Below are 113,327 nucleotides of genomic sequence, written 5' to 3'. Positions count from 1 at the left end.
GCTGCTGCTGGTGCAGGAGGCGGGCGCAGTGCTTGGCTGCGCAGCGCTGCGCCGCGTCGATGAATCAACCTGCGAAATGAAGCGTGTCTATGTGCGCCCGGGTGCGCGAGGAAGAAACCTGGGGCGCTTGCTTGTCGAAGCAATATTGAGAGAAGCCAGGCTTGCCGGTTACGCGCGCATTTGCCTGGACGTTCTGCCCGAGTTCACCGCAGCTCAGCAGCTCTACGAAGCCATGGGTTTTGTGCCGGCGGAACCGGTGAGTTTCAATCCCGTTCCCGGCACAAAATTTCTTGCGCTTTCTCTGTAGCGCTCTGTGCCACGGTATTGTGATTATCGACACCAAGCCTGAAGTGGTCATCAGCCCGGCTGCGCGGGCAGAGGTAACGGCAATGAACCCAGCACTCTCCGAACTGCGTGACATTCTCGCCTTGCTGCGTGCGGATCAATGGAACGCCGCGCACGACAGAGTGCAGCGCTACGAAGGCTTGCACGCCGCCTGGCTGCATGGCCTGCTGCACTTGCAGGAAGGCGATCTGGAGGACGCGGAGAACTGGTATGAGCGCGCCGGGCGGAGATTCCGCCAGCGTGGCACGCTGGCGCAAGAGCTGATGCTGTTCGAGGCGGCACTGGATGAGCAGTCGGGCACTTGAACACTGGCTGCCCAATATCCTATGCCACTGGCGCAGACAGGCGCGCGGTGCGCAGCTACGGAAAAATCGTAGAGCGATCGATATGGCCCGGTGCGCTCACTGGCGCATGCGCCGTCTCCATCCCGCCGTGCAGCGTGGGTTGTCAAGCCCAGCGCGAATGCGGCGGAAGTAATCAGTGTCCGGAATATGCCGCAGGTATTGCGGTCTAAACTGGGTGAGGCCCCCCAACCGGCAGCACCATGACCATTCCATCTCACGTTCAGACCATGTGGTCCGCATACTCTTTGGAAGAAGGCGGAATCAAAGACCAAAGATTCTACGAAGCATTCAGTTTCGGGGACTCATCGGCCATGGCCGATGAACTCGGAAAACTCGTGCTGGCTGGCATCAAGCGCGCAACTGCCGGATCAGTCTGGTCGTACGAGTCGACCGGCAAAGGTGTGCCAAAGCCCGGCGACTTGAGCGTGGTAACCGACTCCAATGGCAACCCTCTGTGCATTATCGAGACAGTGCAAGTCGATATCGTGCCGTTCAGTGCCGTGTCCGAGGAGTTTGCGGCTACGGAGGGAGAAGGTGACGGCTCTCTTGACTACTGGCGCAAAGCGCATTTCGAATATTTCACAAGAGAATGCGAAAGCTCAGGTCGCTCGTTCGATCAAGAAATGCTGCTCGCATGCGAGCGATTCCGTGTGGTCCATCCGCGAGCCGCAAGCAGTACGGCCTGAGCCCTTGCTCAAGCGCTGCGCCAACGGCAGCTCACCAGGCCCTGTCTGATGGCAGCAGTACATTGTTTCCCTGCCGGGCTTGGTGCTGCCGCGGTCGCCTGCTTGTTTCCACCCTTTTTGCATGTGCCTGCACCGGCAGCGCTTGGAGACGCTGGCGACTGGTTCAGGCTGAGAGCTGAGTCGCATGTCGGCAACCGCCCCGATCCGGCCCCTTGACGACGATTCACCGTGCCTTCAGGCAAAATCCAGATGATAGGGGCAAGCCTGGCGTCAGGTCTGCCGGGAAGCCCACCTTGAAGAATGGAACAGCATCAATGGCACTGACTAAGAAGGGCGAGTTCTGGTACGGAACGACGTCCGGCGACACCCAAGCCGAACTGCGCAGCTACAGCATTGCGAATCGCCATGAGGCCCTCCGGTTTGCCTCGTCCAAATGCGATTGCGGGTGCCGGACTTTTGCGCTGCGGACAGATGAAGAAGCTGGCGTGGCAATCCGTACCTGCACCGACTGCGGCCAGGAACACCTGATGGGCGACAGCGCGGACCACGTTGAAGAGGCCGCTCCCGAGGCGCACGAGTGCGTGTGCGAGAACGAGGCGTTCGAGCTGATGTCCGGCGTCTCGGTGTACGAGGGCACACATGACGTGCGTTGGTACTACATCGCTTGCCGCTGCGTGGAATGCAATCTGGTCGGGGTCTTCGCAGACTGGAAGTGTGAAGCGGGTGATGCGGCGGCCTTCCTCGCCAAGGTATGAGCGCGCGCCCCCCGCAGAGATGATGCTCGCAGGCTCGAGCGGCCAAGGAGTGTCATGAGGTGGGCGGTGGACTGGCTGTATCAGGGACGGCAATCGACCGTGGATTCAACCGGTCGATGCAATACAGGCGTCGGACATCTATTGTGTTGCATCGGCCAGTTGAATTCGCAAACCTAAGCTGTCCTTCAAGCGCAGCACTGGAAACTGCAGAATTATCGCTTTCGATATGGTTGCGCAAGTGCAGGGTCAGAAATCCATATTTGGTCGCCCCCTAGAGAGGCCATGCCGCTCCAGAGCATTTATTTGTACACTCATCTCATGGGTACGCAACCAAACCGAAACATCCAGCAGGCCCACGCTATCCTGAACTGGAACAAAAGAAACCTCAGACATGACACTCAGTTGACTGAGAAGGACGTGGCTCAGTGTTTTGGCGATCACTTCATTGTCGAGCCCAATGGCCGACGCTATGAAGCCAGCGCAGCCACATATCTCGAGTTCCTGACTGGCATGAAACGCTCGATGCTAGGCATTGACTATGAAATCCTGCATACAGTAGCGGATGATGAAAGCGTTCTTTTCGACATGGTGGCTCACATTAGCCATACCGATGGTCGACGGGAGGAATTCATTGCAATGCTGCTGATGCGCTTTGCTAATGATGGAAAGCTGAAGCTCTGGAAAGAGGTTTACCTGCCGCGAACGGAATGAAATAAAGCGCTGTACGATATTTCCCTCCTTCGATTCGGACGCGGCCCAACCATCGATTTTTTCCGATCTTGGGCGGGCTTTAGCAATTGTTCAAAAGGTTCATCTCAAAGGATGAGAACGTTGCTTCGATCAAAAGACTACCAGCAGCCTGTCTTGAGGTCGAAGTGACAACATCATCGTGCTAATGCCTGTTGGGCGAGAAGCGCAACGGCCAGCTCGACGTTGGCCTGCGTACGCAATCCGTCCTCCAGAAACCAAGCGGCAGACAAGGCGGCGTGGGCCATAACCCATCTGAGCAAACGCTGACGCTCTAGCCCTGCAACATCGATAACTACCGCCACCTGCCGCGCAAAGCGTACTGGGTCGGTGCAAGTTTTCAGGTCAGGGTTGCACAGCACATTAACGTAGTCGTAATAGCGTTCGCCAGTTACGCGCTTGGGATCTATCGCGAGCCATCCACGCTGATCGAAATCGAGGATATTGCTGTGGTGCGCATCTCCATGCAGGACGACCCGCTCACGCTGATCACGCAGCAACTCGTCGGCCACCATTGCGCATTCGGCCATGAGGCCGCCTTCTTGCTGGGCCATAGGCGCAAGCGATCTGAAAAAATCCGTCAGCGGCAGCAGATTCTCAGGTGGGGCCGAAGGTCTGTTTGAATGCAGTTGGTGAAGGGTCTGGCAGATACAGGTAGTTGCTGCATCATCTTCCCCTTCCAAAGCCATGCGAAGCAGGTGCTTGGAGCCCGTTGCACGTTCCATCAGCAGCGCTCCTGATTCTGGGTCGCTGGCATAAACGCGCGCCGCGCCATCGCCATGCCACCATTGCAGCACTTGGCCGCCGATGCGCTCGTCAAGGTCTCGTGTGACTTTGATCATTGCGGGCAGGCCTTCGAACTTCCCGGTGAGGCTCACCGCCAGAAGATCACTGGTAGCAGTGGTAATAGGTTTACCGGCGGCCTGCGCACTCCAGCGTTGTAGATAGGTATTGAATAGGTTGAAGTCGGACATCTACTTCATTTTCGTGGAAGTTCATGCGTACAAAAGGGAGTCCTAGCGCTCAATCATCATCGACTGCTTTTGGCCGGGAGGGTGAATTCGTAGCTGCACCAGGAAGCCGACGGTCAGCAGTGTCAGCCGCCCATCGCTAGTCGCTTGGGTGGGTCGGATGCGCATCCGCTCGGGAGCGCATCCCATGTCACTCGCAACTCGTTGAAAGACCATCCTGGGATCTATACAGGTATTACCGCTCATCGCGAGTCGTGGAACAAGGGCAAGATCGTCGGGCAGAAGGCACCGTTCAAGCTCAAGGAAATCTGGGCACTGCGCGAACCTGCTCTCTTCAACTTGGGGCATCGATAGCAAGCTGCGGAGATGCGACCTCATCGCCCTCGAAATTCGGAACGTATGCCACGGTGGCCAGATGCGATGTGCGCTGTCGTCATGCAGCACAAGAATCAGCGCCCAGTGCAGTTCGAAATCACGCAGGCTGCCCGTGACGCCTTGCAGGCCTGGATCAAGCAGTCTCAGCTGAAGGCTGAGGACTTCCTGTTTCCAAGCCGGCTACACGACTCAGGGCATCTGGGCACCCGGCAATATGCCCGGATCCTCGGTCATTGGGTAGACGAGCTAGGCTTGGACCGCATGGAATACGGTACGCACTCGATGCGCAGGACAAAAGCGACACTGATCTACCGCCGCACCAAGAACCTGCGCGCTGTACAGCTGCTACTCGGCCACTCCAAGCTGGAGTCGACAGTAAGGTATCTGGGCATCGAGGTCGACGACGCCATCGAGATATCTGAACAGACGGAGATCTGAAGCTGCCTCTGGCGGACAGCCCGGCCGGGTGGCCGCCTTCAACGATTGCAATACAGCGCTGGAGCGAACTGGCACTCCCGGCCAGGAACAGTCGCCCATCCATGAGGCACAAGCGGCCAGAAGCCGTCACTCACCGCACGATCCAGATGGCGGCCATTCGTACGAGGCTGTATGCTCCCTGGCTATCCGCCAGATGGGGCAGGCCATCCACTATGCTGCCGGCTGCTGCCTTTCCTGTCTTGCAACTTTTCCTTGCAATTGGTTTTTGATTAAAGTAAATTTCAAAAATTTTATTCGTTAGATCTGTCGCCAGAAGAAAACCTTGGTACTAATAAAATTAATCGGGAAAACCTTGTGAAGCTAACTGAGATTCGCGTTCGAAATTACCGATCAATCGAAGGGGAACAGCACCTCTTGATTCCCGGGCAGATGACATTGGTGGGCGCTAACAACTCCGGAAAAACAAACCTTCTGCGCGCTATCCAAGTTCTATTTACCGGACAGGAAAATTCTTTTGGTTACACCAGAGATGCTGACTTGACCTTCGGCGTGGGAAAAGCCCGAACCAGTATTACTGCCACGTTTGACGGCGACCCCACGGTCGACAAAGATATTTATGAAAGTATCGATGAGCTTCACGTCTTACAGGGCACTACACGAAATGACACGCAAATAACGCTGACGCTTTACTTCACGGATACAAACTCACCCGTTTATGGATTTTTTCCAAACGTGAAGCGACCAAAGGCAAATGCTCAAGCTGCTCAATACTCCAGAACCCATATTGCTTTAGTAGCTCGCCTTCTTGGGAGCTTTAGCCTCCATTACGTTCCTTCAGCAAAAAGTGTAAATCAGCTATACCATGAGCTATTGACTCCATTTCTGAGAAAGAAGGTGGCTGAGGTGCTCCAGCCACGACTTTCAGAGATTTCAAAAAGTCTTAAAGAAGCTGCAGATGCGCTAAATTCTGAGCTAAAAGCTGCGCAACTTTCTGAGTATGAGGTAAGCTTCTCCTTGCCTGGAGACTCTGTGGAGGCACTGGTTTCAAGCTTTGATCTCATGATTGCCGATCCCCAAAAGACGCCGATTCATCAGAAAGGAATGGGAGTTCAGACTACTGCCCTGCTGGCAGCATTTAGATGGATCACAAAGCAGGAATCTAGCGAGGGACGTGAGGTATTGTGGTTGCTTGAAGAGCCCGAGTCATATTTGCATCCGTATCTAGCCAGCAATTGCAATGCAATTTTGGATAACCTTGCTAAAGATTCGACTGTTGTTAAAACTACTCACTCTATGGCCTTCGTGCCGCAAAACCCATTACACGTAAGTGGGACAAGCCTCAGCGAGAAGAAAAGAACTGAGGTACAGCGCTACAAGACGTTCAGTGAGGCGGTCTCTTCTATACGAACGGCTCTTGGGGTCAAATTTAGCGACTTCTATAATTTGGCACCATTCAATATTTTCGTTGAAGGTCCTTCGGATCGGGAGCTGTTCATGTGGGTCTTAGATAAGCTACCGGAAACGAATTACCCGTTGAGCTTCGTTCGTCAAGCAAAGTTCGAGGATTTTGGAGGTGTAAAACACCTATCTGGTTTCCTTCGAGCCACCTATCAATTCATTCGGAATGAATATGCAAGCGTTGCCGTTTTCGATGGCGACGACGCAGGTGAACGAGAGAGGCGAGATCTGCAGGCTTATTTCGGAAGGGTCAGCGTCCCGTTTGAGGCAAACAGGCACTTCATCTCAGTTCGTTCGCGCTTTGCTATAGAGGGACTCTTCCCTGACGAGTGGATCAAAGCGATTCACGACGACCATGAGTCCTGGTTCGACAGCTTTGCGGTTGATGCCGAAGGTCAGCTTGAACCCTTTGAAGTAAAGGACAACAAGAAAGGAAACATTCAACATGCATTGGTGGCGTTGGCTGAAGGGGAAGAAGATCTAGCTTGGGCAGCGAGATTCATCAACGTGCTTCAGGTGATCGACGCTGCACTCAAATCTTTGCATGAGAAATTGCTCAAATCGACATGAGTAAGCTGCTGGTCGTAACCGGCAGATCGCTGCGCATTGCGTTTGACCCGCTGCCATTTTTTTCTGCGCCATAACCGCCGATCACTCCAAACGCACCTCGGCTCAGGCGTTGAACGACAGCTTTCGTAAGAACTCGAAGGCGAGATTGGGTCGATCGCAGGCCCTCGTCAACGACCGCTAACCGGCATGCAAACTTGCGGCGAAACCTTGTCCAGATTTCCCAGTGCCGAGTGACTGCTCCGGCTGAGAGTACACGCTGGCTAGCGTTCTTGCGAGCGACCGCAATGGGTCGGAAGGAGCCGCCCGGGAGGGGCTGCTGCCGGCCAGGAGCGGACCTTGAAGCCATTCCCACAGGTTGCCGCTTCAGGCTGGTTGCGGTCGTTCAGCTCAGAAATACCAATGCCTGTTGATGCTCAGAGCAGTCATGGCTTGAGCGCTGTCTATGAAAATCTGCTCGATTCAAACACTGAAGGCGGTAAAGGGGCGGTCTCGATTTCGAATCGGTTTAACCCAGTGCTCGCTCGCCCGTAAATCAATGTCATATGGTGGAATCAAGTAGTACTCTCCTCCGCCCCATTCATACTCTTCAGACTCGGTCCAAAAGCATTCCTCTTTCTTTTGAAATTTCTGCTGCCATACTTCTGCATGATCCAGAACGGCTTTTACTTTCGGCGAGGTCTGTTGACCACTAGAATGCATCATCACAGCAGCTAGTGCAGCCAAATATTGCCAGTACAACAAGTGACCCGCAGGAACCGTCACTGCTGACTCAAAGGGATGAGAGAAGGACGTCACATGGATCTTTGAATCCGTCAAAAGCGACTGTGCGACGCCACATTCTTCGATACACCCGGCATAGTCTGCGCGTGCAAACTGGTAATGAAATGCCATCACATGTATGCCCAGCGCACTCTCAATGGTCTCTTTCTGAGCCTCACGACTGACACCAGCCTTCCATTTGTCGAGTGCTGCTTGGACAGCCTCTGTTCCGCCATGGCGTGCGGTATGCGCAAACCAAATTGGTGCAAGAGTGTGGTGGCAAAGAAGTGTTCGAGAGAAGCGCTCAGGAGCCATCCTTGCGTGGTCAGCAGCAAAGCTATGCCAGTGTTGCTTGTATCCTTGATTACCCAATATCCAACGAAGATGCACAACCTGCATTTCTGCAGCATAGATATCGAAATCACCCCATGGGAAGATACTCAAGCCAAAGCGATCATGCTCTGAAAAAATGAGTTCAACACCCTCAATCTCCGATTGATTCAACGGAAGCTGCGTCGCTGATTCATTCTGTAAGTGCTCCCACTCAAGCACATTTAACTTAAGAGCCCATTCAGGGCCGAATCCATTCAGCTCAAATGCGTGCTTAGAGGGACCAGGGTAGCCACTCAAGCTCACTTTACGAAATGCTTGGTTCAGCATCAGAAGCAATAGCTTCTGACGCCACAAATGGTACTCATAGCCACCCCATTGATTTTTTGGCCAATTCAATAGCGCTTGAGGAACTATGTTATCCAACGTTTCTTGGCTTTCTGCTGCTCTGCTGGAGGCATCATCTGCAGCCTCATATGCAGAACGCTCATGCGCCGACATAGGCTCTGCTATTTCAGATGCTTCAATGCGGTACCTCTGTGTTTCTGCCAAAAACTTGTTACGGCTTTTCAAGGCAGACACCACACGGATAAACCAAGCCTGAGAATTTTTTGGTTCCATCTCGATAGCACGGCGCGCCCTAGCTTCTGCCCCTGCATAGTCTTCCAAGGCAAAGTAAGCCTCTGCTTGTTCTACAAGGTCTGAAGCACGTACTCCTTGCAGTCGCGGGTGCTCCTCAATTTTTTCCAGTGTGCGAATAGCCCGCAACGCATATGGAACTGGTAACTTGCATTCGCGAGGCAGTGGTGCTTTAGCTAAGAGATCATCAATTCGCGCTTCGCGGAAATCCATTCTCTCGATGGTCTGTTTCACGAGAGGAACACGTTGCTGCCAATATCCATAAACATTTGCACGCCTTTCAATGTCTTCGCGTGCTGCTAGGCAGTTTTTTGAAATTTCGCCGTCGGATGCTTCACCCAGAAGGATACGAACAACAAGTTTTGTATTTCCTAAAAATATCTCATCTAGCGTCAAGGCATTTAGGATTAAGTTGTGTGCTCCAAGTCTTGCAAGCTTTGACTCATTTGTATTTTTTTCACCCGATTGCATGGGGAATAGCTCGGCACTCCGAAGATATTTATTGGTTATATCACGGATCTCGTTTGGAAGGGGGCAAACTCCTGTCAGCCGCTCCATTGTTGCGATCACGCCTTTTGGGTTGCGTGGGGCTCCAGCTCTAGGGCTTTTGGTCATAGTTTTTTGGGGCATCGTATATGTTGCTGGCACCGACCTTTCTGACGGTGCCAGGATCGCTTTACTTATTTTTTTTGGATGGCTGCGGCAAACCACGCGACTGCCAGTAGGCAGGGTTGTTCGGATTTCCTTGGTTCGACTTATTGTCGTTAGCCTCTTGCCAAGCAGAGTGCTGAGGGTTGCTCTGGTTGGATTTGTGATTAGCGTCGTTGCGGGTCATTGAAAACTCCTTAAAGTGAAATGGAGTTCACAGTCTGATTTTGTGACGGTCACATGCAAGATCAATGGCGTTGCTTTTATGCATCAATTTTCCACACGCCAAACCTAAAAAAACGACATGTGCTCGCAGTCAAACAGTGTGACCCGCGTAGCGTGTACTAGACAGCTTATGGTTATTTGATAACTATCACGAAATGACTGCTGCTCGGTAAAGAGCAGTCACTCATGTCCCGGAGTCGACGGTCAGCTTTCGCTGCAAAGCCGACATATCCCCCATGATCCGCCGCAGCAGTGCACCAGGGGGCGTATAGCGGCCGGCCGCAACACACTGTGTTCCACAGGCGAATCCGCTCGCGACAATGGAAGCCCAGCCCATTCAGCTTGGCGCCTAGGTGTCATTGCGCCACCCTCCATGAAAGCCGAAAGGCACCCGATGCGGCAAATGCGCCACGGCTATGGGGCCTGCTGCCAGATCCTGCGCGTCGAACACCAGCAGGTCGCTGCGCTGTTCCTGCGCGCGCCAGGCCACCGAGAGCAGCCAACCGTCGGCTTCGGGTGCGTCGGCCGCGCGTGGCACGAAAACGGGTTCGGACACCACGTCGCCCGGCGGCAGTGTGTACAGGTGGCGTTCGCCGGTGTCGAAATCGAAACGCGCAAGGCTGTCGAACAGCACGCTTTCGGAATCGTCACGGGCACGCGATGTCGCATGGCAGGTATAGAAACCGTAGCGGTTGCGCCGGCCGGTATAGCGTTCGTCGATGCGCGGAAATTCCGCCACCAGGTCGTCGAGGTATTCGCGCTGGAAACCGGTGTCGGCGCCGGCCAGGTCGAAAGTCCAGCGGCACAGGCGCGCGGCCATGGCTTCGGGCGCGCCAGGGTGGCCCTGGGCGTCGGGCAGGCCGGGCGCGGTGTCCGATTGCATCACGTAGGCGACGATGGTGTCGCCGTCGTCCCAGGCATTCATCACATGGAACACATGGCAGGGGTCGGTGTCGAACCAGCGCATGGTGTGCGCCGCGGCGCCTTGCCTGAGCACGCCGACATGGGTGCGCAGGCTCGCATCCCAGGCCAGCAGCGGCTTGCCGCGCATGGCGCGCTCCATGCTGAACGTCAGCGGCGTCACGGGGAACAGCACATGCGTGCGCGTGAGCATGAAGTCGTGCACCATGCCCGCGTAGGGCGCGGTGAAGGACTGCTGTTGCGTGACTTCGCAGTTCCTGTCGATCACGCCATAGAGCATGCTGGGCGAGCAGGGCCGGTCGTACGAGTAGGCGAAGAAATGCAGCTCGCCGCTGACGGGGTCGGCTTTGGGGTGGGCGGTGCAGCGCGCGGCCAGGCGGTCGCCGAAGCTCTGATGCCCCTTGGAGGCAAGCGTGCGGGCGTCGATTTCAAACGGTTGATGCGACTCCTCGAGCGCGAAAAGCCGCTCGCCATGCCACAGCATGCTGGTGTTGGCGGTTCCGCCGTTCTTGCCCAGCGCCAGCGGGTCGCTGGTCGCGGGATTGCCGAAAGTGCCGAAAAGCGCGTGTCCGGCCGCATGCTCGAGCTGCCATTTAGGCGTGCGCGCCCAGCGGTTGCGGTACGACACCTTGCTATTGCTGATATGGAAGGCATGCACCATGCCGTCGCCGGAGAACCAGTGGTAGTTGTTGTCGCGTGCGGCGAACTGCGGATTCGGGCCTACGCGATACAGGCTGCCCGATAGCGTGTCGGGCAGCGTTCCTTCGACGGGCAGTTGCGCGAGGTCGCGCTCCTCGGTGAGCGGCGCATAGTTGCCGGTGAAGAAGTGGGGATTTGTCTGTGCGCTAGCGTGCATGGGTGGGCCTTCAGGATGTGTTCAGGGGTTGGCTGCGCTGTCCAGGAGGGCGATGGCTTGCCCAACATAGGCGGCCAGGGCCTCGTCGATGCCGGAGCCGGCCCGCAGCGCCGCGTCCTGGCGCAAGGCCCTCTGCAGCTTGGCATGCAGTACGGTATTGCCGCCGGCCTTGGCCAGCGACAGCGCCTGCCAGCGCCGCGCCAAGGCTCGCATGGCGGCGCCATCGCAGGGCGCGCGGTCCAGCATCTGTTGCCTGACCTCGGCGATGAGCGGCGGCCAGGCCAGCGTTTGCGCAACGTAGTGCTCGCGCAGCGCGGCCATGTCCTCGGCGCTGCAATGCGGGGCATAGAGTTGCAGCCGGGCGAAGGCCATTGCGTGCGCGATATAACGCATGCCGACGCGGTCGACTCCGGTCAACGCGTGCAGTGAGGGCTCGTTCCAGTGCATGCTGTAGAGCTTCATCAGCAGGCCTTCGTCGCCCGCGGTTTCCTCGCGCAGCATGGCCATCCAGCGCTGCGCCAGGGCCTGGGCCTGCGTATCCTCGTACGATACGCCCGCTGCCAGCAGGCGTTGCAGCCACGCGCTCAAGGCGGCGCGCTCGGGCGCCAGGGCGTCGCTGAACCCGTCGCGCTGGGCCTTGAGCGTGCGCTGCTCGTCGTCGCTGAAGTATTTCGCGCCCGTGACCATGCTTTCGAGCGCCAGCAGCCAGTCGTCGATGCCGGGCTCCTCGCTGGCCTGCAACTGGCGCTGCACGGCGAGCAGGTGGGTGCGCAGCGCCGATGCCTGCACGATCTCATGGTCGAGCTGCGCGACCTGGCGGGCGACGACTTGGGCAATGCCGCCGGCCGCATTGTCGAGCAGGCCCTGGATGTCGGCCAGCGACAGGTCAAGTCGGCGCAAGGCCTGGATGCGGTAAAGCCGCGCCACGTCCTGGCGATCGTAGAGACGGTAGCCGGCAGCGGAGCGGGCGGAGGGCACCAGCAGCGCAATATCGTCATAGTGGCGCAATGCGCGCACTGTCAGTCCGGTACGCCGGGCGAGTTCGCCGATCTTGAAAAACATGCTTTCCCTCTCGAATTGAAGGCATGCTAAACCTTGCCGTTACGAGAGGGTCAACGCTTTTTCGGGAAAAAATTCGCGTACCTATGCTGAGCCCGCATTGGAATGCGGCTGTACACAGGGCAGAGCCGGCCGCAGGCGAGCGGTGGCGCCATGGGCAGGTGTTTGGCGAAGGCCTTGCTGGCTTGTTTGCGTCACGCCTTCCATCGCCATGGACCAGGCAGCCCGGGCGGCCGTGCACAAGCGTGCTGCCAGCGTGGGCAGACGAATTGCAGGTACGCAGCCGGGCGCCGAATGCCGGGACTCAGCCCTGCGGAGTTTCCGCCACCACCACCCGGTTGCGTCCTTCGTGCTTGGCCCGGTAAAGCGCCTTGTCCGCCTGCCCGATCAATCCAGCTGACGTCAGATCGACGCTTGCCGCATGGGCCGATGCAATCCCCGCCGAGACGGTGACGATGCCGTCGGCGCTCGCCTCATGCCGCAGAAGCAGCCGCGCAACTTCGAGCCTGGCCGCGTTGGCGACCGCGCGGGCGCCGTCGGCGGGGGTGTCGGGCAATATGGCGACGAATTCCTCGCCGCCATAGCGCGCGAGCACGTCGCCCGGACGGCGCATTGCGCTGGAGAGCGCCGCCGCCACCTGGCGCAGGCAGTCGTCGCCCGCGGGGTGTCCATAGTTGTCGTTGTATGACTTGAAGTGGTCCACATCGAAAAGCACCACCGAAACCGGGCGGCCGTAGCGCCGGGCCTGCCCCAGGATGTCTTCGAAGCGGTGATCGAACGCCCGGCGGTTCAGTATCCCGGTGAGACTGTCATGTTCCGCAAGTTCCGCGAGCTGGGCGTTCGCCTGCACGATCTGTTCATGGGCGCTGCGCAGCGCCCGGTCCGAAGTCTGGCGCAGCTTCATGCTCCTGAGCACATACCATGAGGAAACGCCGATGATGGAGACCACCAGCAACATGCAGGCGAATTGAACATGCGCGGCGCTGCGCCATTCGGCCAGGATCTCCTCTTCCGACAGCGCCACTGTCACGAACAGCGGATTGTTGGACAGATGCTCGAACGCCGCGAGACGCTTGACCCGGTCAATCGGCGAGGTGATCCTGACCATTCCCGCGCGCGCGCTGTTGACCGCCGACATCAAGGGATTGTTGGCGAAATACTGGCCCAGTTCTTCCGCTGCGTAGGGACGTCGCAGCAGTAGCTTTCCATCCGCCAGGCTCAGCGATATGGCGCCTTTTTGGCCGATGTCGAAACCATTGAGCAGCTTGACGATGTAGTCGACGCGCACGGTGGCCAGCAGCACGCCCGCGAAGCGCCCCTCCGCATCCTCGATGCGCTTGGACACGGGAATGATCCATTCTCCGGTCGAGCGGCTTTGCACGGGCTTGCTGATCAGGACGCGGGTACTGCGGCTTTCGCGGTGCGCGATGAAATATTCGCGGTCGGAATTGTTGGCCTGACGGGACTGTACGGGCTGGGTGTGCACCAGCCAGCGCCCATCGTCGCCGTAGACAAACAGCCCGTGCATGTACTCGGCGCGGCTCAGGTGCGTGACCATGATGGGCTGCAGAGGCTCCAGGTCCGCGGGACTCATGTCGCGCTGCTCCAGCATGTAGCCCAGGGTGTTGAGCAACCGGTCCACCTCGCTGAAAACGCTGTCGAGCTGGTTCGCCACCGAGTGAGCGAGATTCCTCGAGGTCTTGGTGGTCTGCGACCAGGCCGCATCATAGGTCCGCGATGCGAGCCACACGTTGGTGGCAATCAACACCACCGTCAGCAGTGCAATGAAGACGCCTGCCGCGAGAAAGGGGCGTCCCACCGGGCTGGGCATGCTCTGCCCGTCGTGGGCAACACCTGCATTGATGGATTTCATGTTGGAACCTGCATCGAAAAGGGCCTGGTCGCCCTTTGCACCGTTCGACTGTATTGCACCGGGTTTCGTTGGGGACCGCGTAGTTCAAGCCAGGCGGCCATGCATAGGCCCGGCCGGCCCGTTCTAGGGCGTAGTTTGCCCCAGCTTCTGCTCCTTGAATACAAGCCGGGCGGCTGCAGCCGTCTGGAGTCCCGCACAGGCGGCCGATCACCGGCCCAATTCACAGATTCATGGCAGCGCCGGTGCCGCGTGCACTGAAGTCCAGGGCCCCGCCGCCGGGCACGCGTCTGCCCAGATCAATTGCGGACCATTGCGTCCAGCGCCGCGCCTAAAGGGAGCCCAGGCGGCGCAGCATCATGAAGGCCGGAATGGCAATCAGGCACAGCAGCAACTCCAGTACGGGCTTGCGGTAGCCGGCGCCGGCCGCGATCAGGATACCTTCGCCGGCAATGGCTGGGGCTGCCAGCGCGAAGGCCGCGTCTATGGACTGCTCAACCGCCAATGGCAGGCTTTGATCGCCGGCGAGCGTGATCCGCTGGCAAACCTCGCGCAGTTCTGCGCACTGGTCTTTCAATCCGTGCCCGGTCTGAACTGGGCTGGCTTCTACCTGCTGCAGGACAAGACGTTGGTGCTGGGGCCGTTTCAAGGCAGGGTGGCGTGCACCCGCATCGACATCGGCCGCGGTGTCTGTGGCACCTGCGCCGCGACCATGCAGGTCCAGATCGTCCCCGATGTGCATGCCTTTCCCGGCCACATCGCCTGCGACAGCGCGTCCAATTCGGAACTCGTGCTGCCGCTGGTGATCGACGGGCGCGTGGTCGGGGTGCTGGATCTGGACAGCCCCCTGCATGGCCGGTTCGATGCACAGGATGCGCAAGGACTGGCGGCAATGCTCCAGACCCTGATCCAGGGCACGCGCTGGCAACCCTGGATCTTTGGCGCAGGCCGATAGTGCTGGCCGCGCGATGAAGGCGCACCGGGCCTGCGCTGGTCGTCAGGCGGCGTTCAGGTGCTCCATCAGTATCAGCGCGCCGATTCCCATGAGCAGAATGCCGCCCAGGCCTTCGGCCCAGCTGCCGACCACATTGCCCAGCACCCGGCCCAGCATCACGCCCAGAGTGACCATGGTGAACGTGGCCAGTCCTATGGCCAGCGCGACCGTGACGATGTTGACATCCAGGAAGGCCAGGCCCACGCCTACCGCCATGGCATCGATGCTGGTGGCAAAGCCCGTGGCGACCAGCAGCCAGAAGCCATGGCGCCTGGGCTTCTCCACGGCTTGCGCTTCGGGCCGGAACGCGCCGATCAGCATGTGGCCGCCCAGCAGCAGGAGCATGACAAAAGCAATCCAGTGGTCCCAGGCCTTGACGTAGTCGGACGCGGCCGAGCCCAGCGCCCAGCCGATGACCGGCGTGATCGCTTCGATGACGCCGAAAATGGCGCCGGTGCGCAAGGCTTCGCTCCAGCGCGGCTTGAGCAGCGCCGTGCCTTTGCCGATCGCGGCAGCGAACGCATCGGTGGACATGGCAAACGCCAGCAGGGAAATCGCGGTGATATTCATTTTTGCGGTCAATCGGTCGGGCGAAAACGCAGCGGCATATCTCCGCTGCCCGACCTGCGTCGCGGTGATATGCCGATGGTCTCGCCAACCGAAAGACGGCTGCCTGCGCCACAGCATGCAAGATGCCGAGTGTGTTGACGCAGGCGCCTCCAGAAGCTGGAGGCAGGCTACTCCCCAAGGGGACCTAGAGTGTAGAGGCAGCGGCCCGGTGCCGGTGGATTGTCCGCAAGAAAGAGCGGCTCTCTAGAGCTGCGTCCTATTTGCATTGCGCGCCAAGGCAATAGCAAACCCTTCGAGCGCACTGCTGATCACTTCGATGGCAGGCGCGTGCAAGCGCGCGTGCCGCTCTGCCGACCATTCCTGCAATCCCAGCCCCAGGCATTTGCCGCGCGCTTCGAGCTCGGCCCATGCGAGCGCGAACGCTTTGTCGCGCGCTGCGCCATCGGCCGACGCGAGTCGCGCAAGCACTGCTGGACCCAGATACGACCTGGCCACCGCTGCCCAATCCGGCATGGGGGCTGTTTCTGTCACATCGATGCCAATGCGTGCGCCGGGGCACAGGGCGATCAGCGCCAGGTCCTGGCTGTAGCTGATGCTGATCGACAAGCGCAGCCCTTGCCAGCGCGCGTCCACGAACGGCGCCTGGCCGGGGACGAAATGCAGCAGCGTGTTGTCGCTGCTGGTTCCCAGATAGCCGGCCACCAGTTCCCTCAGCAGCGCTCTGGCCTCGGCGCGCAGTTGCCGGCGCTGGTCTTGCAGCCGCCACACTGCGGGCTGCAGCGCGCGCAAGGCCGGCCTCTGGTCCGGCTCCATGGGTGCCAGCGGTGTCAAGGCGTCCATGACTGGGCTGGCGAGCCATGCCAGGCGCTGTCGGGCGGCAGCTTTTCACCTTTCATGATCAGGGTCAGCGGTCCGAGCAGCACGCCATCGCCGATCACGGTGTCGTACAGCACGGTGGTGCGTACGCCCAGCGTCACGCGTTGCCCGATCTGGATACGGCCGATCTTCATCACCCGGTCCTCGAAGAGGTGGGTCTGCGGGCCCGACCAGGCATTGAGTTCGCTGTGGTCGCCGATCTCTACGCAGTCGAATTCGGTGATGTCGGTGGTGTTGAGGTAGACATCGCGGCCTATGCGCACGCCCATGAGGCGCAGCATCGACGGCATCATGGGCGTGCCGCGCAGGTACTCGAGGAAGTTGGGCACGGCAATCGACTCATAGATGCTGGTCAAGGCTTCGCTGGTCCAGACGAAGGGCGTCCACATCGGCGTGGCGCGCGGCCGGTAGCGACCGATCAGCAGCCACTTGAGCGCCAGCACGAACAGGAAACAGCCGACGCCGTAATAGATGCCGGCCACGCCCAGGTCGAGCGCCAGCTCCAGCCAGGCTTCCTGCGCGGCCACGGGCATGAGGTTCTGGACAATCACGTAGCCCGCGCCTATGACCAGCGACAGCGGCAGCACGATGCGCATCGCTTCCACGGTCGCACGGCCCAGCCAACGCCATTTCGACGGCCGGAAAGTCAGGGACTCGGCAAAGCCCGTCAGGACTTCGCGCGCCGGCAGGCTGATTGCGGGCGAACCCACCCAGGTCTGCCCGGGCTGCATCTTCTCGCTTGCGGGCGCCTTGGACTGCACGCCCAGCAGCATGTCCGGGGGCAAGGTGGTGCCGTCGGGCACATAGGCGCCGTTGCCGATGAAACTGCGCCGGCCTACGACCGTATGGTCGATCGACATCCAGCCGCCATCGATTTCCTCGTCGCCCAGCATCACCGCGTCGGCGATGAAGGACTCGTCGCCCAGCGTCAGCATGTCTGGAATCAGGCCCATGGCGGTCGAGATTTCGGCATGCCGGCCGATCTTCGCCCCCAGCAGGCGATACCAGGTGGGAACGAAAACCGTCGCATAGACGCCGTGCAGCACATGCAGGCTCGCCACCTGGATCTGGTTGGCCAGCCACTTGCGGCAGTAGAGGTTGCTGTGCACCGGCCAGGTTCCTGGTTGCAGCCGGGGCAGCACGGCCCAGCGGATGGCGGCGGCGATCAGCGCCGTGCCCACGATCAGCACCGCGCTGGCGGGCAGGGCCAGCAAGGTGTACTGGAATACCGCGAGCACATAGCCATGCGCTTCCAGCGATGGCGCCAGCACCCGCTCTTCCAGCGCATCGATCAAGGCAAACGCCGGGAAGATGGGCAGAAAGAACAGCACCGCCGTCAGCGCGGCACCGAACGCGAAGAACATGGCCTCTCCCATGCGGCGCGCCCGGCTGACAGGGGGGCGCGCCGCGCGCTCGCCGCTGGGGCGAAGGCGCACGAACTGCGCCGGCGCGCCATCCCACACTTCATGCGCGGCCAGGCGCGCGCCGCGCGCCAGCGCCGCCAGGCCCTCGAGCCGGCCCCATGGCGCGATCGCGGTATCGCCCTCCATGACCGCATACGAGCCCACATAGCCTTCGGCGCCGATATCGATGGCGCCCACCACCAGTTCACCGCGCTCCACGCGCACATTTTCCAGATTGACGTTCGAGCCTATGCTGGCGCCATCGCCTATGCGCAGCAGATGGGCGTGCCGGATCGTGACCGAGCCGATCACGACCTCCTTGCCGATCTGCGCCCCCATGGCGCGCAGGTAGCCGTTGTACAGCGAGGACCCCGAGAGCAGGTAGGCCGGCGCGATCTGCTGCAGCCGGTCGGCGAGCCACCAGCGGAAATAGTGCAGGCCCCACAGCGGATAGCTGCCGGCCCTGAGCCCTTGCAGCAGCAGCCGGCTGCCGAGCACCGCCACCGTCAGGCTGAACAGGTGACTGCCCAGGAACACCAGCACCGAAGCCAGCACGGCGAAGGCAATGCTGTCCCCGGGTTCGCCGGTGAAATAGTGGTAGGTGAAAAACGGTGCGAGCCAGTTCAGCACATTCAGGCTGATCATGAACGGCAATGCCAGCGCCTGCGCCGCGCCGCACAGCATCCTGCGCCAGCGCGGAACCGGCGCGAACCTGGGCAGGGCCGCGCCGCCGAGCCTGGCCATGCCGGCTTGCATGGCTTCGGCGATGGCGGCGAGTTGCCGGTTCTGGTAGACGTCGTTCACCGTCATGTGAACGAAACGCGCATCCTCGCGCAGCGTCGAGACCAGGCGCGCCGCGATCAGGGAATGCCCGCCGAGGTCGTCGAAGAAATCGACCGATCCGCGCAGCGCCTGCCCCGGAAACAGGCGCCCGAGTACCTCGAACAGCGCGGCCTCGGCATCGTTTTGCGCCGCGTCGGAACCCGCGGAACCCGCGGGCGCGGTGAGCGCGCTCATCGGCAGCGCGCGCAAGGCCTGGCGATCGATCTTGCCCGAGGTCAGGCGCGGAATGCCGGCGACGATCTCGAAGTGGCTGGGCACCATATAGGGCGGCAGGACTTCGCGCAAGCGCGCGCGCAGATCGCCGGGCGTGGGCGCGTCGCGACCGGCGGCAACGACGTAGGCCACCAACTGGTCGATGTCGTTGACGGGCTTGAGCACCACGGCCGCCGTGCCATTGCGCAGCAGCTCGCTCAGCCTGGCCTCGATTTCGCCGAGCTCGACGCGAAACCCCCGGACCTTGACCTGATCGTCGACCCGCCCCAGGCAATGGACCTGGCCCTGGGCATCGATGCGCGCCAGATCGCCGGTGCGGTAGAGGCGCGGCTCATGCGGGTGTGCCATCCAGGGGTTGGCGACGAACTTCTCGGCCGTGAGCTCCGGTCTGCCCAGGTAGCCCTGGGCGACGCCGGGGCCGATGATGCACAGCTCGCCGGTTTCGCCGGCGTCGAGCAGGTTCAGGTCGGCATCGACCACCAGCAGCCCATAGTTGGGCAGCGGCGCGCCAATCGTCACGGCCTGGCCTGAGTGCAGTTCGGCAATGCTCGCGGACACGGTGGCTTCGGTCGGGCCGTAGGTGTTGAACATCCGGCGCGCAGGCGTGGCCCAGCGGTCGACCACGGCCTGCGGGCACATTTCCCCGCCCAGGTTGATCAGCCTCAGGCCCGGCACGTCACTGCCGAACAGCGCCAGCAGGGTCGGCACCGCGTGCAGCACGCTGACGCCATGCTCGACCAGCGCGCGTGGCAGCGCATCGGGGTCGGCCGTGATTTCACGCGGCGCAATCCACAAGGTGGCGCCCACAAGATAGGAGATCCAGATTTCCTCGAACGACATGTCGAAGGCAACGCAAAAGCCCTGGTACACGCGGTCGTCGGCACGCACGTCCAGCACGGCGTTCTCGCTGCGCAGGAAATGGCAGATCGCCCCCTGGCTGATGGGCACGCCCTTGGGCTTGCCGGTCGAGCCCGAGGTGTAGATGACATAGGCGGGATCTTCGGGGCGCGCTGCGCGCCGCCGCAGCAAGGGCCCGGAGGTCTTGGCGAGCAGGGCGGTCTGGTCCCACACCGCCCATGGGCCGGCGCGCAGCTGCGGTGGCAGGCCATGGCCGATGACGATGCCCACGGCCTGCGCATCTTCAAGGCAGATCGCCACGCGCTCGGCGGGCGTGTCCGCATCGAACGGCAACCAGGCCGCGCCGGTCTTGGCGATGGCCAGCTGGCTGGCGAGAAGATCGATGCCCCGGGGCAGCCACAGGCCCACGATGTCGCCGGGTTGCACGCCTTGCGCGATCAGGTGGTGGGCCATCAGATCGGCATGTTCATCGAGCTCGCGGTAGCTCAGTTGCCGGTCTGCGAACACCAGCGCCGCATGCCCGGGCTGGCGTGCGGCCGTTGCCTCGAAAAGGTCGGCCAGCACTTCATCGCGCAGGAAATCCTGGCGAAACGGCCCTCTTGTTATTGTCATAAACAAACGAACATCTTCAGCAAATCTGCTCGGAGGGCAAGCCGTAGCCTTGAACGGACGCCGCCGCGATACCCTGATCGCGCCGTCCGTATGCCCCATTTTCGCCGATCGCGGGCGGCCGATCGGGCAGGGCCGGAGAATTCATGCCGGGTTGGGCAGGCTCAACAGCGTGGTTGCGCTGCGCCGAGCACATCGAGCACGCGCCAGCCGTGGGCCAGCGCGTGCTGCAGCAGCCGGGCATCCGGATTGACGGCCACTGGCTGTCCCACCTCGCTCAGAAGCGGCAGGTCGTTGATGGAATCGCTGTAGAAAAAGGCGCTGGCCAGCGCGCTGGCCGGCAGTCCCTGCCGAGCCAGCCAGGTCTGCATGCGCTGCAGCTTGCCGGCGCGCATGTTGGGGATGCCCTCGACCTCGCCGGAAAAAATGCCGTCGACCAGGGCCAGCTCGGTTGCCAGGCAATGCGAAAAGCCCAGCTCCACGGCCGTGCGTTCGGCAATCACGCGGTTGCTGGCCGTGGTCAGCACCACGGTGTGGCCGGCAGCCCGGTGCGAGGCCACCAAATCATATGCCGCTGGCGGCAGGCGAGGTCGAATCTCCTCGGCCAGAAACCGGTCCTGCCATGGACTCCATTGGGCGGGCGAGCGCCCGGCCAGCAGGCGTGCGTAGAACGCACTGAACGCCTGCGCACTCACCTGGCCGGCGCGGTAGTCCGCGCACAGCTGTTCGTTGCGCGCCTGCGCCTCGGCCGGCACCAGAGCGTGGCGCAGCAGAAAGCGGCACCACAGGTCGTCGCCATCGCCATCGAGCAAAGTGTGGTCGAGGTCAAACAATGCGAGCTGCGGGGGCGGGGGAGAAATCATGGCGGGGGCGTATGGGGCGTGGAGCGGCCTCACAGGCGCGAGCGCCGGGCCCTGGGTCTCGATGTAGCTCGAGTGCGTGCAAAGTCCGTGCAGCGGCGTCCACCGGTGCAGAGAGATCTTGGGCGGCTCCAGCCGGGCGTGCAGCTTTGCGCCGGGGCGCAGATCGAGCGCCACCTGGTGCGCCACGGACGGCGCCACGTGCAGCGGCACGCCGCCGAACTGCATCTGCACCGCGCGGTGCAGGTGGCCGCACAGCAGGCCCTGCACCTGGCCGTGCGCGCGGATCAGCGCCGCGAGCCGCTCGCCGCCTTCGAGCAGGCTGCAGGCGTCCATGGCTTCGATGCCGGTGGGCAGCGGCGGGTGGTGCATGAAGATCAATACCGGCTGGCCGCTGCAGTCTTGCAGAGTGCGCTCCAGCCAGGCCAGTTGCTGCGCGCCCAAGGCGCCGTGCGAGCGCCCGGGCACGGCGGTGTCCAGCGCCACGCAATGCAGGCCTTGGAATTCAAAGTGATAGCAGCACGCATTCTCCGGCGCATCGTGCGCCACCGGCATGTAGCGGCCCAGCGCGGAGCGCGCCCTCTTGGAGTCATCGTGATTTCCGGGCACGGCATGGACGGGCATGGTCAGCGGCGCGAGCGCGTCGGCCACCAGCGCGTACTCGGCGGCGCTGCCGCGCTCGGTCAGGTCGCCGGTCAGCAACACCAGGTCGGGCAGGGGCTCCATGGCGGCGACATGGGCCACGGCCTGGCGCAAGGCGCGCTCGGTGTCCATGCGGCCGCCCAGAAAGTCGGGGCCGGTGCCTATGTGCGGGTCGGAAAGCTGGGCAATCAGAAGTGGGGCATGCATGGCCGGCAAGTCTAGGCGGCTTGCGCAAGATTCCATAAATGTTTGTGGAAATGAAATGGTTTATGTGGATTTCATATGGTTGTCACGATGGCGCCGCAGCATACGGGCTGAGTTTTCCCAGTTGTTGTCCCTCCTCTGTACTGAAGGAACCATGCCATGCGCCATTCGAACCCCGCTGTGTCTCCCCCGGCCTTGTCTTCCCAGCGTCGCCAGTTGCTCAGGAGCGGTGCGGCCGTGTCGGCCGCCGCGATGCTGGGCGGCATGCCGCTGTTCGCCAGCGGCCAGCAGCAGGTCAAGCTGGCTTTTATGTACCCCGTGGGCGTCTCGGGCGACATCAACCGCCTGGTGTCCGGCATGATCAGCAGCTTCAATGCCGCGCACAGCGACATCCAGGTGGAAGCCATCTACGCGGGCAGCTACGACAACACCGAACAGAAGGTGATGACCGCGCTGGGCGTGGGCGATCCGCCGGCCAGCTGGCTGCCGATCAACTCCATGCTCACCACCTTCCTGAACATGGATGCGCTCGAGGACGTGACGGCGCTGGCCAAGGCCGACGACATTTTTCAGGACTTCCTGCCGGGATTTCTGGGAACCTGCATGTCCGACAACAAGCTGTACGGCCTGCCGTTCCAGTGCAGCACGCCCGTGGTCTATTTCAACAAGGCGGCATTTGCCAAAGCCGGCCTCAAGGCGGCACCGGCCAATTGGAGCGAACTCGAAGCCAGCGCCAAGGCGCTCACGGTGCGCAACGGTGACGCCACGGCGCAATGGGGGCTGACGATAGGCGGCGGCTGGCACGACTGGATCTTCGAGAGCTTCGTGCGCCAGAACGGCCTGGTGTTCTGGACCAAGGAGAAGGTCGCGTTCGACGCGCCCGAGAGCGTGCACGCGCTGGAGTTCTGGCTGCGCATGGTCAAGGCCGGCCACATGCCCGCGGCGTCGACCTGGGAGAGCTCGGCCAACGACTTCATGGCCGGGCGCACCGCCATGCTCTATCACTCCACGGGCTCGATGACCAACATCCTCAAGTCGGCCTCCTTTCCCGTGGGCGTGGCGCCCATGCCCAAGGGCAGGCAGCTGGGCTCGACCATGGGCGGCGGCCCCATCCTGATCGCGAAGAAGCAGCCCGACGCCCACAAGCGCGCGGCCTGGACCTTCGCGCGCTGGATGACCAATACCGCCAACCAGGCCCAGTGGTGCATAGACACCGGTTATCTCGCGGCGCGCAAATCGTCCTGGGAAACGCCGGCGCTCAAGGCCCATGTGGCCAAGGTGCCCGAGTCGCGTTCGGCGTTCGTGACGGCGGAAGTCGCCGGCGCCTTCCTGCAGGTGCCCGGCTACCACAAGGTGCGCAGCTACCTGCAAGGCGCCATCGACCGCACGCTGATAGGCGAGATCAAGCCGGATGCCGCGCTGCGCGAGGCCACGGCCAGGTCCAATATCGAGATCCAGCGCCTGTCGCGCCGCCGCGGTTGAAGCCACGATGAATCCGTCACTCGCCAAACCCTGCGCGCGCCCGGATGCGGCGACGCGCCGCCAACGGCGGCGCGAGCTGCTCACTGCGCTGGCGATGCTCGCGCCCTCGCTGCTGTTCCTGGGAGCTTTCACCTACTGGCCGATCCTGCGTTCGGCGGTGTACGGATTCTTCGATGTGCAGCTGGGCTCCACGGAAATCTTCTACGTGGGCCTGGAGAATTACAAGCGCCTGTGGCACGACCCGCTGTTCTGGCAGTCGCTGCGCAACACCGTGGTCTACATGGTGATCACGGTGCCGGCTTCGATCGCGCTGGCGCTGCTGCTGGCCGTGGCGCTGGACCGCGGGCTGCGCGGCACGGCCTTGTACCGCTCGACCTTCTTCTACCCGGTGATGATTCCCTCGGTGGCGGCCGGCATGGTCTGGGTGTTTCTGTATGCACCCGGCTACGGCCCCATCAATGGCCTCCTGCATTGGCTGGGCCTGCCCAAGCTCGAGTGGCTCTACGACCCGCACTGGGCCTTGCCGGCCATCATCTTCATGAGCATCTGGAAATATGCGGGCTACTTCATGCTGATCCTGCTCGCGGCGCTGCAGCTCGTGCCGCGCGACCTCTACGAGGCGGCGCGGCTCGACGGCGTGTCGGGCTTTCGCCAGCTGGTGCACATCACCGTGCCGCTGATCTCGCCCACGCTGTACTTCGTGGTGGTCATAGGCGTGCTTCACTCTTACCAGATCTTCGACTATGTGTTCGTCATGACCCAGGGCGGGCCGGCCGACGCCACCAACGTGCTCACCTTCTACATCTACCAGAACGCCTTCCAGTTCCAGGACATAGGCAGCGCCTCGGCGATCGCCAACATCCTGCTGCTTGTGGTCGGCGGCCTCATTGCCATCGTGGCCGCGACGCTGGGCCGGCGGGTGCACTACATGGGACGCTGAACATGCTTTCTTTCAGACTTTTCGCGCGTTCGCGCTGGATGCACTGGGTGCTGGTGCCGGCGCTGCTGCTGTGGCTCAGTCCGCTGGCCTGGATGCTGCTCACTTCGCTCAAGACCCGGGTCGAGATCTTCGATCCGGCCGCCGGGCTTTGGCCGCAGGTCCTGCAGTGGAGCAACTATCCTGCGGCGCTGTCGGTCGCGCCTTTCGGCACCTATCTGCTCAACTCCCTGCTGGTCACGGCGGGCATTCTGCTGGCCCAGCTCACGACCATCACGCTGGCCGCCTACGCGTTTGCGCGCCTGCGCTTTCCGGGGCGCGACCTGCTGTTCGGCCTGTTCCTGCTGCAGGTGATGTTCCCGATCTACGCCACTTTCCTGACCAACTTCGTCACCGTGCGCGAGCTCGGCCTGATGAACACGCTGTGGGCGCTGATGGTGCCGTTCATTGCCAGCGGCTACGGCACCTTCATGCTGCGCCAGGCGTTTCGCCAGGTGCCGCAGGAGCTGGCCGACGCCGCGCGCCTCGACGGCTGCGGCCACTGGGCCACGCTGTGGCATGTCTATCTGCCGCTGGTCAAGCCCACGCTCATCGCCTTCGGCATGATCTCGGTGGTGACGCACTGGAACGACTACATGTGGCCGTTGCTGGTGACCAATAGCGAGACCGTGCGGACCTTGCCCATAGGCCTGGGTCTGCTGGCCAAGGCCGACAGCGGCGCCGACTGGCCGCGCCTCATGGCCGCCACCATGCTGGTCAGCGCACCGCTGATGCTGGTGTTCGTGATCTTCCAACGCCGCTTTGTCTCCAGCTTCATGCATGCCGGCCTGAAGTAACTCTGTTCCCCATTACCATTCAAACCATGTCTGCCATCTCCCTACAAGGCATCAGCAAGCGCTATCCGGATCACGTCGCGGTGGACCAGCTAGACCTCGAGGTCCAGGCCGGCGAGTTCATGGTGCTGGTCGGCCCGTCGGGCTGCGGCAAATCCACCACCTTGCGCATGATCGCCGGGCTGGAGGACATCAGCGCCGGCCGCCTGCTGATAGGCGGGCGCGATGTCACCCATGCCGAGCCGCACGAACGCGACATCGCCATGGTGTTCCAGTCCTATGCGCTGTACCCGCACATGACCGTGTACATGAACATGGCCTTCGGCCTGCTGCGCACCAGCAATCTGCTGCGCAGCGAAGTGGACCAGCGTGTCAACGAAGCCGCGCAGCGGCTGCAGATCACCGAACTGCTGCAGCGCCGGCCCAACGAGCTTTCCGGCGGACAGCGACAGCGCGTGGCCATAGGGCGCGCGCTGGTGCGCAAGCCCAAGGTCTTCCTGTTCGACGAGCCGCTGTCCAATCTGGACGCCAAGCTGCGCAGCCACATGCGCGGCGAGCTCGAGCGGCTGCATGCCGAGCTGGGCATCACCATCGTCTACGTGACCCACGACCAGGTCGAAGCCATGACGCTGGGCACGCGCATCGCGGTGATGGACCGCGGCCATCTGCGCCAGGTCGGAGCCCCCATGGAGGTCTACCGCCGGCCCGCCGATCGTTTCGTGGCTGCGTTCATTGGCTCGCCCCAGATGAACTTCCTGCCGGTGCCGCAAGGCACAGGCCAGGCACAGGCGTGGCTTGGCGAGCAGTTTGGCGCGGCCGCGCTGCGCCCTGACGCGCTGCTGGGCTTGCGACCCGAGGAGTTGACGCTCTCCAGCCCAGCTGGAACGCCGGCCTGTGCCTTGCATTGGCCAGGGGTGGTGCAGCGCGTCGAGCGCCTGGGCGCGGAAGCCTATGTGCAGATACGCGTGGACGGCGCCGACGTGCTGGTGCGCACCGAAGCCGATGCGCCGCTGCTGCCCGAGCAGGCCATTGTGCTCACGCCCGAGCTGTCGCGGCTGCGCCTGTTCGATGCGCAGTCCGGCGCGCTGCTGGCCTGCCGGGCCTGAATCCATGCGCATTACACCCATTCTGAGTGCGCGCCATGAGCGCATCATCGAAATCCTCCGCGCCACGCCGTCGATCACCACGGGTGAGCTGGCGCTGCGCCTGGGGGTCTCGGGCGAGACGGTCAGGCGCGACCTGCAGGCCATGGCCGACGAGGGCATGGTGGAGAAATTCCATGGGGGCGTGAGCCTGCACCGCGACATGCAGGAGTCGCCGTTTCTGCTGCGCCTGCGCACCAACGTCGGTGTCAAGCGGCGCCTGGCGCGGCAGGTGTCCAGACTGCTGCCCGACGGGGCAAGCATCATGCTGGACAACAGCAGCACGGCCTGCTTCGTGGCCGAGGCGCTGGCGGAACGCCGCGGCATGACCGTGGCCACGCCGTCTTTGGAAGTCGCCAGGGCGCTGGCCCAGGGCGGCGACCGCCACACGGTGCTGCTGCCCGGCGGAAGCCTGCGCAGCAGCGACATGACACTGGCCAGTGCCAATGCGCTGCGCTTTGCGACCCAATTGAATCCAGATTACATGGTGGTATCTGTCGCGGCGCTCAGCGCCCGCGGTGGATGCCTGGATTTCGACCCGTTCGAAGTCGAGTTCAAGCAGGCGGCCGCCCTCCATGCACGCACCGTGATCGTCGTGGCCGACTCAAGCAAGTTCGAAGCGCCCGGCCTGATCACCAGCCTGCCGTGGTCGGATGTGCAGGTACTGGTCACCGACCGCGCACTGCCTGCCGATCTGGCCCGGGCCTGCGCCGCAGTGCAGCTGGCAATTGCCGAGGCCGCCGAACCGTCCTGAGGACCGGGGCGAAAGCCTGAAGCGCCGCAGGCCCAAACCTGCGGCCTGGCTAGTCGATGCGCGCGCCCGAGGCGTCGACCACTTTCTTCCAGTGGGCCAGTTCCGCCGGCAAGCCTGCGGCAAAGCTTGCCGGGCTGGACTGCACCGGCTCCGCGCCCAGCGTCTTCAGGCGCTCGTGCATCACCGGCGTGCTGAGCACCTGAGAGATCGAGGCGTAGACCTTGTCCACGATGGCCTGGGGCGTGCCCGCGGGAGCGAGCAGTCCGTACCATGACGTCACAGCCAGCTCCTTGAGCACGGGAATCTCCGGCGCCAGCGGCGTGGGCTTGTCGGAGGCCACACCCAGCACGCGCAGCTTGCCGCTGGTCACAAACGGCATCACGCCGGGAAAGCTGCCGAACGTCACCGGCAGCTGGCCGGCCACGACATCGGTGGCGGCGGCGGCCGCGCCCTTGTACGGCACATGCAGCAGATTGACATCGCGCTGCTTCTTGAGCATTTCGCCTAGCAGGTGGTTGAGCGTGCCATTGCCCGCCGAGGCGTATTCGACCTTGCCGGGATGGGCCTTGGCATAGGCCACCAGTTCGTCCAGCGTCCTGGCCGGAAACTTGGGGTTGACCACCAGCAGGTAGGGCGCGACCGCCAGCTGCATCACGGGCGTGAAGTCCTTGATGGGGTCGAACGGCACCTTGGAGTAGAGCGCCGGGTTGATCGTGTAGGCGCTTTGCGCGGTCACCAGGAAGGTGTAGCCATCGGGCGCGCTGCGCGCCACCTGGCTGGTGCCCAGGTTGCCGTTGGCGCCGGGGCGGTTTTCCACGATCACGGGTTGGCCCAGCGTGCTGCCCAGGTTCTGCGCGACCGCGCGCGCAATCACATCGTTGGCTCCGCCGGGGCTTTGCGGCACCACAAAAGTGATCGGCTTGGCGGGCCAGTTGCCCAGGCCCTGGGCCATGGCCGGGCCGTTGCCCAGCGCGCCGCACAAGGCGCCTAAGGCGCCCAAGGCGATTACGGTGCGTCTATGCATCATCAAGTTTGTCTCCTCCAGATATCGAGGCCCAAGTATTGCCCAGGATGGGGGCGGATTGAGCAACTTGGTGTCGCGGCGTGAATGCGGGCGCAGTTCACACCGCCGCCGCGCGCGCCGCCATGAGCTGCTGCCCCACGGCGGTGACCACTTCGGCGCGCGCCGCCGTGCTCAATTGCACCAGCGCGATCTGGCGGCTTTCGGCGGCCTGGGGAATGGGCACCACGCGCAGCTGCGGGTTCTTGTCCCAGCCATGCCTGGCAATCAGCGGCAGCATGGCCACGCCCATGCCGTCGCTCACCAGTTCCACGATGGTCTCGATGGAGTTCAGCTCCATGAACTCCTGGGGCTTGGCGCGCAGCCGGCGCAGCGTGCGCTCCACCAGCTCGCCCGTGTGTTCGGTGTGGTCGAAGCGGATGAACGGGTAGCGCCGCACCATGGTGGCGGGCTCGGCCAGCCGCGAGGAGCGCGCGGTCAGCAGCACCATGGGCTCGGCGTACAGCGGCGTCCATACGAGGGAAGGGCGCTTGAGCGCCGGATCATTGACTACCACGGCCGCATCGAGTTCATGGTTCTCGACCTGGGCGATCAGCCGGCTGGACTTGCCCGAGACCACATGCAGGTCCACGGCCGGGTGATGGCGCTTGAGCTCCAGCGTGGCGCGCACCAGCTCGCTCAGCGCCGAGACGATGGAGCCGAATTGCACGGTGCCGGCCAGCGGCGCATCCGCCTGGGTGCCGTGCTTGGCCTGCTCGTACAGCGCCACCAGCTGCGTGGCAATCGGCACCAGGGCGCGCCCCTGCTCATTGAGCGCCACCTGCTTGCCCTGGCGCGTGAAGAGCTTGCGCTTGAGATCGGCCTCCAAGGTGCGCATCTGCAGGCCCACGGCCACCTGGGTCAGGCCCACCCGGTGCCCCGCCGCAGTGAACGAGCCTTCCATGGTGACGGCGAGAAAAGTGCGCAGGATACGCAGGCTTGGCATAAATGGTTTTCTTTCAAGAGACGGAAGAAAGTCCAGCTTTCATAAAGCGCTTTCTATCATCAAAATCGGCGACTTCAGCCCTTGCACGCTGCCTTAATTCTGGAGTTTTCCATGCTTGAACACCTGTCCCGCCGGCTTTTCACCCGCTGCGCCACCTTGATCACCTTGGGCGCTACCGGCCTGGCGACACCGGCCTTTGCCGCCGATGCCTGGCCTTCGCAGCCGCTCAAGATCCTCGTGGGCTTTGCGGCCGGCGGCGGCAACGACATCGTCGCGCGCATCCTGGCCAAGGAGCTGCAGCAAAGCCTGGGCCAGACCGTGGTGGTCGAGAACAAGGGCGGCGCGGGCGGCCTGCTGGCCAATGACATCGTGGCCAAGTCGCCCAAGAACGGCTATACCTTGCTGCTGGGCTCGATTGGCAGCAACACCATTGCGCCGGTGCTGTCCAAGAAGCTTTCCTACGATCCGCGCAAGGATCTGGAGCCTATCAGCCTGGTGGCCGAATCGGGCAACGCCTTGCTGGTCAACGCCAAGCTGCCCTACAAGACCGTCAAAGAAATGACCGACGCGGCGCGCAAGGAGCCGGGCACCATCAACTACGCCTCGTCGGGCAACGGCTCGACGCTGCATCTGGCCGGCGCGCTGTTCGCGCAGCAGGCGGGCGTCAACCTGGTGCATGTGCCCTACCGCGGCAACGGCCCGGCGATCGCCGATGTCTCCGCCGGCCAGGTCCAGGCGATCTTCTCGGGCATTCCACCGGCGATCAGCTCGGCCAAGACCGGCCAGACCCGCATTCTGGCCGTGACCACCAAGGAACGCGTGAAGTCCCTGCCCAACGTGCCCACGGTGGCCGAGGCCGGCCTGCCGGGCTACGCCTTCACTTCCTGGTACGGCCTGTTCACCACGGGCGGCACCGATCCGGTGATCGTCGAGAAGCTGGCCCAGGAAGTGCGCAAGATCATTGCCCGCCCCGATGTGCGCGCCCAGCTCGAGGCCCAGGGCCTGACGCCCGAGAGCAGCGACCCGAAGACGTTCAAGGAACAGATCGACCGCGAGCTCACGCGCTGGACGCGCGACATCAAGGCGCTGGGCATCTCCGCCGACTGAATTTTCCAGAGCCCGTGTCAGGAACTCCCATGAATGCTCCTTTTTCTCCCGGCAATCCGTACAGCTCCGTGCGCGTGCCGGTTTTCGCCCGCAACGGCGTGTCGACTTCCCATCCCCTGGGTGCGCAGGCCGGCTTGCGCATGCTGTGGGCCGGCGGCAATGCCGTCGATGCGGCCATTGCCGCGGCCGCCGTCATGACCATCGTCGAGCCGGTCAGCAACGGCCTGGGCTCGGACGCGTTCTGCATACTGTGGGACGGCACGCAGCTGCACGGGCTCAATGCCTCGGGCCGCGCCCCCCAGGGCTGGACACCCGAGTATTTCGAGCAGCGCTATGGCCGCCAGGCCAAGCCCCCGCGCCGCGGCGTGGACTCGATCACCGTGCCCGGCGCGGTCGGCGCCTGGGTGGCGTTGCACGAGCGTTTCGGCAAGCTGCCGTTTGCCAGCCTGATGGAGCCCGCGGCCGAAATCGCCGAGCGCGGCTACCTGGTGCCGCCCGTGGTCCAGCAGAAATGGGCCGCGGGCGCGCCCGAGCTGCAGGCCCAGCCCGGCTTTGCCCAGAGCTTTCTGCCCCAGGGCCGCCCGCCTGCCGTGGGCGAGCTGTTTCGCTTTCCCGCGGCCGCGCGTGCGCTGCGCGCCATCGGTGCCACACAGGGCAAGGCTTTCTATGAGGGCGAGATCGCTGCCGCGGTCACGTCGTTTGTGCAGCAGCACGGCGGCTGCCTGAGCATGGCCGACATGGCCAGCCACCAGGTCGAATGGGTCACGCCCGTGGCCAAGGACTACCGCGGCTACACCTTGCACGAGATTCCGCCCGGCGGCCAGGGCATTGCCGCGCAGATCGCGCTGGGCATCCTGGCGAACTTCGACCTGGCCAGCCTGCCGCTCGATGGCGTGGCGTCCCAGCATCTGCAGATCGAGGCCATGAAGCTGGCCTTCGCCGATGTCGACCGCTATGTGGCCGATGCAGGCATGGAAGTGACTCCCGCGCAATTGCTCGACGACGCCTACCTGGCGGCGCGCGCCAAGCTCATCGATCCGCAGCGCGCCCAGGATTTCAAGGCCGGCAATCCGGTGCAGGGCGGCACGATCTACCTGAGCGCGGTCGATGAAAGCGGCATGATGGTCAGCTTCATCCAGAGCAACTTCTCGGGCTTCGGCTCGGGAGTGGTGGAGCCGAGCTTCGGCATCAGCCTGCAAAACCGCGGCTGGGGCTTTGGCGCCGACCCCGAGCACCCCAACCGCGCGAACCTGGTGGGTCCGGGCAAGCGGCCGTTCCACACCATCATTCCGGCCTTCCTGACCAAGGACGGCCAGCCGGTGATGAGCTTTGGCGTCATGGGCGGCAACATGCAGCCCCAGGGCCATATGCAGACCCTGGTGCGCATGATCGACTACCGCCAGTCGCCCCAGGCGGCCTGCGACGCGCCGCGCTGGCGCTACAACGCGGGCCTGGCGCTCAATGTCGAGTCCGGCATGGACCCGGCCACGGTCGCGGGTCTGCAGGCTTTGGGCCACCAGCTGGAAGTCATCGACGACCCTTACCAGGACTTCGGCGCGGGCCAGTTCATCTGGCGCATGGGCGATGCCGCCGTTGAAGGCTATCAGTTCGCCAGCGATCCGCGCCGCGACGGCCTGGCCGCGGGTTTCTAGCCGCGCGGCGGCGGCCGTGACGCAGGAGCTAAAGCGTTCCGCTGACCGCGTCCGGCGCCGCGATGGTGCGCATCCATTTGACGGATTGCAGCTGCCAGCCCGGCTGCTGCTGCAGCAGCGCGATCACTCCGGGCAGGTGGGCCGCGCCATAGGTGACGTAGATTTTCTGCCGGGTATCTGCCATCAAGGCGCTGGCCAGGTGGCGGTTGCGCATGTCGAGCACCACCGCATCCAGCGGCTCGCTGACATGGTGCGAATTGGCGCGGCGCATCAATTCGGTCATGATGCCGCGGCACAGCGTGCCGGCCAGCGCCACCTGGCCCGGGCTGCCGGATTTCTGCCATTCAATGACGCGCGCCCACAGGTCGGCGCTGTCATCGGCGGAGTCCTTGGCGGCCTGCCGCTGGCGGCGCTGCATGGCCGCGGCAAACGCGGCATCGCTGGCCATGAGGCTATCGTACTGCTGCTTCATCGCGCGCGTGTCGACATCGATCGTCACATGCCGCTGCGGCCTGGCCTTGGCGTCCGCGACCAGCGGTCCCATGTAGTCGATCTGATAGCCCAGGCCGCAGATCTTTCCCAGCTGCCGGTAGTTGTCCCCCAGGTCGTGGCCGCCGCCCAGTGTGCTGTCGAACCAGCTGTCGGACTGCGGGTCGCTTTTGGCCACGCCTTCATAGGCCAGCACATAGCCGTCGGCCAGCGCCTGCTCGAGGTCATAGACCACCGACTTGTAGAAGCGTTCCAACGCCACATGCTGCATTCCCTGCAGCACCAGGGTGCGTGGGCCGTTGGTGAGCGTGACCGTGGGAACGATGGCCGGGCGTGCCTCGGTGGCAATGGCGAGGTAATAGACCGGCATGGCCAGCGCGCCGCACAGCAGACAGAAAATCGCGCCACAGCCGCGCAGCCAAGCATGGCGCCGGCGTTGCTGGCGATGCATCCAGGCCACGGGCAGGGCCAGAACGGCAGCGGCCAGCAGCAGCACGGGCAGAATCAGCCAGGATGCGCCGACCAGCACCGGCAAGCTGCCCACCAGCAGCAACAGCAAGCCGGCCCACAGCAGGGTCGAAAAACGGATCTTCCATACGGCGGCCGGCGCAGCGGGCGCCGCCTGTGCGCTGTCAGCGGTCATCTTCAGAAGCGCCGGCCGGCTCCCCAGTCGCCGTGATCGCAGCGCCCGCTGAAGCCTGGCGAGGACTTGATCTCGACGCTGCCGGTCTGCCGGTCTATCTCCACCTGCGGCCGGTTCAAGGCATTGATGCGGTAGCGCGCCGTGATGCGCTCCGGCCCCATCTGCACATCTTCGAGCGGCCACCAGCCGTCGTTGCCGCCGGAATTCAGCGGCGGAACCATCTTGCCCGTCAAATGCACCCGTCCGGTGTTGCCGCGAAAGTCGAACTGCACGCCGGTCTGGAACTGTTCCGTGCCCGATTCCATGCGCTGCATGGGTTCATAGCGCTTGCGGCGCTCATCCCACTCGTAGCCCGAATGGGACGAGTACGTCGCATGCTGGCCCTGGCCGTAGCAGACCAGCGTCAGGACCTCGGGGCTGTAGGGCTGGGGAGGCGCCTCGGCGCTGCGCCCGCCGGGTGAGCAATTCTGCGCCGGCACGCTCTGCAAGCTGGCATAGCGGCCGTCGGAGGTCGCCACCGCCACGCAGGCGCGCTGGACATCGCTCCACCAGAAAGTCCAGGACTGGTCGCGCACGCGCGTGGCGCGCACCATCTGATAGCCGCGCGCCTCCATCTGGGTTTCGCCGCCCGCGCCGCGCGCGCCCACCAGGTCGGCCAGATCCGCCGGCGCCTGGGCATGGGCCAGCGCGCTGCCCAAAACAGCCAGGCCTGCAAGGCTCCAAGTCTTCCATTGAGGTTTCGTCATCCAGCACTCCTTTGGGAAAATGTTGCCATAAACCGTTGGAGCTGCATGCCGATGTAACTTGCTGTTGCAAGTAGCCAAGGGTTGGCCTGGGCTGCGGCCGTTCTCAAATCCCCATCGTTGGGTGAAATGGCGCGAGCTCGGTGCAGGCCAGCGCGCAGCCACGACGGCCGCTAGTCCTTCGCCGCAGCGGCGGCCATCTGCGCCAAAAAGGGACCGTCCTGCGCCTGGGGACGTTCGATGAGGAAATCGTCGCGGTCCTTGCTGGCGATCCATGCGGGCGGCTTGCCCCGGCCGCTCCAGGTGGCGCCGGTCTTCTCGTCCAGATATTTGGCCGCGGCTTTCTTTTCCACCGGCTTCCAAGGGAAGACCTGCTGGACGGTGAAACCAAACTCGTTCACCAGTTGGAGGACTTCGGTCAGAGCTTGCTTGGATGCTTCCTTGCGCGCAGCGGCAATCGCGGCGTCAAGTCGTGCCTGCTCGGCCAATAGTTCCTTGAGGGGCTTGGTCATTTATTCGCTTCAATCGTGTAGTGCGCAACCGCGGCGCTTCGGACTGCATTATCAGGGTTTCTCTGGGGGGCAGAGCGAGCCGAAGACAGGTGGTTTGCACTTTTGCATCGGTCTGGCCCATGGAGCCGGCGTGCGGGCCGTTGCCGCCGCTGCGGTTTCCCGAAATGGCCAGGATGACAGGCGCCACCAGCAGTTCGTGGTTTCAGTCGCCGCGCAGGTGCAGATGGAAAGCCACTCCCTGGCCCAGCGCCAGGGTGTAGCGCCGCTGCTGGCTGCCAAGGCTCACGGTGATGTCGTAGACGCCTGCGGGCAGCGGCAGGTCGATGACGGCGGGCAGCTCATCGGCGCTGAAATAGCGGCGGCCGTCGAGGTCGGCGATGCGCAGGCTGCTGAGTGCGGGCGGCTGGCGGCGTGCAGCGGCCATGGCCCAGAGGCGCAGGCGACGCAGCACCAGGGACAGCCTTGCGCATTCATCAGCGCAGGCTGGCCTCGCATGGATGAGCAGCCTGGCCATGTCCGTGCGGGTCTGTGCGGGCGCCGCCACCACCGCGGCGTGCGGGGCATTTTGCGCGCCTGCGCGCAAGGGCTTGGGGGCGGCGAGAAACATGCGATGCACCAGGGAAAGTTCAGGCATGAACGGCGCTAGCAATCTTGCGTGTCGGCAGGGGTGGGCTGGCGCGAGCGGGCGCGCCGCAGCAGCATGGCCACCAGCAAGGCGGCGGTGGCCGAGCCCGACAGAACAGGCATGGACACAAGCATCTGTGCCAGCCCATCGACGGTTTCCACGCTCACCTGCTGGGCGTGATCGACGAGCGCCGCGACATCCACCGCATGCACGTTCTGGAGGTCGTCCAGCCTGACATCGAGCTGCTGCCAGCCGCAGCGCAGCCGGATGTTGGCGAAGATGCCACCGGCGACTGCGGCCAGCGACAGCAGGCCCAGAGGCTGCAGCAGCTGCTCGAGCAGGTGGCAACGCTCGACCGCGGGCGCCGCCTCGTATACCTGTGCGAGCAGCTCCGGGATGCGCAGGTCCGGCGACGTTGCGTTGGCATCGCCGCAGGGCGGTTTCGACCCGGACTGCACTGCGCCCGCGACGCGCGCCGCGCCCCGGATCCCTTCGCCAATGCTGTCATCTTCATTCATGCTGACTCCTTCGCGCTGAAGACGCCAAGGCGCCGGGCCCTGGCCGCTGCGCCCGCTGGCGCTCACCAGCCGTCGGCGCTTGACGTATCCCTGTCGTTGCCGCCCCAGTCGTCACCGTTGCCCATGTCAATGGAGCGCTGCTCCAGCTCTTGTGCCGCGGCGTCGCGCGCAGACCGGTCGTCGACAGCGCCAGGTTCGGACGCGCGGTAGGTCGGCAGCGGTGCGGCGCCGCCACCGCTTTCGCGCTGTCCCTCGAACAGTTTTTCTGCCAGCATGCCCGCGGCCACACCGCCGGCCACGGCCATGCCGGTGCCCCACAGGCCGTTGCCGGCCGCGGCAGGGGCGGGCGGCGCGGGCGCCGGCGCGTAGCCGCTGAAGCCGGCTGCACCCGCAGCGCCGCCCGTGGGCAGCGGGCCCGCCGCTGCAGGCATGGCCGGCGGCCATTGCGGGCGCGCCTGCTGCCTCGCGCCCAGGGCGCGCCAGGCCAGCATGGCCAGCAAGCCCGCTGCGCCGGCCCAGGCCCAGGTCGGCAGTCCGCCCCCATGGTTTGCAGGCGCGGCGCCGGCGAACTGAGCAGGCTTGTATGCAGCGGCGGCGGGGGCGGATGAAACAGTCCCTTGAGACTGCTGCCTGGCCAGCAACTGGGTGAAATTCCTGAATTTCTCGGGGTCGGTGAACGACAAGCCGGGATCGAGCTTGCGCGCCTGGGCCGCTTCTTCGGCGGCCTGGGCAAAGCGCTGGTTGTGCGCAAGAATCTCGGCATGCACATAGCGTGCCCTGGCGCTGTCGGGCTTGGCCGCGACGACCTCGCGCGTCATTTCTTCGGCGCGCGCGTAGTGGCCCTTGCCGATTTCGGACTGCACTTCGCCTATGGTCGGCAAGGCGAAAGCCGAGCATGTGAGCACTGCGAAGGACGCAGCCACCAAAAAGCGTTTCATGATGATTCCTCGAGAGCGCAACTGCCGCGGCGAATCGGTCGCATCGCCGCCTGGCACCATCGCTGGGCTCAATTCAGTGCGTGCCCATGGCCAACTGGTCCAATGCCTTGTCGAGCGCGTGCTCGGCCAGCACATGCTGATCGTGGCGCGTGAGCCAGGATGCTTCGTCCAGTGTGGCGAAAACCGGCGACGAACTCGCGATCGAAGAGGCATGCAGTTGACGGCGCGCCGCACGGATGCCGGCCACTGCCTGGTGGCTGTGGCCGCAGTAGATCTCGACACGCGCCTTGCGCAGCTCGGCAACCGCGTTGGCCGGAGCGGGTTCGGCGGCGGCAGCGGACACCGTGGGAACGTAGCCGTTTGCAGCGGCGAGAGCACCGACAAGGCGGGTGGTGGAAGTGCTGTTGAACATGATGGAACTCCTTGAAGTGCGGTGTGTGGAGTTCACTGTGGACGCCGTCCGTCCCATGAGAATGACATGCGCGCCAGGCCAGATGACATTTGCAACATTGGCGCAAAGCCGACCCCAAGCCTGGTGCAACGGTGGATGCCGCCAGGGGCGCGCGAGCGCGATCAGCGCAGCACTTCGGCCAGTGCGCGCGCCAGATCGGCGCGCTGCAGCGGCTTGGCCAGCAGCCGCGTAACGCCCGCGGCGCCGGCGCGCTGGGCGAGCAGCGCGCCGCCATAGCCGCTGACCAGCAGCACCGGCACATGCGGTGCGCACTGGCGCAGGGCCTGTGTCAGCTGGGTGCCGGTCAGGCCCGGCATCACCTCGTCGGTGATCACGGCCGCAAAGCGCTGCGGATCGTCGTTCAGCGCCTGCAAGGCAGCGCCGGGATCGCTGTAGCCCTCGGGCGCGTAGCCCAGACCCATGAGCAATTCGCTGGTCAAGGCCACGAGTTCGGGCTCGTCATCCACCACCAGCAGCCGCTGTCCGGCGCCGGCGTGCAGCTGCTGCGAAGCCGGCGTGCTGGCCGCCACGCTCTCGCTGGCTTGCGGCAGGTACAGCGTGAACTGCGCTCCATGCCCCGGTCTGCTCTGCACATCGATGGCACCGCCCAGCTCGGCGACCACGCCGAACACCACCGCCAGGCCCAGGCCGGTGCCCGATTGCGCCGCGCGGGTCGTGAAGAACGGCTCGAACAGGCGCTCCATGACATCGGGCGTGATGCCGCCGCCTTGGTCGGACACAATCAGGCGCAGGTAGCTGCCTGGCGGCAACGGGGTGTGCGACAGCACGCGCGGCTCAGCAACCTGCAGTCGCTCGAGCTGCACGCTGAGCATTCCCCCTTGCGGCATGGCCTGCATGGCATTCGTGCACAGGTTCATCACCGCTTCAAAGGCCTGCGTGGCGTCGCCGCGCAGGCAGGCGCCTGGCGCTTGCAGCACGCGTTCGAGCACGATGCCGCCGCGCAGCGACGCCGCCAGCACGCTCAGCACTTCCTCGACCACGGGTTGCAGCTCGAACACCGCCGAGGCCTTGGCACCCGCGTGGCTGAAAGTCAGGATGCGCTCGACCAGGGACTTGCCGCGCAAGGCGATCTGCAGCACCTTGTCGATGTGGCGCGCCTGGTCGCTGCCCGCGGGAGCTGCGTCCTGGGCCATCTCGCTGAAGCCGACGATGCCGGCCAGCAGGTTGTTGAAGTCATGCGCGACGCTGCCGGCCAAGGTGCCCAGCGACTCGAGCTTGGCGGCGCGGGAAATCTGCGCCTGCAGCGCGCGCTGCGCCTGGGCGCGGCGGCGCTCGGCCAACTGCACCAGATAGACGGCCGCGGCGATGATCAGCAGCAGCAGTGCCAGCGCGGCGGCGCACACGGTCGCGGCCTGGCGCCACGACGCCAAAACGGAGTCCAGATCGCGCGAGATCAGCACCTTGACGCCGTAGCGGGACACGGTGTGCAAGGCCACCAGGTTGTCGCTGCCGTCCTGGAACCGGCGCAGTTCCAGATCCGGACGCTGGGCCAGGTACCGCGCCACGGTGGCGGCGTCCAGCGTGGGTTCCAGCGCATTCACGCTCGTCAGCCGAACGCCATCGCCGCGCAGCACCCAGGCGCGCGTTGCCGTCGACGGTATGGCCGAGCTGAACGCTCCCAGCAGTGCGCTCGCCTGCATGCCCGCCACGATCCAGCCGCCGGGCGCGCTTGCCGTGGCGGGAAACCGCACGGCCATCGCAATCAGCGGGCCTTTGTCGCCAGCGCCGTCGAATGGCCGGCTCAACGCGGTCGCGCCTTCGGCCAGCGCGTCGGGCGCGGGAAGGAACACGGATAAATCGGGGGCCGGCGTGGGATCCGACGCAGCGATGGTGTGTCCGGCGTCGTCGAGCAGCCACAGGGTGTCCACCAGCGGCATCAGGCCGACCCGAATGCGCAATGCCTGCCTCGCATCGCGGCTGCGCGCTGCCATGGCCAGCGACAGCCGGCCCTCCTGCAGCTCGGCGCGCAAGGCGTGCAGACCCTCATCGGCGCCGCTCAGGCCGCGCTCTATGCCGTCGGTGAGCGTCAGGGACAGCAGGCTCAGCTCGCGCGACTGGCTTTGCACCGCGTCGCGCCGCAGGTGCCACAGACCGATGGAGGTGACGGTCGCCAGCGCCAGCCACAGGCCCAGCGCAACCCACCAGGGGCGTAGAAGATGGCGTGAACTGGCCTCGGATTCGGGTTCCATGCGCTGTGGGCGGGTCAGGCCGTGCAAGAAGGGGTCAAGGGATTGTCTATGAGAGGGGCATGGCAAAACGCTAGCGAACTGCGACCCTGCCCACCAGGCAGGCATCATGACACGCAATCATCGCCCCGTTGATGCGGCCTGCGTGCGGGCGTGGCGGCCTGAACCGCCCTGGGCTTGCGCTACCATGCGCTAAGCCCTGCTGGCTGTACCGCCAACGCTGCGTGCCCCTGCCTTTTGACAGCGCCGAGATCCATGAACACCCGTATTGACCCGCATATTCTCGTTATCGACGACGACCCCGACATCCGCCAACTGGTGGTCGAATACCTTGGCAAGAACGATATGCGGGTCAGCGCAGGGAGTTCGGGCAAGGAAATGTTCGAGGTCTTCGACCGCGAGGCGATCGATCTGGTGCTGCTGGACCTGAAGCTGCCGGGCGAGGACGGCATGCAGCTCGCGCGCCAGCTGCGCGAGCGCGCGACGGTGCCGATCGTGCTGCTCACCGGGCGCAACGAGGAGGCCGACCGCGTGATGGGCCTGGAGCTGGGCGCTGATGACTATGTCACCAAGCCCTTCAGTCCGCGCGAGCTGCTGGCGCGCCTGCGCGCCGTGCTGCGCCGCTACCAGGTGCAGGCCACGCTGCCCGAGCGCGACAACACGCGGCGCGCGTTCCGTTTCTCGGGCTGGGAGCTGAATCTGCGCACCCGGCGCCTGCTCGCTCCCGATGGCCACTCGGTGGAACTGTCCAACGGCGAATTCAGCCTGTTGAATGCGCTGTGCCGCGCGCCCCAGCGGGTTCTCACCCGTGACCAGCTGCTGTCGATGTCGCGGCTGCACGAGGCCGAGGTCTATGACCGCACCGTGGACGTGCAGATCCGCCGGCTGCGCCTGAAAATGGAGCCCGACCAGTCCAGGCCGGCACTGATCGTCACCGAACGCGGCGCGGGCTACCGCCTGGCCAGCGAGGTCGAGACGCTTTTCTGAAGCGGGGCGCTCGAGCGCCGCGGCTCAATTGCCGCGCCGCACCGCGGACCGCGCCTGGCGGCGAATGCAGTCCTTGAACGCCGCCAGCACATCGGACTGCGTGGCGCCGGCGCGCGTGACGATGCCATAGGGTTCGGCATTGGCCTGCACCTTCAAGTCGAGGCGCGCGACCGTGCCGCGGGCTTCGAAGAACTCCAGGGTTTCCAGCGACATCAGGGCCACCATTTCGGGGCTCTTGTTGAGCAGCAAGGCGGTGGCAAAGGTCGAGGCGGTCTCCACCGGCCGCAGGCCCAGCACCACGCCGTTGCTCGCGGCTTCGCGCTCGAGCAGCGTGCGCAAGGGCATGTCGCCGGGAAACAGTATCCACGGGTACTGCACCACCTGCTTCCAGCTGACACAGCGCGTCCCGCTCAAGGCATGCATGGGCGAGACCGCGACCGCGACTTCCTCGGCATGCAGCCATTCGAAATGGAAGATATCCGTGCGCTTGGCCACGGAAGTGCGGCACAGCGCCAGGTCCAGCACGCCGCTTTGCAGGCCTTCGAGCAGGTCGGCGCTGGTGCCCTCCTGCAGTTCGACCGTGACATCGGGGTGCAGCCGGTTGAAGGCAATCAAGGCATTGGCCAGCACCGCCGCCAGCGCGCCGGCAATCGTGCCCACGGCAATGCGCAGCCCCGAAGTCCTGGAGATGTTGAGCATTTCCTGGTGCATGTGCGACAGGCTGGACAGCATCAGGCGCGCATAGCGTAGCGTGCAGCAGCCCATGTCGGTCGCCACCAGCCCTTGCGGGGTGCGCGCGAACAGTGTCGCGCCGATGGCGTCCTCGATTTCCTTCAAGGCCTTGCTGACTCCCGGCTGCGACATGTGCAGCAGCGCCGCGGCCTGGTGCACCGAGCCCATGTCTTCGATCGCGATCAGCAGCTTGAGCTGCTTGAACTTGAGCCGGCCGCCCATCGCATGCAGGCTGGCCAGCTGGGGATTTTCGTGTTCGGGTTTGTCTGGAGATTCCATTGTGTTCTCTGGGCAGCCATCTGCGCATGGGTCAGCGCCGATGCGGCTTCTAAACTTCGCTCCATCCCAATGAAGCAGATGGAGACGTTATATGAAGTTGTTGCGCTACGGACCCCTGGGCTCGGAAAAACCGGGCATCCTTGACCACGAAGGTCGCCTGCGGGACATCTCCGGCCTGACCGCGGACATCGATGGCAAGTTCCTGGCCGGCCCCGCCTTGCAGGAACTGCGCGCCATGGACCTGTCCCGGCTGCCGCTGGTCGAGGGCCAGCCGCGCCTGGGCGCCTGCGTAGGCCAGATCGGCAAGTTCATCTGCATAGGCCTGAACTACGCGGACCATGCCGCCGAATCGAACATGCCGATTCCCCAGGAGCCGGTGGTGTTCAACAAGTGGACTTCGGCCGTGGTCGGGCCCAACGACGACGTGCGCATTCCGCGCGGCTCGGTCAAGACCGACTGGGAAGTCGAGCTTGGCGTGGTCATAGGCAAAACCGCCTCCTACATCGAGGAACATGAGGCCATGGACCATGTCGCGGGCTACTGCGTGGTCAACGATGTGTCCGAGCGCGCCTACCAGATCGAGCGCGGCGGCACCTGGGACAAGGGCAAGGGCTGCGACACCTTCGGCCCCACCGGCCCCTGGCTGGTGACCAGGGACGAGATTCCCGACCCCCACCAGCTCAAGCTCTGGCTGGAAGTCGACGGCCACCGCTACCAGAACGGCAGCACCGCGACCATGATCTTCAAGGTGCCGGAAATCGTCGCCTATCTGAGTCGCTTCATGACGCTCTATCCCGGAGACGTGATCTCCACCGGCACGCCCCCGGGCGTGGGCATGGGCGTCAAGCCCGAGCCGGTGTACCTGCGCGCCGGCCAGACCATGCGCCTGGGCATAGACGGCCTGGGTGAGCAGTGCCAGCGCGTGGTCGCGGCCTGAGGAGCGCCACATGAACCAATACGATTTCAGCGGAAAAGTGGCCGTGGTCACGGGCGGCGCCCAGGGCATTGGCATGTGCGTCGTGCAGCGCCTGCTCGCCGGCGGCGCCGCCGTCGCCATCTGGGACCGCGATCCCGAGGCCCTGGGCGCGGCGCGCCAGGCGCTGCAGGGCCTGGGCAGGGTGCACACCGTGGTCACGGACATCACCGACATGGCCAGCGTGGAACACGCCTCGGCCGACACCACGGCGGCGCTGGGGCCGGTGTCCATCCTGGTGAACAGCGCCGGCATTGCAGGCGCGAACGCGCCCACGGTGGACTACCCCGAGGCCGAGTGGGAGCAGGTGCTCAAGGTGAACCTGAACGGCACCTTCAACGTCAACAAGGTGCTGCTCAAGGGCATGGTGAGCCAGGGCTACGGCCGGGTGGTGAACGTCGCCTCGATTGCGGGCAAGGAAGGCAATCCCAACGCCTGCGCCTACAGCGCCTCCAAGGCCGGCGTCATTGCGCTCACCAAGAGCATAGGCAAGGAAACCGCGGGCCAGAACATCTCGGTCAACGCCATCACGCCCGCGGCCGCCAGGACCAAGATCTTCGACCAGATGTCGCAGCAGCACATCGACTACATGCTGGCCAAGATTCCGCGCGGACGCTTCGTGCTGGTCGATGAAATCGCTTCGCTGGTGGGCTGGCTGGTGAGTGCCGAGAACTCCTTCACCACCGGCGCGGTCTTCGACCTGTCCGGCGGCCGCGCCACCTACTGAACGCCCGATCCGCGACACAGCAATCCGCACGCCGCAGCATAGCGGCGCGACATACCAATAAAGGAGACAAGCTATGAGCACTGCGCTGCACATGGAAAGTGGAGTGAGCACCGGGGAAGATTCACGCGAGAAGGCGATCTACAGCAAGGTCTTCTGGCGCTTTATTCCGCTGCTGGTGATTTGCTGGGTGATGGCCTATCTGGACCGCGTGAACATCAGTTTCGCCAAGCTGCAGATGCAAAGCGAGCTGGGCTTCTCGGATGCGGTCTACGGCCTGGGGGCGAGCATCTTCTTTGTCGGCTACTTCCTGTTCGAGGTGCCAAGCAACATGATCCTGCACCGCGTGGGGGCGCGGATCTGGATCATGCGCATCATGGTGACCTGGGGCATCGCCTCGGCCTGCACCATGTTCGTCACCAGCGAGATGGGTTTCTATTTCATCCGCTTCCTGGTGGGGGCGCTGGAGGCCGGCTTCGTGCCGGGCGCGCTGTACTACTTCACCAAGTGGTTTCCGTCCAAGCGCCGCGGCCGCATCAACACCATCTTCATGTCGGGCATCGCCTTTTGCGGCGTCATCGGCGGGCCGATCTCGGGCGGCATCATGAAGTTCACCGACGGCGCCATGGGCCTGCACGGCTGGCAATGGCTGTTCCTGCTCGAAGGCCTGCCGTCCATCGTGCTGGGCATCATTGTCTGGTTCCACCTGGACGATGAAATCAAGGATGCCAAGTGGCTCAATGCCAGCGACAGGAAGTTCTGGAGCGACATGGTCAACCGCGACGCCAAGGAGGCCAGCGCCCACCATTTCGGCGCCGCCCTGCGCGAGCCCGCCACCTATACCCTGTCGCTGATCTACATGTGCCTGGCCGGCGGCATCTACGGCCTGGTGTTCTGGATGCCCCAGCTGATCAAGACCGCAGGCACGCAGGACACCTTCACCATCGGCCTGATCTCGTCGATTCCCTACCTGGTGGCCGGCGTGGTGATGATTCTGCTGGGCCGGAGCTCCGACCGCACGGGCGAGCGCCGCTGGCACCTGGCACTGACCGCCTTGCTCGGCGGCGCGGGTTACTTCATCTGCGGCATGTACAGCGAGCACACGACGGCGCTGCTGGTGGGCCTGACCATTGCCGCCACGGGAGTGATCTCGGCCATAGGCCTGTTCTGGGTGTTCCCGCAGCGCTTTCTGACGGGCATGGCCGCGGCCGCGGGCATCGCGCTGATCAACTCCATAGGCCAGCTCGGCGGACTGATCAGCCCCTACATGGTGGGCAAGGTCAAGGATGTGACCGGCAGCGCCTCGATGGGACTGTATGCGCTGGCCGCGGCCCTGGTGGTCAGCGCCGTCATCATTGCCTGGTGCCTGCCGCGGCGCTATTACGTGCGCACCGCGGTCTGATCGGGAAATTTCCCATGCAAGCGGCCATTTCCGGCCGCTTGCGCGCCGGGCGGCATGCGCCAGCCGGGCCGCGGATAAACCCAGAGGCACAGAACTGTATAAAAAGACATAGACTTTGGATTTGACCGCTACCCTCAATTCCAGACATGTCCGCAGAAACCGAGAATGAAGACCTCTCCATCTTCGAAGACCGCCTTTGGCACCACAAGGGCTGGGAAGCCCGCGTCATCAAGAATGAAGACGATGATGGCTGGGCGGTATCGATGACCCAGGACGGCCAGGCGGAGCCCGCGCTGGTCGGCCCCTGGACCATGGGACGCGACAAGAAGAGTCCCAAGCCACTCGACGTCGCGGCCTTCAACACGCTGGTGAAGACCGCCAGCGAAATCATCCGCCGGCATGAGCAGCATCAGGAAGCGATGTTGCACAAGGAGATCGAGATCGACGTTCGCGGCCAGCGCGTGACCGTGGCGCTCGATATCGAGCCCGATGAGGACAACCCCTCGGCGACGCTCACGGCCACCGCGGCCGACGGCAGCCAGCTGGCCCGGGTGCGCGTGCGGCCTGACCATGGGCTCACCCGCGCGTCCGCGCAGCGCTGGGCGGACGCAGGCTATCCACGCGCGCGCGAGGACTGAAAGCGCCCAGCGCGACAACGAGATGGCTTTGGCTGCGCGCACAGCGGCGCCTTGTCCGACCTCGTAAGCCTTGGGCACAGCGTAATTTCCAGGCTCGGGCTGGGTTCGGTGCCAAGCACTGCCAGCCCGGTTGCCGCGAAATGCAACGCATCTTTTCAGAAAGCCGCCCATGCCCCAGCCGTTTGAAGCCACTGACGTGCTCCAACACCAAACCATCTCCGACCTGAGCTTTTCCTGGGACCAAAGCCTTGCGGCCTGCAGCGTCCGCGCCGTGAACCGGGCCAGCGGCCAATCCACCAGCACCCTCTGGATCTATCCGGCCAATGGCAGCGCTCCGTGGCAGATGACCAGCGGCACCGCGTTCGACCACCAGCCGCGCTGGTCGCCCGATGGCCAGCTGCTGGCTTTTCTGTCCGACCGGTCCGGACCCACTCAACTGTTCCTGATCGCGCGCAATGGCGGCGAGGCGCGCCAGCTCGGCAGCCTCGAAGGCAGCGTCAGCGATTTCGAGTGGAACCCCGATGGCCGCGGGCTGCTGGTGCTGGTGTCGCTGCGCGTGGACCCCAATCTGCGCGGCGCGCGCGCCGCGCCCCAGGCCGCCAGCCCGCCCGGAAACGGCCCGCAGGTGATCTGGAAGCTGCCGTACAAAGACGACGGCCTGGGCTACAAGCTCGACAGTGAAACCCATCTGTTCTCGGTCGATGTCGACAGCGGTCGGGCCACGCAGCTCACCGATGGCGCTTTCAATGTGAACAGCGCCCGGCTTTCGCCCGATGGCCGGCGCATTGTCTATGCGCGTTCGCGGGAAGGCGATGCCTCGCACCGCAGTGACGTCTGGCTCATGGACGTGGATGGCAGCAACGCCCGACAGTTGACGTCGCAACAGGCGCAGGTGTTGTTTCCCGTCTGGTCCCCCGATGGCCGTTGGCTGGTGTTTTCGGGCACGCTGGAAGAGGGCGATGCGCTGGTGCGGCTGTGGTGCATTGCGCTGGATTCGGGCGCGGTGCAGCCGCTGGGCGATGATTCCATTGAAATTGCCGGGGAAGCCACCAGCGTGCAGTTCGCGGGCAAGGACAGCGGCCGGGTGCGCGCGCTGCTTGCGCGCCGCGGCGTGCATGCGCTGGCCGAGATCAGCGTGCCCGAAGGCGAGATCCGCTGGCTGGTGCAGGGCGAGCGCCAGCTGTCGCAGCTGGGCGTCTCCAGCGAGCACCTGGTCTACACCGCCGAAACTCCGGTGCACCCCATGGAGCTGTACTGCTGCAGCCACGATGGTTCCGGGGAAAGACGCCTCAGCGATCTCAACCCCTGGTGGCGCGAGCGCCCGCAGGCGACGTACCAGCGCCACGCGTTCGAGGTTCCCGATGGCCAGGGCGGCAGCGAGCGTGTCGACGGCTGGCTGATACGCCCCGAAGGCGCCCAGGGCGCGACGCCCTTGCTGCTCGATGTGCACGGCGGTCCGGCCAGCTTCGCGCTGTTTGCCTATGGTCCTTCGGCCTACTGGGCGATGCTGTGGTCCCAGGGCTGGTCCATCCTGGCGCTCAATCCCGTGGGCTCCTCAAGTTATGGCCGGCAGTTCAGCGAGCGCCTGCGCGGCCATTGGGGCGAGCTGGACCTGCCCCAGCAGCTGGCGGCGGTGCAGTCCCTGCAGCACGCGGGGCTGGCCAGCCAGAAGCTGGCGATTGCCGGTAAATCCTACGGCGGCTTCATGTCGTGCTGGGCCGTGGGCCACACCCATGTGTTCCAGGCGGCCGTGCCCATGGCTGCGCTGTCGCAGCTCGACAGCCACTGGGGCAGCTCGGACAGCGGCTACTACACCGATCACTACGCCATGCAAGGCGAGGGCGAGGCGGCGCGCGAACGCATGCGTGCGCACTCGCCGGTGGAATACCTGCGGTCCACCACGACGCCCACGCTGCTGCTGCACGGCCACGAGGACGAACGCTGCCCGCGCAGCCAGGCCGAAGCCGCGTTTGTCGCGCTGCGCCGCGGCGGCAATCCGGCCAGCGAACTGGTGCTGTATCCCGGCGAAGGCCATAGATTCACCAGCCAGGGCCTGCCCGGCCATCGCGTCGATGTGATGCAGCGGGTGGTCGACTGGATCACACGCTGGACAAGCTGAGGCGCCGGCCGCGCTGTCGAGATGCTCTGGATCGGCCCCGTGAGCGTGCACCGCGCCCTGCATGGTTTTTTCCCTTTGGCGAGTGCTTTGCGGCCTTGACCACTTCCCAGCAAGACCTGTTTTGAGCGCGCGCACCTGAACGCCGGTGTCGCCGGCGAATTCGCCGGCCGCGGCAAGCGAGCGGCTTGGGCTACATTCGGCACATGGGCAACAAGGGGCAGATCCGGGGTCTTGCCGGAATCTTTCAATGAACATCGGTCACAGTCTCAAGGCCTGGGCCCAGCGGATCAAGCGCGACGGCCTGACGCTGTGGTTTGCGGCCAGGCATCCCGATGCGCCCTGGTACGCCAAGGCGTTAGGCCTTTTTGTCGTTGCCTATGCGCTCAGCCCCATCGATCTGATACCGGATTTCATTCCTGTGCTGGGCTATGTGGACGACGTGCTGTTGCTGCCGGCGCTCATCTGGCTGACCGTGGCCCTCCTGCCGGCAGCGGTGCTGGCGCAATGCCGCGCGCAAGCCAATGCCTGGATCATTGAAAACGGCAGCCGGCCCAGCAGCAAGGCCGGGGCCGTGATGATTGTCGTGCTGTGGATTGCCCTGGGCATCGCCGCATGGCTGTGGCTGGCCCCGCGCCACCCTGGCTGAAGCGGCCCGGGATCTGGCCCGGGCCGAGGCGCTGCCGCGGTCAGCAGCCTGGCGCTCCAATCAAGGCGCGGCCGGAACGTCGACCACGAACGGTACGGTCCGCACCTGGTTGCCGCCCTTGAACTGTATCCACAGCGCATACCGGCCGGCGCGCGGCGGCGTGGCATGCAGCATCATCTTGGCCGCGGCGGCCGCCGTGGGAGCGCCATGTGAGGCGTGTGCGCCGTGGCCGGCCTTGCCGCTGTCGGCCGCCATGGCGTGGGCATGGACATAGCCGAGGTCCGCGGTGTTCACGAACACCGCATGCGCTGGAACGCCCAGATAGAGGCCCAGGTCCGTTGCCGGCTTGCCGTTCTTGAGCACCGTCAACGTCATCATGCTTTCACGCCCTGCGCGCAGGGCCGAGGCATCGAGCTTGACGGAATAGGGGCCGTCCGAGCCTTGGGCGGCGCTTGGCTTCAACTGGGGCACGGCGTTCGCAGCGGCTGCACCCGTTACCGGAACTTCAAAGCGCACGACCTGCTGGCCCAGGCCCTTTGGCATGGCGTCGGCATAGACGTGGTAGGTGCCCGGCTTGGGAAAGCGCATCACTACGCTGAAGCGACCGTCGGCGCCAGGCTTGCCCCCATGCTCGTGCACGAAGCTGGTGAAATTGCTGTCGGTTGCCAGCACGTGCAGCTGCTGCGTCAGTTCTTCCTCGAACTCGGTGATGGGACGGCCGGTCGCCTTGTCGGTGAAAGCGATCAGCAGCTCGCGGGTCAGCGGGCCGCTCTCGCGCAGCACCAGCTCGGCGCTGACCTTTTCATTCACGCCGGGAAGGGCGAAGACGCTCTTGAGCGGGGTCTGCGCCAGTGCGGCGCTGCCTGACAGCGTTGCGCCTACCAACAGCATTTGCTTGATGTTCATGGTTTGTTCTCCTGGATCAATTGACCGCCGCATCGGGCTGCGGCTTGTCCGGGTACCCGGCCGCGTGCAGCACGCCGAGGAAGGCGCTCCTGTCCAGGGCGCTGTGCACCCGGGCTGCGCGCGTGGGCGGATCGGTTTCAATCAGGGCCTGGGGGTCTACGCTCGACAGCGCCTTGGTGACCGACTTGGCGCAGCCGCCGCAGCTCATGGCGGGAATGTGGAAGCGATGCATGGGAATTTCCTGGTTGGTTGCTGTACCGGACTAATGTGGGAGTTGCCAACGTGGCAAGGTCAAGCCCTTTGTGTGCAAGCTGGGCCACCTGGGCAAGACCTGGGCACGAAGGGAAGTGCCGGCGGCGATTGCCGTCATGGCGGCGTTTCCACAGGCGTGCGGCTGCGCGCCGAGGCGGGTGTGTCGACACCGAACAGCGGCGCGCGGTGGGCGGGCCGCGCCAGCGGGTCCGCGGCTGCCGTGGGCCTGGGCTCGGCCAGATCCTCGAGGATGGGGCAGTCCGGGCGGTCGTTGCCGTGGCAGTGGTCGGCCAGATGGGCCAGCGTCTGCGCCATCGATTGCAGCTCGGCGATTTTTGCGTTCAGTCCGGCAACATGCCGCAGCGCCATGGCCTTGACATGGGCGCTGGCGCGGTCGCGGTCCTGCCACAGCACCAGCAGCTCCGAGATCTGTTCGACGGAAAACCCCAGATCACGCGCGCGGCGTATGAAGCGCAGGCTGTGCGTGTCGGCCACACTGTAATTGCGGTAACCCGCATCGGAGCGGCTGGCCTTGGGGATCAGGCCAATCTGTTCGTAATAGCGAATCATCTTTGCCGAGACGCCGCAGCGCTCTGCTGCCTGACCGATATTCATGATTTTCTCCTGGTGGTGGCCGACAGCCGCAAGCGCCGTGGCCGGGCTGCGCGCCCCGGTTCATTGCGGCGTAAAGAACACATCGGCATGCATGTCCTGCGAGCGCAGACCGCGGACGGCACCGATGCGCAGCGCCGCCTCGACCATGGCCGGCGGGCCGGCAACATAGGCCTTCCAGCCATCCAGATCCTGCAGGTCCTGGGCCACGGCATCGGTCACCAGGCCGCGCCGCCAGCGGGTCGGCGCCGGCGCCTCGGAAAGCACAGGCGTGAAGCTCATGTGGGGGTGCTGCCGCGCCAGCGCCTGGAAATGCGCGACCAGATAGAGATCGCGCTCGCCGCGTGCGCCGAAATAGACATGAATGGGCTGCTGCATGCCCGCGGCAATGGCGGCTTCGACAATCGCCTTGATAGGCGCCAGGCCGGAACCCCCGGCAATGCACAGAATCGGCCCCGCATGCTGCTCGCGCAGGTAGGCCGAGCCAAACGGCGCTTCGACCGCCACCGGATCGCCGGGCTGCAGAAATTGGTGGACACGCGCGCTCGTGGCCCCGCCCGGCACCTCGCGGATATGGAATTCAAGCACCGGCGCGCCTGAGCGGCTGGCCATGGAGTAGTCGCGCTCGGCAGCGCCGGGAAAGGTCAGCCGCGCGTACTGGCCGGCGGCAAAGCACAGTGCATCGGCCCCCTCGGTGGCCAGCTGGACAATGCGGATGTCGTGGGTGGCGTCGCTGATGGCGCTCACGCGGGCGATCAACTGGCGGCGCGGGTGGGCGGGCGGGTCTTCGTCCCCGCCTAGCCAGGCAACGCAGGCATCGGTGGTCGGGACTGCGCGGCAGGCGAGGATCAGCCCCTGGGCCTTTTCCTCGGGCGACAGTGCAAAGCGGCTGTGTTCCAGCAGCTCGACCTGGCCTTGGACCAGGCGCGACTTGCAGGCGCCGCAGCGCCCTGAGCGGCAGCCGTGCGGATAGGCTATGCCCTCGGCCAGCGCGGCGTCCAGCATGGTGACGCCCTGCGCCACCGCGATGCTGCGCCCGGCCTGGCGTATTTCCACCTGCCGTGTCATTGCGTGCTCTTATCGGCCGCAGCCGGGCCCAGGCCCAGGGCGTGCACCAGGCCAGGCTTTTGCGCGGCAAACGTGCCGTAGAAGACCTGGTCCTGCACCAGGGTGATGGGCGCCACCCGCACACCGGTGCGTGCCTTGGCCTGCGCCATGATCTCGGGGTCGGTGAGGTCGCGTTCCTCGAAAGCAATTGCCTCGCGTGCCAGCCAGTCCTTGAGCAGGCGGCAGTCGGGGCAGGTGGGTGTCGTGTAGACAATGACCTGGGGATGAGATGTGTTGTTCATGAAGTGTTGCTCCATCGGATAGGGGTGATTCGCCAGGCGCTGCCTGCGCCGGAACGACGCTTGGCGTGACGCTGGCCGCCGAAAGCAAAGCTTGGGGGCTGACATCGTGTGAAGGTCAAGGCCCGGGTGAAATCTGCGTTGCCAGGCTGGCGCTTGACGTGCCGTCGGCGCCGCCGCAGTCTTGCCGGGTCCAGGCGCAAAGCTCCCAGCCGCCGCCCAGTGCCTTGTAGATGCTGACCACGGCCAGGCGTTGCTGGGTGCGGGCAATGGCCAGCGCGCGCCGGCTGGCGAAGTCGGCGCGCTCGGCTTCCAGCACTTCCAGATAAAGGCCTTCGCCCTGCGCAAATCGCACGCGCGCCAGGCGCGCCGCTTCGCGGTGGGCGGCCGACTCCCGCAGGCGCAGGCCCAGCGTGCTGCCCGCGGCGCCATAGGCCTTGAAGGCATCGTCGGTTTCCTGCAGGGCGCGGGCCACGGTCTGGTCGTAGTGGATCAATGCCTCCTTGGCGCGGGCCTCGCTGGCCGCGATGCGCGCGCGCACCCGCCCGGTATCGAGAAAAGACCAGCGCATGACCGGGCTGATGAAGGCCGACAGCGCTGCCCCGCCACTGAGCGTGCTGAGACTGCCGGCCACCAGCCCGATCGAGCCCTGCACCTGGACTTCGGGGTAGAGTCCGGCGGTCTCCACCCCAATGCCGGCCGTGGCCGCGGCCAGGCTGCGTTCGGCCGCTACGATGTCGGAGCGGCGCGAGAGCAGGGCGGCGGGATCGCCCACGGCAATCGTTCGAACGCGCAAGGCGTCGGCGCCGGGTGTGCCCGCGGGCAGGCGCAATCCGTGCGGGGTTTCGCCCAGCAGCACGGCCAGGGCGTTGGCCGAGGCCGCGCGCCGGCGTTCGAGTTCGGGCAGGGCCACCTCGACGCTGCGCAAGGCCGCCTCGGCCCGCAGCCGGTCGAATTCGCTGGCCGAGCCGGCGTCCACCAGCGCCTCGACCAGGCGCAGGCCGTCGATCTGGCTTTGGCGGATGTCGGCGACGACAGCGTGTTCGGCCTCGATACCGTGCAGCTCGAACCAGGTGGCGGCCACCGCCGCGGCGACGCCGGCCTGCACGCCGCGCAGCAGCGCCGCGCGCGAACCCGCTTGCGCCTCGGCCGCCTCCACCGAGCGCTGCACCCGGCCAAACAGATCGATTTCCCATGCGGCGTCGACGGCGCCGCGGTAGCTGTCGACCCGGCGCGGCTGGCCGGCCGGCTTCTGGCTTTCACTGCGGCGGCGGTTGTCGTAGTCCAGCGCGACCCCCCCGCTGGGCAGGAATCCCTGGCGGTTTTCCCTCAGCAGGGCGCTGGCCTGCGCCAGCCGCGCCGCCGCAAGGCCGATGTCATGGTTTGCCGCCAGCGCGCGCTCGACCAGGCCGGCCAGCGCGGGATCGTCAAAGCCGCGCCACCAGGCCAACTCGACCGCCCCCGCGCTCAGCCCGATGGAGGAATCTTCGAAGCTGGCGGGAAACTGCGATGCGTGCAGTGCCGCCAGCGCGGGCGGCACGTACTCCGGGCCGACTGCGCACCCGGCCAGCAGCAGCGCAGGCAGCAAAACGGCTATATAGGAATTTCTCATCACTTAGATCTCCTCCAGGCGCGCCCGGGTGCTTGCCCGGGGCCGCTCGAAGCGCGCCGACAGGCCGCGCATCACCACATAAAAAACCGGCGTCAGGAACAGCCCGAACAGCGTCACGCCCAGCATGCCGGCAAAGACCGCAATCCCCATGGCATGGCGCATCTCCGCGCCCGCGCCGGTGGCCAGCACCAGCGGCACGACTCCGGCAATGAAGGCCAGCGAGGTCATGACGATGGGCCGCAGCCGCAGCCGGCAAGCCTCCACCACCGCATCCACCGCGCTTGCGCCCTCGGCTTCGCGGCTGCGCGCGAACTCAACGATCAGAATCGCGTTCTTGGCGGCCAGGCCGACCAGCACGATGAGCCCGATCTGCACGAAGACGTTGTTGTCGCCGCCCACCAGCCAGACGCCCAGGATCGCGCTGAGCAGACACATGGGAACGATCAGCAGCACCGACAGCGGCAGCAGCCAGCTGTTGTATTGCGCCGCCAGGATGAGATAGGCCAGCAGCACGCACAGCGGGAAAATGAACAGCGCCGAGTCTCCTGCCAGCTTTTGCTGGAAGGTCAGATCGGTCCATTCAAAGGCCATGCCTTCGGGCAGGACCTCCTTTGCCAGCCGCTCCATCACCGCCACCGCCTGCCCCGAGCTGACGCCCGTCATTGCGCCGCCCGCGATATCCGCCGCCGGGTAGCCGTTGTAGTGGATCACGCGGTCCGGGCCCGAACTGGGCGTGACGGTGACAAACGAGGACAGCGGCAGCATGTCTCCGGCGGCGTTGCGCACCTGCAGGCGGCCAATGGCCTCGGCCTGCATGCGGTGCTCGGCATCGCCCTGGGCGGTCACCTTGTAGGTGCGGCCAAAGCGGTTGAAGTCGTTCACATAGAGCGAGCCCAGATAGACCTGCAGCGACTCGAACACATCCGCCAGGCGCACACCTTGGCTCTTGACCTGGGTGCGATCGATGCTCACGTCCAGCTGCGGTGCGTTGACGTCGAAGCTGGTCATCAGCCCCGCGACCTGTCCCGACTCGGTGGCCTTGGTCATCAGGATCTGCGTATGCCGCACCAGGGCGTCGAGGCCGGCGCCGCCGCGGTCCTCGACCAGCATCTTGAAGCCTCCGGTGGCGCCCAGTCCGGGCACCGGCGGCGGCGGGAACACGCCCAGGAAGCCATCGGGAATGCTGGAGAATTTCGCCTGCAGCCGGCCGGTGATCGCGTTCGCGCCCAGGTCGGGCGTGGTGCGGTCCTTGAACGGGTCGAGCATCACGAAGACCACCGCGGCATTGGGCACGTTGACCATGCCGTTGATCGACAGTCCCGGGAACGCGACGACGCTTTCCACGCCGGGCTCGTCCAGCGCCATCTTCGACATCTGCTTGACCACGGCCTCGGTGCGGTCCAGCGAGGTCGAGTTGGGCAGCTGGGCAATCGCCACCAGGAAATACTTGTCCTGCATGGGAACGAAGCCCGGCGGCACGGCCTTGAAGCCCAGGAAGGTCAGCGCCAGCAGACCGGCGTAGACCAGCAATGCCAGGCCGCTGATGCGCACCACCTTGCGCACCGTGCTGCCATAGGCGTCGGGAGTGCGCTGGAACGGCCGGCTCAACGTCTGCAGCCAGCGGTCGGCGCGCCCGCGCAGGCTGCGCGGGTCATGCACGACGGCGTGCTGGCGCGGGCGCAGCAGCAGCCGGGCCAGCGCCGGGCTCAGCGTCAGCGAGTTGACGGCCGATAGAATCGTCGAGATGGCGATGGTGAGCGCAAACTGCCGATAGAACTCACCTTGCAGCCCGCTGAGGAAGGCGGTGGGGATGAACACCGCGGCCAGCACCGAGGTGATGGCGATGATGGGGCCCGTGACCTCATCCATGGCAAGCCGGGCGGCCTGCGCGGGCTCCTCGCCGTTTTCTATGTGGCGCTCGACGTTCTCGACCACGACAATCGCGTCGTCGACGACGATGCCTATGGAAAGCACCAGACCAAACAGCGACAGAGTGTTGAGCGAGAAGCCCATCAGGTGCATGACGGCAAAGGTGCCTATCAGCGACACCGGCACCGCCATCAGCGGAATCAGCGAGGCGCGCCAGTTGCGCAGGAACAGCACCACCACGATCACCACCAGCACGATGGCCTCCAGCAGCGTGGTCACCACCGATTCCAGCGAAGCGCGCACAAACACCGTCGGGTCGTAGGCAATGCGCGAGCTCAGCCCCGCGGGAAAGTTGACTTCCAGCCGCTGCATGGTGTCGCGCACCGCCTTCGAGACGTCCAGCGCGTTGGCGCCCGGACTCTGGATGATCTGCAGCGCCACCGCGGGCTCGCCGTCCAGCAGGCTGCGCAGCGCGTAGGCGTCGGCCCCCATCTCTATGCGGGCGACATCGCGCAGGCGCGTCACCTGGCCGTCGTTGCCGGTGCGGATGATGATGTCGCCGAATTGCGCCTCGTCGGTCAGCCGTCCCAGCGTGTTCACCGTCACCTGGAAGGCGGCGCTGGAATTGGGGGCCTGGCCCACGGAGCCGGCGGCCACCTGCACGTTCTGCTCGCGCACGGCGGCAATCACGTCGCCGGCCGTCAGTCCGCGCGCGGCAATCAGACCCGGGTCCAGCCACAGCCGCATGCTGTATTCGCCCGCGCCCCATACCAGCACATCGCTGATGCCCGAAATGCGCGACAGCTCGTCACGCACCTGGAGATAGGCGTAGTTGGAGATGTAGAGCGGGTCGTAGCGCTTGTCGGGCGACAGCAGGTGAACCACCATCAGCACGTCCGGCGAGGTCTTTTGCGTGATCACGCCCTGGCGCTGGACTTCTTCGGGCAGGCGCGGCAGCGCGCGCGAGACGCGGTTTTGCACCTGGATCTGCGCCATGTCGGCGTTGGTTCCCTGGGCGAAGGTCACGGTCAGCACCATGCGGCCGTCGGTGGCCGACTGCGACGACATGTACATCATGCCCTCGACGCCGGTGATCGCCTGCTCCAGCGGCGCGGCCACCGTTTCGGCAATCACCTTGGGGTTGGCGCCCGGGTAGGATGCCGTGACCTGCACCGTGGGCGGCGTGACGGCCGGGTACTCGCTGAGCGGCAACTGGAAGAAGGCAACGCCTCCGGCAATCACCATCAGCACCGACAGCACGATGGCAAAGATCGGCCGGTCGATGAAAAAGCGTGGAAAGCTCATTGGGCGGCCCCCGTGGTGGCTGTGGCCTCGACGGGCGTGCCGTCAATGGCCGCGGTCTGGGGGGTGATCTGCATGCCGGGACGCACCAGCCCCTTGACGACGATGCGCTCGCCCGGCTGCAGGCCTTGCTCGACCACGCGCAGGCCGTCGACCACCGCGCCCAGCTCGATGGGGCGGTACTCCGTCTTGTCGTCCTTGCCGACCACCAGCACATAGCGGCTGCCCTGGTCGGTGCCAATCGATTGATCGGAAATCAGCACCCTGGCCTGCGGCGCGCCGGTCTCCAGCTTGACCTTGGCAAACAGGCCGGGCGTCAGGTGCCCGTCGGGGTTGGCGACCACGGCGCGCACCCGCACCGTTCCCGTCGCGCGATCGCTGGTGTTGGCCAGATAGTCGACACGGCCGGGGCGCGAATAGGTCTTGTCGGTGAGCAGGGCCACCATGACCTTGGACGCCTGGGGCGCCTGCGGGCTGGCGCTGGCGCGGCCGGCGGCCAGCGAGCGCAGGTACGTGCGTTCGTCGACATCGAAATACACATGCAGCGGGTCGACCGAGACAATCGTCGTCAGAGGGGTCAGGCCGCTGGCAACGTAGTTGCCTTCGGTGACCAGGGCCTGGCCGACCCGTCCGCTGATGGGCGCCGTGACGCGCGCGAAACCCAGATCCAGCTTTGCGGTCTCGAGCGCCGCCTTGGCGGCCTCGACCTGGGCCTGGCCCGCATGCAGCGCGGCAGCGGCGGTGTCCAGCCGATCGCGCGCCACGACCTTCTGCGCAAACAGCTTTTCGGCGCGGGCATGTTCGGCCTGGGCGAGCTGCCAGGCTGCCTGGGCCTCGCGCAGGCGCGCCGCCGCGGCATTCAGCGTGGCCTGGAATTGCCGCGGATCGATGTGAAACAGCGCCCGGCCCTTCTCGACATACTGCCCCTCGGGCACGCTCACGCCCTCGATGTAGCCTGCGACCCGCGGGCGCAGTTCGACGCGCTTGACCGCGGTCAGCGAGCCGGTGAATTCGACAAAGGGCGTGACCGGGCGAACCATCACTTCGGCCACGGGAATCGTGGGCGGTTTGGCGGGTGCGGCGGACGGCGCCGCCTCCTGGCATCCGGCGACGGCGAGCATTGCGCCCATCGCCGCCGTGATCAGGGTTGCGCGTTTGACTTCCATCATGTTTCCTTTTGCGACAGCAGTCGACAGTTGGTATTTGCTGAGCCGAAGTAGCTTCTGCTGCGTTTATCGGCCTTGCCACGCTGGGAGGGTCAAGCGTTGTTTGCTGGAATCGGGCGGGGCAGCGCAAAGGTGTGGCCTGGAAGGCGGGCCGGGCTTGACCTTGTCACCTTGGCAAGGCTTAGGCTTTCCAGCATGGAAACGCGCCAGGACTTGAGCGGTCCCTGCAGAGGGAACAGCGTCCCGGCGCTCCATTGCCCCCGAGGCGCAAGCGCCTGGAAGACCGAGCAACGCAAGCGGCCGCATTGAGCGGCGACGAGAACCTATGCCCAAACTGACTGTCCTACCCCATGCCGACCTCGCGCCCGAAGGCGCGGTACTAGAGGTGGCCGCAGGCACTTCGATATGCGAGGCCCTGCTGGATCACGGCATTGAAATCGAGCATGCCTGCGAGCAAAGCAGCGCCTGCACCACCTGCCACTGCATAGTGCGCAAGGGCTTTGACTCGCTCAACGCCATCGAAGAAAGCGAGGACGACCTGCTCGACCGCGCCTGGGGCCTGGAGGCGCAGTCGCGCCTGAGCTGCCAGGCCGTCATTGCCAGAGAAGACCTGACGGTGGAAATTCCCAAGTACACGGTCAATCACGCCAAGGAAAACCACTGAGCGGGAGTGAGCCAGCGGGCGCTGGGCGTGCGGGTTGCCGCTTTGCCATGCGGGCGCGCCATGAAAAAACCGCGGCGGTTGCCGCGGGTGTTAGCGTGGGGAGCTAGGCGCCATACGCCGCCATGAAGACCCTCACGGCCTCGCGCAGCAGAGCCTTGTTTTCCCGGGCATCGGGCAGTTCGAGCTTGAGCAGCCCGCGGATATGGCCGGACCCCATGAACATCGACAGGAACAGGTCGGCCGCCTGCAGCGGATGGCGCACCTTCAGCGTGCCCGCCGCGTGTGCCAGGCGCAGGTACGCCGCGAGTTCGCGGTTCACGCGCTCCGGGCCTTCCTGGTAGAGGCCCAGGCAGACTTCCGGCTGTGCACCCGCGACGCCGTACACAGAGCGCAAGGCGCCCAGGGCGTCCTCCCCGCGCGAGAGGGCGAGAAACCGGGCGCCGATCGCCGCCAGCGCCTGCTCAGGCTGCTGCGGGTCCAGCGCTCCTGCGTCCGCGACTCCAGCCATCACCATCGCCGTCCTGTCGCGCACCACGGCATGGAACAGCCCTTCCTTGGAGCCGAAGTTGCTGTACACGGTCATCTTGGAAACACCCGCGTCCGCAGCGATGGCGTCCACGCTGGCGCGCTCCAGACCGTGCGCGTTGAAGTGCTTTTGTGCCGCCTCCGGGGTCCGCCTGCCGCGCGCTTGTTCGCAAAGCCTTGCCGGATTGCAGCCAACGACCAGGATCGAGTCCGCTGCGCAGCGCGTGATAGGTGGGGTGAACATGCCATCTGACTGGCTCAGGAATTCGAGGGTGCTTCACGCAGTCTATGCCGATGGCGAATAGTCCGGTCCACGGGTGCTTGATGGCGAAATCCAGGCCGAAGGCGTCGTCGGTGGTGGCCACCGCGACCGTGCATCCGGTAGGTCGCAAGAATTCAATGACCGCGAGGCAACACCGCCATACGGGGCCGTGGGGCGGGAATGCAAGGTTTGGCGGTTAGGCCGTGGTCCTGGCGGTCGCGCCCCTCGCCCGCACCGTGTTCGGCCATCAGGGCTTGCAGTCCATCTCAACTGTAAATGGTGTTCTGATATTTATCTGCCGCTGTTCTTTAATTAGGGGGGCAGCCTATGCATTCTGTAACGGTGTATGGCGAAAACAGTGGTGAGTAAGGAGATTGAAATCAAAATGTAGCATTTGAACAGGGCGTATTGGTAAAGCCGAGTGTGGTGTTCCATGATTTGACTGGGTGCAATCAATATGACATCTTGGCTTACATTGCGCACCTGCCAGATGTATCCACGCCCTCCGAATATTGCCGCATCCACATCCGTCACCCATACGTCCAGGGCATCTCCGATGTCCACGCCGTGCGAGATCGAGCCGACATTCGAGAAATACCACCACTTCAGATATTTTTCGCCGGACTCGCCCTTCATTTCCACCCGTCTTTCTCTTCTGGTGATCGTCGGTGTTGACAAAGCCATGAACCGAATGATCTTCGTTGAATAGGAAGGCGGCGGCTCCAGGTGTTTGGGCGGCCACTTCACAAAGAATGTCAATATGAACGTGGTGACAGCAATTGCTGCCAAGAGCTTGGCATTTTCATAATTATTCAACAGAGGGGTGACTGTCGTTTTGATATACATAGTCAAGATGCATTCGATCGACAAGGACTGCGCAGGGCAGTTCCTGCTGACGGGCGAGCGCGCAGGCCGCGCAGCTAGCCGATCGCATGGTCGCGTTTGAGTTGTCCGGGCAGGATGCCGAATTGCGCGCGAAAGGCCGCCGCGAAATGGCTGGCGTTGGTGTAGCCGAAATCCGCGGCAACCGTGACCACAGACTGCCGCCGGGTTTGCAGCCTGACGCGGGCCGCCTGCATACGCTCGCGCTGGAACATTGCATAGGGGCTGCAGGCGAAGACCCGGCGAAAGCCGCGCAATAGAGTGGCCTCGCTCATGTTCGCGACCGCTGCCAGCGCGGCCAGTGACGGTGCTTGCCCCAGGTCGGCAAGCAGCAGATCGCGCGCCCGCTCCAGACGCGCGTGCTGCGTTCCAACTGGGGAAGCTGGCGTCACGCAACGTCTGGCCTCGAGGAACAGACCCACCATGGTCGTGGCCTGGCCCTGAAACCACAGCGGGTGGCGCTGCTGCTGAACCCCATAGGCGGCGCTCGCCAGCAGCTGAGCGCTGATGTGCTGGGCTGTCGCCGCAAGTTCTCCGCCGCGGTGGCCGGTGGCAAACCCTCCGCATTCCAGCAGTTGGCGCAAAGCCGTGTCCGAGGTGTCTGTCCAGGCCGACAGCATGTCGGGGCGGACCATCACCGACAGGTTGGCCAGCGTGCCTTTCTGCCGGTATCGGCCGGTCCGTCCGGGTCCGTAGCTGATGTTGCCCGAACCGGCCTGCAGCACATGCTCCTGATCGTGGGTCGCGTCAAAAAGACAGCTGGCCTGGCCTTGAAGCAGGCAATTGAAGCTAAAGCAGATGCGCTCGCTATCGTCGTTCAACGCCAGGTCCAGGGTGTCTTCGAAATGCCCCTGCCAGTACACCAGCTCGACCCCATCGCCCAGCGCGACCTGGACGATGCGGCAACTGCTTCCCGGGCCTGTGCGCACCAGCGATGAATCGGCGACCAGCCGGGTGACCAGCAGGCTGGCCATGGAAGGGGATGTGCTCATGACGCGCCACGGTGACTGCCTGAGGGCAGGTTTTGATCGGAATGGAGTGGAATTATAAATGAGAATCATTATCATCATTTGAGTGCTTCGGCAATGTGCGTCTGCTGCGTTGTCGAAGCGGGCGCAAGCTTTTATTGGTGTGCCCTTGCCCGCCCCAGGTCGATCGCGCGATCGTGCACGGCCTGCGACCGCCCGGCCTCGGCGCACCTGAACTGTTCTCTAGGAAAGATTCCATGCCGCATTCCGCAAGACCTGCGCCGCCCTCCCGGCGCGCGCGCCCCTTCCATCCTGCATGCGAGCCGGCTGCGCTGCTGCTGCTGGCATTTCTGTCATCGGGTCTTCATGCGCACAGCATGCCAGTCGATGCCGGCGGCGCCGAGCGCCAGAGCGCGGCAGTCGATGGCGGCGTGCTTGCGCCCATCACCGTCTCCGGGCGGCGGCGCGATGCCGATGCCGATGCCGGTCGTGCATCCGCGGCCAGCGTGACCCGGGTCGATGCGCGGGAGCTGGCGACCGGCAGCCTCGACAGCGTGGAGCGGGTGCTCCAGGCCACGCCCGGAGTGGGCATCTACACTTCGGGCGGCCCCCAGGACAACACCATTTACATCCGCGGCGTGGGTTCGCTCTACCAGAGCTCCAGCGATGAAATGCTGTCCGGCGTGAGCATCGACGGCCTGCAGGTGCCGTCACGCTATCTTTCGTTCGGCACGCTCGATGCCGAAGGGGTCGACATCTACAAGGGCCCGCAGGGAACGCGTAGTGCCGCCAGCGCCGCGGCCGGAATGATCGATGTCCGCACGGTACGCCCCACGCCCGCTGCGGGCGGCTACCTGCGCGCGGAAGTGGGCCAGAACGGCCGCAACTTAGAGGAGTTTGCCTGGGGTGGGGCCCTGGGTGCGCGCCTGCGCGGGCGCATCGCCTTGCGCCACATTGGCGAGAACAGCTGGGTCACCAACAGCCAGACGGGCAAGCCGCTGAGCAAGCCCGACGATCTATCCTTTCGCGCGACGCTGGCCGGTGAACTCGCGCCGCGCACGTCGTTCGAGCTGACGGCCTCCCAGCAGCGCGTGCGCGGCAATCCCAACTTGCTGATGCTGCGCCCTTATGCCGACAAGCCGGTGCTGAGCCTGCCCGACGACATCTATGGGATCAACCAGCAGCAACTGGGGCTGTACGCGCTGCGACTCACGCATGATCTCGACGCCAGCCGCCTGAGTGCGACCACGGGCTACACGCGCCAGAGATCCACCCGCGTGCTGGCTTACGACGAGCATCTGTACCAGGCGCTCTACGGCATGCCCATGGTCTACGCCCAGGTCTACCAGGGAGACGACAATACCCTGAGCCAGGACCTTCAATGGTCTTCGCTGCCCGGAGCGGCGCTGGCCTGGAATCTGGGCGCCTATCTGTCGCGCGGCGACCGCATCAATCACACGCTGGCGTATCCATTGCAGCCCGGCATCAGCACTGCGCGGGATTATGAGAACCAACGCCATGCGCTGTTCGGTGACGTGTCGCTGCCGGTCACGGAAAAGCTCAAGCTGGGCGCCGGCCTGCGCCGGGAATGGTCGCGTCGCAGCTATGCAGGGCGTTATGGCGGCGCCGTGGCCGGAGCGGTGGACCAGCGGCGCATGGACGACTCCTACACCACCGGCCGCCTGGCGCTGAGCTATGCCGTGGCGCGCGACGCCGAGGTCTACACCGCGCTGTCAAGCGGCTACAGTCCCGCGGGGTTCCAGGATTACGCGGGCCAGCTGGCCGACAGCGCGCCATACCGCGGCGCGCGCGTGAACGCGTTCGAGCTGGGGTTCAAGTCCGTGTCGCAGGACCAGCGCCTCGCGCTGCATGGTGCGGTGTTCCACAACGGGGTGCGCAACAACCAGCTGCTGGCCTACGACAGCGATACCTTCGTGAGCCAGGTCTTCAATATGGACAGCAAAAGCCGGGGCGTAGAAGTGGATGGCACTTGGCGTGTCACGCCCCAACTGAGTCTTTCGGCCATGCTGGCCTACACACGGGCCGAAATCACCAGCGACCTGATGACGACATCGGGCGCCATCTCGCGTGGAAATCGCATGCCCATGGTGCCTGAATGGGCAGGCCAGCTGCAGGTGCGCTACCGCAAGCCCCTGCCGGCCTTTGCAGGCATGACCGCGCCAACGCTCACCGCCCAGGCCAGCTACTTCCATTCAGGACGCCGGCCCGCCGACCCGCACAACCACTTCGATCTCGGCAGCTACGGCAAGCTGGACCTGCGTGTCGGCATCCAGCACGGCAGGGCCGAATTCTATCTGTGGGCGGACAATCTGCTCGACAGGCGTTCGGATCTCTATGGCTACTGGGCCAGTCCGGATGTCACCTATGGTGCGCCCGCGCGCGGTCGCATGCTGGGTGTAGGCCTGCGGTACACGCTGTGATGCGTCGCGGTCTCTGGTGGCTGCTGGCCAGCCTTTACACGACGCAGACGATAGCGCTGATGTTTTTCGTCGGGGCCTTCGTGGCCATCCTGCTGGAGCAGGGAGGCTCGATGGAGCGGGTCAGCCAGGTCTACATGCTGGGCATGGTGTGGCCCTTCAAGTTTCTGTGGGCACCGCTGGTGGACCGACTGCGGTTCGGCCGGCTGGGTCACTACCGTGGCTGGCTGGTACTGATGCAGGCGGGCATGGTGCTTTGTCTGCTGGCACTGGCGCGCTTCGATCCAGCAGGCGACTTCGGCACCATCTATGGCCTGTGCCTGTTGCTGGCGTTTTTCTCGGCGACGCAGGATGTGGCGGCCGACGGCCTGGCCTGCACGCTGCTGCCGCCCGCCTTGCGCGGCCATGGCAACGCGCTGCAGATTGCGGGTGGCCTGGTGGGCACGCTGGTGGGCGCGGGCCTGGTGCTGATTGCCTACAGGCATGTGGGCTGGGCCGGCAGCATGTACATCATGGCGGCCGTGACGGGGATCTCCTGGGTGCAGCTGGTGTTCTTCCGTGAGCCGACCCCGGTGCATGGCGCGCGCTCCAAGGTGCAGGTGGCATCGCGTTTCTGGACGCTGTGGCGGCAAGAGGGCTGGCCCGCGTGGCTGGCGATCGTGCTCTTCTACACCGTCGGCAGCGGCCTGGCCTACGCGGTCATGACGCCCATGCTTGTGGATGCGGGCTGGACGCTGGAGCGCATCGGACTGATGCTCAATGTGCTGGGCCCGCTGGCTGGCACGCTGGCCACGTCGGTCACGGGCTGGTTGATCGGGCGCTTCGGATGCGGGCGCTTGCTGGTCTGGGCAGCCCTGGTGCAGGTGCTGGGCATTGCGGCGGTCGCGCTGCCCTTGTGGGCGAGTACGCAAGACAGCGCGCTTTCCTTAGCGGTGATTTTCTATTTCCTCTGCTACAACCCCGCTGCAGTCGTGCTGGCCACGCTGATGATGGACCGGGTCTCGGCCCATGCTCCCGCCACCGATTACACCTTGCAGTTCAGCCTCAACCAGTTTGTCGTCTTTGGCGCAATCAGCGCGGGCACAGTCTTGGCGGTGCAATGGGGGTATGGCGGGGTATTGGCGCTTGCGGCTGCCTCGGGGCTGGGGGCGGTGCTGCTGGCGCTTGCATACCGCGCGCCGGCATTGTCCGTGGCCGACAAGCGCTTGCGCGCGCAGGAGTTGCGGACATGAGCAGGTATGCAGCAGATCGCGCAGCCCAACTGCCCGTGCGGCCGCAAACCTTCATCGGCCTGGCACTCGGTGGCGCGCGCGCGCTGGCCTGGGCCGGTGCCGCGGCCGTGGCCTCCGCCGCGCTGAGCATCGCACCGTACGGTGTGCTGTATCTGGTGCTGGTCGAGTTGCTGGCCCAAAGCCCCGATGTCCAGCGCATCCGCTGGCTGGCGGCGGGCATGCTGGCCTTGCTGCTGCTGCGCTGGGCGCTGATGGCGCTCAGCCATGTGTTGGCGCACCAGGGGGCCTTCATCGTGCAGCACCGTCTGCGTCTGGGGGTGGCACGCCGTCTTGGCGAGGTGCCGCTGTCGTTCTTCGCGGGCCGGGGTTCGGGCAGCCTGCGCCGTACGATGACGGACGACATCAACAACCTCGAAGGTTTCCTGGCGCACATGCTGCCCGATGCCGTGGCTTCGGCCACGGTGCCGGTCGCGGCCTTGGCACTGCTGGCCGTCGCGGACTGGCGGCTGGCGCTCGCCACCCTGCTGCCGCTGCCGTTTGCCGTCGTGGCGCAGAGCGTGCTGATGCGCCGTGCGGCGGGGCGAATGCGCCAGTGGGGTGCGTTGCAACAGCGCATTGCCGACCAGATGGGCGAATACCTGCGCGGCATCAGCGTGGTGAAGGCCTTCGGGCGCGATGCGCGGTCGTTCAGCGATCTCAAAGCCCAGATCCATGGCGCCGCGGCCTGGGTGCAGAGCTACGCCAAGGACAGCGCGCTGGGCTGGGTGCTCTTCACCGGCCTGCTGTCGTCCAGCCTGGTCGCCGTCGCCCCCATGGGCGCCTGGCTGCTGCTGGGCGGGCGGCTGGATCTGCCGACCTTCGTGCTGTTCCTGCTGATCGCACCTTTGGTGCTGTTGCCCCTGCTGCGGCTGACCTTTGCCATGGGCGAGCAGTTGCAGCGCGCCGATGCGCTTGGCCGCGTCAACGAAGTGCTGGCCGAGCCCGCGCTGAAGGATTTGCGGACGCGGGTCCCTGAGGGCCCGCTGGATGTGGAATTCGTCGCTGCCTCGCACGCCTACGGCGAGCGTCAGTCGCTGCACGCAGTGAGCTTGCGCGCGGCTGCCGGCGAACTCACGGCGCTGGTCGGCGCGAGTGGCTCGGGCAAGAGCACGCTGGTGCGCTTGCTGCCGCGCTTGTATGAGTTGAATTCCGGCAGCGTGCGTGTGGGCGGGGTGGACGTGCGTGACTGGCCGCTGGACGCGCTGCTCGACCGGATTGGCATGGTGTTCCAGGAGGTGTTTCTTTTTGCCGGTTCGGTCGCCGACAACCTGCGGCTGGCGCGCCCGGATGCCAGCGATGCGGATCTGGAGCGAGCCGCCCGGGCGGCCAGAGCGCACGACTTCATCATGGCCCTGCCACAGGGCTACGCAACGGCCATTGGCGAGCGCGGCGCAATGCTGTCGGGCGGGGAGAGACAGCGCCTGTCGATCGCGCGGGCACTGCTCAAGAACGCACCCTTGCTGCTGCTGGACGAGGCCACGGCCAGCGTGGATGCGGAAAACGAGGCCTTGATCCAGCAGGCGCTCAATGCGCTGGCCCGTGGCCGGACGGTGCTGATGATTGCGCACCGGCTGCGCACGGTCGTGCATGCGCAGCGCATTGTCGTGTTGGACAAGGGCAGGGTGGTGGGCCAGGGCCGGCACGAGGAGCTGCTGGTGTCCTGCACGGCCTACCAGCGGTTGTGGCGCGACCACGAGGAAACGCGCAACTGGTCGTTGGGAATGGGCGGTGGCGCGCCCGCACGGGAGCTTGCGCCATGATCCGCGAACTCATGCTGGCCGGACTGCGGCTTTCCGCAAAACCCGATCCTCGCTTTCGCCGGGGCCTGATGTGGACCATGGCGGAGGCCTTCTGGGCTGCCGCCCTGTACCCGTGGCTTTATCTGCTGCTGCAGGGCGTGGGCAGCGGCGCGCTTACATCCGCCGGCATTGCTGGCTGCGCACTGGGCATGCTGCTGTGCCTGGGCCTGCGCGTCGAGTGCGGGCGCCGCGGCATGCCCACGCTGTATGCGGGGGCCTACTCCATGATGGGCGAGGCGCGGCTGCGGGTCGCCGACCACCTGCGGCAATTGCCCATGGGCTGGCATGCACGCCAGCGCGGCGGGGACCTCGGGGCGCGCCTGACCTCGGATCTGGAGCTGATCGAGCATATCTGGTCGCATTTCCTGGGGTCATTTGTCACCGGCATCGTCACGCCGCTGTGCCTCATGGCGTTCCTGGCCTGGCTTGACTGGCGCCTGGCCTTGCTGGCGCTGGCAGGCCTGCCGCCGGCCTTGCTGGCGCTGCTGGTGACCCAGCAGGTGGCGAGCCGTCCCGCCGAGCGCGTGATGGCGGCGAGCGCGGCCGCGCAGTCGGCGATTCTCGAATATCTGCAGGGCATTGCCGTGCTGCGCGTCCATGGCCGCTTCGGCTGGGCCTGGCAGCGCCTGGAGCAGGTGCTGGAGGAACTGCATGGCGCCGTGCTCGCGGTGGAATCCAAGCCCACGCCTTGGCTGGTGTCCTTTGGCTTTTTTCTCGAGGCGGGCTATGTCGCGCTGGTGCTGATCGGCTCGCAGTGGATGCTCGCGGGAGAACTCGATGCCATGAACCTGCTGGCTTTCCTGGTGATCGTGCTGCCCGTCTACCGCTGTCTCTTCGATGCCGGCCTTGCGGTCATGCTGCTGCGCTTTGCGCGCAAGGCGCTACAGCGCATCGAGGCCTTGCTGGCGGCGCCTGCGCTGGCACAGCCGCTGTGCCCGGCGGTGCCGCAGGGCGGTGATATCCGCTTCGAGCAGGTCGACTTCCGCTATGAAGGCGCGCAGCGCCTTGCCCTGCAGGGCGTGACTTGCACGCTTGCCGCGAACTCGGTGACGGCCATTGTCGGGCCCAGCGGTGCTGGAAAATCCACCTTGGTGCACCTGATTGCGCGCCTGTGGGACGTGAGCGCGGGCGCCATCCATCTTGGCAACGCCGATCTGCGGGCGCTAGGCAGCGAGGAACTGCAACGCCATGTCGGCATGGTGTTCCAGGATGTGGTGCTGTTTTCCGGCTCGGTGCTGGAGAACCTGCGCCTGGGTCGCCCCGATGCCACGCGCGCGCAAATCGTCGACGCGGCCCGCCAGGCACAGGCCCATGCTTTCATCGAGGCCCTGCCCCAGGGCTATGACACCGTGCTGGACGAAGGCGGAGCTTCGCTGTCTGGCGGGGAGCGGCAGCGCCTGGCGATTGCCCGGGCCTTGCTCAAGAATGCGCCCATCCTGCTGCTGGACGAGGCCACAGCCAACGTCGACCCGTCGGCGGAGGTGGAAATCCAGCGCGCGCTGGCAGCGCTCACGCGCGGGCGCACGGTGGTGGTCATCGCCCACCGCCTGCACAGCGTACGCCATGCGGATCAGATCCTGGTGCTGGACCAGGGGCGTCTGGTCGAGCAGGGTACGCATGACCAGTTGATGCGGCATGCAGGGCTTTATGCGCGCCTTTGGGCGCGGCAGATGGAAGCGCGGCTGTGGACCATGGACGCAGCTTGAGGACGCGCCGGCCAGGCGCTCCTTGGTCAGCTTCGTGCCCTCGGCCAGCGCTTCGAGCTTGCGCCACGCCAGGTCCCGCGACATCGGCGCCAGGCCGCTGTTCGTGCACGGGAACAGCCGCTCCCTGGGCACGAACTCCAGCGCCCGGGCAATGGGGTCTGCCAGTTCCTCGGCGGTCTCTACCACCTCGCTGCCCACATCGATCACGCCTACCAGCACATCCTTGCCGGCCAGCAGCTTCACCAGATCAGGCCCGTGAGCGTGCACCGCGCCCGGCACGCTCTCGAAGCCGGCCTGCGCTGCGCGCTGTTTCGCCACGAGGGGCGCAACCTGTACCCTACCTATGCCGCGCAGGCGCTGGCGGAAGTGGCGCGCGAAGCACGCCTTGCAGACCAGGGGCAGCTTCACCCCATCGAAGCCTCTATCGCCAAAGCCTTTTCGGCCGATGCCGCGATGTGGGCGGCAACCGCAGCGGTAGGTTACTCGACCGAGTAACTCGTAGAGAAGCTCATTCGCGACGCGAAGCTGCAGATCTGCGAGGGAACCGGTGAAATCCAACGCCATGTGATCGCGCGGGAATTGCCGCAAAACGCTTCTTGAGCAACAACGACTGCGCGACGGGCGAGAGGCCCTGCTGATTTATGCAGACGCTGCTTGTACCTCCACGCGCTCTTGTGCTTTGAGTGCGGGAACGGTGCCCAATGACCCTGGGAGAATATGGACAACAGCTGGATTCAGAAGGCTTGCGCCATCGAGAAGACGGCGCAAAGAGCTTGCGCTGCTGCACGGCCTGCACAGACCGCGCAGCGACCACTCAGTCCACGGAAGCGCCGGAGATCTTCACGATCTGCTGCAGTTTGGGCGCATCGTCGCGCAGCATCTTGTCAAATGCCGGGGCTGACAGCAAGCGCGGGAAGAAACCCACGGTGAGCAGCTTGGCCCGGGTCGCAGGTTCCTGCAGCACGGCGGTGATGGCCGCCTCCAGCTGGTCGCTCACCGCCTTGGGGGTGCCGCGCGGCGCCAGTGCGCCTATCCACACGCTGCCGATCAGGTCGTGGTAGCCGGTTTCGGCCAGCGTCGGAACATTGGCCAGCGAGGCAATGCGCTGGGGCGTGCCCACGGCCAGGGCCTTGAGCTTCTGGGCATCGACGAAAGGCTGGACGGTGGTGATGGTGTCAAACGAGGCGTCGACATTGCCGGCCATCAGGTCGGTGAGCGAGCGGGCGCTGCCGGTATAGGGGACATGCACCATTTCCACCTTGGCCGCCTGCTTGAGCGATTCCATGGCCAGGTGCGAGGTCGTGCCGTTGCCGGGCGTCGAATAGGTCAGCCGGCCGGGATTCTTGCGCGCGAACTCGATCATGCCCTTGAGGTCCTGGAAAGGCGCGCCCGGGCGCGCCACGAGCACCAGCGGAATGTCGCCGAGCAGCATCACAGGCTGGATGTCCTCCGGCTTGTAGGAAAGCTTTTTCTGCAGGAACTGATTGGTCAGCACCGCGCCGGTGTTGGCAAACGCGATGTTGTAGCCGTCGGGTGCCTGCTGGGCAAGGTAGCCCAGCGCCAGGCTGCCGCCCTGGCCGGGGCGGTTTTCCACCAGAAACGGCTGGTGCAGCCGGGCGCCCAGGCGGTCGGTCAGAACGCGCGCGATCAAGTCGGTGGCCTGGCCTGCGGGGAAGCCGACAGCGATCTTGACCGGGCGGCTGGGATAGCCGGCGGCGCCGGCTTGCGCCAGGCTCGCGCCATGGCCGAACGTGCCCAGGGCGGCAAGGGCGGTGCTGGTGGTGATGAAGTGGCGTCGTTGCATGTCTCGGATACCTTGTTTTTGGAAAAAAGAAAAAGCCGGGGCTTACTGCGCGGCGCGGCGCTTGATGAGGTACTTCTGCACCCCTTCCATCACGCATTCGCCGCGCTGGTTGGTGATGCGCGAGCTCAGGACCACCACGCCCGTGGTGCGCCCAGGAACCAGTTCCGAGACGCAAAGCATCGGATACAGCGTGTCGCCCGAATACACGGGCTTGAGAAAGCGGCTGGACTGTTCGATGAAGCCCTTCATCGAGTCCTCGACATAGTGCGGAAACCAGCCCGCGCCTGCGGCGCTCTGGATCAGGATCTGGAAGCCGTGCGCGCCCAGGGCCGGCATGCCGCGCTGGCGGCAGTATTCGACGTCGTAGTGGCTGGGGTGGTTGTCGGCGCTGGCCAGCTGGAAGGCGGCGAACAGCGCGTCCGTCATGGTGCGCGACGGGATGGGGAATTCCTCGCCGACGCTGAAGTCATCGAAGTAGTACTGCTTGAACATGTTGAATCCGGGCATGGTGGTCGGGTGCAAGGGGGTGAGAGATGGGGTGGTCAAGTGGCCGCATTGCTCGAGGCCACGACCCCGGTGCGCAGCCAGTGCGCGATGTCTTCGGCGGCAAAGCCCGCCTGGGCCATCACTTCGTCGGTGTGTTGGCCCAGCAGCGGCGGCGGGCGGCAGGCGCTGCGCGCCTCGCCGTTGAAGCGAATGGGCAGGCCCACGTTTTGCAGATCGCCCAGCACCGGGTGCGCGGTATGCACCAGCAGCTCGCGCGCCTGCAGCTGGGGATGCTCCAGTGCCTGGTCCAGCGTGTGGATGGGCGAGCAGGCGACGCCAGCGGCGCGCAGCGCCGGCAGCCATTGCGCAATGGTGCGCGTGCGCATCACCTGGCCAACCCGCGCCACGGTGTCGTCGAAATGCGCGACGCGGTCGGCATTGGTGGCAAAGCGCGGGTCATCGCGCATGTCCTCGAGCTGGGCCACGGCGCAAAACCGCTGCCACTGCGCTTCGTTGCCCACGCCCAGCATCAGCGGGCCGTCGGCGGCTTCGAAGGCCTGGTAGGGGGCCATGGCGGGATGGGCCGTGCCCATGCGCTGGGGCAGCTTGCCGGTGCGCCAGTAATTCTGCGCAAGATAGGTCATCAGCCCCATGGCCGTATCAAGCAGCGAGACTTCGACATAGACGCCCTTGCCGGTGCGCCCGCGCTCGATGACCGCGGCCAGCACGCCGGCGACGGCATTGGTGCCGGTGTTCAGGTCCACGGGCGAGAAGCTGGCGCGCGCGAACGGCCCGCCGGCTGCGCCCATGGTGCTGATCATTCCGCTGAAGGCCTGCAGCATCACGTCGTAGCCGGGCTCGGCGCCCAGCGGGCCGTCACGCCCATAGCCCGAGATTTCAAGATAGATGAGCTGCGGATTGAGCGCCGACAGCGTCTCGTAGTCCACCGCCAGCTTGCGCGCCGTGCCGCCGCCAAAGCCCTGCAGCACGATGTCGGCGTCCTTGACCAGGGCATGGACGATGGCGCGGCCGGCATCGGTCTTGAGATCGACAGCCAGGCTGCGCTTGTTGTGGTTGACCGAGAGGAACGTGGCCGACTGGCCCTTTTCCTGCGGCAGCCAGGAGCGCGTGTCGTCGCCGCTGCCGGGCGGCTCTATCTTGATCACGTCCGCGCCGAGCGCGCCCAGGTGCTGGCCGCACAGCGGGCCGGCCAGCACTTTGCTGAGGTCAATGACCTTGAGGCCTTGAAGAGGAGTCATGGAAGTCCGTGTATCGATGCGGCGGCGCTGGTGCGCCGCGCAGGTGTTCTGGTGGTTCGAGCGCGAAACGCAGGGCGCGATCGCAGGCTGTGGCAGCAATGCTAGAAGTCACCCGCGTCTAACGCAAAGAGCGTTTTCGTATGCAGGCCATAGCGGCCGCATATGCCCCGTCGCTCCCAGCGCGAGGCGGCTGCGACCTAGCGGCGCGCGCTGGTGGGCCAGCGGTCGTCGGCCTTCATCTGCGCGACGATGCCCTGCAGCAGGTCGATGACCGCCAGCGTGGCCATGGTCGGCTGGGCGCCCGCGCTGCGGCACAGATAGACCGAGCGGGTGATGGCCGGGTGGGTGATGCGCGCCACCGAGACCTGGCCGGCGCGCAGCTGGGAGCGCACCGAGGCATAGGACAGGATGCTCCAGCCAATGCCGGCCCCCGACAGCTCGATGAGCTGGGCGATGGAGCTGACCTCGACCGCCGCGGGCAGCGTGATGGACGCCTTGCGCTGCAGCTGCTCGAGCAGGGCGCGCAGGCTTTGCGCGCCCTGCGGCAGCACCATGGGCTGGCCGTCGAGATCGCGAAAGCGCACCTTGCAGGCCTTGGCGCTGTTGAACTGCGCGTAGTCGGAAAAGCGCCCCGGCGGGCCGATCAGCACCAGGTCTTCATGCACCAGTTCCTCGCAGCGTATGCTTTGCATGTCGGCGGCAATGAAGGTCAGCCCCAGATCGATCTCGCCCTTGAGCAGCGACTGCGGCACATGGCCGGTGCTGAGCTCGACGAACTGCAGCCGCACCTTGGGCAGCTGCGCCATGGCCGCGCGCACCAGTTCCAGCGTGATGAGCTGTGCCACCGACAGGGGCAGGCCTATGGCCACCACGCCTTGCGGCTCGGCGCCGGCGCTGCGGATGTCGCCATACAGGCTGTCGACGCGCGCCAGTATCTCCTGCGCGCGCTCCTGCAACAGGCGGCCCGCGGCCGTCAGCACCACGCCCTTGGGCGTGCGTTCCAGCAGCTGGGTGCCGAGCTCTTCCTCGAGCTGGCGCATCTGCACGCTCAGCGCGGGCTGGGCAATGTGCAGGTTCTCCGCCGCGCGCGAGATGGACTGCGCGGCGGCCACCCCGAGGAAGTAGCGCAGGTTGCGGATGTCTAAGGCCATGGCCGATTTTGCCTGGGTTGCTTGCGGTCTGCGCCGGGAAATGGGTTCAGCGCCGCGCGCTGGCCTGCTTTGGGCCAGCGCAGCGCGGGCTATTCAAGCCAGGCCAGGGGCCGGTCGTCAATCAGGCTTTTCATGACCAGCGTGGAAGTCAGGCGCTGCACGCCGGGCAGGGCGATCAGCACATCGTCGTAGAGGCGTTGAAATGCATGGACATCCTTCACCGTGCACCTGAGCAGGTAGTCGGGCTCGCCGAACAGCCGCTGGGCCTGGGTGATCTGGCGCACGCCCAGCACCGCGGCCTCGAACTGCTCGATCATGCTGCGATCGGCCTGGCGCAGGATGACGAACACCAGCGCCGAGAAGTTCAGGCCCACCGCGCTGGGGTCGACGCGCGCGCGGTAGTCGGTGATCACGCCCTGCTCCTCGAGCGCGCGTACGCGCCGCAGGCAGGGCGAGACGCTCAGGCCGACACGCTCGGCCAGTTCCGTGGCCGTGAGCCGGCCGTCGTTTTGCAGCTGCGCAAGAATTTTGCGATCGATTGAATCCATTTGGCAAATTATGCCAATAACAATGAATTGTCTGGCAAAGATGAGCAGCACATTGCGAGACCTTGGCAATACCATTTCCGACTCTTGAGACTGGGCTGGTGGATGAAGACGCGATTTGTCTTCCGGCCGATGAAAGTGATGATGGATCTGGAAATGAAAATAGCTTGCGCTGTGCCGGTCGGCGGAGGCGCAGGGCAATGAGTGCGGCGAATCTTGCGTTGTTCTGGGCGGTGTCCGCCATGTTCGTGATCACGCCGGGCGTGGATTGGGCCTATGCCATTTCAGGTGGCCTGCAGCGGGCCGTGGTGCCCGCGGTCTCGGGTCTGCTGGTGGGCCATCTGCTGGCCACGCTGCTGGTGGCCGCGGGCGTCGGTGCCCTGATAGCCGGCATGCCGGTGGCGCTGGAAGCCATGACGCTGTGCGGCGCGGTCTACCTGGCCTATCTGGGCGTGGGCATGCTGCTGCGGCCCGGCGCCGTGGTCAGCGATGCGCGACCAGGCCCGGCCAGCGGCCGGCAGTGGCTGATCAAGGGGGTGTGCGTCAGCGGCTTGAATCCCAAGGTCTTTTTGCTTTTTCTGGCGCTGATGCCCCAGTTCACCGAGCCTGCGGGCGCCTGGCCCGTGGGCCTGCAGATCATGGCGCTCGGTGGCGTGCATGTGTTCAGCAGCGCCGTGGTGTACCTGCTGGTCGGACTCGGCGCCCAGGTCGTGCTGCGCTCACGGCCCGAGGCCGCACGCTGGGTCAGCCGCCTCTCCGGCGCGGCCATGGTGGTGATCGCCGCGGCTTTGCTTGCAGGCCAGATGGTGAGGCTGGCTGCCTGAATGCGTTGCGCACCTGCGCGGCAGAGGTAGCATTCGCCATGCGCTACGAACTCACCGACCTCAAACTCTTTCTTGAAATCGCCCAGGCGCGCAGCCTTTCGGCAGGTGCCGCGGCGGTGCACATCACGGCCTCGTCCGCGAGCTATCGGCTGAAGAACCTGGAGCAGGCCATGGGCGCGGCGCTGTTCTTGCGCACGCCGCGCGGCATGGACCTCACGCCCGCAGGCGAGGCGGTGCTGGTCTACGTGCGCGAGATCTTCGACAAGGTCGAGCGCATGCAGGTGGATGTGAGCCGCTTCGTGTCCGGGCTCAAGGGCCATGTGCGGCTGGCGGCCAACAGCAGCTCGCTCAACGGCTATGCCACGGCGTCCATAGGCCGCTTCCTGATGCTCAACCCGGATGTGGAAGTGGATATCGAGGAGCGGCAAAGCGAGACCATTCCCGCGGCCATCCTGGCGCGCGAGATCGATTTCGGCATTTTCGCGGGCGGCACCGAGCTGGCGGGCCTCGAGGTCCATCGCTATGCACGGGATCGGTTGATGATTGCCGTGCCCGACGGGCATACCTTGGCCTCCCATTCCGAGGTCAAGCTCGGCGCGGCGCTGGACTTCGACTTTGTCTGCATGAGCCGCAGCAGCAGCAATTTCATGTTTCTGCGCGACATGGCCCAGCGCACCGGCAAGCCGCTGCGCGCGCGCCTGCATGCGCACAGCTTCGACTCGGTGCTGTCGCTGGTCGCCTCGGGTCTGGGGATCGCGCTGGTGCCCACCTGCGTGCTGGGCAACCAGCCGGCCGGCATCAGCTTGCTGCCCCTGGCCGAGTCCTGGGCGCAGCGCGAGCTGAATCTGGCCGTGCGCATGGACAGCCCGCTGCCGCACTTCTCCCAGGCGCTGGTGCAGTTCCTGCTGGAAGACCCGCGCGTGGCCATCACGCGCGAGGCGCACTGACAGCTGCCTGGCGCCGGGTTTGAGGCCGTCGAACGCCGGCTTCGAAACTTTCGGATGGCTCTGAAGCCCGCGAATTTCTACACTGGTCCCATCCGCAAGAGCCCTGAGCTCCGAGACAAAAGCGGCAAGATGGAGACAGCATGCTTGAAACCAGGCCCCGCGTTCGGGTGCCGGTTTCGAAATCCTATCGCTAGATTGCGCCTTTGTGCTCTGGGCAGGCGCCCGCTATCCGGCATAGGAGTTCCCGTTGAATTCGACTGCAAGCATCCATCCCCCCGAGCGTGTGTCCCTGGACGCCAGTCCCCAGGACGCGCGCTATTTTTCCGCCTTGGCACGCGGCCTCTTTGAGATCCCGCGCTGCGAGGATTGCGGCCGCTGGCATTTCTATCCGCGCGTGTGCTGCCCCTACTGCCATTCGGAGGCCCTGGTCTGGGAAAGCCCCTCGGGTCGCGGCACGGTGTACTCCACGACGACGGTGCGCAAGCCCGGCGGCGACTACTGCGTGTGCCTGGTCGACCTGGACGAAGGCCCGCGCCTGATGTCCACCGTCGTCGACATCGCGCCCGACGCGGTGCACATCGGCCAGCAGGTGCGCGCGCGCGTCGACCTGCAGGCCGACGCGCCGTTGCTGGTGTTCGCTCCCGCGGGAGGTGCAGCATGAACGGCTCGCTTCGCGGAAAAGTCGCCATTCTGGGCACCGGCCTGGCCGGCCTGGGCCATGCCGGGGGCGCGACCGAGCAGGAAATCATCGCCAAGGCGGCCAATGAAGCGGTGCGCAGCAGCGGGCTGCGCATGGCCGACATCGACGGCATCATCACCTCCAGCCTGACCTCGCCGTGGTGGGTCATGCGCATGGCTGAATACCTGGGAATCCGCCCGCGCTTTTCCGACAGCACGATGTTCGGTGGCTCGTCCTTCATTGCCGACATCCAGGTGGCCGCGCTGGCCATCCTCAGCGGGCGCTGCAAGAACGTGCTCATCTGCTACGGCTCGACGCCGCGCAGCGCGCCCAGCAGCAGCAAGATCAACCAGATGCGCGCCGAGCTCGATCCCCAGCCCTACGAGCATCCCTACAAGCCGTTCAATCCCGTCTCCAGCTACGCCCTGGCCGCGGCGCGCCACATGCACGAGTTTGGCACCACGCGCGAGCAGCTGGCCGAAGTCGCGGTGGCGGCGCGCCAGTGGGCGATGCGCAATCCCGACGCCTTCCTGCGCGAGCCGCTGACGATTGCCGATGTGCTGGGCGCCAAGATGATCTCGGATCCGCTCACGGTGCGCGACTGCTGCCTGGTCACCGACGGCGCGGGCGCCTTCGTTCTCAGCGCCGCCGAGCCCGCGCAGGACCTGCGTACGGACCCGGTCTACGTGCTGGGCTGCGGCCATGCGCACTGGCACCGGCAGATTTCCTGCATGCAGGACCTCACCGCGACCCCCGCGCAGGAGTCGGGCGCCGTCGCGTTTGCCGAAGCCGGGCTCGCGCCCAAGGACATCGATGTGGTGCAGCTCTATGACGCCTTCACCATCAACCCCATCCTGTTTCTCGAAGACCTGGGTTTCTGCCCCAAGGGCGAAGGCGGGCGTTTCGTCTCGGACGGGCGCATCGCCCCGGGCGGCGCGCTGCCCGTCAATACCAACGGGGGCGGGCTGTCGTGCACCCACCCCGGCATGTACAGCATCTTCCTGGTGATCGAGGCCGTGACCCAGCTGCGCGGCCAGGGACAGGCGCGCCAGGTGCCGGGCGCGCAAACCGCGCTGGTGCATGGCAACGGCGGCGTGCTGTCCAGCCAGGCAACCGCGATCCTGTCGACGCAGCGCTGAGGCCCCGCCATGATCAACAAGTTCGTCAAGGACGTGGAAGAAGCCGTTGCCGATGTGCACGACGGCGCAACGATACTGGTCAGCGGCTTTGGCCTGGCCGGCCAGCCCATCGAGCTGCTCGATGCGCTGTGCGCGCAAGGCGCTAGCGACCTGACCGTGGTCTGCAACAACAGCGGCAGCGGCGACACCGGTCTGGCCCGGCTGATACGCCTGGGGCGGGTCCGCCGCCTGATTGCCTCCTACCCGCGCGGCGCGGACTGCGGCGCGTTCGAGCAGGCCTATGCGGCCGGCGAGATCGCGTTCGAGTGCGTGGCGCAGGGCACGCTGGCCGAGCGCCTGCGCGCCGGCGGCTGCGGCCTCGGCGGCTTCTTCACGCCCACGGCCTATGGCACGCAGCTGGCCGAAGGCAAGGAAACCCGCGTCATCGACGGCGTGGGCTACGTGTTCGAGAAGCCGCTGCGCGGCGACTTCGCCCTGGTCAAGGCCCATGCCGCGGACCGCTGGGGCAACCTGACCTACCGCAAGGCGGGGCGCAACTTCGGCCCCATCATGTGCATGGCCGCGCGCCGGGCCGTGGTGCAGGTCGCGCAGACCCAGGCGCTGGGCGGACTCGACCCCGAGGCCATCGTGACGCCCGGCATCTTTGTGGCGCGCGTGGTGGACATAGGCGCTGGCGCCAACGGAGGTGCGGCATGACGGCCCAACAGACCCGCCGGGAGATGGCCCGCCGGCTTGCCGCCGACATTCCCGATGGCGCCTATGTCAACCTGGGCATAGGCCTGCCCGTGATGCTGGTCGAATTCTGGCGTGCGGAGCAGGAGATCGTGGTGCACAGCGAAAACGGCATCCTGGGAATGCGCGCGCTGGCCGAAGGCGAAGCCGTCGATCCCGACCTGATGAATGCCGCCAAGCAGCCGGTCGCCATGATAGACGGCGGCGCGTTCTTTCACCACGCGGACTCGTTCGCGATGATGCGCGGCGGCCATCTCGACTACTGCGTGCTCGGCGGCTACCAGGTCTCGCAAAGCGGGGATCTCGCCAACTGGTCGCTGGGGCAGCCAGGCGTCGCCGCCGCCGTGGGCGGGGCGATGGACCTGGTGGTCGGTGCGCGCAATGTCTACGTGCTGATGGAGCATACGACGCGCGACGGCGCGCCCCGCCTGGTGCAGCGCTGCAGCCTGCCGCTGACGGGCCTGGCCTGCGTCAACCGCGTCTACACCGAGCTGGGCAGCTTTGAAGTCACGCCCGGCGGACTGCGCGTGCTCCACATGGTCGAGGGCCTGACGCGCTCCGATCTCGTGTCCCGAACGGACGCTGAACTCATTTTCGACTGAGGCCCCTCCATGACTGAATCCATAGACCTGGCCGCCATGCGCGCCGAGGTGCGCGCCTTCCTGCGCGAGCAGCTGCCCGACGACCTGCGCCATGCGGTGCTGAACCACCGCCGCCTGGGCAAGCAGGATTTCCTGCGCTGGCAGGCCATTCTCCATGCGCGCGGCTGGGCCGCGCCCGCCTGGCCCGAGGAATACGGCGGAACGGGCTGGAACGTGATGCAGCGCCATGTCTTCGACGAGGAATGCGCGCTGGCCGGCGCGCCGGAAGTGCCGCCCTTTGGCGTGCGCATGGTGGCGCCGGTGCTGATGCGCTACGGCACGCCCGCGCAACGCCAGCATTACCTGCCGCGCATTCTCGATGGCAGCGACTGGTGGTGCCAGGGCTACTCCGAGCCGGGCTCCGGCTCCGATCTGGCCTCGCTCAAGACGCGCGCCGTCATCGACGGCGAGCATTTCGTGGTCGACGGCCAGAAGACCTGGACGACCTATGCGCAGTACGCGGACATGATGTTCTGCCTGGTGCGCACCGACCCCGATGCCAAGGCGCAAAGAGGCATTTCCTTTCTGTTGATCGACATGCGCTCGCCCGGCGTGACGGTGCGCCCGATACGCACCCTGGATGGCGATCGCGAGATCAACGAAGTGTTTCTCGACGGCGTGCGGGTGCCGCGCGAAAACCTGGTCGGCGAGCTCCATGGCGGCTGGTCCTGCGCCAAGTACCTGCTGTCCCATGAGCGCACCGGTGCGGCGCGCGTCGGCCGGGCCAAGCGGGAAATGGCCTTTCTGCGCGAGCGCGCGGCCACCCGCAGCGAGGCCGGACGGGACCCGTGCATGGCGCGCGACATCGCGCGCCTGGAAGTCGATCTGCTGGCGCTGGAGCACACGGCCTTGCGCATGCTGCCGGTGATAGACCAGGACCGCGGCCATGGCGCCGAGGCGTCGATCCTGAAGTTCATGGGCACGTCGGTGGCGCAGGCGATTGTCGAGACCTCCACGCGTTGCCTGGGCGTGTTTGCGCATCCCGCGCTGCCCCAGGACCTGGCGCCTGCCGCCGGCACGCCCCCGGAGCCGGCGCTGGCAGGCCGCCCTGAATGGGCGGTCGGCCTTGCCGGATTCCACCTGAACCTGCGCAAGATTTCCATTTACGGCGGCACCGACGAAGTGCAAAAGAACATCATCGCCAAATCCGCCCTGGGACTGTGACCACCATGTACCACCACTACGAAGAAGAGCAGACCGAGATGGCCGAGGCCGTGCTGCGCGGCCTGCAGCCGCTCGAAGCCTCCCAGTCCGAGCAAGCATGGCAGCGCCTGACGCAGGTCGGCCTGCCGCTGCTGGCCGTGCCCGAGGAGCAGGGCGGCCTGGCATCGGACCCGCGCACGTTCCATGCGGTGGCCGAAGCGCTGGGGCGCTGCCTGCAATCGACGCCGCTGGCCACCTCGGCGCTGGTCGCCACGCGCCTGATCGACCAGCTGGCTGCGCCGCCGCTGCGCTGCCGCTGGCTCGAATCCCTGGCCGCTGGCGAACTGATGCTGGGCCTGGCCTGGAGCGAGGCGCAGGCGCATTTCGATCCTGCGGGAGCGCAGACCACGGCACGCGCCACGGCCGACGGCTGGAGCGTCTCGGGACGCAAGGTGGCCAGCGTGCACAGCGGCAACGTGGCCCAGTGGATCGTCAACGCGCGCACCGACAACGGCGAGGCCTTGCTGCTGCTGATTGCGCAGGACACGCCAGGCCTCACGCTGCGGCGCTACGAATGCCTCGATGGCTCGCAGGCCTGCGACCTCGATCTGCAGGACGTTCAGGTCGACCGCGGCCGGCAACTGGGCGCGGCTGGCGCCGCCACGCAGGCGGCGCTGCAGGCGGCCTGCGACCTGGGCGAGCTGGCGCTGTGCGCCGAAGCCGTCGGCATCATGGCGCGGCTGCTCGACGACACCGTGCGCTATGCCAAGGAGCGGCGCCAGTTCGGCGCGGCCATAGCCTCGTTCCAGGCGGTGCAGCACCGGCTGGTGGAGATGCTGGTCGCGCTCGAACAGGCGCGCTCGCTGGCCTGGCTGCTGGCGCTGGAGTTCGACACCGCCACGGCGCAGCGGCGCAGCTTCCTGGCATCGGCGGCCAAGGTGCGTTGCATCACCAGCGCGCGCTTCGTCGGGCTGCAGAGCATCCACCTGCACGGCGGCATGGGCATGACCGACGAGCTGCCGGTGGGACACGGCGTGAAACGCCTGCTGGCCATCGAGAACACCTTTGGCAACGAAGCGCACCACCTGGACCGGATCGCGCGCGCCGCACCGGCCCACCACTGAATGAGATTGGCCCCATGAACACCTCCATTGCTCCCGAATCCCTGTCCGAAACCGTGCATTTGCAGTGCCTTGACGGCGTGGCCGTGCTGCGCATCGACAACCCTCCCGTCAACGGCCTGGGCAACACCGTGCGCGCCGGCCTGTTCCGCGGCCTGGAATACGCGATTGCCGCGGCGCAGATCCGCGCCATCGTGATCATCGGCCAGGGCAAGATGTTCTGCGCCGGCGCGGACATACGGCAGTTCAATACGCCCGCGGCAAGCGAGCGCCCGCTTTCGCGGGAGGTGCAGGCCTTGATACGCGATGCCGGCAAGCCGGTGGTGGCCGCCATCCATGGCGCGGCGCTGGGCGGCGGGCTGGAGCTGGCCCTGGCCTGCCACTACCGGATCGCGACGCAGGACGCGAAGCTGGGCCTGCCCGAAGTCGGCCTGGGACTGATCCCGGGCGGCGGCGGCACGCAAAGGCTGCCGCGCCTGGTCGGCGCGCGCGCGGCGCTGGAGCTGATCGTGCAGGGCAAGCCGGTGGCAGCCCCCAAGGCATTGGAAATGGGCCTGGTCGATGCGGTCGTCGCCGAGGCCGGCCTGCTGGCCGCGGCAACGGCCTTCGCGCTGGACAAAGCCGAAGATCCCCGGGGCCTGCCCGAGCTCGGCCGCCGCCCGGTGGACTGCGAAGGGCTGGACTTCGCCGCCTACCGCGCCGGCCTGGATGCGCGGGCGCGCAATGCCAAGGCGCAAAAAGCCGCGGTGGACTGCGTGGAGATCGCCTGCCTGCAGACCCTGGACAAGGGCATGGACCTGGAGCGCGAAGTGTTCACCCGGCTGGTCGAAGGCGCCGAATCGCAGGCGCTGCGCCACCTGTTCTTCGCCGAGCGCGAGGCGCCCAAGTTCGACTTTGCGCTGCCCGCGCCAGGCCATGCGATCGCCTCGGTCGCGGTGCTGGGTGCGGGCACCATGGGCGGCGGCATCGCGATGGCGTTTGCCAACGCCGGCATTGCGGTGACGCTGGTGGAGCGCGAGCAAGCCGCGCTGGAGCGCGGACTGGAGCTGGTGCGCCGCAACTACGGCGTCACGGTGCAAAAGGGCAAGCTCTCGCAGGCCGCTGTCGACCAGCGCCTGGGGCTGATCCGCTCCACGCTGGAGCTCAAGGACATCGCCAAAGCCGATCTGGTCATCGAGGCGGTGTTCGAGGACATGGGCGTGAAAAAGGAGATCTTCGCGGCGCTCGACGCCCTGTGCAAGCCCGGCGCGATTCTCGCGACCAACACCTCGCGGCTGAACATCGACGAGATTGCCTGCGCCACCCGGCGCCCGCAGGATGTGATCGGCCTGCATTTCTTCAGCCCCGCCAACGTCATGCGCCTGCTTGAAGTGGTGCGCGGCGCCAGGACCTCGGATGCGGTGATTGCGCGCTGCATGGCCATGGCCCAGGCCATAGGCAAGATTCCGGTGCTGGTCGGCGTGTGCGAAGGCTTTGTCGGCAACCGCATGCTGACCGGCTACTGGCGCGAGGCCTGGTTCATGCTGGAGGAGGGCGCGCTGCCGGCCCAGATCGACGCGGCGATGAAGCAGTTCGGCATGGCGATGGGGCCGCTGGCAATGGGCGACCTCGCGGGGCTGGACATCAACTGGGCCACGCGCAAGCGCCTGCTGCAGTCCTGGCCCCAGGGCCTGCGCTATCCGCATGTCGCCGACCGCATCTGCGAAGCCGGGCGCTTCGGGCAGAAGACCGGCGCCGGCTACTACCGCTACGAGGCCGGCGCGCGCGCCGCGCTGCCCGATCCCGCGGCCCAGGCCATCATTGAAGCCACGAGCGCCGAGCGCGGCTTCACGCGGCGCGCATTCACCGACGCGGAGATCGTCGAGCGCTGCGTGCTGGCGCTGGTCAACGAAGGCGCGCGCATTGTCGATGAAGGCATTGCGCGCCGGGCCTCCGATGTGGATGTGGTGTATGTGCATGGCTATGGCTTTCCGGCCGCGCGCGGCGGCCCCATGCACTACGCGCAGTCCCTGGGCCTGGCGCATGTGCTGGAGCGTATCCAGTCGCTGCAGCGCACGCATGGCGAGCATTGGGCGCCCGCGCCGCTGCTCACGCGCCTGGTGGCGCAGGGAGAGACGCGCTTTGTCTGATAGCGCCCAAAGCGCCCAAGAACTGGCCGCGCCGCCCGCGGGCTTCGCGCCCTATCCCGCGATCAGCGCCTTCATGGGCCATATCGGGCCGATGTTCGCGCGCCTGGAGGAGGGCGGCGCGATCACGCTGGCCCTGTGGGTGGCGGCCCAGCACCTCAACCACCAGGGCGCGGCCCACGGCGGCATGCTGGCCACGCTGGCCGACAGCGCCATGGGCAACCACGCGGCGCGCGCCGCCGGCGCAGGCGTGGCCACCGTGCACCTGGGAATCGACTACCTCGGGCGCATCCAGCAGGGCCAGTGGCTGCAGCTGCGCAGCAGCCTCGATCGCCAGGGCAAGAAGCTGCTGTTCATGCAATGCCTGGGCGAAGTCGACGGCGCGACGGTGCTGCGCTGCAGCGCGATCTTCTCGCGCATCGCCCCCGTGGTCGGCGCAGCGGCGCGCTGATGGTTCGAAATCTGCCAACGCCAGGTTTGATCGATTCGACTGGCCTGGCGCCCCCGGCCTTCATAGACTGAAGGCCAACATAAGCGGGAATCGAATGCTGGACATTGCACTTTCTGGAATCAAGGTGGTGGACCTGTCAAGAATCTTGGCAGGGCCATGGTGTACGCAGAACCTGGCCGACCTGGGCGCGGAGGTGCTGAAGGTCGAACACCCGGGGCGCGGGGACGACACCCGCCAATGGGGGCCGCCCTATCTCGAAGCGGGCGAGGGCGGCGAACGCATGTCGGCCTACTTCTCGTGCTGCAACCGTGGCAAGCGCGCGCTGGCGATTGATTTCTCCACGCCCGAAGGCGCCGACGAGATCCGCGAGCTGGTGCGCAGCGCCGACGTGCTGGTCGAGAACTACAAGGCCGGCTCGCTGGCCAAGTACGGACTCGACTACGCCAGCCTGCAGGCCATCAATCCGCGCCTGGTCTATCTGTCCATCACCGGCTATGGCCAGACCGGGCCGCTGGCGGACAAGCCCGGCTACGACTACGTGTTCCAAGGCATGGGCGGGCTGATGAGCTATACCGGGCTGCCCGACGGCCAGCCCGGCGCCTCGCCGCTGCGCACCGGAGTCGCCGTGATCGACGTGTCGACGGGCATGTATGCCACGTCCGCCGTCCTGGCGGCGCTGTTCCAGCGCCACCGCACCGGTCAGGGCCAGTACCTGGACATCGCCTTGCTGGATGTCGCCGTGGCCCTCAATGCCAACCAGGGTGCCAACTTCCTGGTCTCGGGAAAGAACCCCGAGCGCAGCGGCAATGCCCACCCGAACTGCGCGCCCTACGAAGTCTTTCCCTGCGCCGACGGCCACCTGATTCTCGCCATAGGCAACGACGCGCAGTTCCAGCGCTTTTGCGCGGTGGCCGGCCAGCCCCAGTGGGCGCAGGACGCGCGCTTTGCCACCAATGCGCTGCGCATCGTCAATTTGCCCGCGCTGCGGGCCCTGCTGCTGGCGCTGTTTCCCACACGCACGCGCAGCGCCTGGACCGAGGCCTTCGACCAGGCGGGCGTGCCCTGGGGCCCGATCCATACGCTGGACGAAGTCTTTGCCCACCCCCAGGTGCAGCACCGCAAGATGCTCCAGGTGCTGCGCCACCCCGAGATCGGCGAGGTTCCCACGGTGCGCAATCCCATGCTGAGCGCCCCCGTGGGCGATCTGGCCAGCGCCTTGGCGCCGCCGCTGCTGGCCCGGACCGCAGCCCTCGAATAGCCGCTGTCGGGCGGGACCCGCCCGGCGCCAGCGCCAACGGCCAACGCCCTTGGCTTTCAAGAAAATGAAGTGAACATGAACTACACCCTCGACCTGCACCACGCCGCAGCCGCCATCGATGACGCCGGCATTGCCACCCTGACCATAAGCAACGCGGGAAGCCTCAACATCCTGGGAACGCCGGTGATAGCCGACCTGCGCCAGGCCGTCGAGGCGCTGTCCGCACGGCCGGAGCTGCGCGCGCTGGTGGTGCGCGGCACGGGCGACAAATCCTTCATTGCCGGCGCGGACATCAAGGAAATGGGGGCCTTGACGCCGGAATCGGCCCGGGTCTTCATCGAGAATCTGCGCGGCCTGTGTGAATCCCTGCGCCAGTGCCCGGTGCCGGTGATTGCGCGCCTGGCCGGCTGGACCCTGGGCGGCGGGCTGGAGCTGGCCGCGGCCTGCGACATCCGCGTGGCGTCCAATCGCGCGCAGTTCGGCATGCCCGAAGTCAAGGTCGGCATCCCCTCGATCATCCATGCCGCGCTGCTGCCGCGCCTCATCGGCCAGGCCCGCGCCGGATGGCTGCTGCTGACCGGTGACAATATCGATGCCGCACAGGCCCTGTCCTGGGGCCTGGTCGATGCGGTGGTGCCGCCAGAGCGCCTGGACAGCGAGGTGGCGCGCACCGCGGCGCAGTTCGCCGGGTTCGGCCCGTCGGTGCTGCGCCAGCAAAAGCGCTTGCTGCGCGAATGGCAGCAAACGGATCTGGAGACCGCCATAGTGCGCGGCGTCGACGAGTTTGCCTCCGCCTTCGCCACCGGCGAGCCGGCGCGCTTCATGGCGCCGTTCATGCAGGCGCGCGCGGCGGGCAGCAAACACGGCTAGGCCGCGGCCGCCATCCAACCCTCAGGAGACAACTTTGCAAATTCCTTCCCTGAAAGACAGCGTAGCCCCCGAAGAGTGGGCACTGCGCGTCGATCTCGCCGCCTGCTACCGGCTGGTCGCCATGTATGGCTGGAGTGACCTGATCTTCACGCACATCACGGCGCGGCTTCCGGCCAGTGTGAGCGGGGCGCAGCACCAGTTGCTCATCAATCCCTATGGATTGCTGTTTGACGAGATCACCGCGTCTTCGCTGGTCAAGATCGATCTCGAGGGCAACAAGCTCAGCGAGTCGCCGCTGAACGTCAACCGCGCGGGCGTGGTGATCCATTCGGCCGTGCATGCGGCGCGCGACGACGTGCAGTGCGTGCTGCATACCCATACGCGTGCCGGCGTGGCGCTGAGCGCGCTCGAATGCGGCATCCTGCCGATCTCCCAGCAGGCCAGCCTGGTGATCCATTCGCTGGGTTATCACGACTACGAAGGCATTGCCGTGAACGAAGGGGAAAAGCTACGCCTGCAGCAGGATCTGGGCCAGAACAGTTGCCTGGTGCTGCGCAACCACGGCCTGCTGACGGTCGGCAAGACGGTGGCCGATGCGTTCAAGGCAATGTATACGCTGGAAAGCACCTGCCAGATCCAGCTCGCGGCGCAGGCCGCCGGCGCGGTCACGCTGGTGCCTGACGCGGTGCTCGAAGGCGTGGGCGGCGCGGTCAGGACCATGGAAGCCGGCGCGGGCAAGAGCGGCGGCCAGCTGGCCTGGCCCGCCTTGCTCAGGCGCCTGGACCGCCTCAGTCCGGGTTACGACACCTGAAGCCGCCGGGGGCGGGCGCCGCCCCTGGGTCGGCACAAACACGGAGCCTCTTGCGCGGCCCCGCGCCCGGCCGCGCGCGCCGCAAACGGCATTCGAAATTGCCACAGACCGCCTTCGAAACTCTCGACTGGTGCAAAGACCGCAAGATTTCTAGACTGCATTTTCCGGGCTCGACACCGCGGCCGAAACGACGCAGATCGTTGCGGGCTGCCTCCCGGCACCGCTTGCCAAGCCAGAGATTTATCTGAGACCCCAAGGAGACAAAATGCTTTCTGCCCAGTTCGCTCGCACCCTGTTATCTGCCGCCCTCGGCGTTTCGCTCGGCGCCTTTGCCGCCGCGGCCCAGGCCCAGCCGGCCGCCTGGCCTTCCAAGCCGGTGACCATCGTCGTGGCCTATCCGCCCGGCGGCATGACGGATATTGTGACCCGCAGCCTGGCCAAGGAGCTGACGGCGGCATTCAACCAGCAGTTCATCGTCGACAACAAGCCCGGTGCCTCCGGACAGGTCGCGACCGAATGGCTGGTGCGCCAGCCCGCCGATGGCCACACGCTGCTGGTGACCGCGACCGGCTATGTGATTGCCCCCTTCACGCGCCAGAAGGTCTCCTACGATCCGCGCAAGGATCTCGCGCCTGTCGCGGCCCTGGTGCAGACCCCCAACATGATCGTCGTCAACCCCGCAGTGCCGGCCAAGAACTACAGCGAGTTCATGACCTGGGCCAGGCAGCAAAAGAGCGTGCCCTACGCCACGGCCGGTGCCGGGGGCTCGACCCACCTGGGCGGCGAGCTGCTGCGCCATGTGACCGGCGTGCCATTCGTGCATGTGCCCTACCGCGGCGCGGCGCCGGCGGTATCGGACACCGTGGCCAACCAGATCCAGGTGGCGGTGCAGGACTCGGTGACGGTGGCCACCTTCATCCAGGCCGGCAAGCTGCGCCCGATCGCCGTCACCAGCGCGCGCCGCAGCACCACCTTCCCCGATGTCCCCACCCTGCAGGAAAGCGGCCTCAAGGATTTCGATGTCTACACCTGGCTGGGCCTGTTTGCGCCGGCCGCCACTTCGCCTGAAATCCTCAAGAAGCTCAATGCCACGGTGAGCAAGGTGATGCACTCGCCGGAAATGGTGGCCAGCCTGTCCAAGCAGTCGAGCGAACCCATGGTGGCCCGGGACCTGCCCCAGACCAAGGCGTTCATCGATCAGGAGCTGACCAAGTGGAGCCAGCTGGTCAAGACCACGGGCGTGAAGATCGAAGACTGAGCCGGCCGCCCCGATTTCCCCCCACGCTTTGACGGAGTACCTTCTCGAATGAACGGCGCTGAAATTCTTGTTCACACACTGCTGGGCGGCAACGTCGATGTGTGTTTTTCCAACCCCGGCACTTCCGAGATGCACTTCGTTTCCGCGCTGGACCGCATCGAGGGCATGCGCTGCGTGCTGGGCCTGCACGAGACCGTGGTCACCGGTGCCGCGGACGGCTACTACCGCATTGCCGACCGCCCCGCGGCGACGCTGCTGCACCTGGGCCCCGGCCTGGCCAACGGCCTGGCCAATCTGCACAACGCCAAGAAGGCGCGTTCGGGCATCATCAATATCGTCGGCGACCATGCGATCGATCACCTCAAGCTGGATGCGCCGCTGACTTCCGACATCCAGGGTTTCGCGGCGCCGGTATCGCAGTGGGTGCATACCAGCCCCTCGGTCGATGCCATTGCCGCGGACGGCGCGGCGGCGATCCGCGTGGCGAATGCGCGGCCCGGGCAGATCGCCACGCTGATCCTGCCGGCCAATGTGGCCTGGACCGAGGGTGCACCGGCCCGGCATGTCGTCAGCGGCCAGCCGGCGCCATCCGCGCCGCCGGTGCATGATTTCAAGCGCATCGTGCAGGCCCTGCGCGATGATCCCCGGCCCACCTTGCTGCTGCTGGGCGACCGCGCGCTGCGCGCCAACTGCACCGCGCTGGCCGGCCGCATCGCCGCCGCCACCGGGGCCCAGTTGCGCGCCGAGTTCTACTACGCGCGCCATGAGCGCGGCGCGGGCCGCGTCGTGGTGCCGCGCATTCCCTATGCCGTCGAGCCCGCGCTGGCGGTGCTCCAGCAGTTCCAGCGCGTGATCCTGGTCAACGCCAAGGCGCCGGTGGCGTTCTTTGCCTATCCCGACAAGCCGGGTCGCCTGCTGCCGCCCGGCTGCGAAGTCCTGACCCTGAGCACGGTCGAGGACGACCCTTGTGCCGCGCTGGCGGCGCTGTGCCGCGAGCTCGGCGCCGACACCCTGGCCCCGGCCGGTGTGGCACAGCCCGCAGCGCAGCCCGCCGCGCTCACCGGTCCCCTGACCGCGGACAGCATTGCGCTGGCGCTTGCCGCCACGCTGCCGGAGCAGGCCATCGTGGTGGATGAAGCGGTGACCACCGGCCGCTGTTTCGACGCCGCCCTGGCCGCGGCGGCGCCGCATGACTGGCTCACGGGCTGCGGCGGCGCGATCGGCTTTGGCCTGCCCACGGCGCTGGGCGCGGCCATTGCCGCGCCCGATCGCCGGGTGGTCGCGCTCGAGGGCGACGGCAGCGGCATGTATTCCCCGCAGGCGCTGTGGTCCATGGCGCGCGAGAACGTGAATGTCACCGTGGTGGTGTTCGTCAACCGCGCCTACAGCATTCTGCGCGGCGAGCTCACAGCGGTGGGCGCGGGCGCGCCCGGCGCGCGCGCCACCGACATGCTGAGCCTGGACCGGCCCGACATCGACTGGGCCGGGCTGTCGCGCTCCATGGGCGTCGAGGCCTGCACGGTCAGGGACGTGGCCGCCTTGGCAGAGGCCTTGAAGCACTCCTTCGCGACCCCGGGACCCAGGCTGATCGAAGCGATTCTTTGAGGTGTGCAGGGGCGCCGCCGGCTTGTCATTGCAACGACATGCCGCGCCCGCGCTGCCTGCTAACCTGAAACGACGTTGAACGGGATATCCACCAACCCCGCTGCGTACCAAAGGAGAGCGGATGATCGATCTATACAGCTGGGCGGCACCCAACGGCCACAAGGTGCACATCCTGGTGGAGGAACTGCAGATTCCCTACCGTGTCGTGCCCATCAACATCACGGCAGGCGACCAGCACACCGACGCCTACCGCGCGATCAATCCGAACGGCCGGATCCCGGCCATTGTCGACCATGCTCCGGCCGATGGCGGCGCGCCGTTCACGGTGTTCGAGACCGGCGCCATCATGGTGTATCTGGCGGAAAAGGAAAAGCGCTTCCTGCCGGCCGACCTGCGCCAGCGCAGCGAGGTGCTGCAGTGGCTGTTCTGGCAAGTCGGCGGCATCGGCCCGATGATGGGCCAGGCCCAGCATTTCTTCCGCTATGCGGCCGAAAAGCATCCCTACGCCATCAACCGCTACCAGACGGAGACCCGGCGCCTGCTGCGGGTGCTGGACGAACGCCTGGCGGGCAGAGCGTACATCTGCGGCGACTATTCCATTGCCGACATGGCCTGCTTCGCCTGGATACGCATCCACAAGATGACCGGCGTGGCGCTCGACGAATTTGCGCGCGTGCAGGACTGGTACGGCCGGGTGCGCGCCCGGCCGGGCGTAGGCCGCGGTCTGGACCTGTTGAGAAGCCAATGGGTGGACGTGACCCGCTCGGACGAGGCCAAGCTCAACCTTTTTGCCAAGAGCCGCTGACCATGGCGCAGCCCAGCCTCCCGGTGCAGGCCTTCTTCGACCTGCGCAGCCCATACTCCTACCTCGCGCTGGGCCCGGCGCGGGCGCTGGCCGAACGCAGCGGCCTGGCCTTTGACTGGTGGCCTTACATCACCGATTTCCAGTCCGCCTATGGTGGCGAGGTCGCGCAGCGCTCTGCCCGCGACATCGCCAAGCTCAAGTATCTGTACATGGATTGCCGGCGCCTGGCCAGGCTGCAGGGGCTGACGGTGCGCTCGACGACAAAGCTCTGGGACCCGGTGCTCGCCAGCCAGGCCGTGCTGTTTGCCAAGGCCGGCAACCGCCTGTGGGAGTTCTGCGATCCCTTGCTCGAAGCGTTCTGGCGGCGCGAATTCGATCTGGAGTCGGATGCGGCGCTCGAGAGTCTGCTGGTCCAGGCCGGGCTGTGCGCGCAGGAATGGCAGGCGTTTCGGCGCGGCGCGGCGCAGCAGGCGCTGGACAGCGCACTGGACCATGCGCAGCAGCTCGGGGTGTTTGGCGCGCCCACTTTCATCTATCGCGGAGAAATGTTCTGGGGCGGCGACCGAATGGACCTGCTTGAAGCGGCAATGCGCGCCGCGCATTGAACGCGCCGACCGCGCGCCTGGAGCGGTCGGCGCAAGCTCGCCTGGCTCAGAGATAGTCTTGCAGACGCTCGGTATGCACCTGCACATGGCCCTTGGCGCGGTCGATCTCTATGACGCCAGCGCGTTTGAGCGCGCTCAGCGCCATGTTCACGCGCTGGCGCGACAGGCCGCAGATCAGCGCCAGCTGCTGCTGGTGAATGGGCAGGCGGCTGCTGGCCGCGGCGTGGTTCCTGGTCAGCATCTGCAGCGCCTGGGCCACCCGTTTTTCCGGTCCCAGCAGGCGCGACGCCACCAGCATGCCGACGAACTCGCCCATGCGGGCATTCATCACATCGCAAAGAAAATTGCTGAACGCATGCGAGCCAGCGCGCAGGCGGTCGAAGACCGGCGCGGGAATGAGGCACAGCTGGGCGCTGGTGAGCGCGCGCAGGTCGTACTGCATGCGTTCTTTTTTCAGCAGCGAGCCGTCGCCGCACCATTCTCCTTGCTGCAGACAGTACAGCGTGGTTTCGTCGCCTTCTGGGCCGACGATGTACATCTGCAGATGCCCGTGCATCACGCCCCACCAGTAGGCACTGGGGTCGCCGGCGCGCGCGACATAGCCGCCCGCAGCGACCGTCATGGTGAGCGCGCTGGCCAGCGTCTGGGCCTGCAGCTCCTCGGAAAGCGCCTGGAACCAGGGCCAGCTGCCCAGGAAATCGGCCAGCGCGCTGTTGCCGGTTGCCGGGCTGCTGCGTTGTTCCATCGTTCGCTCCAAAGTCCCATGGCCCAGGCGGGCCTAGGCCATGGCTCCGGTCTGGAAGCGTCCGCGGTAGGCGCCCGGACTCATGCCTATGCGCTGGCGAAAGAGCCTGGAAAAGGAGCTGGTGTCGCTGTAGCCGACCTGGCTGGCGACTTCCTCCACATTGTTCGAACTGGTCTCAAGCAACGCGCGCGCGGCTTCCAGCCGCAGGTCCTGCAGGTAGGCCAGCGGCGTCTGGTCCAGCACGCTGCGAAAACGCCGAATCAGCGTGCGGTCGCTGACGGCAAGCATCTCGGCCAGTTCCGTGATCTTCAGATCCGTGCCCATGTTGTCCTGCAGCCAGCCCTGGGCACGGTGCACCAGCACGTCGGAGTGGTTTTTCTGGGCCAGCAGCGGCAAGAAAGGAATCTGGCTGGTCTGGCTCACGTCGATCAGCATTGCCTTGGCACATTGCGAGGCGATGACCGGGCCGGCGAAGCGCTCGATCACGCGTACGGTCTGAATCAGATAGGACGCCGAAGCGCCGGCGCAGATCAGCCTGTCGATCTCCGTGAGCACCGGGCGCAGCTGCAGGTCTACGCGAGGAAACTTGGCCCGGAACAGCCGCTCCAGCCACCAGGTGGTCGTGGCCGTGCGGCCATCGAGCAAGCCGGTCTGGGCCAGGATGAAAGTGCCGGTGCAATTGGCCGCGACCAGGGCTCCGGCGCGCCACTGCGCCGTCAGCCAGTCACAGGCATCGGCCTGGCGCGCGAGAAACTGGTCGAACTGGCGGTGTCCGCCATAGTGAAAGCTCGGGACGAACACCAGGTCATAGCGTTCTCGCGGCCCCAGTTTGTGGGTGGGCAGCGGCAGGCCGTTGCTGGCCAGGGCCGGCTCGCCCGACGTGGATACAAAGCGCCACTCGAACAGCGCCGACGGCTGCGCCTTGGCCAGGCGCAGATGCGAATTGGCAATCTGCAGGATGTCGGCAAACCCCGCCACGCTGGAGGCGTAGCAGCCGTCGAAGGTAAGGATGGCAGCGCGTGGCATTCGAGTCGGAAACCGCATGAAACAAGTCGATTCAGACACTCTAACGCAAGCTTGGCAGGGGCGCACCAAGGGTCTACCCGCGCCCGCTCAGAGCGCATGACCGCTGCCAGCGCGGCGCCGCGCCGCGGCGCCGGGTCCATGTCGGAAACGGCATGCATAAAGTCAAATTCGCCAATGTACGCGGCCCTGGTTGTGGTGATTAATAGGTAGGTCGGCATACGAACCGAAGCATCACCACAAGGAGCCCCCATGAGACTGTCCACAAGCGCCGCGATACCGCATCGGGCCACGTCGAGCGCCAGGCGACTGCCAGGGAAGGCGCAGCATGTCTGAGATCACACCGCAACCCGGCGGGCTGCTGCGCCCGGCCAAGCTCGACGATCGCTACCAGCTCGAGTCCGGTCCGGCCTACCTCAGCGGCTCGCAGGCGCTGGTGCGGCTGCTGCTCAACCAGAGCACGCGCGACCGGGCCGCTGGCTTGAACACCGCGGGCTTTGTCAGCGGCTACCGCGGCTCGCCGCTGTCTGGCCTCGATCAGGTGCTGTGGGGCATACAAAAGCAGCTCCAGGAGCGGCAGATCGAATTCATCCCCGGCCTGAACGAAGACCTGGCCGCCACTGCCTGCTGGGGAACCCAGCAGCTGATGCAGCATCCCGAGGAAGCCAAGGTCGATGGCGTGTTTGCCATGTGGTACGGCAAGGGCCCGGGTGTGGACAGAAGCGCCGATGCCCTCAAGCACGCGAATGCGGCCGGAACCTCCCGGCATGGCGGCGCCCTGGTGCTGGCGGCCGACGACCATACCGCCAAATCCTCGTCCTTTGCCCACCAGAGCGAGCAGCTGCTGATTGCCTCGTTCATTCCCATCCTGTATCCCAGCAACGTACAGGAATACCTCGACTACGGCATCCATGGCTGGGCCATGAGCCGCGCTGCCGGCCTGTGGGTGGGACTGAAATGTGTGGGCGACATCGTAGAGACCACCTCGGTGGCCGATGTCGATGCCTTTCGCGTCGAATGCCGGCCGCCGCAGGACTTCGAACCGACGGAGGAGGTGCACATCCGCTGGCCCGATGTCTGGGCCACGCAGGAGCCGCGCATCGTGCGCACCAAGCTGCCCCTGGCGCTCTCCTACTGCCGCGCCAACGGCTTGAATCGCATCGTCAGCAAGGGCGCGGCGGCCCGCATCGGCATCATTGCCGCCGGCAAACCCTACAACGATGTGCGCGAGGCGCTGGGAATGCTGGGCATAGGCGAGCAGGAGATGGCCGCCCGGGGCATCGCGCTGCTGAAGCTGGGCATGGTCTGGCCGCTGGAGCCGCAGATCATCCGCACGTTTGCCCAGGGGCTGGACGAGATCTTTGTCGTCGAGGAAAAACGCGCCTTGATCGAGCAGCAGGTCAAGGACATTCTCTACCCGCTGGCGGCAAGCGGCGCGAAGGTGCCGCAGGTGGTGGGCAAGTCGGGCGGCGGCCTGCAATGCGGCGAGTTCGAGATCCCGCCCGATCAGCGCCTGCTGCAGGGCGACGGCGAGCTGGGCCCGGCCGACATCGCGGCGGCGCTGCAGGCCCGCCTGCTGGCCGCAGGCATGGCGGGCTGCGCCGCGCACACCGGCCTGGTCGCCAGGCAGGCAAGCCAGACGCCACTGATGCGCACGCCGTACTTCTGCTCGGGCTGTCCGCACAGCAGCTCGACCAAGGTGCCCGAAGGCTCGCGCGCCACCGCCGGCATAGGCTGCCACTACATGGCCAACTGGATGGATCGGCGCACCGAAAGCTACACCCACATGGGCGGCGAAGGCGCTCCCTGGGTGGGACAAAGCCGGTTTTCCAAGCGGCCGCACATGTTTGCCAATATGGGCGACGGCACCTTCTTTCACTCGGGCTCGCTGTCCATCCGCCAGGCGGTGGCGGCGCGCACGCCGATGACGTTCAAGATATTGTTCAACGACGCCACGGCGCTCACCGGCGGCCAGCCCCATGACGGACCGCTGACCGTGCCGATGTTGACCCACCTGCTGCATGCCGAAGGGGTGTCGCGCGTGGTGGTGGTGAGCGACGACATCGAGAAATACCGCGGCCATGAGGCGGCGTTCGCTCCCGGGACTGGCTTTTATCACCGCCGCGATCTCGACGCCGTCCAGCGCGAGCTGCGCGAACTTCCCGACGTGACGGCCCTGGTCTATGACCAGACCTGCGCGGCCGAGAAGCGCCGCCGGCGCAAGCGCAACCAATACCCCGATCCGGCGCTGCGCTACATCATCAACCCGGAGGTGTGCGAAGGCTGCGGCGACTGCAGCGTCAAGAGCAATTGCGTCTCGATCGAGCCTCTGGAGACAGCGCTGGGGCGCAAACGCCAGATCAACCAGTCGTCCTGCAACAAGGACTACGCCTGTGCCGACGGCTTTTGCCCGAGCTTCGTGGCCGTGGCCGGCGGCGTGCTGCGCAAGAAACCGGCGGATGCCGCTGCGAGCGCGCAAGCCGATCCCGGATCCTGGCCCGAGCCCGGTCACCCCGAACTGCCGGCGCTGCACGCCAGCTATGCGGTGCTGGTCAACGGCATAGGCGGCACGGGCGTGCTGACGATCGGCAATGTTCTGGGCATGGCCGCGCACCTGCAGGGTCTGCATTGCTCGGTGATGGACATGGCCGGGTTGGCGCAAAAGGGCGGGGCGGTCTGGAGCCATGTGCGCATCGCGGCAGCGGCGCAGGACATCCACGCGCCGCGCATTCCGCCGGGCGCGGCCGATGCGATGATTGGCGGCGACCTGGTGGTGAGCGCCCATCCCGACTCCGTCAGCCGGCTCAAGCCCGATGCCCGCGCTTTGGTCAATGCCAATGTTTCTCCGACCTCCGACTTCCAGCGCAACCGCGATTTCCAGATGCCCGAGGACGGGCTGTGGTCCAGCATCGTGCCGACGGGCTCGCGCATAGGCCTGACCAGGATTCCAGCCCATGACATCGCGCTGCGGTTTTGCGGCGACAGTGTCTACGCCAACATGATCATGCTGGGCGCGGCCTGGCAAGGCGGTCAGATTCCGCTGTCGCTGGAGGCGCTGCGCCGGGCCATCGAGCTCAACGGGCAGGCGGTCGAGGCCAACACCCGGGCGTTTCGCATCGGGCGGCAGTTCATGGCCGCGCCCGAGCGCCTGGTCATGCCGCGTGCCGTGCCGCTGCAATGGCTTCCCAGGGGGGGCAAGCAAGATTTCACGCCATTGCGCGAGAACCGCCGCGAGCGCCTCGTGGCCTACCAGGGCCAGGCCTATGCGCGCCGCTATGAGAGCTTTCTGCAGGCAGTGCTCGCCGCATGCGGCGGCGCACAGGGCGATTATGCCCAGGCAGTGGCCAGCAACCTGTTCAAGCTGATGGCATACAAGGACGAATACGAGGTCGCCAGGCTGCATTCTTCCGCGGCCTTGCGCCAGCTCATTGAAAGCCAGTTCGAGGGCGATTACCAGCTGCGCTTTGCCCTGGCGCCGCCGCTGCTGGCGCGTCGCGGCTCCGATGGCGTGCCACGCAAGCGGCTGTACGGCGGCTGGATGGAGCCGGCGTTTGGCATGCTTGCCAGGCTCAAGTTCCTGCGCGGCACGCCGTTCGACCCGTTTGGCTACACGCGCGAGCGCCGGATGGAGCGGGCGCTGATCGACGAATACCGGCTGGCCATCCGGGCGACGCTGCCGTTTCTCGCCGCCGAACCGAAGAAATGTCTGGAGCTGGCGCGCATTCCCGAGCAGATTCGCGGCTTCGGCCATGTGAAGCAGGCCGCCGTTGTCCAGGCGCGCGAACGCCAGCGCGTGCTGCTGGGCGAGATCACCGGCAAGGACATTCCGCCCGTCGACCCATCGCAGCCCATGGCCTATGGGCGCTATCTGGAAGGAGCCTGGTCATGACCACGCAAGAAAGCAAGGCAGGCCACGCCGGCCGCCGCGCGCATATCGTCTATGCGCACCCGGAGCCGAACTCGTTTGTCGCCGCCATGCGCGACACGACCCGACGGACCCTCGAAAGCCAGGGCTGGCAGACCAGCGTGACCGATCTGCAGGACAGCGGTTTTCACGCCGTGGCCGGCGCCGGCGACTTCGGCAGCCGCTCGCGCGCGGACTATCTGGTCTATCCCATGGAGCAGCGCCATGCCTGGAAACAGCAGACGCTCGACCCCCAGATTGCCGCGGAGGTCGAGTCGGTGCGCAACGCCGACCTGCTGGTGCTGGTGTTTCCGGTGTTCTGGTATTCGGTGCCGGCCCAGCTCAAGGGCTGGATAGACCGGGTGTTCCTGTCGGGCATCTTCTACGGCGGCACCCGGGTCTACGACCAGGGCGGCATGAGCGGCAAACGCGCACTGGTCGTTGCGGCGCTCGGGGGCCGGGACTACATGTTCGGGCCGGGCTCGATTCATGGCGACCTGAAGGACATGCTCAAGCATCTGCTGCAGGGCACGCTGGGCTATGTGGGCTATGGCGTGCCCGAGCCGTTCTTTGCCTACCATGTGCCATATGTCGATGACGCGCAGCGCCAGGCCATGCTGCGGGAGCTGGAGCAGGCCTTGCGGCAGCTCGAGGATCGCCCGCTGCTGGCCATGCCCAGCCTGGAGGACTTCGACGCGCAGTTTCGGCCCCTGAGCATGCAGTCTGCAATGCCGTGAGCGCCGCGTGCATGCAGCGCCAGCCACGCGCGCAGCGCGCTGCGGCGGCAACAGTGTTTTCATCCGCCGTTTAATTTTCATACCAACCCAAGGAGACACCCATGGCATGGGACATCGAAGTGATCGACCATTGCGCCGTCGTGCGCATGAATACCAACAAGGTCAACGTGCAGAACGAGCAGTTCTTTGCCGACCTGCACGCGGCCTTTGACCGCCTGGAAAGCGAGTTCGGCGAATTGCCGGTGGTGCTGACCGGGCAGGGCGATGCGTTTTCCGCCGGCATCGATTTCCAGTACAGCTTCGATATCTTTGGCAGCGGCAGCGCCGACAAGATACGCGACTGGTACCGGGCCTACCGCGCGACCAACCTGCGGATCTTCCGCTACCCCCGGCCCACGGTTGCCGCGGTCAACGGCCACGCGATTGCCGGCGGCCTGATCACGGCGCTCGACTGTGATTTTCGCGTGGCTGCGCGCAAGCCGGCGAAGTTCGGCCTCAACGAGGTGCCCATCGGCATTCCCATGCCGGCCGCCTATGTCGAGATCATCAAGTACGCGCTGGGCGACAAGGTGGGGGCGCTGACCACCCTGCGCGGCGAGCTCTACGGCCTGGAAGAGGCCGAGCGCCTGGGCTTCTTTCACGAAGTGGTGGCGCCGGACCAGCTGCTGTCCACGGCCATCCGCTATGCGCGCTGCATCACGCCGGACTGCAATGTCGCCTATGCGATGTCCAAGAAAGCGCTGCAGGACGCCACCAACAAGCAGATCGATGAACGCACCGTGGAGCTCGATGCCCAGTTGCCCGCCGGCATGAGCGATGCGGGCAATCGCCTGGCGCAGGACCGACGCCGCCAGGAAATCATGCACAAGCGCAAGTAAGGCGCGCGCTGCGCGCGGCGGCGGGGGCTGCAGCGCGCCCGTGCGCCGCCGCGCTGCGGATGCGACAGGAAGCAGCGTTCAGCCTTGCCCCGGAGCCGGCGGCGCAATACAGGAGACACACCATGACCCAGTTAGCCAGCAGCTATGCGCGCGGCGCGACGGACCGGCCACTGATAGAGCAGACGATAGGCGACTTCTTTGACGAAATGGTCACCCGATTTCCCGACAAGGAAGCCGTGGTGTCATGCCATCAGGGCCTGCGCTACTCTTTTTCGGCCTTGCAGCGCGAGGTCAACCGCATGGCCAGCGGCTTGCTGCGCCTGGGTCTGCGGCCCGGCGATCGCCTGGGCATCTGGTCGCACAACAATGTCGAATGGCTCATGACCCAGCTTGCCACCGCCAAGATCGGTATCGTGCTGGTCAACATCAACCCTGCCTACCGGACGGCGGAGCTTGAATATGCATTGACCAAGGTCGGCTGCAAGGCCTTGATCACCATGCCTTCATTCAAGAACACCAGCTATCTGGACATGGTCAGGCACCTGGCGCCCGAGCTGGACGCGGCCGCGCCCGGCGGCCTGCGGTCCGCCAGGCTACCCGATCTGCGCACGGTGATCCAGACCGGGCCGCAGGCGGTGGCGGGCGGGCTGCGCTTTTCTGACCTGCTGGCGCTGGGCGATGCCGCAGACCCGGCGCTGGCGGCGCTGGCCGCCGGCGTGCGCAACACGGACGCGGTCAACGTGCAGTTCACCAGCGGCACCACAGGCGCGCCCAAGGGCGCGACCCTGACCCATCGCAATGTGCTGAACAACGGTTTTTTCATCGGCGAAGCCATGCGCCTGAGCCCGGATGACCGGCTGTGCATTCCGGTGCCGCTGTACCACTGCTTCGGCATGGTGGTCGGCAACCTGGCGGCGCTGACCCACGCCAGCACGATTGTGTATCCCAGCGAGGCGTTCGACCCGGTTGCGGTGCTTCAGGCGGTGCAGGCCGAGCGCTGCACGGCACTGCATGGCGTGCCGACGATGTTCATTGCCGAGCTCGACCACCCCCGCTTTCGGGAATTCGATCTGGCTACGCTGCGCACCGGCGTGATGGCGGGCTCGCCTTGTCCGATCGAAGTGATGAAGCGTGTCGTCAGCGAAATGCACATGCGCGAGGTCACCATTGCCTACGGCATGACGGAAACCAGCCCCGCGAGCTGCCAGAGCACCACCGACACGCCGATAGAAAAGCGCGTCTCGACCATAGGCCAGGTGCTGCCGCACCTGGAGCTCAAGGTCATAGATCCGGCAGGCGGCAACATCCTGCCGACGGGCCAGGTGGGCGAGCTGTGCACCCGGGGCTACTCCGTGATGCAGGGCTACTGGGGGGATGCCGAGAAAACGGCCGAAGCCATCGATGCCGAGGGCTGGATGCACTCCGGCGACCTGGCCGTCATGGATGCCGAAGGCTACGTCAATATCGCGGGCCGCATCAAGGACATGGTGATTCGCGGCGGAGAGAACATCTACCCGCGCGAGATCGAGGAGTTTCTCTACCGCCACCCGGCCATCCAGGACGTGCAGGTGATAGGCGTGCCGGATGCCAAGTATGGGGAAGAGCTTTGCGCCTGGATCGTGCTGCGCTGCGGCGCCGACCTTTCCGAGGACGCGCTCCGCGCGTTCTGTCAGGGACAGATTGCCCACTTCAAGATTCCCCGGTACATCCGCTTCGTGCAGCAGTTCCCCATGACCGTGACGGGCAAGATCCAGAAATTCGTGATGCGCGAAATGATGCAGTCCGAACTGCAGCTGAGCGCGCCAGCCTCGGCCTGAAACCCGTCGCTCCGCCCGGCGTCGACTGCTTTCCTGTAGCGAACGACAAAGATGCCATTCTGTCGGAATCGGCACGCAATGAGTCAGTTTCGACACTTCTGCCCATGGCTGGAAAGCGCGTTAATCAAGCCCGGCGATTCGCTCTCTGATTGGCGCAGGCGCGCCCGGGCGGACCGTCTGTCCCACATCTAGCAGTTGGAGTTGCATATGACACGCTTTGCCGGTGCGCAGGGTTTCATGGGGCCTTTTTCCCATGATGGGCAGGCGAGCATCGCGCCCCAGCCGCCGTGGCATTACGCGGCGGACTTCATCACGCTCGAATGCTGGGCGGCGCCCGCTGCCGTGGAGGCCCTGCTGCCTCCCGGGCTGAGCCTGCATCCCGATGAGCCCGGGCTGATGACGGTTTCCTTTGTCGACTGGCAGGCCTGCACCGACGCCGGCGCGGAGTTGCTGGACCCGATCCGCGCCCAGTACCGCGAATGCATCGTGCTGGTCAGCGTGCAATACGAGGGCCAGCTCATGCAGTACTGCCCCTATATTGTGGTCGACCAGGACACTTCCCTGGCACGCGGCTGGGCGCTGGGCTATCCCAAGAAAATCGGCTCGGTGTGGATCACGCGCTCCATGGGCATGGCCAGCATGGCCTCGCCCGCGCTCGAGGCCGGCGCGCGCTTTGCGGGCACGCTGGCCGTGAAGGACCGGCGCCTGGCCGAGGGCCATGTGACGCTTGCCGGCCTGGCCGACGGCTCGGCGGTCACTTTCGGCAGCCGCCCCATCGTCGCGCTGCGGCACTTCCCGTCGATGTTCCCGGGTCAGCACGAGCAACCCGCGGTGTTTGAGCTGGTGCGGCTGCAGGCCGAGAACGTGCAGGCCGGCCCCGTCTGGGCGGGAAGTGCGGCGTTGACCATTTTCGACTCCCCCACGGAGCCCCTGGCGGCCTTGCGTCCGACCGGCATAGGCCGTGGCTGGCGGTATTCCCTGGCCATGACCAATCGCCACAACCACCTGCTGCGGGACCTGCGCCAGTGCAGCCCAAGCCTTTCGTCCGAGGAGACATGAGATGGATTCTGTAGAACTGCAACGCACCTACCTGGATTTGACGACGCCCCATGTGGCCGACGCCTGCATGCGCCTGGGCATTGCACTGCGCTGCGCGCCCGCAGCGATGCGTCCGTTGTGGAATGGCAGCCACATGGTCGGCCGGGCGCGTCCCGCGCGGCACTATGGCAGCGTCGACGTCTTTCTCGAAGCGATAGACCGCGCAGCGCCAGGAGATGTACTGGTGGTCGACAACGGCGCACGCCTGGACGAGGCCTGCGTCGGTGACCTGGTCACGCTGGAAGCCGCCCTGGCCGGGCTGCGCGGCATCGTGATCTGGGGGCTGCACCGCGACTCCACGGAGTTGCGCACCATCCGGCTGCCGGTGTTCAGCCTCGGCACCTTGCCCGCCGGTCCGCAGCGCCTGGAGCGCCAGGAAGACGCGGCGCTGTCGTCCGCGATGTGTGGCGAACATGAAGTCACCGTTGCGGACTTCGTGCTGGCGGATGACGATGGCGTGATCTTCCTGCCCCTGTCCCAGGCCCGTGCGGTGGCCGAACTGGCGACCACGATTCGCGACACCGAGCGCAGCCAGGCGGCGCGCATGCAGGGCGGGCTGTCGTTCAGAAGCCAGGCCCGCTTCGGCGATTTCCTGGCGGCGCGCAGCGCCGATGCCAGCGTCACATTCCGCCAGCATCTGCGGGCCACAGGCGGGGCCATCGAGGAGTGAGACAGGCGCTGGCTGCCATTCCATTGACTTGCATCTTTCAGGACCGACCTTCGTCGTGACGCATACTTCCTCTTCCGCTCCCCCGTATCCCCGTTCACCACAGTCACCACAGTCACCCCAGGCAACTTTCGCCGGCGAGGTGGCCGCGCCCTATGGCGCGCCCGCGCCGCCGGCGCCGCGCCGCAAAGTCACCACGGCGCGCATTGCCGCGATGCGCGCCGGCGGGGAAAAGATTGCCATGCTGACGGCCTATGACGCCACATTCGCGGCGGTTGCCGCAGCCGCCGGTGTGGACTGCCTGCTGGTCGGCGACTCTCTGGGCATGGTCTGTCAGGGCCGGGGCACGACGGTGGGCGTGTCGCTGGAGGAAATGCGCTACCACACGCATTGCGTGGCCCGCGGGCTGGAACGCTCGCAGGGCGGCAGCCTGCTGGTGGCCGATCTGCCATTCGGCAGTTACCAGCAGTCGCGCGATCAGGCGATGGCTTCGGCCCTGGTGTTGATGCAGGCGGGCGCGCAGATGGTCAAGCTCGAGGGCGGCGGCTGGACGGCGGAGTTGGTGTCCTTTCTGGTCGAGCGCGGCGTGCCGGTCTGCGCCCACCTGGGACTGACGCCGCAAACGGTGTCTGCACTGGGCGGCTACCGGGTGCAGGGCCGCGATGCGGCGGCAGGCGAGAAGATACGGCGCGACGCGGCAGAACTTGAAGCCGCCGGCGCGTCCATGATGGTGCTGGAGATGCTGCCGCGCCAGCTTGCCGCGCGCATCACCTGCGACATGTCGCGCTGCGCCACGATTGGCATCGGGGCGGGCAGCGGCACGGCGGGCCAGGTGCTGGTGATGCACGACATGCTGGGCCTCAATCTGGGGCCCATGGCGAAATTCGTGCGCAACTTCATGCGGGACGCCGCGGCCGTGGACGCCGCCTTTGCCGCCTATGTGGCGGCGGTCAGGCAGGGGGCTTTTCCCGACGACCAGCAGCATGCCTGGTCGTGAGCTTCTGCCCGGCCGCGCGATGTCCCAGGCCGTCGCCCGCGCCTGAACGCGGATGCATCGTGCGCCCTCCATCTGGGCACAGGCACTTTCTCCGATGCGGCGCCGCGCTGAGTCGTTCACATCTGCTTGACCGCCTGCAAACCCTGTAGCATCTCAGAAGCCAAACTGCTTGGCAGGGAAGGATGCAGCGCGCATGCAGTGTGCAAGAAACGGAGCGACTGAATGAAATCTGCCGGAGTCAGAGGCACGGTGTCGATCGAGCTGGTGCATGAGGCCTTGAACGCGGCCAACGTCAGAAACCTGGAGGTCGCCCGGGTGCTCGAGGCCGCCAAGCTCGATCGCGACCTGCTGCGCTCCGCGAAGGCGCGCATTTCAGCGCAGTCCTATTCCGATATGTGGGTGGCACTGGCGGATCTGATGGACGATGAGTTCTTCGGGCTGGACAGCCATGGGCTGCGCCGCGGCAGCTACGCGCTCATGACGCGCGCGGCCGTGAGTGCGCACAACCTCGAGCATGCGATCCGCAGGATAGTGCGCTTCCTGCGTTCCACGCTGGACGACTTCCGCGGCGAGCTGGTGCTGGAGGACAACGAGGCGCGCATCTATCTGCATGACGGCGGCGTCATGCGCCGGCTGTTCGGCTACGGCACCTGGTTCATTCTGGTGCATGGCCTGGCGTGCTGGCTGGTGCATAGGCGCATCGAGCTGACCAGCATGCAGTTTCGCAATCCGCCGCCGGCGGACGACAGCCACTACCGCACGCGCTTTTGTGACAACCTGGTCTTCAACGGCGACACCACGTTCATTGCCTTCCCGGCCGAGCTGCTGGGCCTGGCGATTGTGGAGACGCCGGAAACGGTGGAGCGCTTTTTGCGCGCGGCCCCGGCGAATCTCTTGGTCCAGTACCGCAATGACGCCAGCAGCACGGCGCAGATCCGCAAGCGGCTGCGCAGCCAGACTCCGGAAGAATGGCCCGACTTGGAGGCGCTGGCGCAGGCGCTGTGCATTTCCGCCACCACGCTGCAGCGCCGCCTGCAGCTGGAGGGAAGCAATTACCAGCGCCTCAAGGACGATTTGCGGCGCGACATCGCCATCGACCTGCTGTCCGCCACGCCGCTGACGGTGGCGGAAGTCGCTGCGAGAACCGGTTTCCAGGAGCCCAGCGCCTTCCACCGCGCCTTCAAGAAATGGACCGGAGTGAGCCCGGGCGCCTATCGCAGCAGCAGCCATGACGACCGTGGCTAGCGTGCGCCGCGCGCGCTGAGGCCTCCTGCCCATCGACCCCACACCGGTCGAGGCGTGCGGGCATGGTTTCGCCGGCCCGTTGAACCTAATCTCCGTCGTAGTCGCAAGCAATGCGGCATTCACAACGACAGGAGACAACATGCAACAGGTAGATGTACATGCCTTGGCCGGGCAATCGCGTTTCAACGGCTTCCACGGTCTGGTGCTTTTCTGGTGCGTCCTGATCTTGATCATCGACGGCTATGACCTGGCGGTGGTCGGCGCCGCGCTGCCCTCGATCATGAAAGACATGGGCATCGATGCCACCAGCGCCGGCGTGATGGCCGGCTCGGCGCTGTTCGGCACCATGCTGGGCGCGATCTTTCTCGGCTCCCTCGCGGACCGCATCGGCCGCCCGCGCATGACGGCGGTGTGCGTAGCGCTGTTCAGCCTGTTCACGGCGGCCGCGGGCCTGACCAACGACCCGATCAGCTTCAGCGTCATGCGCTTCATTGCCGGACTGGGCATTGGCGGCGTGCTGCCCATCATGACCGCGCAAATGGGCGAGTTCGCTCCCGCCAAGCTGCGCACCCGGCTGGTCACGATGGTGTTTGCCGGCTACTCGGTGGGCGGCATCCTGGTGGCGCTGACCGCCAAGCAGCTGATTGAAAGCCACGGCTGGCAATCGGTCTTCTATGTCGCCGGCCTGCCGGTGCTGCTGATTCCCTTCATTCTCAAGACCATGCCGGAGTCGCTTTCCAACCTGGTCAAGCGCGGTGACCAACCGGAGCTCGCACGCCTGGCACGCAAGATCGCTCCCGAGCGCAATCTGCGCGCCGACACGGTCTTTGTCGGCTCGCCCGCCGACAAGGCTCGCAGCGCCCCCGTGCGCAGCCTGTTCGAGGAAGGACGCGGCTTCAGCACCGTCATGATCTGGATGGCGTTCATGACCGGCCTGTTCATGGTCTATGCGCTCAATTCCTGGCTGACCAAGCTGATGGCCATGGCCGGCTACAGCCTGGGCTCGGCATTGAACTTCGTCATTGTCTTCAATGTGGGGGCCATTGTCGGCGCGATCGGCGGCGGGCTGCTCAGCGACAAGTTCAACATCAAGCATGTGCTGGTGAGTTTCTATGTGGTCGGCGCCATCTCCTTGACCGCATTGGCCTTCACCAAGTCCACCGAACTGCTGTTCCTGATGGTGTTCATTGTCGGTGCCTCCACGCTGGGCACCCAGCTGCTGGCCTATGCCTATGCGGGTGACTTCTACCCGCCCGCCAACCGGGCCACCGGCGTGGGCTTCGCCTCCGGCGTGGGCCGCATCGGCGCCATCGTTGCGCCCGTGCTGATTGGCTGGCTGGTGTCGCTGGACCTGCCCATGGAGCAGAACTTCATGGCCATTGCCGTGGCCGGTGTTATCGGCGCAGTGGCGGTGATGCTGGTCAACCAGTCGCGCGCGGATTCGACGCGCGTCAAGCAAGGTGGAGCGCTGGCGAACTGACGCGCCCTGGCGTTGGCCGCTGCCCGCCGGCCCCGCCAGGGTTGGGACCTGCGGGCATAGACGAACGGCCTGACTGTTCCTACAGTGGGATTCAGACGATGCCCCGGAACAAGCCGCAGCTTGGGGACCAGGGGCGGTGAAACTGTGATTGTTGACATGCGCGGCGGCGCGGCTGCCGCGCCGATATGGGATTGCCATGAGTGCGAAACTTCTTGTCCTTGAGGACCCCGCGGCCATAGACCGCAATGCCGCCAGCCCGGTGCATGCCGAGGCCTTGCGGGATGCGGTCGACTGGGCCATCACCTCGCGCCGCAGCGTGCGGGCGTTCCTGCCCACGCCGGTGGCGCGCGAAGACGTGGAGGCGATACTGACCACGGCCAGCTACAGCGCCTCCGGCATGAACATGCAGCCGTGGCAGGTGCATGTGGTGACCGGTGCGGCCAAGGCGCATCTTTCGGCCGAACTCGCCAAGCTGGACGACGATCCCGCCCAGGCCGGCGCGCTGGTCGAGCCCTACGACTACTATCCGCGCGAATGGTTTTCCCCCTATCTCGAGCGCCGGCGCAAGGTCGGCTGGGACCTGTACGGCCTGCTGGGAATCGCCAAGGGCGACAAGCAGCGCATGCATGCCCAGCACGGCAGGAACTACCGCTTCTTCGACGCTCCGGTAGGCCTGTTCTTCACCGTCAGCCGGGAGCTGCAGGAAGGCAGCCTGCTGGATTACGGCATGTTCCTGCAAAGCGTGATGGTGGCGGCGCGCAGCCGCAACCTGCACACTTGCCCCCAGGCCGCCTTCCTCAAATTCCACCGCAAGATCGGCTCCCTGCTGGGAATTCCGGTCGGGCAGATGCTGGTGTGCGGCATGAGCCTGGGATATGCGGACGACTCCCGGGTGGAAAACTCGCTCACCACGCTGCGTGAGCCGGTGTCCGCGTTCACCACTTTCCACGACAAGCAGCCGGAGACATAAAAATGAGTGCAGATTCGTATTCCAAAGGATTGGAGCGTTGCGACGCCAACCACGTGCCCTTGACGCCGTTGGGTTTTCTGGACCGCGCCGCCCTGGTACAGCCCCATCGCCTGGCCGTGATCCATGGCAGCCACACCCAGACCTGGGCGCAGACGCGCGAGCGCTGCTACCGCCTGGCCTCGGCCCTGGTGTCCCGCGGCATCCAGGTCGGCGACACGGTGTCGGTGCTCGCGCCCAACACCCCGGCCATGCTGGAGGCGCATTTCGGCGTGCCCCTGTCGGGCGCGGTGCTCAACGCCATCAACCACCGCCTCGATGCCGAAGGCATTGCCTTCATCCTGCGCCACGGGGAATGCAAGCTGCTGCTGGTCGACCGCGAGTATGCGGCGGTGGCGGGCGCGGCGCTGGCCATGCTGGACAATCCGCCGGCAGTCATCGACATCAACGACCACTTGGCGCCCGAAGGCCAGGCCATCGGGCAGACGGACTACGAGAGCCTTCTGGCCGAGGGCGACCCCGCCTTCCCGGGCGTCTGGCCCGAGGACGAATGGCAGCCGATCGCGCTGAACTACACCTCGGGCACGACCGGCGACCCCAAAGGGGTGGTCGCCAGCCATCGCGGCACCTACCTCATGAGCCAGCTGCAGATCACCAACTGGGCCATGCCGCGCGCGCCGCGTTATCTGTGGACCCTGCCCATGTTCCATGCCAATGGCTGGTGCTTCACCTGGGGCATCACGGCCGCCGCCGGCACCCATGTCTGCCTGCGCCGGGTGTCGGCCGACAACGTGCTCGACGCCATAGCCCAGCACCAGGTGGACCATCTGTGCGCCGCGCCGATTGTGATGGCCATGCTGGCGGACACGCGCAGCCGCAAGCTCGAGCGCCCGGTGCGCGTGCTGACGGCGGGCTCGCCGCCGCCCCTGGCGGTGCTGGAGTCGGTGCTGGCCATGGGCTTTGATGTGGAACATGTGTTCGGCATCACGGAAGTCTCGGGCACGCCCGTGAGCTGCGTGTGGCAGGACGGCTGGAGCGAGCTGCCGGGCGATGTACAGGGCAAACTGCGTGTGTGCCAGGGCGCGCGCGCCGCGATGTTCGAGGGGCTGATGGTCGGCGATGCCCAGACGCTGGCGCCCGTGCCCCAGGACGGAAAGACGACCGGCGAACTGATGCTGCGCGGCAACACGGTGATGATGGGCTACTTCAAGAACGAAGCGGCCACGCGCAAGGCCCTGGCCGATGGCTGGTTCCGCACCGGCGATGTGGCGGTGATGCATGACAACGGCTACGTCCAGATCACCGACCGTTCCAAGGACGTGATCATCTCGGGCGGCGAGAACATTTCCTCCGTCGAGGTGGAGGACGTGGTCCATGCGCATCCCGCGGTGCTGCATGCGGCGGTGGTCGCCCAGCCCGACGAGAAATGGGGGGAGGTGCCCTGCGTCTTCATCGAGCTGCGCCAGGGCGTGGCTGCGCCCTCCGAGGAAGAGATCATTGCGTTTTGCCGCCAGCGGCTGGCGCATTTCAAGTGCCCGCGCCGCGTGATCTTCAACGAGCTGCCCAAGACCGCGACCGGCAAGATCCAGAAGTTCCGGCTGCGCCAGGAGGCGGGCAGCCGCGAAGCCATCACCCGCCTGGCGGCCTCGGCCTGAGCCCGGTGCAGCGCCGGCAGGCGTTGGCGGTGGGCCGGGGGCCGGCCCACCGACGGGCCTGTGGCGGCCCAACTGCTGGCAGGCCGGCGCCGGCGCCGGCGCGGCGTCCTTGCGCGGGTGTGCGACGCCAGCCTGCGTGCCGCTGCTTCCATTGAGCCTCTTTCTGTGCGCTCGCAGCAAGCCGGCCCCCATCGGGTCCATGTGCTCGGGCAGTCCTGCTGCCGCGGTGTTGGCAGTGATGCCGCGGCGTGCCAGTTCCCTGGCAACCTACAACGTCACTTTTTCAGCTGGCCCAGATACTCGCGCAGCAACGCCACGCGCCGCGGACGAAAACTGCTTCGGGTGTTCTCGACGGCGGTGATGCGCGCGGCGGCAAATTTGCGAAAGCCCTGGCGCAGGCAGCACCAGGCCAGCACGACCAGCATATGGTCCAGATAGACGATGGCCAGCGGCCAGATCGTGCGCTGCGTTTCCTGGCCCTGCAGGTCCGTGTAATCGATCAACAAAGCTTCTTCACGCCAGCAAGCCTCGCGCAAGAATGGCATGTGCGGCAGGCACGGATAGCGGTCGTTCAAACGATGGACTTGCGATACCGCGTGCAGCAACTGCTGCTGGCTTGCTGAAGGCAAGGTGGCGGCGACTTTGGCCAGAGCGTCGGCGGCGGCTTGGGCCAGGGCAGGATCACCCATATGGCTTACCTCGGTCAAGCCAAGCACGAGTGCTTCGAGCTCCAGCCGGTTGAATACCTGCGGCGGCAGCGTCCCATCCTCGATCAGGCAGTAGCCATAGCCACGCTCGCCGCCGATTTCGGCACCGGCCGCGCGCAGGCTGCCGACATCACGGTAGATGGATCGCACCGATACGCCCGTCTCCTGCGCCAGCCGCTGGGCGGTGACGGGAGCGGGGAGGGTGCGCAATGCCTGCAGCAGGCGAAACAGACGGTCGGGCCGGGGCATTTTCAACTGACAGTAATTGACAGGAGGGGTGGCTAGAGTATCACCTGGCACATCGCTGCAACCCGTTTCGATCTGCCAGCCAAAGTCCATCCTGCTTCCAACGCGAGAAAACGCCATGTCCGTCATTGCCACCGCCCACCTCAACTTCCAGGGCCAGGCCCGCCAGGCCCTGAATTTCTACCAATCGGTGTTTGGAGGCCAGGCCATGCTGGTCACCTACCAGCAAGCCGCAAGCGCCCACCATCCAGCCGACGCGCATCACATCGCCTATGGCCAAGTGGAGTCGGACAATGGTTTCAGGATCATGGCCTATGACGTTGCCGTGGGCACCCCGTGGCAGCCAGGCGTGAACGCCTACTTCGTCTCGCTGCGCGGCGAGACCGCTGCGGAGATTGCAGATCTCTGGAGCAAACTCTCGGCAGGCGCGTCCATCGTGCATGCGCTGGCCCCCGCGCATTGGTCGCCCCTGTACGGCATGCTCAAGGACCGGTTTGGCGTGGTCTGGGTGCTGGATGTACGTGTTGCCTACGCTGCCGCCTGAGGTTAGTCCGGCCTTGTGAGCTGGTTTCAACGCGCCATGACAAATTATGGGTAGGCATGGGCGCCAATATTTCCACGCCCCAGCCTAATCCAATGAGTGCCACAAATGTCCGCTTGTGCTCGCCAGTCCGCGCCTGGGCTGCTCAAGCAGCACAAGGGGGGGGCGTGCCCATGATGCGTGTGCCGGCCGTTGAGCGCCGCAAGCAAGCGTTACTTGCTATCCGCTTGCGTGCACACGAAGCTCGCCGCAGCGTTGGGGTCCCCGCCCACATAGTGCGGATATTGCGGGTAGCGGCAAAGTGGACGGTTCTTTGCCACCTGGCCTGGGGGCAGATAGCGCGTCGACGCGGTGATCGCGGTGCTTCTTGGAGGCGTGCCTTTTTCCAGCCACTCGAATACCGGCCCGACCAGGTCGACACTGTCGGCGCCATTGCCGAGGGCGCAGTGGCCCACTCCTGGTGCGGTGTAGTACTCCAGGAATTCGTCGGTCGCGGCCTGGCCGCCCATCTTCTCGACCACCTTGCCGTAGTACTCCGTGGCGTTGTTCGCCGTGATCAGCCAATCCGACTGGCCCGTCCAGAGAATCATCTTGCCCCCGCGCTGCTTGAATCGCGTCAGATCGGGATCGGTGGCGTCGAGAATGCGCACCAGCTCGTCTATCCTCGCCGTATGCTCTTCGGGCTTCAGTTGCAACGGGTCTATCGATGGGTCGCGCGCGACCATGTACTTCAGATAGCCCTCCATCAGTCCCTTTGACGACGCGCCGCCCCAGTCGCTCCCGGTGAAGAAAGAACCCTCTTCGCCGCCGACTGGAAAACCCGGCCAGGTGTAGCGTCCACCGGCGATGCTGGTCGGCGCATAGAAAGCGCGTGCCGACTCGACCTGTACCGGCGTCAGGCAGCTGTCGCTTTCCGCTCCGGTGCATTGCAACTCTACCGGGTCAAACTGGCAGGCATCGGGTCTGCCGATGATGCGGTCCGCGAGCCCATCCATGGCATCGCATTTGGCATAGGCGGCGTTGGAGATGGTCTTTATCTTGGCGGCGCTCAACGCTGCTCCCGGCCGGGAAAGCTGCTTGTGGATCTTCTGGTACCAGAGAAACTGCGGGTTGTACGCGTTTGCCGGCGCACGCGCGACAATTCCGTCGAACAGCTCGGGATGGCGCTGCGCCTGCATCAGTGCGCGCCGACCACCGCCGGAGCAGCCTTCGAACACCGCCTTGCTCGCATCCACGGTCGCGCCATAGCGCGTCTTCAATATAAGCCGTGCCGACGCGAGCACACGCGGCACGGACTCGGTGGCGTAGTCGGCAAACATCACTTCATCAAGCGCCCAAGACGCAGCCGCAAACGGGCTCGCGCCTCCACTGTCATGGCCGTGGTTCGAGACGATGGTGACATAGCCGTTCTTCACCAGGTTGGGGCTGACGTTGGGGTCCGTGGAAGGGTCGGTGATCACGCCATCGAAGCCGCCGCCGCCGGTGAAGACGATGCGTTGATTCCATTGCGTGGGCAATCGCATGTTGAATGTGAGCGCCTTGGGCAGTTGGCCGACGACCAGGCAGTTCTCGGGGATAGACGCCGTTGCCAGCGAAAACGTGGCGTCGGAGATGGTTGCTTCACCATACTTCTGGCCTTTGAGTGCCTGGCACTGTTGTTCGGCCGTGAGATCTGCATTGCCTGCATTGCCGCCGCTGCCTCCGCATGCAGCAAGCAGCAGGCACATGGCAAGTGCACTGGCCGAAAGCATCGCAGGTCTTGCGCGCGCGCTGCCGGAGTCACTGCCGTGCGCGCGGGAACGCTGCGAAGGTGTCAAGGTCGTGTGTGAATCCACGTTGTCTCCTTTGTCATGCATGAAAACGGACAAGCTCATCTGGCTGTCCGGCCAAACGGCGAATGTGGCCGTTATGGCATGCACTTTATGGAGAGCGAACGCGCGGGTCGATGCCCGATCACTTCTATGTGTCCGAGGCCATTGGGCATTTGGGCAGGTGGTGCGCGTGCTGCGCCGGCATTCGCGAGACTGTCGATGCAGGCTGCCACCGTCATGCAGGCCATCAAACACTTCAGCCGGAGCAAACCGCAGCAATGCCGATGCTTTTTTGACCGTGCGCGCCAGCCATGAAGCTCATCGGCCATGCCGATAGGGATTGCGCTGCGCTTGTACAGCGGGTCCTCTGGCCGCTTGGGTTCTAACGCCTCAACTCACACGCAGCGCGCGCCAGCGACGTGATGGCATCCCAATCGCCGCGCGCCAGGGCATCCGCCGGCACCAGCCACGATCCGCCCACGCAGGCGACATTGGACAGTGCCAGGAACTCGTGGGCATTGCCGGCATGAATGCCGCCCGTGGGGCAGAAGACTACATCGCCGAACGGCCCTTGCCAGGCCTTGAGCATGGCAAGGCCTCCCGCCTGGACCGCCGGGAAGAACTTCAGCGCCTTGAAGCCTTCTTCCTGCGCCAGCATGATTTCGCTGCCGGTGGCCACGCCGGGCAGCAGCGGCAGATCGAGGTCGCGGCATTGGCGCCCCAGGGCGGGGGTGAATCCTGGGCTGACCGCAAAGCGCGCGCCGGCGTGATGGGCGGCGACGGCGTCGGCGGCGCTGCGCACGGTTCCGGCACCGACGACGGCGTCGGGCACTTCCTTGGCGATGGCTTCTATGCATGCCAGGGCCTGGCTGGTGCGCAAGGTGACTTCCAGCATGCGAATTCCGCCGGCGATCAGGGCGCGCGCCAGTGGAACGGCCTGCCGCACGTCGTTCAGCACGATCACCGGAATCACCGGCGCGTCGCGCATCACGTCGGCGGCGCTGAGTGGCGGGGTAGAAGTGTTCATCATCGGTCAGGCAGTCAAAGCAAGGTGGAGTTGCGCGCGCGTCGGCAGCCCGTCGGAGTCGCCGGGAAAGCCGACCACCCGCGCGCCAATGGCATTGCCGCGCGCGGCCGCGGCCGCCAAGTCCAGGCCCTCGAGCAGGGCGCTGACCACGCCGACGGCAAAGCCGTCGCCCGCGCCCACGGTGTCGACCACGCGCTCGACCGCAACGCCGGGGGCGATGCCGCTGGCGCCGTCCTTTTGCCGGTAGAACGCGCCCTGCGGGCCGAGCTTGACAGCCACCTGGCGCGCGCCGCGCTCCAGGTAGAAGTCGGCAATCGCTTCGGGCGTGGTGTGACCGGTGAGCTGCGTGCCTTCGGACATTCCGGGCAGGACGATGTCGGCCAGCGCCGCCAGGGCGTTGATGGTTTGCGCCATGGCCTGGGCGCTTGGCCACAGGCGGGGCCGCAGATTCGGGTCGAAAGAAATGCTGGCACCGGCCGCACGGGCTTGGCGCGCCAGATGCAAGACCAGCTCCAGCGCGCTGGGCGAGAGCGCGGGCGTGATGCCCGTCAGGTGCAGGTGGCGCGCGGGAAAGACGCCTTCGGGGGCGTCCGCCAGGCCCAGGGCGCTGGCCGCCGAGCCTTTGCGGAAGTATTCGATCTGTGGATCGCTGCCGTCGGCTGCCCGGGTCTTGAGCATGAAGCCAGTGGGCCGGCTGGCGTCGACGCGCACCAGGCCGCGGTCTATGCCTTCGCGCGCCAGTTCGTTGGACAGGAAGCGCCCGAAGGAGTCATCGCCCAGGCGGGTGATATAGCCGGTGCGCAGGCCCAGGCGCGCCAGGCCGGTGGCCACGTTCAGCTCGGCGCCGGCCGCAGCGCGGCGAAAGTCATGCACGGCGTGCAGTTCGCCGGGCTCGGCGGCCATGAACAGCGCCATGGGCTCGCCCACGGTGAGCACGTCCAGGAGTTTGTCGTTCGGGCTTGCCATCACATCACCGCTCCAAGTTGCCAGGGTAGAAATTCGTTGTCGCCCAGACCGTTTTCCTCGCTCTTGCTGGCCTGGCCCGAGGCGGTGGCGATCATCAGCTGCAGCAGGGCTGCCCCGGCTTGCTCTATGGTCTGCCGGCCATCGACAATGCCGCCGCAGTCGAAGTCCATGTCCAGGCGCATGCGCTCGAACATCGGCGTGTTGGTTGCCAGCTTGAGCGAGGGTGTGGGCTTGCAGCCGTAGGTCGAGCCGCGCCCGGTGGTAAAGCAGATCAGGTTGGCGCCGCCCGCCACCTGGCCGGTGGCCGAGACCGGGTCGTAGCCCGGGGTGTCCATGAACACCAGGCCGTGCGCGCGCACCGGCTCGGCGTACTCCAGCACCTCCATCAGTCCGCTGCTGCCGGCCTTGGCGACCGCGCCCAGGGATTTCTCCAGGATGGTGGTGATGCCGCCGGCCTTGTTGCCGGGCGAGGGGTTGTTGTTGAGATCGCCGCCGTGCAGGGCCGCGTAGTCTTCCCACCACGACAGCCGCTTGAGCAGCTTGTCGGCCACGGCAGGCGTGGCCGCGCGGTAGGTCAGCAGGTGTTCGGCGCCATAGATCTCGGGTGTTTCCGACAGGATGGCGGTGCCGCCGTGCCGGACCAGCAGGTCCACGGCCGCGCCCAAGGCCGGGTTGGCGGTGATGCCCGAGTAGCCGTCCGAGCCGCCGCATTGCAGGCCCACGGCCAGGTGCGACAGCGCCACCGTCTGGCGCCGCGCCTGGTTGGCCTGTTGCAGCATCTCGCCTATCAGCTGCTTGCCGTGGGCAATGGCCTCGCGCGTGCCGCCCTCGTCCTGGATGGTCAGCGCGGCAAACATGCCGGGCGCACGCGCCTGCAGCGTCTCGACCAGCGGGGCGATCTGATTGACCTCGCAGCCCAGGCCTATCACCAGCACGCCGGCGAAATTGGGATGGTTGGCATAGCCGCGCAGCGTGCGCTGCAGCAGCTCCAGCCCCTCGCCGTTGCCGCCCATGCCGCAGCCGCTGCCATGGGTGATGGCGACCACGCCGTCGACATGGGGGAAGGCGGCCAGGGCTTCCCCCTTGAACGCCTCGGCAATGTGCCGGCAGACCGTGGCCGAGCAGTTGACGCTGGAGATCACGCCCAGGTAGTTGCGCGTGGCAACGCGACCGTCGTCGCGCACATAGCCTTCGAAGCTCAGCGGCGTTTCCGCCGGCGCCGTGGGCCGGTAGCCGGCGCCGGCCGCATGCGCGTGGCTGGACTCGGCCATGCCCACGTTGTGCACGTGCACATGCTGGCCGGCGGCGATGTCGGCAGTGGCAACGCCTATGCCCTGGCCGTACTTGAGCACCGCCGCGCCGCGCGCAA

The 113,327-nt window shown here is 65.7% G+C and carries 100 protein-coding genes, 3 pseudogenes and 1 riboswitch (2 of these 104 cut by a window edge); of the genes and pseudogenes, 58 read left to right on the top strand and 45 right to left on the bottom strand.

The annotated features are described in order from the left end of the window. The 5 genes from ACSVDO_RS25225 to ACSVDO_RS25205 all read left to right on the top strand — a co-directional run. Positions 1-307: the 3' portion of a GNAT family N-acetyltransferase gene (locus ACSVDO_RS25225; RefSeq protein ID WP_489597804.1), read on the top strand. 158 nt of this gene lie to the left of the window's left edge; only the last 307 of its 465 coding nucleotides appear in the window; the start codon falls outside the window, past its left edge; it ends in the stop codon at positions 305-307. A gap of 82 nt (positions 308-389) precedes the next feature. Beyond that, entirely contained in the window at positions 390-650 is a 261-nt protein-coding gene (locus ACSVDO_RS25220) for a hypothetical protein (protein ID WP_489597896.1), read from the top strand. A gap of 239 nt (positions 651-889) precedes the next feature. Beyond that, positions 890-1,375 carry an ASCH domain-containing protein gene (locus ACSVDO_RS25215; protein WP_489597803.1) on the top strand — a complete coding sequence of 162 codons (486 nt, stop codon included), beginning with the start codon at positions 890-892 and terminating at the stop codon, positions 1,373-1,375. 314 nt (positions 1,376-1,689) lie between these two features. After that, the gene (locus ACSVDO_RS25210) at positions 1,690-2,130 is read left to right on the top strand and encodes a hypothetical protein (protein WP_489597802.1); all 441 of its coding nucleotides are present in this window, start codon (positions 1,690-1,692) and stop codon (positions 2,128-2,130) included. A 318-nt stretch (positions 2,131-2,448) separates the two neighbouring features. Next, positions 2,449-2,841 carry a nuclear transport factor 2 family protein gene (locus ACSVDO_RS25205; protein WP_489597801.1) on the top strand — a complete coding sequence of 131 codons (393 nt, stop codon included), beginning with the start codon at positions 2,449-2,451 and terminating at the stop codon, positions 2,839-2,841. Between the two features lie 173 nt (positions 2,842-3,014). On the opposite strand, the gene ACSVDO_RS25200 is transcribed toward ACSVDO_RS25205, so the two are convergent. Further along, a complete protein-coding gene (locus ACSVDO_RS25200; protein ID WP_489597800.1) occupies positions 3,015-3,851 on the bottom strand; it encodes an aminoglycoside phosphotransferase family protein in 837 nt (278 codons plus the stop codon). Between the two features lie 219 nt (positions 3,852-4,070). Here ACSVDO_RS25200 and ACSVDO_RS25195 point away from each other — a divergent pair. Both ACSVDO_RS25195 and ACSVDO_RS25190 read left to right on the top strand, forming a co-directional pair. Then, positions 4,071-4,661: pseudogene (locus ACSVDO_RS25195) on the top strand (tyrosine-type recombinase/integrase). A gap of 354 nt (positions 4,662-5,015) precedes the next feature. Then, a complete protein-coding gene (locus tag ACSVDO_RS25190; RefSeq protein ID WP_489597799.1) occupies positions 5,016-6,689 on the top strand; it encodes an ATP-dependent nuclease in 1,674 nt (557 codons plus the stop codon). A gap of 459 nt (positions 6,690-7,148) precedes the next feature. On the opposite strand, the gene ACSVDO_RS25185 is transcribed toward ACSVDO_RS25190, so the two are convergent. From ACSVDO_RS25185 to ACSVDO_RS25165, 5 genes are all read right to left on the bottom strand, one after another. Then, positions 7,149-8,888: a hypothetical protein gene (locus tag ACSVDO_RS25185; RefSeq protein WP_489597798.1), complete on the bottom strand. Its 1,740-nt coding sequence runs from the start codon at positions 8,886-8,888 to the stop codon at positions 7,149-7,151. Between the two features lie 205 nt (positions 8,889-9,093). Next, entirely contained in the window at positions 9,094-9,252 is a 159-nt protein-coding gene (locus ACSVDO_RS25180) for a hypothetical protein (protein WP_489597797.1), read from the bottom strand. Between the two features lie 387 nt (positions 9,253-9,639). Then, on the bottom strand, positions 9,640-11,067 hold the full coding sequence (locus ACSVDO_RS25175; protein ID WP_489597796.1) for a carotenoid oxygenase family protein: 1,428 nt from the start codon (positions 11,065-11,067) through the stop codon (positions 9,640-9,642). 21 nt (positions 11,068-11,088) lie between these two features. Continuing rightward, on the bottom strand, positions 11,089-12,129 hold the full coding sequence (locus tag ACSVDO_RS25170; protein WP_489597795.1) for a MerR family transcriptional regulator: 1,041 nt from the start codon (positions 12,127-12,129) through the stop codon (positions 11,089-11,091). A 301-nt stretch (positions 12,130-12,430) separates the two neighbouring features. After that, positions 12,431-13,999 (bottom strand): sensor domain-containing diguanylate cyclase, encoded by a 1,569-nt coding sequence (locus ACSVDO_RS25165; protein WP_489597794.1) that lies wholly within the window; start codon positions 13,997-13,999, stop codon positions 12,431-12,433. Positions 14,000-14,486: 487 nt separating this feature from the next. Between ACSVDO_RS25165 and ACSVDO_RS25160 the strand changes: the two genes are divergently transcribed. Beyond that, the gene (locus ACSVDO_RS25160; protein ID WP_489597895.1) at positions 14,487-14,951 is read left to right on the top strand and encodes a GAF domain-containing protein; all 465 of its coding nucleotides are present in this window, start codon (positions 14,487-14,489) and stop codon (positions 14,949-14,951) included. 42 nt (positions 14,952-14,993) lie between these two features. On the opposite strand, the gene mntP is transcribed toward ACSVDO_RS25160, so the two are convergent. From mntP to ACSVDO_RS25140, 4 genes are all read right to left on the bottom strand, one after another. Then, complete coding sequence (gene mntP, locus ACSVDO_RS25155) at positions 14,994-15,560, bottom strand: manganese efflux pump MntP (RefSeq protein ID WP_332537533.1); 567 nt, start codon at positions 15,558-15,560, stop codon at positions 14,994-14,996. An 11-nt stretch (positions 15,561-15,571) separates the two neighbouring features. Continuing rightward, a riboswitch (yybP-ykoY riboswitch) is annotated at positions 15,572-15,742 on the bottom strand. 61 nt (positions 15,743-15,803) lie between these two features. Continuing rightward, positions 15,804-16,349, bottom strand: coding sequence for a 4'-phosphopantetheinyl transferase family protein (locus ACSVDO_RS25150; RefSeq protein ID WP_489597793.1), 546 nt, complete (start codon positions 16,347-16,349; stop codon positions 15,804-15,806). Positions 16,350-16,387: 38 nt separating this feature from the next. Beyond that, positions 16,388-20,365: a Pls/PosA family non-ribosomal peptide synthetase gene (locus tag ACSVDO_RS25145; RefSeq protein WP_489597792.1), complete on the bottom strand. Its 3,978-nt coding sequence runs from the start codon at positions 20,363-20,365 to the stop codon at positions 16,388-16,390. A gap of 161 nt (positions 20,366-20,526) precedes the next feature. Next, positions 20,527-22,071 (bottom strand): HAD-IB family hydrolase, encoded by a 1,545-nt coding sequence (locus ACSVDO_RS25140; protein WP_489597791.1) that lies wholly within the window; start codon positions 22,069-22,071, stop codon positions 20,527-20,529. Between the two features lie 156 nt (positions 22,072-22,227). On the opposite strand from ACSVDO_RS25140, the gene ACSVDO_RS25135 reads away from it, so the two are divergent. From ACSVDO_RS25135 to ACSVDO_RS25115, 5 genes are read left to right on the top strand one after another with little or no spacing between them, the layout of a single operon-like run. Beyond that, complete coding sequence (locus tag ACSVDO_RS25135; protein WP_489597790.1) at positions 22,228-23,550, top strand: ABC transporter substrate-binding protein; 1,323 nt, start codon at positions 22,228-22,230, stop codon at positions 23,548-23,550. A 7-nt stretch (positions 23,551-23,557) separates the two neighbouring features. Then, complete coding sequence (locus ACSVDO_RS25130; RefSeq protein ID WP_489597789.1) at positions 23,558-24,490, top strand: carbohydrate ABC transporter permease; 933 nt, start codon at positions 23,558-23,560, stop codon at positions 24,488-24,490. A gap of 2 nt (positions 24,491-24,492) precedes the next feature. Then, on the top strand, positions 24,493-25,323 hold the full coding sequence (locus ACSVDO_RS25125; RefSeq protein ID WP_489597788.1) for a carbohydrate ABC transporter permease: 831 nt from the start codon (positions 24,493-24,495) through the stop codon (positions 25,321-25,323). Positions 25,324-25,349: 26 nt separating this feature from the next. Then, positions 25,350-26,426, top strand: coding sequence for an ABC transporter ATP-binding protein (locus ACSVDO_RS25120; RefSeq protein WP_332548283.1), 1,077 nt, complete (start codon positions 25,350-25,352; stop codon positions 26,424-26,426). Between the two features lie 4 nt (positions 26,427-26,430). Continuing rightward, positions 26,431-27,216, top strand: a complete 786-nt coding sequence (locus tag ACSVDO_RS25115) for a DeoR/GlpR family DNA-binding transcription regulator (RefSeq protein WP_489597787.1) — start codon at positions 26,431-26,433, stop codon at positions 27,214-27,216. Positions 27,217-27,265: 49 nt separating this feature from the next. Here ACSVDO_RS25115 and ACSVDO_RS25110 read toward each other — a convergent pair whose 3' ends face one another. Continuing rightward, positions 27,266-28,243 carry a Bug family tripartite tricarboxylate transporter substrate binding protein gene (locus ACSVDO_RS25110; RefSeq protein ID WP_442881487.1) on the bottom strand — a complete coding sequence of 326 codons (978 nt, stop codon included), beginning with the start codon at positions 28,241-28,243 and terminating at the stop codon, positions 27,266-27,268. A 94-nt stretch (positions 28,244-28,337) separates the two neighbouring features. Next, complete coding sequence (locus tag ACSVDO_RS25105; protein ID WP_489597786.1) at positions 28,338-29,222, bottom strand: LysR family transcriptional regulator; 885 nt, start codon at positions 29,220-29,222, stop codon at positions 28,338-28,340. Positions 29,223-29,333: 111 nt separating this feature from the next. Here ACSVDO_RS25105 and ACSVDO_RS25100 point away from each other — a divergent pair, with 111 nt between their 5' ends. Beyond that, positions 29,334-30,329 carry a Bug family tripartite tricarboxylate transporter substrate binding protein gene (locus tag ACSVDO_RS25100; RefSeq protein ID WP_332537522.1) on the top strand — a complete coding sequence of 332 codons (996 nt, stop codon included), beginning with the start codon at positions 29,334-29,336 and terminating at the stop codon, positions 30,327-30,329. A gap of 29 nt (positions 30,330-30,358) precedes the next feature. Next, the gene (locus ACSVDO_RS25095) at positions 30,359-31,981 is read left to right on the top strand and encodes a gamma-glutamyltransferase family protein (protein ID WP_332537521.1); all 1,623 of its coding nucleotides are present in this window, start codon (positions 30,359-30,361) and stop codon (positions 31,979-31,981) included. A gap of 28 nt (positions 31,982-32,009) precedes the next feature. On the opposite strand, the gene ACSVDO_RS25090 is transcribed toward ACSVDO_RS25095, so the two are convergent. From ACSVDO_RS25090 to ACSVDO_RS25055, 8 genes are all read right to left on the bottom strand, one after another. After that, positions 32,010-33,113: a hypothetical protein gene (locus ACSVDO_RS25090; RefSeq protein WP_489597785.1), complete on the bottom strand. Its 1,104-nt coding sequence runs from the start codon at positions 33,111-33,113 to the stop codon at positions 32,010-32,012. Positions 33,114-33,115: 2 nt separating this feature from the next. Next, positions 33,116-33,859, bottom strand: coding sequence for a hypothetical protein (locus ACSVDO_RS25085; RefSeq protein WP_489597784.1), 744 nt, complete (start codon positions 33,857-33,859; stop codon positions 33,116-33,118). Between the two features lie 170 nt (positions 33,860-34,029). Next, the gene (locus ACSVDO_RS25080; protein ID WP_332537518.1) at positions 34,030-34,368 is read right to left on the bottom strand and encodes an H-NS histone family protein; all 339 of its coding nucleotides are present in this window, start codon (positions 34,366-34,368) and stop codon (positions 34,030-34,032) included. A 202-nt stretch (positions 34,369-34,570) separates the two neighbouring features. After that, a complete protein-coding gene (locus ACSVDO_RS25075) occupies positions 34,571-35,002 on the bottom strand; it encodes a hypothetical protein (protein WP_489597783.1) in 432 nt (143 codons plus the stop codon). An 8-nt stretch (positions 35,003-35,010) separates the two neighbouring features. Further along, the gene (locus ACSVDO_RS25070) at positions 35,011-35,511 is read right to left on the bottom strand and encodes a hypothetical protein (protein WP_332548280.1); all 501 of its coding nucleotides are present in this window, start codon (positions 35,509-35,511) and stop codon (positions 35,011-35,013) included. Positions 35,512-35,573: 62 nt separating this feature from the next. Then, positions 35,574-36,449 (bottom strand): tetratricopeptide repeat protein, encoded by an 876-nt coding sequence (locus tag ACSVDO_RS25065; RefSeq protein ID WP_489597782.1) that lies wholly within the window; start codon positions 36,447-36,449, stop codon positions 35,574-35,576. 73 nt (positions 36,450-36,522) lie between these two features. Continuing rightward, on the bottom strand, positions 36,523-36,861 hold the full coding sequence (locus tag ACSVDO_RS25060) for a hypothetical protein (protein WP_489597781.1): 339 nt from the start codon (positions 36,859-36,861) through the stop codon (positions 36,523-36,525). A gap of 161 nt (positions 36,862-37,022) precedes the next feature. Next, positions 37,023-39,110, bottom strand: a complete 2,088-nt coding sequence (locus tag ACSVDO_RS25055; protein WP_489597780.1) for an ATP-binding protein — start codon at positions 39,108-39,110, stop codon at positions 37,023-37,025. A 252-nt stretch (positions 39,111-39,362) separates the two neighbouring features. Between ACSVDO_RS25055 and ACSVDO_RS25050 the strand changes: the two genes are divergently transcribed. Beyond that, positions 39,363-40,094 carry a response regulator transcription factor gene (locus ACSVDO_RS25050; RefSeq protein ID WP_332537512.1) on the top strand — a complete coding sequence of 244 codons (732 nt, stop codon included), beginning with the start codon at positions 39,363-39,365 and terminating at the stop codon, positions 40,092-40,094. 24 nt (positions 40,095-40,118) lie between these two features. Here ACSVDO_RS25050 and ACSVDO_RS25045 read toward each other — a convergent pair whose 3' ends face one another. Continuing rightward, complete coding sequence (locus ACSVDO_RS25045; RefSeq protein ID WP_332537511.1) at positions 40,119-41,105, bottom strand: LysR family transcriptional regulator; 987 nt, start codon at positions 41,103-41,105, stop codon at positions 40,119-40,121. A 91-nt stretch (positions 41,106-41,196) separates the two neighbouring features. Here ACSVDO_RS25045 and ACSVDO_RS25040 point away from each other — a divergent pair, with 91 nt between their 5' ends. From ACSVDO_RS25040 to ACSVDO_RS25015, 6 genes are all read left to right on the top strand, one after another. Continuing rightward, entirely contained in the window at positions 41,197-42,042 is an 846-nt protein-coding gene (locus tag ACSVDO_RS25040; protein ID WP_489597779.1) for a fumarylacetoacetate hydrolase family protein, read from the top strand. A 10-nt stretch (positions 42,043-42,052) separates the two neighbouring features. Then, complete coding sequence (locus ACSVDO_RS25035; protein WP_489597778.1) at positions 42,053-42,805, top strand: SDR family NAD(P)-dependent oxidoreductase; 753 nt, start codon at positions 42,053-42,055, stop codon at positions 42,803-42,805. 73 nt (positions 42,806-42,878) lie between these two features. After that, positions 42,879-44,204: an MFS transporter gene (locus ACSVDO_RS25030; RefSeq protein WP_489597777.1), complete on the top strand. Its 1,326-nt coding sequence runs from the start codon at positions 42,879-42,881 to the stop codon at positions 44,202-44,204. Positions 44,205-44,350: 146 nt separating this feature from the next. Next, the gene (locus ACSVDO_RS25025; protein ID WP_332537508.1) at positions 44,351-44,842 is read left to right on the top strand and encodes a hypothetical protein; all 492 of its coding nucleotides are present in this window, start codon (positions 44,351-44,353) and stop codon (positions 44,840-44,842) included. 196 nt (positions 44,843-45,038) lie between these two features. Then, the gene (locus tag ACSVDO_RS25020) at positions 45,039-46,961 is read left to right on the top strand and encodes a S9 family peptidase (RefSeq protein ID WP_489597776.1); all 1,923 of its coding nucleotides are present in this window, start codon (positions 45,039-45,041) and stop codon (positions 46,959-46,961) included. Between the two features lie 247 nt (positions 46,962-47,208). Further along, the gene (locus ACSVDO_RS25015; RefSeq protein WP_489597775.1) at positions 47,209-47,607 is read left to right on the top strand and encodes a YkvA family protein; all 399 of its coding nucleotides are present in this window, start codon (positions 47,209-47,211) and stop codon (positions 47,605-47,607) included. Between the two features lie 60 nt (positions 47,608-47,667). Here ACSVDO_RS25015 and ACSVDO_RS25010 read toward each other — a convergent pair whose 3' ends face one another. From ACSVDO_RS25010 to ACSVDO_RS24975, 8 genes are all read right to left on the bottom strand, one after another. After that, positions 47,668-48,513 carry a DUF8832 domain-containing protein gene (locus ACSVDO_RS25010; RefSeq protein WP_489597774.1) on the bottom strand — a complete coding sequence of 282 codons (846 nt, stop codon included), beginning with the start codon at positions 48,511-48,513 and terminating at the stop codon, positions 47,668-47,670. Between the two features lie 16 nt (positions 48,514-48,529). Then, a complete protein-coding gene (locus tag ACSVDO_RS25005) occupies positions 48,530-48,745 on the bottom strand; it encodes a heavy-metal-associated domain-containing protein (protein ID WP_489597773.1) in 216 nt (71 codons plus the stop codon). 134 nt (positions 48,746-48,879) lie between these two features. Beyond that, positions 48,880-49,380: a Cu(I)-responsive transcriptional regulator gene (cueR, locus tag ACSVDO_RS25000; protein WP_489597772.1), complete on the bottom strand. Its 501-nt coding sequence runs from the start codon at positions 49,378-49,380 to the stop codon at positions 48,880-48,882. A 60-nt stretch (positions 49,381-49,440) separates the two neighbouring features. Beyond that, the gene (locus ACSVDO_RS24995; protein WP_489597771.1) at positions 49,441-50,445 is read right to left on the bottom strand and encodes a 2Fe-2S iron-sulfur cluster-binding protein; all 1,005 of its coding nucleotides are present in this window, start codon (positions 50,443-50,445) and stop codon (positions 49,441-49,443) included. Beyond that, a complete protein-coding gene (locus tag ACSVDO_RS24990) occupies positions 50,442-50,726 on the bottom strand; it encodes a glutaredoxin family protein (RefSeq protein WP_489597770.1) in 285 nt (94 codons plus the stop codon). The genes ACSVDO_RS24995 and ACSVDO_RS24990 overlap by 4 nt, the downstream gene beginning before the upstream one ends. Positions 50,727-50,841: 115 nt before the next feature. Beyond that, a complete protein-coding gene (locus tag ACSVDO_RS24985) occupies positions 50,842-52,335 on the bottom strand; it encodes an efflux transporter outer membrane subunit (RefSeq protein ID WP_489597769.1) in 1,494 nt (497 codons plus the stop codon). 3 nt (positions 52,336-52,338) lie between these two features. Further along, entirely contained in the window at positions 52,339-55,509 is a 3,171-nt protein-coding gene (locus tag ACSVDO_RS24980; protein ID WP_489597768.1) for an efflux RND transporter permease subunit, read from the bottom strand. Continuing rightward, positions 55,506-56,672, bottom strand: coding sequence for an efflux RND transporter periplasmic adaptor subunit (locus ACSVDO_RS24975; RefSeq protein ID WP_489597767.1), 1,167 nt, complete (start codon positions 56,670-56,672; stop codon positions 55,506-55,508). Before ACSVDO_RS24975 ends, ACSVDO_RS24980 begins: the two co-directional genes overlap by 4 nt. 325 nt (positions 56,673-56,997) lie before the next feature. Here ACSVDO_RS24975 and fdx point away from each other — a divergent pair, with 325 nt between their 5' ends. Beyond that, complete coding sequence (gene fdx / locus ACSVDO_RS24970; protein ID WP_489597766.1) at positions 56,998-57,336, top strand: ISC system 2Fe-2S type ferredoxin; 339 nt, start codon at positions 56,998-57,000, stop codon at positions 57,334-57,336. A gap of 103 nt (positions 57,337-57,439) precedes the next feature. On the opposite strand, the gene ACSVDO_RS24965 is transcribed toward fdx, so the two are convergent. The 3 genes from ACSVDO_RS24965 to ACSVDO_RS24955 form a co-directional block, all read right to left on the bottom strand. Continuing rightward, positions 57,440-58,105, bottom strand: a complete 666-nt coding sequence (locus ACSVDO_RS24965) for a TetR/AcrR family transcriptional regulator (RefSeq protein ID WP_489597765.1) — start codon at positions 58,103-58,105, stop codon at positions 57,440-57,442. A 330-nt stretch (positions 58,106-58,435) separates the two neighbouring features. After that, positions 58,436-58,975 carry a hypothetical protein gene (locus ACSVDO_RS24960; RefSeq protein ID WP_489597764.1) on the bottom strand — a complete coding sequence of 180 codons (540 nt, stop codon included), beginning with the start codon at positions 58,973-58,975 and terminating at the stop codon, positions 58,436-58,438. A 68-nt stretch (positions 58,976-59,043) separates the two neighbouring features. Then, positions 59,044-59,979 (bottom strand): AraC family transcriptional regulator, encoded by a 936-nt coding sequence (locus ACSVDO_RS24955; protein ID WP_489597763.1) that lies wholly within the window; start codon positions 59,977-59,979, stop codon positions 59,044-59,046. Between the two features lie 371 nt (positions 59,980-60,350). Between ACSVDO_RS24955 and ACSVDO_RS24950 the strand changes: the two genes are divergently transcribed. From ACSVDO_RS24950 to ACSVDO_RS24935, 4 genes are read left to right on the top strand one after another with little or no spacing between them, the layout of a single operon-like run. After that, positions 60,351-62,414: a TonB-dependent receptor gene (locus tag ACSVDO_RS24950; RefSeq protein WP_489597762.1), complete on the top strand. Its 2,064-nt coding sequence runs from the start codon at positions 60,351-60,353 to the stop codon at positions 62,412-62,414. After that, positions 62,414-63,643, top strand: coding sequence for an MFS transporter (locus tag ACSVDO_RS24945; RefSeq protein WP_489597761.1), 1,230 nt, complete (start codon positions 62,414-62,416; stop codon positions 63,641-63,643). Before ACSVDO_RS24950 ends, ACSVDO_RS24945 begins: the two co-directional genes overlap by 1 nt. Continuing rightward, the gene (locus ACSVDO_RS24940) at positions 63,640-65,442 is read left to right on the top strand and encodes an ABC transporter ATP-binding protein (protein ID WP_489597760.1); all 1,803 of its coding nucleotides are present in this window, start codon (positions 63,640-63,642) and stop codon (positions 65,440-65,442) included. The genes ACSVDO_RS24945 and ACSVDO_RS24940 overlap by 4 nt, the downstream gene beginning before the upstream one ends. After that, the gene (locus ACSVDO_RS24935; protein ID WP_489597759.1) at positions 65,439-67,187 is read left to right on the top strand and encodes an ABC transporter ATP-binding protein; all 1,749 of its coding nucleotides are present in this window, start codon (positions 65,439-65,441) and stop codon (positions 67,185-67,187) included. Before ACSVDO_RS24940 ends, ACSVDO_RS24935 begins: the two co-directional genes overlap by 4 nt. A gap of 105 nt (positions 67,188-67,292) precedes the next feature. Here the strand turns inward: ACSVDO_RS24935 and ACSVDO_RS24930 are convergent. Beyond that, a pseudogene (locus ACSVDO_RS24930) lies at positions 67,293-67,373 on the bottom strand (hypothetical protein); the annotation flags it as partial. Positions 67,374-67,433: 60 nt separating this feature from the next. Between ACSVDO_RS24930 and ACSVDO_RS24925 the strand changes: the two are divergent. Beyond that, positions 67,434-67,565: pseudogene (locus tag ACSVDO_RS24925) on the top strand (LysR family transcriptional regulator); the annotation flags it as partial. A gap of 436 nt (positions 67,566-68,001) precedes the next feature. Here ACSVDO_RS24925 and ACSVDO_RS24920 read toward each other — a convergent pair. The 5 genes from ACSVDO_RS24920 to ACSVDO_RS24900 form a co-directional block, all read right to left on the bottom strand. Then, complete coding sequence (locus tag ACSVDO_RS24920) at positions 68,002-68,991, bottom strand: Bug family tripartite tricarboxylate transporter substrate binding protein (RefSeq protein WP_489597758.1); 990 nt, start codon at positions 68,989-68,991, stop codon at positions 68,002-68,004. 42 nt (positions 68,992-69,033) lie between these two features. Further along, positions 69,034-69,498: a MaoC family dehydratase gene (locus ACSVDO_RS24915; RefSeq protein WP_489597757.1), complete on the bottom strand. Its 465-nt coding sequence runs from the start codon at positions 69,496-69,498 to the stop codon at positions 69,034-69,036. A gap of 35 nt (positions 69,499-69,533) precedes the next feature. Beyond that, on the bottom strand, positions 69,534-70,736 hold the full coding sequence (locus ACSVDO_RS24910; RefSeq protein WP_489597756.1) for a CaiB/BaiF CoA transferase family protein: 1,203 nt from the start codon (positions 70,734-70,736) through the stop codon (positions 69,534-69,536). A gap of 197 nt (positions 70,737-70,933) precedes the next feature. Next, positions 70,934-71,887 carry a LysR family transcriptional regulator gene (locus tag ACSVDO_RS24905; protein WP_489597755.1) on the bottom strand — a complete coding sequence of 318 codons (954 nt, stop codon included), beginning with the start codon at positions 71,885-71,887 and terminating at the stop codon, positions 70,934-70,936. An 89-nt stretch (positions 71,888-71,976) separates the two neighbouring features. Further along, positions 71,977-72,435 carry an Lrp/AsnC family transcriptional regulator gene (locus tag ACSVDO_RS24900; protein ID WP_489597754.1) on the bottom strand — a complete coding sequence of 153 codons (459 nt, stop codon included), beginning with the start codon at positions 72,433-72,435 and terminating at the stop codon, positions 71,977-71,979. On the opposite strand from ACSVDO_RS24900, the gene ACSVDO_RS24895 reads away from it, so the two are divergent. The 18 genes from ACSVDO_RS24895 to ACSVDO_RS24810 all read left to right on the top strand — a co-directional run bounded on the left by ACSVDO_RS24895 (position 72,436) and on the right by ACSVDO_RS24810 (position 89,447). Next, the gene (locus ACSVDO_RS24895; RefSeq protein WP_489597753.1) at positions 72,436-72,636 is read left to right on the top strand and encodes a hypothetical protein; all 201 of its coding nucleotides are present in this window, start codon (positions 72,436-72,438) and stop codon (positions 72,634-72,636) included. Beyond that, complete coding sequence (locus ACSVDO_RS24890) at positions 72,633-73,256, top strand: LysE family translocator (protein ID WP_489597752.1); 624 nt, start codon at positions 72,633-72,635, stop codon at positions 73,254-73,256. The genes ACSVDO_RS24895 and ACSVDO_RS24890 overlap by 4 nt, the downstream gene beginning before the upstream one ends. Before the next feature lie 38 nt (positions 73,257-73,294). Continuing rightward, entirely contained in the window at positions 73,295-74,203 is a 909-nt protein-coding gene (locus ACSVDO_RS24885) for a LysR family transcriptional regulator (RefSeq protein ID WP_489597751.1), read from the top strand. 247 nt (positions 74,204-74,450) lie between these two features. After that, on the top strand, positions 74,451-74,864 hold the full coding sequence (locus ACSVDO_RS24880) for a Zn-ribbon domain-containing OB-fold protein (protein ID WP_489597750.1): 414 nt from the start codon (positions 74,451-74,453) through the stop codon (positions 74,862-74,864). Then, positions 74,861-76,021 (top strand): thiolase, encoded by a 1,161-nt coding sequence (locus ACSVDO_RS24875; protein WP_489597749.1) that lies wholly within the window; start codon positions 74,861-74,863, stop codon positions 76,019-76,021. Before ACSVDO_RS24880 ends, ACSVDO_RS24875 begins: the two co-directional genes overlap by 4 nt. Before the next feature lie 9 nt (positions 76,022-76,030). Beyond that, positions 76,031-76,717 (top strand): 3-oxoacid CoA-transferase subunit A, encoded by a 687-nt coding sequence (locus tag ACSVDO_RS24870; RefSeq protein ID WP_489597748.1) that lies wholly within the window; start codon positions 76,031-76,033, stop codon positions 76,715-76,717. Continuing rightward, on the top strand, positions 76,714-77,355 hold the full coding sequence (locus ACSVDO_RS24865; RefSeq protein WP_489597747.1) for a 3-oxoacid CoA-transferase subunit B: 642 nt from the start codon (positions 76,714-76,716) through the stop codon (positions 77,353-77,355). The genes ACSVDO_RS24870 and ACSVDO_RS24865 overlap by 4 nt, the downstream gene beginning before the upstream one ends. Positions 77,356-77,364: 9 nt before the next feature. Then, positions 77,365-78,558 (top strand): acyl-CoA dehydrogenase family protein, encoded by a 1,194-nt coding sequence (locus ACSVDO_RS24860; RefSeq protein WP_489597746.1) that lies wholly within the window; start codon positions 77,365-77,367, stop codon positions 78,556-78,558. Positions 78,559-78,563: 5 nt separating this feature from the next. Beyond that, on the top strand, positions 78,564-79,661 hold the full coding sequence (locus ACSVDO_RS24855) for an acyl-CoA dehydrogenase family protein (RefSeq protein ID WP_489597745.1): 1,098 nt from the start codon (positions 78,564-78,566) through the stop codon (positions 79,659-79,661). Between the two features lie 14 nt (positions 79,662-79,675). Continuing rightward, positions 79,676-81,787 carry a 3-hydroxyacyl-CoA dehydrogenase NAD-binding domain-containing protein gene (locus ACSVDO_RS24850; RefSeq protein ID WP_489597744.1) on the top strand — a complete coding sequence of 704 codons (2,112 nt, stop codon included), beginning with the start codon at positions 79,676-79,678 and terminating at the stop codon, positions 81,785-81,787. Next, positions 81,780-82,235 carry a PaaI family thioesterase gene (locus tag ACSVDO_RS24845; RefSeq protein WP_489597743.1) on the top strand — a complete coding sequence of 152 codons (456 nt, stop codon included), beginning with the start codon at positions 81,780-81,782 and terminating at the stop codon, positions 82,233-82,235. The genes ACSVDO_RS24850 and ACSVDO_RS24845 overlap by 8 nt, the downstream gene beginning before the upstream one ends. A gap of 94 nt (positions 82,236-82,329) precedes the next feature. Continuing rightward, positions 82,330-83,493 carry a CaiB/BaiF CoA transferase family protein gene (locus ACSVDO_RS24840; RefSeq protein WP_489597742.1) on the top strand — a complete coding sequence of 388 codons (1,164 nt, stop codon included), beginning with the start codon at positions 82,330-82,332 and terminating at the stop codon, positions 83,491-83,493. Between the two features lie 75 nt (positions 83,494-83,568). Continuing rightward, complete coding sequence (locus ACSVDO_RS24835) at positions 83,569-84,363, top strand: enoyl-CoA hydratase (protein WP_489597741.1); 795 nt, start codon at positions 83,569-83,571, stop codon at positions 84,361-84,363. 34 nt (positions 84,364-84,397) lie between these two features. After that, positions 84,398-85,174: a class II aldolase/adducin family protein gene (locus ACSVDO_RS24830; protein WP_489597740.1), complete on the top strand. Its 777-nt coding sequence runs from the start codon at positions 84,398-84,400 to the stop codon at positions 85,172-85,174. Positions 85,175-85,439: 265 nt separating this feature from the next. Next, entirely contained in the window at positions 85,440-86,432 is a 993-nt protein-coding gene (locus ACSVDO_RS24825; protein WP_489597739.1) for a Bug family tripartite tricarboxylate transporter substrate binding protein, read from the top strand. Between the two features lie 48 nt (positions 86,433-86,480). After that, positions 86,481-88,037: an acetolactate synthase large subunit gene (locus ACSVDO_RS24820; protein ID WP_489597738.1), complete on the top strand. Its 1,557-nt coding sequence runs from the start codon at positions 86,481-86,483 to the stop codon at positions 88,035-88,037. Between the two features lie 121 nt (positions 88,038-88,158). Further along, positions 88,159-88,842, top strand: a complete 684-nt coding sequence (locus ACSVDO_RS24815) for a glutathione S-transferase N-terminal domain-containing protein (RefSeq protein WP_489597737.1) — start codon at positions 88,159-88,161, stop codon at positions 88,840-88,842. A gap of 2 nt (positions 88,843-88,844) precedes the next feature. Next, on the top strand, positions 88,845-89,447 hold the full coding sequence (locus ACSVDO_RS24810; RefSeq protein ID WP_489597736.1) for a DsbA family protein: 603 nt from the start codon (positions 88,845-88,847) through the stop codon (positions 89,445-89,447). Between the two features lie 46 nt (positions 89,448-89,493). Here ACSVDO_RS24810 and ACSVDO_RS24805 read toward each other — a convergent pair whose 3' ends face one another. Together ACSVDO_RS24805 and ACSVDO_RS24800 are read right to left on the bottom strand one after the other, a co-directional pair. Further along, positions 89,494-90,192, bottom strand: coding sequence for a Crp/Fnr family transcriptional regulator (locus tag ACSVDO_RS24805; protein ID WP_489597735.1), 699 nt, complete (start codon positions 90,190-90,192; stop codon positions 89,494-89,496). Positions 90,193-90,225: 33 nt separating this feature from the next. Then, complete coding sequence (locus tag ACSVDO_RS24800) at positions 90,226-91,218, bottom strand: GlxA family transcriptional regulator (RefSeq protein ID WP_489597734.1); 993 nt, start codon at positions 91,216-91,218, stop codon at positions 90,226-90,228. A 325-nt stretch (positions 91,219-91,543) separates the two neighbouring features. Here ACSVDO_RS24800 and ACSVDO_RS24795 point away from each other — a divergent pair, with 325 nt between their 5' ends. The 11 genes from ACSVDO_RS24795 (at position 91,544) to ACSVDO_RS24745 (ending at position 106,660) form a co-directional block, all read left to right on the top strand. Beyond that, positions 91,544-95,104 carry an indolepyruvate ferredoxin oxidoreductase family protein gene (locus ACSVDO_RS24795; protein ID WP_489597733.1) on the top strand — a complete coding sequence of 1,187 codons (3,561 nt, stop codon included), beginning with the start codon at positions 91,544-91,546 and terminating at the stop codon, positions 95,102-95,104. After that, on the top strand, positions 95,101-95,856 hold the full coding sequence (locus tag ACSVDO_RS24790; protein ID WP_489597732.1) for an NAD(P)H-dependent oxidoreductase: 756 nt from the start codon (positions 95,101-95,103) through the stop codon (positions 95,854-95,856). The genes ACSVDO_RS24795 and ACSVDO_RS24790 overlap by 4 nt, the downstream gene beginning before the upstream one ends. Positions 95,857-95,957: 101 nt before the next feature. Continuing rightward, entirely contained in the window at positions 95,958-96,734 is a 777-nt protein-coding gene (locus ACSVDO_RS24785) for an enoyl-CoA hydratase/isomerase family protein (protein ID WP_489597731.1), read from the top strand. A 122-nt stretch (positions 96,735-96,856) separates the two neighbouring features. Continuing rightward, a complete protein-coding gene (locus tag ACSVDO_RS24780; protein WP_489597730.1) occupies positions 96,857-98,551 on the top strand; it encodes an AMP-binding protein in 1,695 nt (564 codons plus the stop codon). Between the two features lie 207 nt (positions 98,552-98,758). Then, complete coding sequence (locus tag ACSVDO_RS24775; RefSeq protein ID WP_489597729.1) at positions 98,759-99,610, top strand: acetoacetate decarboxylase family protein; 852 nt, start codon at positions 98,759-98,761, stop codon at positions 99,608-99,610. Between the two features lies 1 nt (position 99,611). Continuing rightward, positions 99,612-100,319: an RraA family protein gene (locus ACSVDO_RS24770; RefSeq protein ID WP_489597728.1), complete on the top strand. Its 708-nt coding sequence runs from the start codon at positions 99,612-99,614 to the stop codon at positions 100,317-100,319. A 139-nt stretch (positions 100,320-100,458) separates the two neighbouring features. Further along, positions 100,459-101,313 (top strand): 3-methyl-2-oxobutanoate hydroxymethyltransferase, encoded by an 855-nt coding sequence (gene panB, locus ACSVDO_RS24765; RefSeq protein ID WP_489597727.1) that lies wholly within the window; start codon positions 100,459-100,461, stop codon positions 101,311-101,313. Between the two features lie 222 nt (positions 101,314-101,535). Further along, a complete protein-coding gene (locus ACSVDO_RS24760) occupies positions 101,536-102,558 on the top strand; it encodes an AraC family transcriptional regulator (RefSeq protein WP_489597726.1) in 1,023 nt (340 codons plus the stop codon). A gap of 139 nt (positions 102,559-102,697) precedes the next feature. After that, a complete protein-coding gene (locus ACSVDO_RS24755) occupies positions 102,698-104,038 on the top strand; it encodes an MFS transporter (protein ID WP_489597725.1) in 1,341 nt (446 codons plus the stop codon). Between the two features lie 196 nt (positions 104,039-104,234). Further along, complete coding sequence (locus ACSVDO_RS24750; RefSeq protein ID WP_489597724.1) at positions 104,235-105,008, top strand: nitroreductase; 774 nt, start codon at positions 104,235-104,237, stop codon at positions 105,006-105,008. Positions 105,009-105,010: 2 nt separating this feature from the next. Then, complete coding sequence (locus tag ACSVDO_RS24745) at positions 105,011-106,660, top strand: AMP-binding protein (RefSeq protein WP_489597723.1); 1,650 nt, start codon at positions 105,011-105,013, stop codon at positions 106,658-106,660. A 275-nt stretch (positions 106,661-106,935) separates the two neighbouring features. On the opposite strand, the gene ACSVDO_RS24740 is transcribed toward ACSVDO_RS24745, so the two are convergent. Then, complete coding sequence (locus tag ACSVDO_RS24740) at positions 106,936-107,616, bottom strand: helix-turn-helix transcriptional regulator (RefSeq protein WP_332538430.1); 681 nt, start codon at positions 107,614-107,616, stop codon at positions 106,936-106,938. A 115-nt stretch (positions 107,617-107,731) separates the two neighbouring features. Between ACSVDO_RS24740 and ACSVDO_RS24735 the strand changes: the two genes are divergently transcribed. After that, the gene (locus tag ACSVDO_RS24735) at positions 107,732-108,157 is read left to right on the top strand and encodes a VOC family protein (protein ID WP_489597722.1); all 426 of its coding nucleotides are present in this window, start codon (positions 107,732-107,734) and stop codon (positions 108,155-108,157) included. 209 nt (positions 108,158-108,366) lie between these two features. Here ACSVDO_RS24735 and ACSVDO_RS24730 read toward each other — a convergent pair whose 3' ends face one another. From ACSVDO_RS24730 to ACSVDO_RS24715, 4 genes are all read right to left on the bottom strand, one after another. After that, complete coding sequence (locus tag ACSVDO_RS24730; RefSeq protein WP_489597721.1) at positions 108,367-110,028, bottom strand: tannase/feruloyl esterase family alpha/beta hydrolase; 1,662 nt, start codon at positions 110,026-110,028, stop codon at positions 108,367-108,369. 319 nt (positions 110,029-110,347) lie between these two features. Continuing rightward, positions 110,348-110,992, bottom strand: a complete 645-nt coding sequence (gene eda, locus ACSVDO_RS24725; protein ID WP_489597720.1) for a bifunctional 4-hydroxy-2-oxoglutarate aldolase/2-dehydro-3-deoxy-phosphogluconate aldolase — start codon at positions 110,990-110,992, stop codon at positions 110,348-110,350. A gap of 6 nt (positions 110,993-110,998) precedes the next feature. Continuing rightward, entirely contained in the window at positions 110,999-111,958 is a 960-nt protein-coding gene (locus ACSVDO_RS24720; protein WP_489597719.1) for a sugar kinase, read from the bottom strand. Beyond that, positions 111,958-113,327, bottom strand: the 3' portion of a protein-coding gene (locus ACSVDO_RS24715) for a UxaA family hydrolase (RefSeq protein WP_489597718.1). Its footprint extends 169 nt past the window's final position; the window shows 1,370 of its 1,539 coding nt (coding positions 170-1,539); its start codon lies beyond the right edge, outside the window — the gene reads right to left on this strand; it ends in the stop codon at positions 111,958-111,960. The genes ACSVDO_RS24720 and ACSVDO_RS24715 overlap by 1 nt, the downstream gene beginning before the upstream one ends.

The organism is Comamonas sp. DB36 (assembly GCF_057914905.1).
This window is presented reverse-complemented; position numbering and strand designations above follow the sequence as displayed.

Excerpts from the sequence above, each read along its gene's own strand:
- ACSVDO_RS25220 (WP_489597896.1), top strand. The coding sequence starts at position 390 with ATGAACCCAGCACTCTCCGAACTGCGTGACATTCTCGCCTTGCTGCGT.
- ACSVDO_RS25215 (WP_489597803.1), top strand. The coding sequence starts at position 890 with ATGACCATTCCATCTCACGTTCAGACCATGTGGTCCGCATACTCTTTG.
- ACSVDO_RS25210 (WP_489597802.1), top strand. The coding sequence starts at position 1,690 with ATGGCACTGACTAAGAAGGGCGAGTTCTGGTACGGAACGACGTCCGGC.
- ACSVDO_RS25205 (WP_489597801.1), top strand. The coding sequence starts at position 2,449 with ATGGGTACGCAACCAAACCGAAACATCCAGCAGGCCCACGCTATCCTG.
- ACSVDO_RS25200 (WP_489597800.1), bottom strand. The coding sequence starts at position 3,851 with ATGTCCGACTTCAACCTATTCAATACCTATCTACAACGCTGGAGTGCG.
- ACSVDO_RS25185 (WP_489597798.1), bottom strand. The coding sequence starts at position 8,888 with ATGCAATCGGGTGAAAAAAATACAAATGAGTCAAAGCTTGCAAGACTT.
- ACSVDO_RS25180 (WP_489597797.1), bottom strand. The coding sequence starts at position 9,252 with ATGACCCGCAACGACGCTAATCACAAATCCAACCAGAGCAACCCTCAG.
- ACSVDO_RS25175 (WP_489597796.1), bottom strand. The coding sequence starts at position 11,067 with ATGCACGCTAGCGCACAGACAAATCCCCACTTCTTCACCGGCAACTAT.
- ACSVDO_RS25170 (WP_489597795.1), bottom strand. The coding sequence starts at position 12,129 with ATGTTTTTCAAGATCGGCGAACTCGCCCGGCGTACCGGACTGACAGTG.
- ACSVDO_RS25165 (WP_489597794.1), bottom strand. The coding sequence starts at position 13,999 with ATGAAATCCATCAATGCAGGTGTTGCCCACGACGGGCAGAGCATGCCC.
- mntP (WP_332537533.1), bottom strand. The coding sequence starts at position 15,560 with ATGAATATCACCGCGATTTCCCTGCTGGCGTTTGCCATGTCCACCGAT.
- ACSVDO_RS25145 (WP_489597792.1), bottom strand. The coding sequence starts at position 20,365 with ATGACAATAACAAGAGGGCCGTTTCGCCAGGATTTCCTGCGCGATGAA.
- ACSVDO_RS25140 (WP_489597791.1), bottom strand. The coding sequence starts at position 22,071 with ATGCATGCCCCACTTCTGATTGCCCAGCTTTCCGACCCGCACATAGGC.
- ACSVDO_RS25135 (WP_489597790.1), top strand. The coding sequence starts at position 22,228 with ATGCGCCATTCGAACCCCGCTGTGTCTCCCCCGGCCTTGTCTTCCCAG.
- ACSVDO_RS25130 (WP_489597789.1), top strand. The coding sequence starts at position 23,558 with ATGAATCCGTCACTCGCCAAACCCTGCGCGCGCCCGGATGCGGCGACG.
- ACSVDO_RS25125 (WP_489597788.1), top strand. The coding sequence starts at position 24,493 with ATGCTTTCTTTCAGACTTTTCGCGCGTTCGCGCTGGATGCACTGGGTG.
- ACSVDO_RS25120 (WP_332548283.1), top strand. The coding sequence starts at position 25,350 with ATGTCTGCCATCTCCCTACAAGGCATCAGCAAGCGCTATCCGGATCAC.
- ACSVDO_RS25115 (WP_489597787.1), top strand. The coding sequence starts at position 26,431 with ATGCGCATTACACCCATTCTGAGTGCGCGCCATGAGCGCATCATCGAA.
- ACSVDO_RS25110 (WP_442881487.1), bottom strand. The coding sequence starts at position 28,243 with ATGATGCATAGACGCACCGTAATCGCCTTGGGCGCCTTAGGCGCCTTG.
- ACSVDO_RS25105 (WP_489597786.1), bottom strand. The coding sequence starts at position 29,222 with ATGCCAAGCCTGCGTATCCTGCGCACTTTTCTCGCCGTCACCATGGAA.
- ACSVDO_RS25100 (WP_332537522.1), top strand. The coding sequence starts at position 29,334 with ATGCTTGAACACCTGTCCCGCCGGCTTTTCACCCGCTGCGCCACCTTG.
- ACSVDO_RS25095 (WP_332537521.1), top strand. The coding sequence starts at position 30,359 with ATGAATGCTCCTTTTTCTCCCGGCAATCCGTACAGCTCCGTGCGCGTG.
- ACSVDO_RS25090 (WP_489597785.1), bottom strand. The coding sequence starts at position 33,113 with ATGACCGCTGACAGCGCACAGGCGGCGCCCGCTGCGCCGGCCGCCGTA.
- ACSVDO_RS25085 (WP_489597784.1), bottom strand. The coding sequence starts at position 33,859 with ATGACGAAACCTCAATGGAAGACTTGGAGCCTTGCAGGCCTGGCTGTT.
- ACSVDO_RS25080 (WP_332537518.1), bottom strand. The coding sequence starts at position 34,368 with ATGACCAAGCCCCTCAAGGAACTATTGGCCGAGCAGGCACGACTTGAC.
- ACSVDO_RS25075 (WP_489597783.1), bottom strand. The coding sequence starts at position 35,002 with ATGCCTGAACTTTCCCTGGTGCATCGCATGTTTCTCGCCGCCCCCAAG.
- ACSVDO_RS25070 (WP_332548280.1), bottom strand. The coding sequence starts at position 35,511 with ATGAATGAAGATGACAGCATTGGCGAAGGGATCCGGGGCGCGGCGCGC.
- ACSVDO_RS25065 (WP_489597782.1), bottom strand. The coding sequence starts at position 36,449 with ATGAAACGCTTTTTGGTGGCTGCGTCCTTCGCAGTGCTCACATGCTCG.
- ACSVDO_RS25060 (WP_489597781.1), bottom strand. The coding sequence starts at position 36,861 with ATGTTCAACAGCACTTCCACCACCCGCCTTGTCGGTGCTCTCGCCGCT.
- ACSVDO_RS25055 (WP_489597780.1), bottom strand. The coding sequence starts at position 39,110 with ATGGAACCCGAATCCGAGGCCAGTTCACGCCATCTTCTACGCCCCTGG.
- ACSVDO_RS25050 (WP_332537512.1), top strand. The coding sequence starts at position 39,363 with ATGAACACCCGTATTGACCCGCATATTCTCGTTATCGACGACGACCCC.
- ACSVDO_RS25045 (WP_332537511.1), bottom strand. The coding sequence starts at position 41,105 with ATGGAATCTCCAGACAAACCCGAACACGAAAATCCCCAGCTGGCCAGC.
- ACSVDO_RS25040 (WP_489597779.1), top strand. The coding sequence starts at position 41,197 with ATGAAGTTGTTGCGCTACGGACCCCTGGGCTCGGAAAAACCGGGCATC.
- ACSVDO_RS25035 (WP_489597778.1), top strand. The coding sequence starts at position 42,053 with ATGAACCAATACGATTTCAGCGGAAAAGTGGCCGTGGTCACGGGCGGC.
- ACSVDO_RS25030 (WP_489597777.1), top strand. The coding sequence starts at position 42,879 with ATGAGCACTGCGCTGCACATGGAAAGTGGAGTGAGCACCGGGGAAGAT.
- ACSVDO_RS25025 (WP_332537508.1), top strand. The coding sequence starts at position 44,351 with ATGTCCGCAGAAACCGAGAATGAAGACCTCTCCATCTTCGAAGACCGC.
- ACSVDO_RS25015 (WP_489597775.1), top strand. The coding sequence starts at position 47,209 with ATGAACATCGGTCACAGTCTCAAGGCCTGGGCCCAGCGGATCAAGCGC.
- ACSVDO_RS25010 (WP_489597774.1), bottom strand. The coding sequence starts at position 48,513 with ATGAACATCAAGCAAATGCTGTTGGTAGGCGCAACGCTGTCAGGCAGC.
- ACSVDO_RS25005 (WP_489597773.1), bottom strand. The coding sequence starts at position 48,745 with ATGCATCGCTTCCACATTCCCGCCATGAGCTGCGGCGGCTGCGCCAAG.
- cueR (WP_489597772.1), bottom strand. The coding sequence starts at position 49,380 with ATGAATATCGGTCAGGCAGCAGAGCGCTGCGGCGTCTCGGCAAAGATG.
- ACSVDO_RS24995 (WP_489597771.1), bottom strand. The coding sequence starts at position 50,445 with ATGACACGGCAGGTGGAAATACGCCAGGCCGGGCGCAGCATCGCGGTG.
- ACSVDO_RS24990 (WP_489597770.1), bottom strand. The coding sequence starts at position 50,726 with ATGAACAACACATCTCATCCCCAGGTCATTGTCTACACGACACCCACC.
- ACSVDO_RS24985 (WP_489597769.1), bottom strand. The coding sequence starts at position 52,335 with ATGAGAAATTCCTATATAGCCGTTTTGCTGCCTGCGCTGCTGCTGGCC.
- ACSVDO_RS24980 (WP_489597768.1), bottom strand. The coding sequence starts at position 55,509 with ATGAGCTTTCCACGCTTTTTCATCGACCGGCCGATCTTTGCCATCGTG.
- ACSVDO_RS24975 (WP_489597767.1), bottom strand. The coding sequence starts at position 56,672 with ATGGAAGTCAAACGCGCAACCCTGATCACGGCGGCGATGGGCGCAATG.
- fdx (WP_489597766.1), top strand. The coding sequence starts at position 56,998 with ATGCCCAAACTGACTGTCCTACCCCATGCCGACCTCGCGCCCGAAGGC.
- ACSVDO_RS24965 (WP_489597765.1), bottom strand. The coding sequence starts at position 58,105 with ATGTTCACCCCACCTATCACGCGCTGCGCAGCGGACTCGATCCTGGTC.
- ACSVDO_RS24955 (WP_489597763.1), bottom strand. The coding sequence starts at position 59,979 with ATGGCCAGCCTGCTGGTCACCCGGCTGGTCGCCGATTCATCGCTGGTG.
- ACSVDO_RS24950 (WP_489597762.1), top strand. The coding sequence starts at position 60,351 with ATGCCAGTCGATGCCGGCGGCGCCGAGCGCCAGAGCGCGGCAGTCGAT.
- ACSVDO_RS24945 (WP_489597761.1), top strand. The coding sequence starts at position 62,414 with ATGCGTCGCGGTCTCTGGTGGCTGCTGGCCAGCCTTTACACGACGCAG.
- ACSVDO_RS24940 (WP_489597760.1), top strand. The coding sequence starts at position 63,640 with ATGAGCAGGTATGCAGCAGATCGCGCAGCCCAACTGCCCGTGCGGCCG.
- ACSVDO_RS24935 (WP_489597759.1), top strand. The coding sequence starts at position 65,439 with ATGATCCGCGAACTCATGCTGGCCGGACTGCGGCTTTCCGCAAAACCC.
- ACSVDO_RS24920 (WP_489597758.1), bottom strand. The coding sequence starts at position 68,991 with ATGCAACGACGCCACTTCATCACCACCAGCACCGCCCTTGCCGCCCTG.
- ACSVDO_RS24915 (WP_489597757.1), bottom strand. The coding sequence starts at position 69,498 with ATGCCCGGATTCAACATGTTCAAGCAGTACTACTTCGATGACTTCAGC.
- ACSVDO_RS24910 (WP_489597756.1), bottom strand. The coding sequence starts at position 70,736 with ATGACTCCTCTTCAAGGCCTCAAGGTCATTGACCTCAGCAAAGTGCTG.
- ACSVDO_RS24905 (WP_489597755.1), bottom strand. The coding sequence starts at position 71,887 with ATGGCCTTAGACATCCGCAACCTGCGCTACTTCCTCGGGGTGGCCGCC.
- ACSVDO_RS24900 (WP_489597754.1), bottom strand. The coding sequence starts at position 72,435 with ATGGATTCAATCGATCGCAAAATTCTTGCGCAGCTGCAAAACGACGGC.
- ACSVDO_RS24890 (WP_489597752.1), top strand. The coding sequence starts at position 72,633 with ATGAGTGCGGCGAATCTTGCGTTGTTCTGGGCGGTGTCCGCCATGTTC.
- ACSVDO_RS24885 (WP_489597751.1), top strand. The coding sequence starts at position 73,295 with ATGCGCTACGAACTCACCGACCTCAAACTCTTTCTTGAAATCGCCCAG.
- ACSVDO_RS24875 (WP_489597749.1), top strand. The coding sequence starts at position 74,861 with ATGAACGGCTCGCTTCGCGGAAAAGTCGCCATTCTGGGCACCGGCCTG.
- ACSVDO_RS24870 (WP_489597748.1), top strand. The coding sequence starts at position 76,031 with ATGATCAACAAGTTCGTCAAGGACGTGGAAGAAGCCGTTGCCGATGTG.
- ACSVDO_RS24865 (WP_489597747.1), top strand. The coding sequence starts at position 76,714 with ATGACGGCCCAACAGACCCGCCGGGAGATGGCCCGCCGGCTTGCCGCC.
- ACSVDO_RS24860 (WP_489597746.1), top strand. The coding sequence starts at position 77,365 with ATGACTGAATCCATAGACCTGGCCGCCATGCGCGCCGAGGTGCGCGCC.
- ACSVDO_RS24855 (WP_489597745.1), top strand. The coding sequence starts at position 78,564 with ATGTACCACCACTACGAAGAAGAGCAGACCGAGATGGCCGAGGCCGTG.
- ACSVDO_RS24850 (WP_489597744.1), top strand. The coding sequence starts at position 79,676 with ATGAACACCTCCATTGCTCCCGAATCCCTGTCCGAAACCGTGCATTTG.
- ACSVDO_RS24840 (WP_489597742.1), top strand. The coding sequence starts at position 82,330 with ATGCTGGACATTGCACTTTCTGGAATCAAGGTGGTGGACCTGTCAAGA.
- ACSVDO_RS24835 (WP_489597741.1), top strand. The coding sequence starts at position 83,569 with ATGAACTACACCCTCGACCTGCACCACGCCGCAGCCGCCATCGATGAC.
- ACSVDO_RS24825 (WP_489597739.1), top strand. The coding sequence starts at position 85,440 with ATGCTTTCTGCCCAGTTCGCTCGCACCCTGTTATCTGCCGCCCTCGGC.
- ACSVDO_RS24820 (WP_489597738.1), top strand. The coding sequence starts at position 86,481 with ATGAACGGCGCTGAAATTCTTGTTCACACACTGCTGGGCGGCAACGTC.
- ACSVDO_RS24815 (WP_489597737.1), top strand. The coding sequence starts at position 88,159 with ATGATCGATCTATACAGCTGGGCGGCACCCAACGGCCACAAGGTGCAC.
- ACSVDO_RS24810 (WP_489597736.1), top strand. The coding sequence starts at position 88,845 with ATGGCGCAGCCCAGCCTCCCGGTGCAGGCCTTCTTCGACCTGCGCAGC.
- ACSVDO_RS24805 (WP_489597735.1), bottom strand. The coding sequence starts at position 90,192 with ATGGAACAACGCAGCAGCCCGGCAACCGGCAACAGCGCGCTGGCCGAT.
- ACSVDO_RS24800 (WP_489597734.1), bottom strand. The coding sequence starts at position 91,218 with ATGCCACGCGCTGCCATCCTTACCTTCGACGGCTGCTACGCCTCCAGC.
- ACSVDO_RS24795 (WP_489597733.1), top strand. The coding sequence starts at position 91,544 with ATGTCTGAGATCACACCGCAACCCGGCGGGCTGCTGCGCCCGGCCAAG.
- ACSVDO_RS24790 (WP_489597732.1), top strand. The coding sequence starts at position 95,101 with ATGACCACGCAAGAAAGCAAGGCAGGCCACGCCGGCCGCCGCGCGCAT.
- ACSVDO_RS24785 (WP_489597731.1), top strand. The coding sequence starts at position 95,958 with ATGGCATGGGACATCGAAGTGATCGACCATTGCGCCGTCGTGCGCATG.
- ACSVDO_RS24780 (WP_489597730.1), top strand. The coding sequence starts at position 96,857 with ATGACCCAGTTAGCCAGCAGCTATGCGCGCGGCGCGACGGACCGGCCA.
- ACSVDO_RS24775 (WP_489597729.1), top strand. The coding sequence starts at position 98,759 with ATGACACGCTTTGCCGGTGCGCAGGGTTTCATGGGGCCTTTTTCCCAT.
- ACSVDO_RS24770 (WP_489597728.1), top strand. The coding sequence starts at position 99,612 with ATGGATTCTGTAGAACTGCAACGCACCTACCTGGATTTGACGACGCCC.
- ACSVDO_RS24760 (WP_489597726.1), top strand. The coding sequence starts at position 101,536 with ATGAAATCTGCCGGAGTCAGAGGCACGGTGTCGATCGAGCTGGTGCAT.
- ACSVDO_RS24755 (WP_489597725.1), top strand. The coding sequence starts at position 102,698 with ATGCAACAGGTAGATGTACATGCCTTGGCCGGGCAATCGCGTTTCAAC.
- ACSVDO_RS24750 (WP_489597724.1), top strand. The coding sequence starts at position 104,235 with ATGAGTGCGAAACTTCTTGTCCTTGAGGACCCCGCGGCCATAGACCGC.
- ACSVDO_RS24745 (WP_489597723.1), top strand. The coding sequence starts at position 105,011 with ATGAGTGCAGATTCGTATTCCAAAGGATTGGAGCGTTGCGACGCCAAC.
- ACSVDO_RS24740 (WP_332538430.1), bottom strand. The coding sequence starts at position 107,616 with ATGCCCCGGCCCGACCGTCTGTTTCGCCTGCTGCAGGCATTGCGCACC.
- ACSVDO_RS24735 (WP_489597722.1), top strand. The coding sequence starts at position 107,732 with ATGTCCGTCATTGCCACCGCCCACCTCAACTTCCAGGGCCAGGCCCGC.
- ACSVDO_RS24730 (WP_489597721.1), bottom strand. The coding sequence starts at position 110,028 with ATGAGCTTGTCCGTTTTCATGCATGACAAAGGAGACAACGTGGATTCA.
- eda (WP_489597720.1), bottom strand. The coding sequence starts at position 110,992 with ATGAACACTTCTACCCCGCCACTCAGCGCCGCCGACGTGATGCGCGAC.
- ACSVDO_RS24720 (WP_489597719.1), bottom strand. The coding sequence starts at position 111,958 with ATGGCAAGCCCGAACGACAAACTCCTGGACGTGCTCACCGTGGGCGAG.